The 114151-nt window shown below is 65.0% G+C and carries 105 protein-coding genes (2 of these 105 cut by a window edge); 57 read left to right on the top strand and 48 right to left on the bottom strand.

All coding sequences use genetic code 11. The annotated features are described in order from the left end of the window. Both BSY238_RS01065 and BSY238_RS01060 read right to left on the bottom strand, forming a co-directional pair. Nucleotides 1-1548, bottom strand: partial view of a peptide chain release factor 3 gene (locus BSY238_RS01065; protein ID WP_069037518.1) — the 5' portion only. Its footprint begins 54 nt before the window's first position; the window shows 1548 of its 1602 coding nt (coding positions 1-1548); its start codon is at nt 1546-1548; its stop codon lies off the left edge, out of view. A gap of 84 nt (nt 1549-1632) precedes the next feature. Next, nucleotides 1633-2805: a DUF2863 family protein gene (locus BSY238_RS01060; RefSeq protein ID WP_069037517.1), complete on the bottom strand. Its 1173-nt coding sequence runs from the start codon at nt 2803-2805 to the stop codon at nt 1633-1635. Between the two features lie 91 nt (nt 2806-2896). On the opposite strand from BSY238_RS01060, the gene BSY238_RS01055 reads away from it, so the two are divergent. From BSY238_RS01055 to BSY238_RS01045, 3 genes are read left to right on the top strand one after another with little or no spacing between them, the layout of a single operon-like run. Further along, nucleotides 2897-4027 carry a M14 family metallopeptidase gene (locus tag BSY238_RS01055; protein WP_069037516.1) on the top strand — a complete coding sequence of 377 codons (1131 nt, stop codon included), beginning with the start codon at nt 2897-2899 and terminating at the stop codon, nt 4025-4027. A gap of 48 nt (nt 4028-4075) precedes the next feature. Next, nucleotides 4076-5398 (top strand): UDP-glucose dehydrogenase family protein, encoded by a 1323-nt coding sequence (locus tag BSY238_RS01050; RefSeq protein WP_069037515.1) that lies wholly within the window; start codon nt 4076-4078, stop codon nt 5396-5398. Nucleotides 5399-5408: 10 nt separating this feature from the next. Then, complete coding sequence (locus BSY238_RS01045; RefSeq protein WP_069037514.1) at nt 5409-6416, top strand: NAD-dependent epimerase; 1008 nt, start codon at nt 5409-5411, stop codon at nt 6414-6416. 10 nt (nt 6417-6426) lie between these two features. On the opposite strand, the gene BSY238_RS01040 is transcribed toward BSY238_RS01045, so the two are convergent. The 5 genes from BSY238_RS01040 to BSY238_RS19025 all read right to left on the bottom strand — a co-directional run bounded on the left by BSY238_RS01040 (nt 6427) and on the right by BSY238_RS19025 (nt 11034). Then, nucleotides 6427-7194, bottom strand: coding sequence for an energy transducer TonB (locus BSY238_RS01040; RefSeq protein WP_069037513.1), 768 nt, complete (start codon nt 7192-7194; stop codon nt 6427-6429). 214 nt (nt 7195-7408) lie between these two features. Further along, nucleotides 7409-8419 carry a quinone-dependent dihydroorotate dehydrogenase gene (locus BSY238_RS01035; RefSeq protein WP_069037512.1) on the bottom strand — a complete coding sequence of 337 codons (1011 nt, stop codon included), beginning with the start codon at nt 8417-8419 and terminating at the stop codon, nt 7409-7411. Between the two features lie 61 nt (nt 8420-8480). Further along, nucleotides 8481-9230 carry an arginyltransferase gene (locus BSY238_RS01030; RefSeq protein ID WP_069037511.1) on the bottom strand — a complete coding sequence of 250 codons (750 nt, stop codon included), beginning with the start codon at nt 9228-9230 and terminating at the stop codon, nt 8481-8483. 14 nt (nt 9231-9244) lie between these two features. Beyond that, nucleotides 9245-9952, bottom strand: coding sequence for a leucyl/phenylalanyl-tRNA--protein transferase (gene aat / locus BSY238_RS01025; protein ID WP_069037510.1), 708 nt, complete (start codon nt 9950-9952; stop codon nt 9245-9247). Further along, nucleotides 9949-11034 (bottom strand): ABC transporter ATP-binding protein, encoded by a 1086-nt coding sequence (locus tag BSY238_RS19025; protein WP_069037509.1) that lies wholly within the window; start codon nt 11032-11034, stop codon nt 9949-9951. Before BSY238_RS19025 ends, aat begins: the two co-directional genes overlap by 4 nt. 142 nt (nt 11035-11176) lie before the next feature. Here BSY238_RS19025 and BSY238_RS01015 point away from each other — a divergent pair, with 142 nt between their 5' ends. Further along, nucleotides 11177-12814 carry an ABC transporter permease gene (locus tag BSY238_RS01015; protein ID WP_223300221.1) on the top strand — a complete coding sequence of 546 codons (1638 nt, stop codon included), beginning with the start codon at nt 11177-11179 and terminating at the stop codon, nt 12812-12814. 288 nt (nt 12815-13102) lie between these two features. On the opposite strand, the gene BSY238_RS01010 is transcribed toward BSY238_RS01015, so the two are convergent. From BSY238_RS01010 to dapC, 7 genes are all read right to left on the bottom strand, one after another. Continuing rightward, nucleotides 13103-13552 carry a response regulator gene (locus BSY238_RS01010; RefSeq protein ID WP_069037508.1) on the bottom strand — a complete coding sequence of 150 codons (450 nt, stop codon included), beginning with the start codon at nt 13550-13552 and terminating at the stop codon, nt 13103-13105. Between the two features lie 18 nt (nt 13553-13570). Next, nucleotides 13571-16489 carry a PAS domain-containing sensor histidine kinase gene (locus BSY238_RS01005; protein WP_069037507.1) on the bottom strand — a complete coding sequence of 973 codons (2919 nt, stop codon included), beginning with the start codon at nt 16487-16489 and terminating at the stop codon, nt 13571-13573. Beyond that, nucleotides 16489-17385, bottom strand: a complete 897-nt coding sequence (gene prmB, locus BSY238_RS01000) for a 50S ribosomal protein L3 N(5)-glutamine methyltransferase (RefSeq protein WP_069037506.1) — start codon at nt 17383-17385, stop codon at nt 16489-16491. The genes BSY238_RS01005 and prmB overlap by 1 nt, the downstream gene beginning before the upstream one ends. 8 nt (nt 17386-17393) lie before the next feature. After that, nucleotides 17394-18560 (bottom strand): succinyl-diaminopimelate desuccinylase, encoded by a 1167-nt coding sequence (gene dapE / locus BSY238_RS00995; protein WP_069037505.1) that lies wholly within the window; start codon nt 18558-18560, stop codon nt 17394-17396. 36 nt (nt 18561-18596) lie between these two features. Then, complete coding sequence (locus BSY238_RS00990) at nt 18597-19778, bottom strand: PilT/PilU family type 4a pilus ATPase (RefSeq protein WP_069037504.1); 1182 nt, start codon at nt 19776-19778, stop codon at nt 18597-18599. Between the two features lie 118 nt (nt 19779-19896). Beyond that, nucleotides 19897-20715 (bottom strand): 2,3,4,5-tetrahydropyridine-2,6-dicarboxylate N-succinyltransferase, encoded by an 819-nt coding sequence (gene dapD, locus BSY238_RS00985; protein WP_069037503.1) that lies wholly within the window; start codon nt 20713-20715, stop codon nt 19897-19899. 87 nt (nt 20716-20802) lie between these two features. Further along, nucleotides 20803-22023 carry a succinyldiaminopimelate transaminase gene (gene dapC, locus BSY238_RS00980; RefSeq protein ID WP_069037502.1) on the bottom strand — a complete coding sequence of 407 codons (1221 nt, stop codon included), beginning with the start codon at nt 22021-22023 and terminating at the stop codon, nt 20803-20805. A gap of 128 nt (nt 22024-22151) precedes the next feature. On the opposite strand from dapC, the gene BSY238_RS00975 reads away from it, so the two are divergent. Beyond that, nucleotides 22152-23090, top strand: a complete 939-nt coding sequence (locus tag BSY238_RS00975; protein WP_069037501.1) for a DMT family transporter — start codon at nt 22152-22154, stop codon at nt 23088-23090. Between the two features lie 27 nt (nt 23091-23117). Here BSY238_RS00975 and BSY238_RS00970 read toward each other — a convergent pair whose 3' ends face one another. The 5 genes from BSY238_RS00970 to BSY238_RS18235 form a co-directional block, all read right to left on the bottom strand. Continuing rightward, nucleotides 23118-23660, bottom strand: coding sequence for a hypothetical protein (locus BSY238_RS00970; protein ID WP_069037500.1), 543 nt, complete (start codon nt 23658-23660; stop codon nt 23118-23120). Then, complete coding sequence (locus BSY238_RS17880; protein ID WP_190295040.1) at nt 23657-24013, bottom strand: hypothetical protein; 357 nt, start codon at nt 24011-24013, stop codon at nt 23657-23659. Before BSY238_RS17880 ends, BSY238_RS00970 begins: the two co-directional genes overlap by 4 nt. Before the next feature lie 75 nt (nt 24014-24088). Then, nucleotides 24089-24472, bottom strand: coding sequence for a hypothetical protein (locus BSY238_RS00960; protein ID WP_069037498.1), 384 nt, complete (start codon nt 24470-24472; stop codon nt 24089-24091). 234 nt (nt 24473-24706) lie between these two features. Next, nucleotides 24707-25225, bottom strand: coding sequence for a DUF7482 domain-containing protein (locus tag BSY238_RS00955; protein ID WP_069037497.1), 519 nt, complete (start codon nt 25223-25225; stop codon nt 24707-24709). A 349-nt stretch (nt 25226-25574) separates the two neighbouring features. Continuing rightward, nucleotides 25575-25766, bottom strand: a complete 192-nt coding sequence (locus tag BSY238_RS18235) for a type II toxin-antitoxin system VapC family toxin (RefSeq protein ID WP_150123852.1) — start codon at nt 25764-25766, stop codon at nt 25575-25577. Nucleotides 25767-26004: 238 nt separating this feature from the next. On the opposite strand from BSY238_RS18235, the gene smc reads away from it, so the two are divergent. The 6 genes from smc to BSY238_RS00925 are packed head-to-tail and all read left to right on the top strand — an operon-like array spanning nt 26005 to nt 34815. Further along, entirely contained in the window at nt 26005-29532 is a 3528-nt protein-coding gene (gene smc, locus BSY238_RS00950) for a chromosome segregation protein SMC (RefSeq protein ID WP_069037496.1), read from the top strand. Nucleotides 29533-29557: 25 nt separating this feature from the next. After that, the gene (locus BSY238_RS00945) at nt 29558-30775 is read left to right on the top strand and encodes a cell division protein ZipA C-terminal FtsZ-binding domain-containing protein (RefSeq protein WP_069037495.1); all 1218 of its coding nucleotides are present in this window, start codon (nt 29558-29560) and stop codon (nt 30773-30775) included. Further along, nucleotides 30775-32862 (top strand): NAD-dependent DNA ligase LigA, encoded by a 2088-nt coding sequence (gene ligA / locus BSY238_RS00940; RefSeq protein ID WP_069037494.1) that lies wholly within the window; start codon nt 30775-30777, stop codon nt 32860-32862. The genes BSY238_RS00945 and ligA overlap by 1 nt, the downstream gene beginning before the upstream one ends. Before the next feature lie 4 nt (nt 32863-32866). Then, on the top strand, nt 32867-33751 hold the full coding sequence (galU, locus tag BSY238_RS00935) for a UTP--glucose-1-phosphate uridylyltransferase GalU (RefSeq protein WP_069037493.1): 885 nt from the start codon (nt 32867-32869) through the stop codon (nt 33749-33751). Next, nucleotides 33748-34293 carry a hypoxanthine-guanine phosphoribosyltransferase gene (locus tag BSY238_RS00930; protein WP_069037492.1) on the top strand — a complete coding sequence of 182 codons (546 nt, stop codon included), beginning with the start codon at nt 33748-33750 and terminating at the stop codon, nt 34291-34293. The genes galU and BSY238_RS00930 overlap by 4 nt, the downstream gene beginning before the upstream one ends. A 3-nt stretch (nt 34294-34296) precedes the next feature. Then, entirely contained in the window at nt 34297-34815 is a 519-nt protein-coding gene (locus tag BSY238_RS00925; RefSeq protein WP_069037491.1) for a 3'-5' exonuclease, read from the top strand. A 76-nt stretch (nt 34816-34891) separates the two neighbouring features. On the opposite strand, the gene typA is transcribed toward BSY238_RS00925, so the two are convergent. Further along, entirely contained in the window at nt 34892-36706 is a 1815-nt protein-coding gene (typA, locus tag BSY238_RS00920; protein ID WP_069037490.1) for a translational GTPase TypA, read from the bottom strand. Between the two features lie 493 nt (nt 36707-37199). Between typA and BSY238_RS00915 the strand changes: the two genes are divergently transcribed. From BSY238_RS00915 to def, 3 genes are all read left to right on the top strand, one after another. Continuing rightward, nucleotides 37200-37940 carry a hypothetical protein gene (locus BSY238_RS00915; RefSeq protein WP_069037489.1) on the top strand — a complete coding sequence of 247 codons (741 nt, stop codon included), beginning with the start codon at nt 37200-37202 and terminating at the stop codon, nt 37938-37940. An 87-nt stretch (nt 37941-38027) separates the two neighbouring features. Then, on the top strand, nt 38028-38777 hold the full coding sequence (locus BSY238_RS00910; protein ID WP_069037488.1) for an S-methyl-5'-thioinosine phosphorylase: 750 nt from the start codon (nt 38028-38030) through the stop codon (nt 38775-38777). Next, nucleotides 38774-39304, top strand: coding sequence for a peptide deformylase (gene def / locus BSY238_RS00905; protein ID WP_069040360.1), 531 nt, complete (start codon nt 38774-38776; stop codon nt 39302-39304). Before BSY238_RS00910 ends, def begins: the two co-directional genes overlap by 4 nt. On the opposite strand, the gene BSY238_RS00900 is transcribed toward def, so the two are convergent. The 3 genes from BSY238_RS00900 to map form a co-directional block, all read right to left on the bottom strand. Further along, complete coding sequence (locus tag BSY238_RS00900) at nt 39283-41883, bottom strand: bifunctional diguanylate cyclase/phosphodiesterase (RefSeq protein ID WP_069037487.1); 2601 nt, start codon at nt 41881-41883, stop codon at nt 39283-39285. The genes def and BSY238_RS00900 overlap by 22 nt on opposite strands. Nucleotides 41884-42022: 139 nt before the next feature. Continuing rightward, a complete protein-coding gene (locus BSY238_RS00895; RefSeq protein WP_069037486.1) occupies nt 42023-44605 on the bottom strand; it encodes a [protein-PII] uridylyltransferase in 2583 nt (860 codons plus the stop codon). 3 nt (nt 44606-44608) lie between these two features. Further along, nucleotides 44609-45430 (bottom strand): type I methionyl aminopeptidase, encoded by an 822-nt coding sequence (map, locus tag BSY238_RS00890; RefSeq protein WP_069037485.1) that lies wholly within the window; start codon nt 45428-45430, stop codon nt 44609-44611. A 274-nt stretch (nt 45431-45704) separates the two neighbouring features. Between map and rpsB the strand changes: the two genes are divergently transcribed. From rpsB to BSY238_RS00805, 17 genes are all read left to right on the top strand, one after another. After that, entirely contained in the window at nt 45705-46463 is a 759-nt protein-coding gene (gene rpsB / locus BSY238_RS00885) for a 30S ribosomal protein S2 (protein ID WP_069037484.1), read from the top strand. Nucleotides 46464-46544: 81 nt separating this feature from the next. Next, on the top strand, nt 46545-47444 hold the full coding sequence (gene tsf / locus BSY238_RS00880) for a translation elongation factor Ts (protein WP_069037483.1): 900 nt from the start codon (nt 46545-46547) through the stop codon (nt 47442-47444). 10 nt (nt 47445-47454) lie between these two features. Further along, the gene (gene pyrH / locus BSY238_RS00875) at nt 47455-48168 is read left to right on the top strand and encodes a UMP kinase (RefSeq protein WP_069037482.1); all 714 of its coding nucleotides are present in this window, start codon (nt 47455-47457) and stop codon (nt 48166-48168) included. 76 nt (nt 48169-48244) lie between these two features. Then, nucleotides 48245-48802, top strand: coding sequence for a ribosome recycling factor (frr, locus tag BSY238_RS00870; protein WP_069037481.1), 558 nt, complete (start codon nt 48245-48247; stop codon nt 48800-48802). 84 nt (nt 48803-48886) lie between these two features. Beyond that, a complete protein-coding gene (gene uppS / locus BSY238_RS00865; protein ID WP_083223859.1) occupies nt 48887-49603 on the top strand; it encodes a polyprenyl diphosphate synthase in 717 nt (238 codons plus the stop codon). Then, nucleotides 49596-50432 (top strand): phosphatidate cytidylyltransferase, encoded by an 837-nt coding sequence (locus BSY238_RS00860; RefSeq protein WP_069037479.1) that lies wholly within the window; start codon nt 49596-49598, stop codon nt 50430-50432. Before uppS ends, BSY238_RS00860 begins: the two co-directional genes overlap by 8 nt. Further along, on the top strand, nt 50432-51592 hold the full coding sequence (gene ispC / locus BSY238_RS00855; protein ID WP_069037478.1) for a 1-deoxy-D-xylulose-5-phosphate reductoisomerase: 1161 nt from the start codon (nt 50432-50434) through the stop codon (nt 51590-51592). The genes BSY238_RS00860 and ispC overlap by 1 nt, the downstream gene beginning before the upstream one ends. Beyond that, the gene (gene rseP, locus BSY238_RS00850) at nt 51589-52947 is read left to right on the top strand and encodes an RIP metalloprotease RseP (RefSeq protein ID WP_069037477.1); all 1359 of its coding nucleotides are present in this window, start codon (nt 51589-51591) and stop codon (nt 52945-52947) included. Before ispC ends, rseP begins: the two co-directional genes overlap by 4 nt. Before the next feature lie 19 nt (nt 52948-52966). Next, nucleotides 52967-55258, top strand: coding sequence for an outer membrane protein assembly factor BamA (bamA, locus tag BSY238_RS00845; protein ID WP_069037476.1), 2292 nt, complete (start codon nt 52967-52969; stop codon nt 55256-55258). A gap of 73 nt (nt 55259-55331) precedes the next feature. Next, nucleotides 55332-55811, top strand: a complete 480-nt coding sequence (locus BSY238_RS00840; protein WP_190295077.1) for an OmpH family outer membrane protein — start codon at nt 55332-55334, stop codon at nt 55809-55811. A gap of 6 nt (nt 55812-55817) precedes the next feature. After that, the gene (lpxD, locus tag BSY238_RS00835) at nt 55818-56858 is read left to right on the top strand and encodes a UDP-3-O-(3-hydroxymyristoyl)glucosamine N-acyltransferase (RefSeq protein WP_069037474.1); all 1041 of its coding nucleotides are present in this window, start codon (nt 55818-55820) and stop codon (nt 56856-56858) included. Between the two features lie 10 nt (nt 56859-56868). Next, the gene (fabZ, locus tag BSY238_RS00830) at nt 56869-57303 is read left to right on the top strand and encodes a 3-hydroxyacyl-ACP dehydratase FabZ (RefSeq protein ID WP_069037473.1); all 435 of its coding nucleotides are present in this window, start codon (nt 56869-56871) and stop codon (nt 57301-57303) included. Then, a complete protein-coding gene (gene lpxA / locus BSY238_RS00825; RefSeq protein WP_069037472.1) occupies nt 57303-58082 on the top strand; it encodes an acyl-ACP--UDP-N-acetylglucosamine O-acyltransferase in 780 nt (259 codons plus the stop codon). Before fabZ ends, lpxA begins: the two co-directional genes overlap by 1 nt. Then, nucleotides 58082-59239 carry a lipid-A-disaccharide synthase gene (gene lpxB / locus BSY238_RS00820; protein ID WP_069037471.1) on the top strand — a complete coding sequence of 386 codons (1158 nt, stop codon included), beginning with the start codon at nt 58082-58084 and terminating at the stop codon, nt 59237-59239. The genes lpxA and lpxB overlap by 1 nt, the downstream gene beginning before the upstream one ends. Next, nucleotides 59236-59835 carry a ribonuclease HII gene (rnhB, locus tag BSY238_RS00815; RefSeq protein WP_069037470.1) on the top strand — a complete coding sequence of 200 codons (600 nt, stop codon included), beginning with the start codon at nt 59236-59238 and terminating at the stop codon, nt 59833-59835. Before lpxB ends, rnhB begins: the two co-directional genes overlap by 4 nt. 100 nt (nt 59836-59935) lie before the next feature. Beyond that, a complete protein-coding gene (locus tag BSY238_RS00810; RefSeq protein ID WP_069037469.1) occupies nt 59936-60940 on the top strand; it encodes a permease in 1005 nt (334 codons plus the stop codon). Nucleotides 60941-60961: 21 nt separating this feature from the next. Continuing rightward, entirely contained in the window at nt 60962-61201 is a 240-nt protein-coding gene (locus BSY238_RS00805) for a thioredoxin family protein (protein WP_069037468.1), read from the top strand. Nucleotides 61202-61207: 6 nt separating this feature from the next. On the opposite strand, the gene BSY238_RS00800 is transcribed toward BSY238_RS00805, so the two are convergent. Continuing rightward, nucleotides 61208-61540 carry a cupin domain-containing protein gene (locus BSY238_RS00800; RefSeq protein WP_069037467.1) on the bottom strand — a complete coding sequence of 111 codons (333 nt, stop codon included), beginning with the start codon at nt 61538-61540 and terminating at the stop codon, nt 61208-61210. Continuing rightward, complete coding sequence (locus tag BSY238_RS00795) at nt 61537-61908, bottom strand: cupin domain-containing protein (protein WP_069037466.1); 372 nt, start codon at nt 61906-61908, stop codon at nt 61537-61539. Before BSY238_RS00795 ends, BSY238_RS00800 begins: the two co-directional genes overlap by 4 nt. A 151-nt stretch (nt 61909-62059) precedes the next feature. Here BSY238_RS00795 and BSY238_RS00790 point away from each other — a divergent pair, with 151 nt between their 5' ends. The 8 genes from BSY238_RS00790 to BSY238_RS00755 all read left to right on the top strand — a co-directional run bounded on the left by BSY238_RS00790 (nt 62060) and on the right by BSY238_RS00755 (nt 68286). Continuing rightward, nucleotides 62060-62386: an ArsR/SmtB family transcription factor gene (locus BSY238_RS00790; protein WP_069037465.1), complete on the top strand. Its 327-nt coding sequence runs from the start codon at nt 62060-62062 to the stop codon at nt 62384-62386. 12 nt (nt 62387-62398) lie between these two features. Next, a complete protein-coding gene (locus tag BSY238_RS00785; RefSeq protein WP_069037464.1) occupies nt 62399-62890 on the top strand; it encodes an ArsI/CadI family heavy metal resistance metalloenzyme in 492 nt (163 codons plus the stop codon). Between the two features lies 1 nt (nt 62891). Continuing rightward, nucleotides 62892-63383, top strand: coding sequence for an arsenate reductase ArsC (locus BSY238_RS00780; RefSeq protein WP_069037463.1), 492 nt, complete (start codon nt 62892-62894; stop codon nt 63381-63383). Nucleotides 63384-63392: 9 nt separating this feature from the next. Continuing rightward, nucleotides 63393-64403 carry an ACR3 family arsenite efflux transporter gene (gene arsB, locus BSY238_RS00775; protein ID WP_069037462.1) on the top strand — a complete coding sequence of 337 codons (1011 nt, stop codon included), beginning with the start codon at nt 63393-63395 and terminating at the stop codon, nt 64401-64403. A 301-nt stretch (nt 64404-64704) separates the two neighbouring features. Next, nucleotides 64705-65268: an alkyl hydroperoxide reductase subunit C gene (gene ahpC, locus BSY238_RS00770; RefSeq protein ID WP_069037461.1), complete on the top strand. Its 564-nt coding sequence runs from the start codon at nt 64705-64707 to the stop codon at nt 65266-65268. 96 nt (nt 65269-65364) lie between these two features. Continuing rightward, nucleotides 65365-66954 (top strand): alkyl hydroperoxide reductase subunit F, encoded by a 1590-nt coding sequence (gene ahpF / locus BSY238_RS00765; RefSeq protein WP_069037460.1) that lies wholly within the window; start codon nt 65365-65367, stop codon nt 66952-66954. Between the two features lie 91 nt (nt 66955-67045). Next, a complete protein-coding gene (locus BSY238_RS00760) occupies nt 67046-67513 on the top strand; it encodes a CopD family protein (protein ID WP_069037459.1) in 468 nt (155 codons plus the stop codon). Next, entirely contained in the window at nt 67510-68286 is a 777-nt protein-coding gene (locus BSY238_RS00755; RefSeq protein ID WP_069037458.1) for a TrmH family RNA methyltransferase, read from the top strand. Before BSY238_RS00760 ends, BSY238_RS00755 begins: the two co-directional genes overlap by 4 nt. Before the next feature lie 36 nt (nt 68287-68322). Here BSY238_RS00755 and BSY238_RS00750 read toward each other — a convergent pair whose 3' ends face one another. The 7 genes from BSY238_RS00750 to BSY238_RS00720 form a co-directional block, all read right to left on the bottom strand. After that, nucleotides 68323-69006 carry a response regulator gene (locus BSY238_RS00750; RefSeq protein ID WP_069037457.1) on the bottom strand — a complete coding sequence of 228 codons (684 nt, stop codon included), beginning with the start codon at nt 69004-69006 and terminating at the stop codon, nt 68323-68325. Next, a complete protein-coding gene (locus tag BSY238_RS00745) occupies nt 69003-70358 on the bottom strand; it encodes a sensor histidine kinase (protein WP_069037456.1) in 1356 nt (451 codons plus the stop codon). The genes BSY238_RS00750 and BSY238_RS00745 overlap by 4 nt, the downstream gene beginning before the upstream one ends. Nucleotides 70359-70460: 102 nt before the next feature. Next, entirely contained in the window at nt 70461-71024 is a 564-nt protein-coding gene (locus BSY238_RS00740; protein WP_083223858.1) for a hypothetical protein, read from the bottom strand. Nucleotides 71025-71064: 40 nt separating this feature from the next. Beyond that, on the bottom strand, nt 71065-71640 hold the full coding sequence (locus BSY238_RS00735) for a D-Ala-D-Ala carboxypeptidase family metallohydrolase (protein ID WP_069037455.1): 576 nt from the start codon (nt 71638-71640) through the stop codon (nt 71065-71067). Continuing rightward, nucleotides 71637-77285, bottom strand: coding sequence for a CHAT domain-containing protein (locus BSY238_RS00730; protein ID WP_069037454.1), 5649 nt, complete (start codon nt 77283-77285; stop codon nt 71637-71639). The genes BSY238_RS00735 and BSY238_RS00730 overlap by 4 nt, the downstream gene beginning before the upstream one ends. 53 nt (nt 77286-77338) lie before the next feature. After that, complete coding sequence (locus BSY238_RS00725; RefSeq protein ID WP_069037453.1) at nt 77339-78523, bottom strand: toll/interleukin-1 receptor domain-containing protein; 1185 nt, start codon at nt 78521-78523, stop codon at nt 77339-77341. 9 nt (nt 78524-78532) lie between these two features. Then, complete coding sequence (locus BSY238_RS00720) at nt 78533-78793, bottom strand: hypothetical protein (RefSeq protein ID WP_150123851.1); 261 nt, start codon at nt 78791-78793, stop codon at nt 78533-78535. Nucleotides 78794-78881: 88 nt separating this feature from the next. Between BSY238_RS00720 and BSY238_RS00715 the strand changes: the two genes are divergently transcribed. The 5 genes from BSY238_RS00715 (at nt 78882) to BSY238_RS00695 (ending at nt 84774) form a co-directional block, all read left to right on the top strand. After that, nucleotides 78882-79808: a histone deacetylase family protein gene (locus BSY238_RS00715; RefSeq protein WP_069040358.1), complete on the top strand. Its 927-nt coding sequence runs from the start codon at nt 78882-78884 to the stop codon at nt 79806-79808. A gap of 40 nt (nt 79809-79848) precedes the next feature. Next, nucleotides 79849-80310, top strand: coding sequence for an NfeD family protein (locus BSY238_RS00710; RefSeq protein WP_069037451.1), 462 nt, complete (start codon nt 79849-79851; stop codon nt 80308-80310). After that, entirely contained in the window at nt 80307-81167 is an 861-nt protein-coding gene (locus tag BSY238_RS00705; RefSeq protein ID WP_069037450.1) for an SPFH domain-containing protein, read from the top strand. Before BSY238_RS00710 ends, BSY238_RS00705 begins: the two co-directional genes overlap by 4 nt. 150 nt (nt 81168-81317) lie before the next feature. Continuing rightward, the gene (locus BSY238_RS00700; RefSeq protein WP_190295039.1) at nt 81318-82964 is read left to right on the top strand and encodes an electron transfer flavoprotein-ubiquinone oxidoreductase; all 1647 of its coding nucleotides are present in this window, start codon (nt 81318-81320) and stop codon (nt 82962-82964) included. 832 nt (nt 82965-83796) lie between these two features. After that, nucleotides 83797-84774, top strand: coding sequence for an NAD(P)H-dependent flavin oxidoreductase (locus BSY238_RS00695; RefSeq protein WP_069037449.1), 978 nt, complete (start codon nt 83797-83799; stop codon nt 84772-84774). A 76-nt stretch (nt 84775-84850) separates the two neighbouring features. On the opposite strand, the gene BSY238_RS00690 is transcribed toward BSY238_RS00695, so the two are convergent. Beyond that, on the bottom strand, nt 84851-86056 hold the full coding sequence (locus BSY238_RS00690) for an amino acid aminotransferase (protein WP_069037448.1): 1206 nt from the start codon (nt 86054-86056) through the stop codon (nt 84851-84853). A 163-nt stretch (nt 86057-86219) separates the two neighbouring features. Here BSY238_RS00690 and uvrB point away from each other — a divergent pair, with 163 nt between their 5' ends. Then, a complete protein-coding gene (uvrB, locus tag BSY238_RS00685; RefSeq protein ID WP_069037447.1) occupies nt 86220-88259 on the top strand; it encodes an excinuclease ABC subunit UvrB in 2040 nt (679 codons plus the stop codon). Nucleotides 88260-88323: 64 nt separating this feature from the next. Then, a complete protein-coding gene (locus BSY238_RS00680) occupies nt 88324-89187 on the top strand; it encodes an alpha/beta hydrolase (RefSeq protein ID WP_069037446.1) in 864 nt (287 codons plus the stop codon). Between the two features lie 22 nt (nt 89188-89209). Here the strand turns inward: BSY238_RS00680 and BSY238_RS00675 are convergent, their stop codons facing one another. The 3 genes from BSY238_RS00675 to BSY238_RS00665 form a co-directional block, all read right to left on the bottom strand. After that, on the bottom strand, nt 89210-90703 hold the full coding sequence (locus BSY238_RS00675) for a sensor histidine kinase (protein ID WP_069037445.1): 1494 nt from the start codon (nt 90701-90703) through the stop codon (nt 89210-89212). Continuing rightward, nucleotides 90700-91401, bottom strand: coding sequence for a response regulator transcription factor (locus BSY238_RS00670; protein ID WP_069037444.1), 702 nt, complete (start codon nt 91399-91401; stop codon nt 90700-90702). The genes BSY238_RS00675 and BSY238_RS00670 overlap by 4 nt, the downstream gene beginning before the upstream one ends. A gap of 88 nt (nt 91402-91489) precedes the next feature. After that, a complete protein-coding gene (locus BSY238_RS00665) occupies nt 91490-92275 on the bottom strand; it encodes a spondin domain-containing protein (protein ID WP_069037443.1) in 786 nt (261 codons plus the stop codon). A 203-nt stretch (nt 92276-92478) separates the two neighbouring features. On the opposite strand from BSY238_RS00665, the gene BSY238_RS00660 reads away from it, so the two are divergent. After that, a complete protein-coding gene (locus BSY238_RS00660) occupies nt 92479-94584 on the top strand; it encodes a protein-disulfide reductase DsbD family protein (RefSeq protein ID WP_069040356.1) in 2106 nt (701 codons plus the stop codon). A gap of 21 nt (nt 94585-94605) precedes the next feature. Next, nucleotides 94606-95226, top strand: coding sequence for a redoxin domain-containing protein (locus tag BSY238_RS00655; protein WP_223300220.1), 621 nt, complete (start codon nt 94606-94608; stop codon nt 95224-95226). Nucleotides 95227-95317: 91 nt separating this feature from the next. Here BSY238_RS00655 and BSY238_RS00650 read toward each other — a convergent pair whose 3' ends face one another. Further along, a complete protein-coding gene (locus BSY238_RS00650; protein WP_223300219.1) occupies nt 95318-96181 on the bottom strand; it encodes a crotonase/enoyl-CoA hydratase family protein in 864 nt (287 codons plus the stop codon). 409 nt (nt 96182-96590) lie between these two features. On the opposite strand from BSY238_RS00650, the gene BSY238_RS00645 reads away from it, so the two are divergent. Further along, entirely contained in the window at nt 96591-98381 is a 1791-nt protein-coding gene (locus tag BSY238_RS00645; RefSeq protein ID WP_069040354.1) for a GspE/PulE family protein, read from the top strand. A 22-nt stretch (nt 98382-98403) separates the two neighbouring features. Here BSY238_RS00645 and BSY238_RS00640 read toward each other — a convergent pair whose 3' ends face one another. From BSY238_RS00640 to BSY238_RS18585, 6 genes are all read right to left on the bottom strand, one after another. After that, nucleotides 98404-99066 carry a hypothetical protein gene (locus BSY238_RS00640; protein WP_069037441.1) on the bottom strand — a complete coding sequence of 221 codons (663 nt, stop codon included), beginning with the start codon at nt 99064-99066 and terminating at the stop codon, nt 98404-98406. Between the two features lie 284 nt (nt 99067-99350). Next, entirely contained in the window at nt 99351-99833 is a 483-nt protein-coding gene (locus BSY238_RS00635; protein ID WP_069037440.1) for an MOSC domain-containing protein, read from the bottom strand. Between the two features lie 39 nt (nt 99834-99872). Next, on the bottom strand, nt 99873-101330 hold the full coding sequence (locus BSY238_RS00630) for a Y-family DNA polymerase (protein ID WP_069037439.1): 1458 nt from the start codon (nt 101328-101330) through the stop codon (nt 99873-99875). 202 nt (nt 101331-101532) lie between these two features. Beyond that, a complete protein-coding gene (gene imuA, locus BSY238_RS00625; RefSeq protein WP_069037438.1) occupies nt 101533-102222 on the bottom strand; it encodes a translesion DNA synthesis-associated protein ImuA in 690 nt (229 codons plus the stop codon). A gap of 4 nt (nt 102223-102226) precedes the next feature. Beyond that, nucleotides 102227-102835, bottom strand: coding sequence for a transcriptional repressor LexA (lexA, locus tag BSY238_RS00620; protein ID WP_069037437.1), 609 nt, complete (start codon nt 102833-102835; stop codon nt 102227-102229). 356 nt (nt 102836-103191) lie between these two features. Continuing rightward, nucleotides 103192-103974 carry an FxDxF family PEP-CTERM protein gene (locus tag BSY238_RS18585; RefSeq protein WP_223300218.1) on the bottom strand — a complete coding sequence of 261 codons (783 nt, stop codon included), beginning with the start codon at nt 103972-103974 and terminating at the stop codon, nt 103192-103194. Between the two features lie 131 nt (nt 103975-104105). On the opposite strand from BSY238_RS18585, the gene BSY238_RS00610 reads away from it, so the two are divergent. The 7 genes from BSY238_RS00610 (at nt 104106) to BSY238_RS00580 (ending at nt 108212) form a co-directional block, all read left to right on the top strand. Then, nucleotides 104106-104621 carry a peroxiredoxin gene (locus BSY238_RS00610; RefSeq protein WP_069040353.1) on the top strand — a complete coding sequence of 172 codons (516 nt, stop codon included), beginning with the start codon at nt 104106-104108 and terminating at the stop codon, nt 104619-104621. Beyond that, the gene (locus tag BSY238_RS00605; RefSeq protein WP_069037435.1) at nt 104587-105066 is read left to right on the top strand and encodes an FKBP-type peptidyl-prolyl cis-trans isomerase; all 480 of its coding nucleotides are present in this window, start codon (nt 104587-104589) and stop codon (nt 105064-105066) included. Before BSY238_RS00610 ends, BSY238_RS00605 begins: the two co-directional genes overlap by 35 nt. 84 nt (nt 105067-105150) lie before the next feature. Further along, a complete protein-coding gene (galE, locus tag BSY238_RS00600; RefSeq protein ID WP_069037434.1) occupies nt 105151-106167 on the top strand; it encodes a UDP-glucose 4-epimerase GalE in 1017 nt (338 codons plus the stop codon). A gap of 124 nt (nt 106168-106291) precedes the next feature. Next, entirely contained in the window at nt 106292-106534 is a 243-nt protein-coding gene (locus BSY238_RS00595) for a hypothetical protein (protein ID WP_069037433.1), read from the top strand. Nucleotides 106535-106592: 58 nt separating this feature from the next. After that, nucleotides 106593-107078 (top strand): type II secretion system protein, encoded by a 486-nt coding sequence (locus tag BSY238_RS00590; protein WP_069037432.1) that lies wholly within the window; start codon nt 106593-106595, stop codon nt 107076-107078. After that, nucleotides 107078-107464: a type II secretion system protein gene (locus tag BSY238_RS00585; RefSeq protein WP_069037431.1), complete on the top strand. Its 387-nt coding sequence runs from the start codon at nt 107078-107080 to the stop codon at nt 107462-107464. Before BSY238_RS00590 ends, BSY238_RS00585 begins: the two co-directional genes overlap by 1 nt. Before the next feature lie 4 nt (nt 107465-107468). Then, complete coding sequence (locus BSY238_RS00580) at nt 107469-108212, top strand: general secretion pathway protein (RefSeq protein ID WP_223300217.1); 744 nt, start codon at nt 107469-107471, stop codon at nt 108210-108212. Nucleotides 108213-108231: 19 nt separating this feature from the next. On the opposite strand, the gene BSY238_RS00575 is transcribed toward BSY238_RS00580, so the two are convergent. The 5 genes from BSY238_RS00575 to BSY238_RS00555 all read right to left on the bottom strand — a co-directional run bounded on the left by BSY238_RS00575 (nt 108232) and on the right by BSY238_RS00555 (nt 113324). Continuing rightward, entirely contained in the window at nt 108232-108720 is a 489-nt protein-coding gene (locus BSY238_RS00575; protein ID WP_069037430.1) for a DUF456 domain-containing protein, read from the bottom strand. Continuing rightward, the gene (locus BSY238_RS00570) at nt 108717-109835 is read right to left on the bottom strand and encodes a YbdK family carboxylate-amine ligase (protein WP_069037429.1); all 1119 of its coding nucleotides are present in this window, start codon (nt 109833-109835) and stop codon (nt 108717-108719) included. The genes BSY238_RS00575 and BSY238_RS00570 overlap by 4 nt, the downstream gene beginning before the upstream one ends. Next, nucleotides 109835-111028 carry a cation:proton antiporter gene (locus BSY238_RS00565; RefSeq protein WP_069037428.1) on the bottom strand — a complete coding sequence of 398 codons (1194 nt, stop codon included), beginning with the start codon at nt 111026-111028 and terminating at the stop codon, nt 109835-109837. The genes BSY238_RS00570 and BSY238_RS00565 overlap by 1 nt, the downstream gene beginning before the upstream one ends. 187 nt (nt 111029-111215) lie before the next feature. After that, entirely contained in the window at nt 111216-112751 is a 1536-nt protein-coding gene (locus tag BSY238_RS00560; protein WP_069037427.1) for a fumarate hydratase, read from the bottom strand. A gap of 48 nt (nt 112752-112799) precedes the next feature. Continuing rightward, nucleotides 112800-113324, bottom strand: coding sequence for a TIGR00645 family protein (locus tag BSY238_RS00555; RefSeq protein WP_069037426.1), 525 nt, complete (start codon nt 113322-113324; stop codon nt 112800-112802). A gap of 217 nt (nt 113325-113541) precedes the next feature. On the opposite strand from BSY238_RS00555, the gene acs reads away from it, so the two are divergent. Then, nucleotides 113542-114151, top strand: partial view of an acetate--CoA ligase gene (gene acs, locus BSY238_RS00550; RefSeq protein WP_069037425.1) — the 5' portion only. 1361 nt of this gene lie beyond the right edge of the window; only the first 610 of its 1971 coding nucleotides appear in the window; the start codon lies at nt 113542-113544; its stop codon lies off the right edge, out of view.

The raw sequence follows: 114151 nt of genomic DNA, 5'->3' as shown, positions 1-114151 counted from the left end.
CTTGGTCCATTTTTCCTGCGCCACCCGCAATTCGGCATTCATCGTGGCGAGAAAGGCCGGCGCATTCACCGCGTCGTAGGCAATGCGGTGCGCATTGGCGTCGATGAAGCGCTTCAGCTCGCGTTCGTCGTCGCAGGTCACCCAGCGCGCCATGCAGTAGCGCGTGCCTTCCAGTCGCGCGTCAACACCGTATTCCGCCTTCAGCCGGTGGATCACCACCTCGAACTGCAGTTGGCCGACGGCGCCCAGCAGCAGCGTGCCGCCCGCCAGCGGCCGGAACACCTGGATGGCGCCTTCTTCACCCAATTGTTCAAGACCTGAACGCAACTGCTTGGTTCTCAAGGGATCACGTATTTCAACACCCTGGAACAATTCGGGTGCGAAGAAGGGCAGCCCGGTGAATTGCAGCGTTTCGCCTTCGGTCAATGTGTCACCCAGCTGCAGCGTGCCGTGGTTCGGAATGCCGATGATGTCGCCGGCGTAGGCTTCTTCCAGAAGTTCGCGCCGCTGCGACAGGAAGGTGACCACATTGTTCGGCCGGATTTCCTTGCCGTTGCGACTGACCTTGAGCTTCATGCCGCGCTGGAAGTGACCGGAGCACACGCGCACGAATGCGATGCGGTCGCGGTGCGACGGATCCATATTGGCCTGGATCTTGAACACCACGCCGGACAGCTTTGCCTCGTTCGGCTCGACCCGGCGCTGTATGGCCGGCCGCGCGCCGGGCGGCGGCGCCAGTTCGACCAGCGCGTCCAGCACTTCCTTGACGCCGAAGTTGTTGATCGCCGAACCGAAGAACACCGGTGTCTGCCGGCCGGCCAGGAATTCGGCCCGGTCGAAGGGCGGGGCGGCATCGCGCACCAGGTCGATCTCGTTGTGCGCCGTTGCAAGCTGCATCGGGTAGCGTTTTGCGATTTCCGGGTTATCCAGACCCTGCAGCGTCTCCTCCTTGCCGGAAATGCGGTCTTCACCCGCGCGGAACACGCGCATGCGGTCGGCGTGCATTTCATACACACCTGCAAACTCCTTGCCCATGCCGAGCGGCCAGGTGAAGGGTGCGACGTCCATGCCCAGCGTGCGCTCCAGCTCGTCGATCAGGTCGAGCGGCGCGCGCACTTCGCGATCCATCTTGTTGATGAAGGTGATGATGGGCGTGTTGCGCGCGCGGCAGACTTCGAGCAGTCGCAGGGTCTGTGCTTCGACGCCATTGGCGGCGTCGATCACCATCAGCGCCGCATCCACGGCGGTCAGCACGCGGTAGGTGTCTTCCGAGAAGTCGCGGTGGCCCGGTGTGTCGAGCAGGTTCACGATGCAGTCGCGGTACTCCATCTGCATCACCGAGCTGGCTACCGAAATGCCACGCTGCTTCTCGATTTCCATCCAGTCCGACGTGGCGTGACGCGCCGCCTTGCGCGCCTTCACGCTGCCGGCGATCTGGATCGCGCCTGCGAACAGCAGCAGCTTTTCGGTCAGCGTGGTCTTGCCCGCGTCCGGGTGGGAAATGATGGCAAAGGTGCGCCGGCGGGCGACTTCGGTTTCGAGCGACATGGCTTCAGACTGAAAAGAGAGGGTACGACCGTGGGGCCGACGACCGCCCCATCGGGGCAGTCGGTGCGGTCAAGGCAGATTCGGTCAATGCAGATGTGCAGGCGCCTGTTCGCCGTCTTCCGGCAGACCGGCGTGCACCGGCTGGCCGTCGGCATCGGCGTACATCGGGGCGCCGCAGTCGTCGCAGTACTCCATCGGCATGCGATGGTCGAGCACCAGAATGTCGGTCACGCCGCAGCTGCGCAGCACGCCCTCGATCTCGCCGACGATGTCGCTTTCTTCGTCTTCTGCGCCGAGCAGCGCCCACACCACGCCGTGCACGACTTCATTCGACTCGCCGACGGTGAAGCTGATGCGGTATTCCTCCAGCTGCTGGTCGTGGAAGGGCGCGATGATGGCGCGCAATCCACTGGCCTTCGTGTTCAGCGCACCTTCGAGGAAAGACACCGAGGCGTGCAGCGAATAGGCACGCGAGGCGCGATCGGCGTCGCGGCAGGCGGTATGGAAGGCGTTCGGCGCCAGCAACTCGTAGGCGCAGCCCTGCATCATCGGTGCCAGCGCCGCTGCGCCCTGGGTCTGCCACTGCTTCACCGCATCCTCGCGCGCACCGTCGGCCTCCTGCCAGCGGAACAGCGCCGCGCCGCGCGGCGCAATCGCAATCCCGATCAGGTAGCGGGTGTCCGACAGGAAGCTGCTGGTTTCACCCATCGATTCGGCTTCAAGCTTCAGGTCAATGCCGGCGAGGGCGGCTTCGCCCAGATCGTCGCTCAGGTCGCGCGCCTCGACATAGCCGCGCGGCAGCTGATCCGGGCTGAACAGGTAGTCGGCCAGTGCGATTTTCGCGTGCGCGCTCATCACGTGAGCGCCGAGCTGCGTGCGCAGCGTGTCGAGCAGCGGCGCGGCGATCGGACCGGCCGGAATGGAAAAGCGCGACCACGCAAGCAGCGGTGCCGTGAATACGACCGCGTCCCAGTCCTGCGCGGTCTTGCCGGGCAGGCCGCATTCGACACCGGCTTCGATCGCATCGGCCAGTTCATCATAAGCAGCCGGATTGTCCTTCCACAGGTGATCGAGCGCGCCGCTGAGCGTTTCTTCGTTGCGGTCGGCAAGCAATCGGGCCACCAGTTCGGTCAGTCGCGACTCCCAATAACGGTCTTCGACACGGCTGGCCGACAACGCCAGTCCGTCGGCAAGACGGGTGAGCTGGGCGGCGTCCTGGCCGAGGCCGCCACGGCGGGAAAATCGGGTGCGTTTCATATCGGGGTCCGGAAGCTGAGCGCGGATTCTACCAAGCCGGGCCGGCGAGTCGGCCGGTATACTCGCCCGCGGATCACTTTGGAGCGCACTCTTGATCAGAATCAGCAGCCAGTTCGACAGCGGCGCCATCGAGGTCGTCGATGTATCGAACCCTTCGAACATCCGCCTGCGGTTGCGCGACGACAACGCAGCCGACGTTCGCCAGTGGTTTCACTTCCGCCTGCAGGGCGCGCGCGCGCAGGCCTGCACGCTGGTGTTCGAGAACGCCGGGCAGGCCACCTTTGCGGGTGGCTGGGAGGGCTACCGCGTCGTGGCGTCCTATGACCGGCGCAACTGGTTCCGCCTGCAGTCGGGCCATTACGACGGCCAGCACTACGTATTCGGCCTGACGCCGGATTTCGACAGCGTCTATTTCGCCTACTTCGAACCTTTTCCGTGGGAGCGTCACCTCGATCTGCTCGGCACGGCCGATGCATCGCCGGTGGCGACCGTCAGCGACCTCGGCGCGACACCGGATGGGCGTGACCTGAACCTGATCACGATCGGCCGCGCGGCGCCCGGCAAGCGCCGGATCTGGGTCATCGCCCGGCAACATCCGGGTGAAACCATGGCGGAATTTTTCGTCGAAGGCCTGCTCGAGCGGCTTTACGACACGTCAGACCCGGTGTCGCGCAGGCTTCTTGAGCGCGCCTGTTTTTTCGTGGTACCGAACATGAATCCGGACGGCTCGGTGCGCGGCAATCTGCGTACCAACGCTCGCGGCGTCAATCTGAACCGTGCCTGGCGCGAGCCGGACCTGACCGACAGCCCGGAAGTGGCTTTGGTCAGGGCGCGCATGCTGGGCACCGGTGTGGACGTGTTCCTCGACATCCATGGCGACGAGACACTACCGTTCGTCTTTGTCGACGGCAACGGCATGGTGCCCGGCTTCTCTGATGCACACGCGCGGACCGAAAAGCGCTTTTCGGACACCCTGCGTGCGGTGACGCCGGATTTCCAGACCGAGCGCGGTTATGCGCCCGATCGCTTCAGCGACGAAATGCTCACGCTGGCTTCGAAGTGGGTCTTTCAGCAGTTCGGTTGCCTGTCGTTGACGCTCGAAATGCCGTTCAAGGACAACGCCAACCTGCCGGATGGGCTTTTCGGCTGGTCGGCAGCGCGCAGCAGGCGGCTGGGCGAAGCGACTTTGCAGGCGCTGCTGGCTGCGCTCGATGCTGACTGATCCGGCGGTGAGCCGCACCGATTTCCGAAACTTTTCAGGGCTGACTGAATGAAGATCACCGTAATCGGCACCGGGTACGTGGGCCTGGTGTCCGGGGCCTGCATGGCCGAGATGGGCAACGACGTGCTGTGCCTGGACCTGGATCCGGAGAAGATCCGCATCCTGAACGAGGGCGGCATTCCGATCCACGAGCCGGGGCTCGACGCGGTGGTGGCGCGAAACGTGGAAGCCGGGCGTCTGCACTTCACGACCGACGTGGCCGAGGCGGTGCGCTTCGGCACCATCCAGTTCATCGCGGTGGGCACGCCGCCGGACGAAGACGGCTCGGCCGACCTGCAGTACGTGCTGGCGGCGGCGCGCAGCATCGGCCGGCTGATGACCGACTACAAGGTGGTGGTCGACAAGAGCACGGTGCCGGTGGGCACGGCGGACAAGGTGAAGGCGGCGATCGCCGACGAACTGGCGAAACGCGGCAATGAAGTCGAATTCGCGGTCGTGTCCAACCCGGAGTTCCTGAAGGAAGGCGCGGCGGTGGAAGACTTCATGCGGCCGGACCGCATCGTCGTGGGCGCCGACGACGAGCGAGCGATCCACCTGATGCGCGCGCTGTACGCGCCGTTCCAGCGCAACCGCGACAAGCTGGTGGTGATGGACCTGCGCAGCGCTGAACTGACCAAGTACGCAGCCAATGCGATGCTGGCGACGCGCATCAGCTTCATGAACGAACTGGCACTGCTGGCCGACCGTATGGGCGCGGACATCGAAATGGTGCGCCAGGGCATCGGCAGCGACCCGCGCATCGGCTACCACTTCCTGTATGCCGGCTGCGGCTACGGCGGCAGCTGCTTTCCGAAGGACGTGAAGGCGCTGATCCGCACGGCGCGCGACGAGGGGCAGACGCTGAAGGTGCTGCAGGCGGTCGAAGACGCCAACGACGCTCAGAAGCGGGTGCTGGTGGACAAGATCGTCGCGAAGTTCGGCGAAGACCTGTCGGGTCGTCGTTTCGCGCTGTGGGGCCTGGCGTTCAAGCCGAACACCGACGACATGCGCGAAGCACCGAGCCGGGTGATCATCGGCGAGCTGTTCAGGCGCGGTGCGACGGTGAGGGCGTACGACCCGGTGGCGATGACGGAGACGCAGCGCATCTACGCAGACGAGCCGCGGCTGAGCTATGCCGACAAGCCGATGGATGCGCTGGAAGATGCGGACGCGCTGGTGATCGTGACCGAGTGGAAGGAATTCCGCAGCCCGGACTTCGAGCGGATCCGGACGACGCTCAAGCAGCCGGTGATCTTCGACGGGCGCAATCTTTACGAGCCGGACGTGCCGCGCAGCTTCGGCATCGAATACTCGGCCATCGGCCGGCCGTGAGGATTCACCCATGAAAGTCCTGCTGACCGGCGCGGCCGGTTTTATCGGCATGCATGTGGCGCAGCGCCTGCTCGAGCGCGGCGACGAGGTGGTCGGGCTCGACAACCTGAACGACTACTACGATGTGCGGCTGAAAGAGGCCCGGCTGGCGCGGCTGACGCCGCACCCGGCGTTCCGCTTCGTGAAGATGGGCGTCGAGGACCGCCCGGGCATGGCGGCGCTGTTTGCTGCCGAAGGGTTTGACCGTGTCGTGCATCTGGCGGCCCAGGCCGGCGTGCGCTATTCGCTGCAGAACCCGGATGCCTACATCGACGCCAACATCGTCGGCTTCATGAACGTGCTCGAAGGTTGCCGTCACGCCGGCGTCGCGCATCTGGTCTATGCCAGCAGTTCCAGCGTTTACGGCGGCAACGAGAAGATGCCGTTTTCGGAAGCCGACAGCGTCGATCACCCGGTCAGCCTTTACGCCGCGACCAAGAAGGCCAACGAGCTGATGGCGCACACCTACAGCCATCTGTATGGCCTGCCGACCACCGGTCTGCGCTTCTTCACCGTATATGGACCGTGGGGCCGACCCGACATGGCACTGTTCCTGTTCACCCGGGCCATTCTCGAAGGGCGGCCGATCGACGTGTTCAATCACGGCCGGATGCAGCGCGATTTCACCTACGTCGACGACATTGCCGAAGGGGTCATCCGCACGCTCGATCGCGCTGCCGAAGCCGATCCGGCATTCGATCCGCTGGCGCCGCATCCCGGCCATTCGCGCGCGCCCTACCGGGTATTCAACATCGGCAATCAGGGCCCGGTGCTGCTGATGGATTTCATCGCAGCCATCGAGGACGCCGTCGGCATAGCGGCGCAGAAAAATCTGCTGCCGATGCAGCCGGGCGACGTGCCGGCGACCTATGCTGACGTGTCGGAACTGATCGAGTGGACCGGCTTCATGCCGGGCACAGCGATCGGCGAGGGTGTGGCGCGCTTCGTGCGCTGGTACCGCGACTACTACCGGGTTTGAGCCGGCGTCCCTACTTCAGCGTGTAATTGACCCACCACTCGCGAGTAAACGTTTCCCGCGTCAGCCTGCCCGGCATTACAAGTGACTTGAGTTTGCGCCCGTCGGCTATTGCGGCGTCGTCCAGCAGCTTGTTTCCGCTGCCTTCGACGACCACGACGTTGACCAACTCGCCATTCTCAAAGAACAGCTTCAGCTTCAGCTTGCCTTCGATGTTGCGCATCTGCGCCACGCGCGGGTAGATCTTGTTCGCTTCGAACGCGCGCAGCAGATCTCGACCGAACCCGTCGATCAGCGCATTCAGGTCTTCGGCCGGCGCAGCCGGCACAGGCGGCGCGGTGACCTGGGGTGGTGGGGCCGGTGGCGGTGGTGGCACGTCGATCGGTGGCAGTGGCGTCGGCTCCGGTTGAGCCGGCACAACACGCTCAGCCGGTGCAGCGGGTGCCGGCGGCGCCGCCACGATCGGCGGGGGTGGCTGACGTGGCACTTCCTTCGGCGGCTTGGGCACCGGTTTTGGCGGCGGCGGTGCCGGCGGAGGCGGTACGACCACCACCGGCGGAGGAGGAGGAGGAGGTGGTGGTGGCGGCTCGATCATGCGCACGTCGACCCGGAGTTCTTCCGCTTCGGGCGGCGGCGGCATGTAGTGCGATGCCTGCCACACGACATAGGCATGAAACAGGACGGACAGCACCAGCGCCGCAATCCAGAACGGCGAGCGCAGGCCGGAAAAATCCCGGAAGTAGGCGATGTAGGGCGGGCGAAGAAGCGAGTCTGGATTCATCTGTTGCGTGCAGACAGGGCCCGGGCATGTCGAAAGCGGCGAACTGCGAGGCAGCGGCGGACTTTACTTCAATTGGCGGTGCTTGTGACGCCAGTGAATTCAGGCGATCCGGGCTGCTCGCGTGTCCCGGATGGCGAATGGACAAGGCCTTACGCCTCCGGATGACCTGGACGAGCGACGCTGAACTCGGGAAAAATTCCCGAATATTGGGCGCTCAGCGCAGTGCCGCCGCCGCCTCGGCCACCAGCGTCGGGCCGCGATAGATCAGGCCGCTGTAGAGCTGCACCAGCTGCGCGCCGGCGTCGATCTTCTCCCGCGCATGGCGGCCTTCGGTTATGCCGCCGACGCCGATTAGCGCCACGCGGCCGGCCAGCCGCTGCGACAGCGCGGCCAGCACCGCCGTCGATCGGCTGCGCACCGGCGCGCCCGACAGGCCGCCGGTTTCCGCGCCGTGTGGCAGCATTTCGACGCCTTCGCGCGACAGCGTGGTGTTGGTGGCGATCAGTGCGTCGATGTGGTGGCGTACGGCAGCCTCGGCGATGGCATCGATCTGCGCCTCGTCGAGGTCAGGCGCGATTTTCAGCGCCAGCGGAACGCGCCGGCCGGCGCCGGCATCCAGCGTCTGCCGCTCGGCATCAAGTGCGCCGAGCAGCGCATTCAACTCGTCGCTGCCTTGCAGCTGACGCAGATTCTTCGTGTTCGGGCTGGAAATGTTGACCGTGATATAGCTCGCGTGCGCATGCGCGCCGCGCAGGCCGATCAGGTAGTCATCGACGGCGCGCTCGATCGGCGTATCGGCGTTCTTGCCGATATTGATGCCGAGAATGCCGCCGTCGCGCACGAAAGTCGAATGTTCGACATTCCCGATCAGCACGTCCAGCCCGAGGTTGTTGAAGCCCATGCGGTTGATGATGCCCTGCGCTGCCGGCAGCCGGAACATGCGCGGCTTGGGGTTGCCCGGCTGCGGGCGCGGCGTGATCGTGCCGATTTCGATGAAGCCGAAGCCGAGCCGCGCCAACCCGTCGATCGCGGCGCCGTTCTTGTCCAGCCCGGCGGCCAGGCCAACCGGATTCGGGAATGTCAGGCCCATGCACTGCACCGGCCGGGCCGGCAGGTGCTGCGCCGGAATCAGCGATGGCGCGCGCGACAGCGTGGCCAGTGTCAGGTCGTGGGCGCGTTCGGCGTCGAGTGAAAACAGCAGCGGCCGCAGCAGCGGATAGAGCATGGGAAAAATCCGGAAGACAGGCGTTCGGGAGACGGAGGCGGGCGGCGATGATGCCGCCACCTCATTCGGGCGTAAGGTCGTCGAGCAGTCGCCAATCGCCGTTCACGCGGCCTTCGAGCGGCTGGAAGCGCGCCTTGTAGGCCATTTTCGGACTGTCTTCTATCCAGTAGCCCAGATACAGGTAGCTCAGGCCGAGCAGGCGTGCCAGGTCGATCTGCCACAGGATGTTGTAGGTGCCGTAGCTGGCACCCGGCACATCGGGGTCGTAATAGGTGTACACGGACGACAGGCCGTCATCGAGGATGTCGACGATGCTGACGATGCGCAGCGGGCCGTCGGTGGCATGGCCTTCGCGGAATTCGATCAGCCGCGTATCGACGTGGCTCTGCAGCAGGAAGTGCGAATACTGCTCGCGCGAATCCTGGTCCATGCCGCCACCGCTGTGCCGGCTCGACTGGTAGCGCTGGTAAAGGTCGTAGTGCTCGTCGCGGAAGGCGAGCGGCGCTTCGCGCGTCTGCAGGTTGGCGTGATGGGTCAGCGCGCGCCGCTGGCTGCGTGTGGACCTGAATTCGTCCACCCGCACGCGCACCGGCGTGCAGGCGCGGCAGGCGTCGCAGTAGGGTCGGTAGGTGAATACGCCGCTGCGCCGGAAGCCGGTCCGCACCAGATCGCTGTACAGGTTGGCATCGATCAGGTTCGACGGTGTCGCCACCTGCGAGCGCGCGGTGCGACCCGGCAGGTACGAGCAGGCGTACGGCGCCGTGGCGTAGAACTGCAGCGAGGTGAATGGAAGGTCCTTGAGAAGCGCCATCGCGTCGAACGGATTCAGGTGCGAAAGTAAGGTGGAATAAGGTCAGTCGGCCAGCGTCCGGGCATCGGCCCGTCAGTGATGCACTGTGCCATGACGCGGCAGAATTCGCGCCGCGGTATTTCACGACCGCCCATGCTGCCAAGGTGGTCGGTGTTCATCTGGCAGTCGATCAGCCCGAATCCCTGCGATTCAAGATAGCGCGCCAGATGAACGAGCGCAATCTTGGATGCGTCGCGCTCGGTCGAGAACATCGACTCGCCGTAGAACATGCGGCCGATCGCCATGCCGTACAGCCCGCCGGCCAGCCGGCCGTCGATCCAGGTTTCCACGCTGTGCACGTAGCCGCGCTCGTGCAGTGCGCCGTAGGCCTCGATCATTTCGTCGCTGATCCAGGTCCCGGCCTGACCCTCTCGCGGCGCTGCACAGGCGCGCATGACCGACTCGAACGCGCTGTCGCAGCGCACCTCGTACGGCCGGTTGCGCAGCACCTTGAGCATCGAACGCGTGATGCGGATTTCGGACGGCACCAGCACCATGCGCGGATCCGGACTCCACCACAGCACAGGCTGGCCTTCGGAAAACCACGGAAAGATGCCTCGGCGGTAGGCGTCCAGTATGCGATCCGGCGTCAGCTCGAGGCCGGCGGCGAGCAGCCCGTCGGGATCGCGCAGCGCCCTTTCAACCGATGGAAAGGGCGCTCCGGGTTCAAGCCAGGGGATCACGGATGGTCGGTGGCCGATTCCGGATGACGGAAGGCGACCACGTGGTCGGCGTCGAGCCGGATGCCGATGAATTCGCCGATTGCGTGGTTGTGGTGCGATGGCACCAGCGACAACACCCGCCGGCCCGACGCCAGCCGCAAGGTGTACAGGAACTCCGCGCCGCGAAAGGATTTTGCGATCACCTCGGCGCGCAGCAGTGCCGCGTCGTCGTGCACGAGATCGTCCGGTCGCAGCAGCACATCGACCTGACTGTCGGCCATGCAGCGCGGGCAGTCATCTTCGCAGGCGAACGGGAACTCGCTGCGCAGGATGCCCAGTTCCAGTTCCACCTCGTTGTCGCTGCGCAGCCGGCCGGGCAGGAATACGCCCTGGCCGACGAAATCGGCCACGAAACGGCTTTCCGGGCGATGGTAGAGGTTGTAGGCGCTGTCCCATTGCTGCAGGCGTCCGGCCTGCATCACGCCGATTTCGTCGGCGATCACGAACGCTTCCTGCTGGTCGTGCGTGACCAGAATGGCGGTGATGCCGCGTTCCTTCAGGATGTCGCGCAGATCTATGGCCAGGCGGGAACGAAGTTCGACGTCAAGGCTGGAGAAGGGCTCGTCCAGCAGCAGCAGTTCCGGGTCGGGTGCCAGTGCGCGCGCCAGTGCCACGCGTTGCTGCTGGCCGCCCGACAGCTGGTGCGGAAACTTGTCTGCGTGTTCGGCCAGGCCGACCACCGCAAGCATCTCTTCGGCGCGTGCGCGACGCGCGGCACGCGAACCTTCGACCAGACCGAAGGCGACGTTGTCAGCCACGCTCAGATGCGGGAACAGCGCAAAGTCCTGGAACACCATGCCGACGCGCCGGCGTTCAGGTGCGCGATGCGTGGTCGCCGATGACACGATTTCGCCGTTGATCGCGATGGTTCCGCCCTGCAGCGGTTCGAAACCGGCGATGGCGCGCAACACCGAGGTCTTGCCGCAGCCGGACGGGCCGAGCAGGCAACCGATGCGGCCGCGCGCCAGACTCAGCGAAAGGTCGTGCACCACTCCGGTCTGGCCGTAGGCGATCCGGACTGAATCAAGCACAAGTTGTGGCATGGCTCCGCAGTGTGAACGCCGTTGCGCGGAAAAACCCGCTGCCGGCCGATATCGATAATAGCTCTCAATTATAATGCTGCTAATCCGCTCCCTGCGCATCGTCTGTTCCGGGGGGCTCCCTGCACGCACCACACACCGCCCCTTGCACCTGCGTCGCCTCTCACTGCTGTCGCTGATCGCACTGCTGCTTGCGCTGCTCGTGGCGGCGCCGGTCATTTCGGTGCTGGTCAACCTGCTGCAAGGCGGAACGTCGGGTACCTGGTCGCATCTGGCCTCGACCGTATTGCCGGAGTACGTTGCCAGCACGCTGTGGCTGTGCCTGTGGGTCGGTCTGGGTACCGCGCTGATCGGCGTGTCGACCGCGTGGGCCAGTGTGATGTGGGAATTTCCCGGCCGGCGCGTGCTCGACTGGGCGCTGGTGCTGCCGCTGGCCACCCCCGCCTACGTGATGGCCTACACCTATACCGATCTGCTGCAGTTCGTCGGCCCGGTGCAGACCGCGCTGCGCGATACCTTCGGCTGGGAACGCGGCGACTACTGGTTTCCCGATGTCCGCACGACCGGCGGCGCGGCCTGCATGTTCATCGCCGTGCTCTACCCCTACGTCTATCTGCTGACGCGGCAATCGCTGCTCGAACGGGCGGCCGGCCTGACCGAGGCCGCGCGCATGCTGGGGCAGGGCGCCTGGGCGGCGTTCTTCCGCGTGTCGCTGCCGCTGGCGCGCCCGGCCATCGTGGCCGGCGTGTCGCTCGCGCTGATGGAAACGCTGGCCGACTACGGTGCGGTGAGCTACTTCGGCGTGCAGACCTTCACCACCGGCATCTACCGCGCCTGGTTTTCGCTCGGCGACCGTGTCGCGGCTGCCCAGCTGGCCGCGCTGCTGCTCGGTTTCGTCGCCATGCTGTTGCTGGCGGAGCGGCTCACGCGCGGCGCCGCGCGCTTCAATGACAGCGGTCGGGCCGGCGCCAGCGCGCGTCGCCACACGCTGGGTCGGGGCGCCGGCTGGCTGGTCACCGGGCTGTGCCTGCTGCCGCTGGCGGCCGGGTTCATCGTGCCGGCCGGTGTGCTGCTGAGTTGGGCGATGTCCGAAGGGGATGCGCAGTTCGGCCAGCGCTTCATCCGTCTCGCGGCGAACAGCTTCACGTTGGCTGCTGCCGCCAGCGTCCTCGCCGTGGCGCTGGCGCTGCTGCTGGCCTATGCCGCGCGCAGCAGCCGCTCGCGCATGGTTGCACTGGCGCGTTCGGTGGTCGGCCTCGGCTACGCCGTGCCGGGTGCGGTGATTGCAGTCGGCATCCTGATTCCGGTCACCCGGCTCGATCATGTGCTGTCCGGGCTGTGGCTGCAGTGGACCGGCAACAACCCGGGTCTGCTGCTGACCGGTGGCATCGGCGCACTGGTCTACGCGTATCTGGCGCGCTTTCTGACCGTGTCGCTGCAGTCGGTCGAATCCGGTCTGGCGCGCATCACGCCCAGCATGGACGAAGCGGCGCGCAGTCTCGGGCTGGGCGCCGGCGCCACGCTGCGCCGCGTGCACTGGCCGATGCTGCGCGGCAGCCTGCTGACCGCCGCGCTGCTGGTGTTCGTCGATGTGATGAAGGAACTGCCGGCCACGCTGGTCATGCGCCCGTTCAACTTCGACACGCTGGCCACCCAGGCCTACACGCTGGCCAGCGACGAACGGCTGCAGGAAGCATCGACTGCCGCGCTGACCATCGTCGCGGTCGGATTGCTGCCGGTGATCATGCTGTCGCGCCAGATCGCGCGGTCGCGCCGGGCGTGAAGTCCCCTGCGGAAGTGGCTTCACCGGTGTAGCGGCGTCACCTGTGGGAGCGGCGTTGTGGGAGCGGCGGCCTCGCCGCGATCAGTGCCGAGATGGTCGTTGTGCAGCGTGAGTATCGCGGCGAGGCCGCCGCTTCCACAGGCCGCCGCTCCCACAGAAATCGCGGTCGTTCAGCGACCATGGTTGTGCAACAGTTACATCAAGGCGAGGTCGGCTCCTGCCACAGCCAGAGGGATGTCCGCATTTCGCGATTCCCCGGTCATGGGTCTGCCGGAGGGGCTTGGCCGGTCAAACTCCGGGCGGATCGACCGGTTCGTTCAGCACCAGCCAGTACAGGCCGAGCTGGCCGACCGCGTAGATGAACTTTTCGAAATCGACCGGTTTGCGGATGTAGCTGTTGGCGCCGAGCTGGTAAGCCTCGTAGATGTCCTGCTGTTCGCGCGAGGTGGTCAGGATGACGACCGGGAGCAGGTTGGTGCGGGCGTCTGCGCGTACGCGGCGCAGCACTTCGAGACCATCGACGCGGGGCAGTTTCAGGTCCAGCAACACGACCGCCGGGGCCACCGAAAGATCACGCCCGGCGTGGCTGCCGGTACCGAACAGGTAGTCGAGCGCCTCGACGCCGTCGCGCGCCACGATGACCTCGTTGGCGATGCGGTTCTTGTTGAACGCCCGCAGCGTCAGCGCTTCATCGTCGGGATTGTCTTCAACCAGCAGTATCGGGCGTTCGCTTGCCATAAGAGAACCAGTCCAAGGTCATCCGTTTCCGGCCGGAACGGACTCGAGCGTGAAATAAAAGCATGCCCCGCGTTCGACTTCTGCTTCAGCCCATATACGGCCGCCATGTCGATGGACGATCCGGTGCACGATCGCAAGCCCGATTCCGCTGCCGGTGAAGTCGCCGACCGAATGCAGACGCTGGAATGGTCCGAATAGCTTGGATGCGTACCGCATATCGAATCCTGCGCCGTCATCTTTCACAAAATACACGAGCTCCCGATCGTGTTGCAAGCAGCCGATTTCGATGCGTGCAGCCTCGTGGCGACCGGTGAATTTCCATGCGTTACGCAACAAATTATCCAATGCGATACGCAACAGATTCGCGTCAGCATACACGCGCATCGACGGCTGAATGAGGAATTCTGCCCGCCGCTGAGGTTCGCTGCGCGTCATTTCTGCAGCAATGTCGCGCGCCAGTGCACTGACGTCGACGTTCTGCCTGTTCATTTCATTGCGGGTGATGCGTGCCAGGCCGAGCAGGTCGTCGATCAGCCGGTGCATGCGCTGGGTGGCGGCGCGGATGCGCTGCAGATAGTCGCGGCCGCGGTCGTCGAGTTTCTCGGCATAGTCTTCCTCGATCATGCGCGAGAAGCCGTCGATGCCCCGTAACGGTGCAGCCAGATCGTGCGAAATCGAATAGCTGAAGCTTTCCAGTTCGCGCATGGCGGTCAGCAGTTCAGCCGTTCGTTCGCGCACCCGGGTTTCCAGGCGCTGGTTCAGTGCGACCACGCTGCGTTCGGCTTCCTTCTGTGCGCGGATGTCGAGTCCGGTGCCGAGCAGGTGCGGCAAACCGTCGAGGTCGATGCGGTACAGGCTGAAGGCGTGGGCGCGCGGCTCGCCATCGGCCGCCAGCAGGTCGGCTTCGAAACTGGCATCGAGCTGGACCAGTGCCCGCCGCGCCTGGCGCTTCAGCAGACGGTGGCTTTCGGGCGGAAACAGGTCAAGCGTTGCCTTGCCGAGCAGGTCAGCCGCCGACATTCCGGTGATGGCCTGCAGGTTTTCGTTCCACTGCCGCAGCATGCCCCTTGCGTCGAGCAGGAAGAAGGCGCCGGGCATGCTGCGCACCAGCGCGGCAGAGAAGTTCTCCTCGCGCCGCGCCGCGTCAAGGGCGCGCCTCCGGGCCGTGTCGTCGGAAAAGATCCAGATCGTCTCGCCACCTGCCTGGACATCGTGTTCAAGCTGTCGCACCGAAATGTAGGCGTGCAGCGCGCTGCCGTCACCGCGGCACAGCACGGATTCCTGGGCGTGCGGTGCCGGCGCGCTCGACCCAGCACCCTGCAGCAGGGCGTCGAGATCGTCTTCGTCGTGGAAGAAACGGCCGACCGTTTCGCCGATCAGTTCATCGCGCCGGTAGGCGAAAATCTCTTCGCAGCGGCGATTGCAGTCGGCGATGCGACCGTTGCGCGCATACACGATGGCGACCGGCACATCGTCGAGCAGTGCCTGCTTTTCGGCCGCCAGTGCGCGCGTGGCGTGTTCGGCACGCTTGCGCTCGGTGATATCGGTGATCGATCCGGAAAAGCGCAGCACCTTCCCCTTGTCGCTGCGGGTCGCCAGACCGCGGTCGCGCACCCACAGGTAGTGACCTGCTTCGTGTCGCATGCGGTATTCGATGTCGAACGACTCGCGCCGCAGGAAGTGTTCGTCGATCGCATGTTCGAGTCGCGACAGATCGTCCGGATGCACCCGTTCCAGCAGCTGTTCGTGGGTTTGCGGCTGCAGCGACTGCTGCATGCCGAGCAGTTCGCTCAGTCGCGGCGACAGGTAGTAGCGGCCGGCGCCGATGTCCCAGTCCCAGGCGCCGTCGAAAGAACCGCGCACCGCGTGGAACAGCCGCGCCTCGCTTTCGCGCAGCGAATCGAGGGTCATGCGCTCGCGCGTCACGTCTTCGAGCGTGCCGGTCAGGCGCACCGCCGTGCCTGCGGCGTCGTGGCTGGCCACCGCGCGCAGGCGGAACCAGCGGTAGGTACCGTCGCGGGCGCGCAGGCGGATCGGGTCGTCGCTGCGTTCGATCTCGCGCGCCACCAGGCGCTCCCGCGCACGCCGCACGATGGTTGCGTCGTCGGGATGCGTGGCGGCGGTCCAGTTGAACTGCTGGCTGAAGCCATCGTCCGCCTCGTAACCCAGCAGCGATGGAAAGCGTGCGCTGTACCAGATGTCGCCGGTGTCGAGCTGCCACTCCCACTCCGCTTCGTCGTGCGACAGCGCGAGTCGCTCGAGCCGTGCCAGTTGCGCGGCAAGGCGGTCGCGCTCCTGTTGCAGTGCTTCGCCGGCTGCCGCCAGCGCAGCATCAAGCGGCGCCAGCGCATCGTCGGCAGGCAGCGCGGCCGCGGCCCGCGGCGTGCCGGCGGCCAGTGCCCGGGTTGCCGCGGTCAGGGCATTCACCGAGCGGCCCAGCCGGCGCTCCATCATCAGGCGCGCGCCCTGCGTCGCAAGGAGACACAGCGCCCCCAGTGCGATCGCGCCCAGCAGGAGAGCGAGCAGCGGCGAATGGGCGCCGGTCTGCTGCGTGCCGACAGAAAACCAGCCGATCTGTACCGCTTTGTGCCGCAGCGGACCTTCGGTCCGGATCAGTACGCCCTCTTCGGCGGAACCCGGATTGCCGATGCGCAGGACGATGCCGCCCTGATCATCGCTGACTGTCGCGTCGGTGATGACTCCGCGTTCGATCGGGTCGCGCAGCAACTGCTCGATCTCGCCGCGGCGCTGCAACGCCAGCAGCCGGGCGACTTCCGGTGCGAGTTCGCCGTGCAGCGTGCCGACATCGCTGCGTGACGACAATGTCGCCAGCCCGAGCGCCAGCAGCACGACGAAGCCCGCCAGTGCGACCAGGCGCCACAGCGCACCGGGCGCGCGGCCGGTCGGATGGGCTTGAGGCGTCGGCAGCCCGGACATCAGCCGAGGTCTTCGGCCCGCAGCAGGAACACCGGCGCGCTGGCCGACGGCGTGTCGAGCCAGACCAGCGGCAGGTCGGGCAGCGCCTGTTCGGTTTCGGCCTGGTTGTGACCGACTTCTACCAGCAGCAGGCCGCCCGGATTCAGGTGCGTTCGCGCGTCGGCGACAATGCGCCGCACGATGTCCATGCCATCCGCGCCGGCAGCGAGCGCCATCGCCGGTTCGCGCTGGAATTCGTCGGGCAGCGCGGCCATCGCGTCGTCGGTCACATAGGGCGGATTGGACAGGATGAGGCCGTAGCGCCGCCCCTTGAGCGGGGCGAACAGGTCGCCGTGCAGCAGTTCCACCCGGTCGGCGAGGCCATGGTCTGCGACGTTGAGCGCCGCGACTTCGAGCGCGCCGGCCGACAGATCGACGGCGTCGACCTGCGCCTCCGGGAAGTAATGTGCCGCGGCGATGGCCAGACAAGCGGAACCGGTGCACAGGTCGAGCACATGGCCGGGTCCTTCGGCCATGTCGTCGAGCCAGGGCTCGAAGCCATCCTGCATCAGTTCGAAAATATGCGAGCGCGGAATGATGACCCGCGAATCGACCTTGAAGCGCAGCGGGCCGAGCCAGGCTTCGCCGGTGATGTAGGCGGCCGGTTCGCGGTCGGTGACGCGGCGGTCCAGCACCTGCGCGATCGCCCGGCATTCGGCACCGCTCAGGTGCGCGTCAAGGAAGGGCTCCAGCCGGTCGAGCGGCAGATGCAGCGTGTGCAGCACCAGATAGGCGGCTTCGTCATAGGCATCGACGAAGCCCTGGCCGAAGGCGACGTCGGCCGCACGCATGCGGCTGACCGCATAGCGCAGCCAGTCGCGTACGGTGTTCAGTTCGGGAGGGGCGGTGACAGTCATGGCAGGTTTCAGTGACCGATCAGTCGGTCGAGCAGGGTGGCATGGATGCGTGACAGCGGTTCGAGGTCGGCCACTGCAACGGCTTCATTCAGTTTGTGGATGGTCGCATTGCAGGGGCCGATTTCAAGCACCTGCGCACAGATATCGGCGATGAATCGTCCGTCAGACGTGCCGCCAGTGGTCGACAGCGTCGCCTCGACTCCGGTGACCTCGCGGATGGCGGCAAGTGCCGCATCGACCAGGCTGCCGGGCGGCGTCAGCCAGGGCAGGCCGCCCAGTGTCCAGTCCAGCGAGTAATCCTTCAGATGGCGGTCCAGCACTTCGGTCAGTCGGGCCTGCAGCGACGCCGGTGTGCTGGCGGTCGAAAAGCGGAAGTTGAAGCGCGCTTCCAGCGTGCCGGGAATCATGTTGCCCGCGCCGGTGCCGGCGCTGATGTTCGATACCTGCCAGCAGGTGGGCGGAAAGTGCGCGTTGCCGTCGTCCCAGCGCAGGGCCGCCAATTCGGCCAGTGCCGGGCCGAATTCGTGGATCGGGTTGCGCGCCAGTTGCGGGTAGGCGATGTGGCCCTGCACGCCGCGCACCGTCAGCACGCCCGACAGCGAGCCGCGCCGGCCATTCTTCACCATGTCGCCCAGCCGATCGACCGAGGTCGGCTCGCCGACCACGCACCAGTCCAGCCGCTCGCCGCGTGCCGCAAGCGTCCGCACCACGTGCGCCGACCCGTGCAGCGCCTCGCCTTCTTCGTCCGACGTGAGCAGGAAGGCGATCGAACCGGCGTGTTGCGGATGCCGCGCGACGAAACTTTCGGTCGCGGTCACGAACGCCGCCAGCGAGGCCTTCATGTCCGCGGCACCACGCCCTATCAGCAGGCCGTCACGGACCACCGGTACGAACGGATCGCTGCGCCACTGATCGAGCGGCCCGGTCGGCACTACGTCGGTGTGGCCGGCGAAGCAGAACACCGGCCCGCTTGTGCCGCGCCGCGCCCACAGATTCGACACGCCACCCGCGTCCATGCGTTCGAGCCTGAACCCGATGGCGGCAAGACGCGCACCGATCATGTCGAGACAGCCGGCGTCGTCCGGCGTGATGGAGCGCCGGGCGATCAACTGCTTCGTCAGCGCGAGGGTGTCGGCGGCGAGCGAGTCGGCGTCGGGTGCGGCCACATCGGTCATCGGCGACGTCCGGGCCGGCCGGCCGCCGCAAGGCACTTACCGACTGCCATCTTCCAGATTGAGCGAAAACTCGGCGAACGAGGCGCCGCCGGGCACCGTGGTTTCAAGATCGGGTTCGTCCGCTTTAGGTGCGTCGTTCTTCGGCGTTTCATTCACGCCGAACTGCGAATTGTTGATCAGCCACGACAGGTTGGTCGGCGAGTCCGAATTCGACAAGGCCTCGTCGAGCGTGATTTCACCTTCGCGGTACAGCCGGAACAGATCCTGCTCGAAGGTTTGCGAGCCGGGCGCCATGCTGCGTTCCATCGCTTCCTTCACGCTGTTGACCTCGCCGCGGTCGATCAGCTCGGAAATGTGGCGCGTGTTGAGCAGGATTTCGACCGCCGGCATGCGCCGGCCATCCGGCTTGCGCACCAGCCGCTGCGACACGATGGCCTTCAAGGTGACCGCCAGATCGAGGAATAGCAGCTGCCGGCTTTCCAGCGGGAAGAAATTGACGATGCGGTTCAGCGCATGGTGCGCATTGTTGGCATGCAGCGTGGCCAGACACAGGTGGCCGGTCTGGGCATAGGCGAGGGCGGCCTGCATGGTTTCCAGATCGCGGATTTCGCCGATCAGGATGCAGTCCGGCGCCTGGCGCATCGCGTTCTTCAGCGCCGGCGCCCAGCCTTCGGTGTCCATGCCGATCTCGCGCTGATTGACGATCGACTTCTTGTGCTTGAACAGGTATTCGATCGGGTCTTCGACCGTCAGGATGTGGCCGGACTTGTGCTGGTTGCGGTGATCGATCATCGCCGCCATCGTCGTCGACTTGCCGGAACCGGTCGAACCGACCACCAGCACCAGGCCGCGCTTTTCCATGATGACTTCGGACAGCACCGGCGGCAGGCCCAGCGTGTCGAGCGGCGGAATGTCGCCCAGGATGTAGCGCACCACCATCGCGATGCTGCCGCGCTGCCAGAACATGTTGACCCGGAAATTGCCGAGATCGCGCCGGCCGAACGACAGATTCAGTTCGCGTGTCTTCTCGAAACGCGCCTGCTGCTCCGGCGTGAGCATTTCGTACGCCATGCGCTGGATGGTTTCCGGATCCATCACGCGCTGGTTTATCGGCACCGTCGTGCCCTGGATCTTGATCGCGATCGGCGCGCCGGCCGACACGAAGATGTCGGAGGCATTCTTGTCCGCCATCACTTGAAACAGCTTGTCCAGAATCATCGTGCCTCCGACTGCTCAGTGTTTCGCTGCCGGTTGCTGCCCGGCGTCATGACGTCATCCGCCACGATTCTGGCGCGTCTCCCGCTGCAGCGGGAGACGATCGTGCATGCGGCCGTGATCAGGACCGCAGAAGTTCGTTGATGCTGGTCTTGGCGCGCGTCTGTGCATCGACGCGCTTGACGATGACAGCGCAATACAGGCTGTACTTGCCGTCGCTCGACGGCAGGTTGCCGCTGACCACCACCGAGCCTTCGGGCACGCGGCCATAGGTCACCTCGCCGGTCGCCCGGTCGTAGATCTTGGTGCTCTGGCCGATGTAGACACCCATCGAAATGACGCTGTTGTCCTCGACGATGACGCCTTCGACCACTTCCGAGCGGGCGCCGATGAAGCAGTTGTCGCCGATGATGGTCGGGTTGGCCTGCACCGGCTCCAGCACGCCGCCGATGCCGACACCGCCCGACAGGTGCACGTTCTTGCCGATCTGGGCGCACGAACCGACCGTGGCCCAGGTGTCGACCATGGTGCCTTCGCCGACATAGGCGCCGATGTTCACGTAAGAGGGCATCAGCACGACATTCTTCGAAATGAAGGCGCCGCGGCGCACGCTGGCCGGCGGCACCACGCGGAAGCCGCCGGCGCGGAAGGCCGCTTCGTCGAAGCCGGCGAATTTCATCGGCACCTTGTCGTAGTAGCGGGTTTCGCCGCCTTCGCTGACCGAGTTGTCCTGCAGGCGGAAGGACAGCAGCACCGCCTTCTTGATCCACTGGTGGGTCACCCAGTCGCCGTCGATGCGTTCGGCGACGCGCAGTGCGCCGCTGTCGAGTTGCGAAAGAACGAATTCAACCGCTTCGCACAGCTCGGCCGGTGCGTTGCCGGGCGAGTACTGGGTGCGGTTTTCAAAGGCGGTTTCGATGATCTGTTGTGCAGCCTGCATGTCGGGTGTCCCGTAATAAATCGTTGAAATGTAAAAAGAAACTGAAGTGGCTGCCGCAGCGATGGGCCGGAGCAGTCGGACCGGCGCTCAGAGCGCGTGGCAGAACTGCACGATGCGCTCCGCCGCTTCGAGGCACTGGCTGCCCGGTGCAACCAGGGCGATGCGGACGAAGCCGGCGCCCGGATTGACGCCGCCGGCGCCGCGCGCCAGATAGCTGCCGGGCAAAACAGCCACATTATATTCGGCGAGCAGCCGGCGGGCGAACACGGTGTCGTCCAGGGCGGCCGGCGTGCGCGCCCACAGGTAGAAACTCGCATCGGGCATCGGCGCATGCATCACCGACGCGATGCGCGGCTGTACCGCGTGGAACTTGGCGCGGTACTGGTCGCGGTTGTCGCGCACGTGAGCTTCGTCCGACCAGGCAGCGACGCTGGCCGCCTGCACCGCCAGCCCCATCGCGCTGCCGTGATAGGTGCGATACAGCAGGAAGCGCTTGATCAGCCGTGCATCGCCGGCCACGAAACCGCTGCGCAGACCGGGCACGTTGGAGCGTTTCGACAGGCTGGAAAACACCACCAATCGCTCGAAAGCGGTGCGCCCGAGCGCGTGCGCCGCCTGCAGGCCGCCGAGCGGCGGGGCGTCTTCGTCGAAATAGATTTCCGAATAGCACTCGTCCGACGCAATGACGAAGCCGTGGCGGTCGGCCAGCTCGAACAGCGTGCGCCATTCGTCCAGCGTCATCACCTTGCCGCACGGGTTGGCCGGCGAGCACACGTAGATCAGCTGCACGCCTTTCCACCCGGCGTCCGGAATGCGGTCGAAATTGCAGGCGAAGTCATCGTCCGGCAACTGGTTGTAGAAGCGGATCTGCGCGCCGGCCAGCAGGGCCGCGCCTTCGTAGATCTGATAGAAGGGGTTGGGCGACAGCACCGCCGCATCCGGCCGGCTGGCGTCGACCACGCTCTGCGCGAACGAAAACAGCGCCTCGCGCGAGCCATTCACCGGCAGCACCTGGGTGGCCGCGCTGACCGCCGGCAAACGATAGCGGCGCGTGATCCAGCCCGCGATACACTCGCGCAGCCCGTCCAGCCCGGCCGTCGTCGGATAGACCGACAGGCCGTCCAGTGCGCCGGTCAGTGCATCCTTGATCAGCTGCGGCGTGGCATGCTGCGGCTCGCCGATCGACAGGCGCACCAGCGGCAGATGCGCCGGGCCGCTGATGCCGGCAGTCAATTCCTTCAGTCTTTCAAAGGGATAGGGCTGTAACAGCGACAGGTGCGGCGTGACGGGCAGGGTGTCGTTCGGCATGTCAGTCAGAGTGAAGGTCCATCGGTTCGCGGGGTTGTCCGGGCGCATCCGCACCGGTCGTAGAGAATCCGGCGTCGTGCTTGACGTCGTTTCAGGCTTTTTCCCACACCATATAAGTATACGTACACATGCTCGCTTCCCGCGTGCCGCGTTCGCGGCGCCTTCCTTCCGCTGCCCTGCTGTGCGGCGGCATCGTCTGGGGTCTCATCTGGTATCCCTACCGCGTCATCGAGGCGGCCGGCATGGGTGGCGTCACGGCGACCTTCATCACCTACGCGCTGGCCTTCCTGTTCGGCCTGATTCCGCTGTGGCCGGTGCTGCGCAGGACGCGCCCCAGCTTGTGGCTGGTCGCGCTCGCGCTGGCTGCCGCCGGCACCAACCTCGGCTACGTGCTCGGCGCGCTCGACGGCGAGGTGATGCGCGTGCTGCTGCTGTTCTACCTGTCGCCACTCTGGACGGTGCTGCTGTCGCGCCTGCTGCTCGGCGAACGCCTGAGCCGCGTCGGCGCCGGCGTGATCGCGCTGTCGCTGGCCGGCGCCGTCGTCATGCTGTGGCGACCCGAACTGGGCCTGCCCTGGCCGCAGGGCTCGGCCGAATGGATGGGGCTGGGCGCCGGCATCTGCTTTGCCGGCGTGAACGTGATGGTGCGGCGCACCGCCCACATCGCCATCGAACAGAAGGTGATGGCGGTATTCCTCGGCGTCATCGCCGTCGCCCCGTTCGCCGCCTGGCTGCGCGGCGAGTCGCCGCTGAGCGAAATCGCCGCCATCGGCCCGGAAACCTGGGCCGTGCTCATCATCCTCGGCGGCGTGCTGGTGGTGGTGAATCTGGTCGTGCAGTACGGCATCACCTTCGTCAGCGCCAACGCCGCGATCGCGCTGTTCCTGTTCGAACTGGTCGTCGCCGCGCTGTCGTCGTGGTGGCTGGCGGGCGAGGCGATGGGCGTGAAGGAGTGGGTCGGTGGCGCGATGATCATCGCAGCCAGCCTGTTTTCCGGGCATCTGGAACCGGCCCAGGTCGCGCGCGATACGTCGGGTCGCGACCGTGAGGCGGCGTTGTTCAAGTAACGGGTGAGGGGGTGAAGCGCGGCGGCGTCAGATTCCGGTTGCCCATCTGATCAGCCAGAAACTTGCGATCAGCACCAGCAAACCGAGCCTTGCCCACGTCATTGCCGATACCCGGCGCTGCGGGAGAAAGGCGGGGCGACGCTTGTCCGGCGGTGGTTCATAACGGCCTTGTACCCAGTCGATCGCCTGATCCGGCGTCATCACGGCGGCAGATTCGCCGTCGATCACCAGGCCGTTGCAGCGCTTGGCAAGCACCGCCGAGGCGCATTGCGCAACCGCAAAATCCTTGTCAGACCGGCAGCTCAGCACGGCCAGCGAATCAAAGGGCCGAAGGCGTTTCCGGTTACCCGCCGAGAGCCCCAGGTGATCGGCCTCAGCCTGATCGAGCGGCCCGATGGAATATTCGAAGCCCGCGCGTGCGTCGGGGCAGGGCCAGTAACCGCTGGAAGTGTCGGGGCTCAGCGACGTATCGAGGTTCAAGGTGAGGCCGTGGCTGCGTGCGGTTGACGCCCAGTCTTCAGCGGTCGGCAGGTCTCGTCGGTTCAGAGCAACGTAGAGATCAAGACTCATGATGGACGGCGCCGGCCTTTGAGGGCTGGCCCGCCGCGATCGGTGCCGTCGGCCGGGGCCGATGCGTTACCCGCCGCGTCACGCTTCAGCTGCTCCTCCAGTGCTTCGATGGCGGGCTGAACGGTCGGGTGCTGCGCCGTCCACGTCCGGCCAATGACATCAGAAATACAGGTGTTGCGCAGCATCATGGGCAATGAACCGTCTTTGGCGGCGTTCAACAGATCATGGCAGGCGTGCATGACATGTTCGCTCGCGGCGGCGCCCGGCTCCCCAAGCTCGGCGTGCCATTCGCGCTGGACGGCCGCTATCAGCTTTCCGGCGGCATGCTCAAGCAATGATCGTTGTGTCGTCATGCCCGACGTTCCGGGTCAAGGAGTGTCTGAAAGTACTCGAAGCCCGTTGCAAACAAGACCGAATCGTCTGCCAAATCAGCCCCTCAACTTCGAGCCGCATCGTGCGCAATGCTGCGTCATGGCAGCAGAAAGAACCATGTGTGCCTTGGGCTTCTCCCCGCACATCCGGCATACCAGGCCGTACCTTGCGGCAACCCTTTGCTTCTGGCGCGCCACCCGGAAAATCAGGTAGCCGATGGTCCCGAAAAGCAGCCCCAGAAAAGCCGCGTCAAGCCAGACACCCTTGAATCCGGACCGCTCGTACACAAAGGCCAGCGGGACCAGCATCAGCAGGATGACCAGAAGCAGGTTGTCATTCCGCTTGCTGACCGACGCCAGATCCCGGTCGATGGCGCTCAGACGGGGATCATCCGAAATGTCCCCGTCTTCCTCGTCGTCGGGTCGGTCGTTGTTTTGCATGGCTATCGACGCTGCGCCCGAGTATCTGAACCGGTTGCAACCATGTGCGAAATCAGCCTGCTGAATCAACAGGCGCACGCTGCGGTCGCGCCACTATGAATATGTGGGGAAACCGCAGGGTCTGCCCCGTATTTGTTTGAAACCCGAGGCGGTTCACACCGTTTGTTGAACGCTGCGACATGGCTGCTTCCGATCGATTCGAGTGACGACAAAAGTCGGGTAAGCGCCTTGGCCTCAGCGCACACCCTTTAAAGACTGCCCCTTGACGCTACGAGTAACGGGGCAATTGACCACAATGTTCGTTACCTCGAGGGCAACTTCCCTTTTCTCCTCGGCTGCAAGCAGTTCTTCCTCGGATTTCAGTTCACGCTTGGTTGTCCGCTCTGCCCATCTGACCAGCACCACTCGCCAGAGTGGGCTGTAGCTTTGATCCTTGTTCTCGGCGCCCACGGGGTTGGGTGCAGACTGGAATACGCTGATCTGCTCTTCGTTGGGGAACTTGTATACGCGCTCAACGATGGACGACCCTCTTGGCAAGTCGAGCGCGGAAGCAAGGCTGGGGACATGGTTTGCCCCGATCATCTGGGCCATCGTTAAGTCAGAGATGTCAGTCGTGATGTACTCAACCATGCGGCCGTCGACCCAAGCTCTACTTAGAGGCAATACCGTTTCGGTACGACCGACATCGAAAATCGGGGAAGCGCATGCAGAAAGCAATGCAACAGCGATGGCGAAAAGAGGGGTAACGCGCATGACTGATTTATCTCTGGTGCCCGACGCAAATTTGGCGGCGAAGGTAGCTACGTGTAGTCACCTTCTTGATGCCGTGACGGCTTGATTGTGCTGGATTTCTGAGCGCTATTGAGAGAGGCCCAACGACGCTTTAGATAAACCCCTTCCCGGGGTAAGTTGCTGCGTCCGGCCTTCGCCGGCGTGAATTCATTCTTCGTCACTTCAACTCCGCGTTCGTCGTTTCATCGTCGTCTCCTGACGCCCGGTGCCGGCATTGCGTGCCAGCGCTCCGAGTGCCTGTTACGCCTGCCAGCTTACCTAATTTGCGTTCCCATGATGACCGAGCTTCTCCGTGAACTGGCTCGGCTCATCACCGGGCTCTGGCTCGCATCAGTGCTGCGTTTTCGTGCAGGCACCCTTGCCAGCCGTTACGCAGTTCTGGCGCGATGATGGTGGACAGGACCAGGGTTTCCTCAGGCTGGGCGTCGATCCATGCAATCACCCATGGATGGAGTGCTTGGCGCCGTCGATCGGACACGACGCACATGTCGAGCAGGATCATTCGAAGGTGATCGAGCGGGCTGGACGCGTGTCGCGCATCTGATCGACGAAGGCGAATTGGTCGTCGCTCCCACAGGCCGCTTTCACAGTACTGCTCCAATCAGGATCACTCCGATGGCTGGAGCAATCGAAGGGTGGGATCCGACGCTCAGCCGGCGGCGACGCCTGAAGGCGGAAGGTCCCGGGTGCTATCATTCGCCCCGTTTTCTGCCTTAATTCTTCCCTTCTGCCGCCGTCCCGTGCGACTGTCCAAACTCAAACTCGCCGGCTTCAAGACTTTCGTCGATCCGACCACCATCCTGATGCCCGGCCAGCTGGTCGGCGTCGTGGGGCCGAATGGCTGCGGCAAGTCCAACATCATCGATGCGGTGCGCTGGGTGCTCGGCGAGTCGCGGGCGTCGGCGCTGCGCGGCGATGCGATGACCGACGTTATCTTCAATGGCTCGGGCACGCGCAAGCCGGTCGGGCGGGCGTCGGTCGAACTGGTGTTCGACAATGATCAGGGCAGGGCGGCCGGGCAGTGGTCGCAGTACGCCGAAATCGCGGTCAAGCGGGTGCTGGAGCGCGACGGCCAGTCGGACTACTTCATCAACAACACGCGGGTGCGCCGGCGCGATGTGATCGACGTGTTCCTCGGTACCGGCCTGGGCCCGCGCGCCTACGCCATCATCGAGCAGGGCATGATCACCCGCATCATCGAGGCGCGGCCGGAAGAGCTGCGCGCCTTTCTTGAAGAGGCGGCCGGCATCACCAAATACCGGGAGCGGCGCCGCGAAACGCAGGGCCGGCTCGACGACGCGCGCGACAACCTGGTCCGGCTGGACGACATCGTCGGCGAACTGGGCAGCCGCATCGAGCGCTTGCAGAAGCAGGCCGAAGTCGCCGCCCGCCACACCGAACTGAATACGCGGCTGGTCGAGCGCCAGGCGCTGCTGTGGGCGCTGAAGCAGCGCGCCGCAGCGGCCGAAGCCGACACGCTGGCCGGCGACGCCGGCCGCATCGAGAACGACATCGAACGCGAAACCGCGGCGCTGCGCCACCACGAGGCGGCGCTGGAGCGCATCCGTACCGAACATTTCGCCAGTTCCGAGGCGGTGCATGCGGCGCAGGCCGAACTGCTGACCGCCAACGCGGAAGCCAGCCGGCTGGAAGACGATCTGCGTCGTGCGGCGGAAAACCGCCAGAAGCTCGCGGCGCGCATCGCGCACCTTGACGGCGAGGTGGCGAACTGGCGCGCGCGCATCGAAAGCATCGAAAGCGACACCGCGCGCTGGACCACGCTGGCCGAGCACGCCGCCCACCGCATCGAACAGGCCGAGGCGCGGCACGACACGACACGCGCGCTGCTGCCGGAAGCCGAAGCCGCGTTCCGGGAGGCGGAGCAGCAGGCGACCGAGGCGCGACGCGATCTGGCAGCGGTCGAACAGCAGCTCAAGGTGGAAGAAACCCATCGCGCGAACGCCGGCCGCATGCTGCATTCGCTGGCCGGTCGGCGCGAGCGCATCGCGCACGACGCCGCGCAACTGATCGAGCCGGACCGCGCGGCGCTGTCGCTGGCGCAGGCGCGGCTCGAAGAGTTGCAGTCGGCGGTCGATGCCGCGCAGCAGCGCATGCAGGCGGCGCAGATCGCCGTGCCGCAGCTGCAGGGTGCGGTGCGCAACGCACAGGACGCCGAACGCGCCACCACCCGCACGTTGACCGAAACCCGCGCCCGGCGCGACGCGCTGGTCGAGCTGCAGCGCAAGACGCAGAGCGACGGCAAGCTCGCGCCCTGGCTGGCGGCGCTCGGCCTGCAGGACGCGCAGCCGCTGTGGCAGGCCATCAAGGTCGATGCCGGCTGGGAGCTGGCGGTCGAAGCCGTGCTGCGCGAGCGCCTGGGCGCGCTCGACGCCGTCTCGCCCGATACGCTGGCTGCCGCCGCTGCGGCCGGCGCCGCACCGCAGACGCTGACCCTTGCGCTGCCGGGCGCCGACCCGCGCACGCCGCTGGCGGCCGACAGCCTGCGCCACCGCGTGCAGACGCTCGACGCGCGCTGGGACGCGCTGCTCGATCTGTGGCTCGGGCCGGTGGCGGCCGTCGAGGTGCTGGCGCTGCCGGCGCAGGTCAGTTCAGCACCAGGCGGTGCGGCACAGGTCGACCGCCAGGGCCGCGTCGCCCAGGGTGCGTCGCTCACGCTGTACGCGCCGGACGCGCGCACGCACGGCGTGCTCGAGCGCGCGCGCGACATCGAACAACTGGGCCGCGACATCGACAGGGCCGACGCCGCGCTGGCCGAGGCGCGCGAGGCGCTGCGCGAAGCCGAGGCGGCGCTGGCCGCGGCACACGAAGAACAGGCAGCGGCGCGGCGCGAGCAGCAGTCGCTGACCCAGGCGGCGCACAGCGCGCAGGTCGAACAGATCAAGCTCGGACAGGCGGTGTCGCGCTTCGACGAGCAGCGCGCCGCACTGGAACGCGACCGCGCCGAAGTGGATCAGGCGGAGCAGACCGAACAGGCGCATCTGGCGCGCGCCGAAATCGAGATCGAGCGCGCACGCGAACTGATCGACGTGCAGCGCAACCGGCTCGACGCCGCGCTGGAGGCGCACAAGAGCGCCGACGGTACGCTGCGCGAGGCGCGCTTTGCCGATCAGGCGGCGGCGCGCGAAGTGCAGGAAGCCGGCTTTTCTCAGCGCGAATGCGCCAGCCGGCTGACCGATCTGGCGAACAACCTGTCGGTCGCGCGCATCCAGCTCGAAAACGCCGAGCTCGAATGCGCGCTGCGGCGCGACGAATTCGCGCAGATCGACGAGCACAGCATCGACGCCACGCTGCAGCAGACGCTGGACGCGCGCCGCGCACGCGAACAGGTGCTGGCCACCTGCCGCGACGCGCAGGAAGGGCTGGCGGCGCAACTGCGCGACCTCGATGCGCAGCGCGCGCAGAGCGAACAGCGGCTGGCGCCGGCGCGCGAACGTCTGGCCGAGTGCCGGCTGAAGCAGCAGGCGGCGGCGCTGAACGCCGAACAGTTCGCGCAGCGGCTGGCCGAAATCACGCTGCCGGAAGGCCGGCTCGATGCGCTGGTCGCCGAAGGCGAACGCGAAAACGTGCGCGAAGGCAGTCTGAATGGTGAAATCGCCCGCCTGAACCGCGACATCGCGGCGCTGGGCGCGGTGAATCTGGCGGCGCTGGAAGAACTGACCCAGGCGGCGGAGCGCAAGGGCTATCTGGACATGCAGTCGGCCGACCTGCGCGAGGCCATCGGCACGCTGGAAGATGCCATCCGCAGCATGGACCGCGAAACCCGTGCCCTGCTCAAGGACACGTATGATCGCGTGAATACCGAGTTCGGCCGCATCTTCCCGGAGCTGTTCGGCGGTGGCGAGGCGCGGCTGGTGATGACCGGCGATGAAATTCTGGACGCCGGGCTGCAGGTGTTCGCACAGCCGCCGGGCAAGCGCAATGCGTCGATCCAGCTGCTGTCGGGAGGTGAAAAGGCGCTGACCGCGACCGCGCTGGTGTTCGCGCTGTTCCAGCTCAATCCGGCGCCGTTCTGCATGCTGGACGAGGTCGATGCGCCGCTCGACGACACCAACACCGAACGCTTCTGCGAAATGGTCAAGCGCATGTCGGCGGCCACGCAGTTCGTGTTCATCAGCCACAACAAGATCACGATGGAAATGGCGCAACAACTGGTGGGCGTCACGATGCAGGAGCGCGGGTGTTCGCGCGTGGTCGAGGTCGACATGGAACAGGCGCTGAAGCTGCGCGATGAAGCGCTCAGCGTCTGAAAAAACATAAAGAGGAAGGTCAACAATGCAACTGACTGAACTGCAGATCGGATTGATCGCACTGGGCGTGGCGGGCATCGGGGCAGTGGTCGGCTACAACATGTGGCAGGAAAAGCGCCACCGCCAGACCGCCGAACGTGCACTGGGCGAAGCCCATGCCGACGTGCTGATCGACCCGCCGGATGCGCCGCCGCGGCGCGTCGAACCCACGCTTGATTTCGACCTGAGCGACGATGCCGCGCCGATGTCCGATCCGTCGGCCACGCAGCCGGTGCGCCGCGAGGCGCAGGCGCCGATGCTGGCAGACGATCCGGTGACCGACATCACCGAGCCGCTGATGCCGGACGCCGACCGCACGGTGGCGCAGTGGGCCGTGGATGTCCCGACCGATGTTCCGACGGCTGCCCCGGCCGAGCCGATGGCCGACGGCTGGGCCGATCGGCAGGTGGAAGAGCTGATCACGATCGAATTCGAGGCGCCGGTGGCCGCGACCGAATTCCAGCGCACCTGGAATGACCTCACCCAGACGCTCGCCGTGACCATGCGCCTGCGCGGCCGCGACGAGCACGCGGGCCGCTGGTTGCCGCTGACCGCGCAGACCGCGGGCGCGCTGTCGAAGGTCGAACTGGCGGTGCAACTGGCCGACCGGCGCGGTGCGCTGTCGGACGCGTCGGTGTCGGCACTGGCCCATGCGCTGCAGGGCGTGGCCGACCGCTTTCTGGCGGTGGTGCATTTTCCGGATGTGCGCGAGCTGCTCGGCCGGGCGCGTGAGCTGGACAGTTTCGCCGCGTCGGTCGACGTGCAGATCGGCCTCAATCTGGTGGCCGGCGAGTCGCTGATTTCCGGCACCAAGCTGCGCGGTCTGGCCGAGGCGCAGGGCTTCACGCTGAGCGGTGGCCAGTTCCATGCGCGAGATGATGTCGGCAACACGCTCTACACGCTGTGCAGCCTCGATGCCGAACAGTTTTCGGCCGACACGATGAAGGCGCTGCAGACCCAGGGCGTCACGCTGCTGCTCGACGTGCCGACCGTGGCCGACGGCGCGCGCCAGTTCGACCGCATGGTCATGGTGGCCGAACAGTTCGCGCACACCCTGGGCGCCAAGGTGGTGGACGACAACCGGCAGCCGCTGTCGCCGGCCTCGCTCGCGCTGATCCGCGGCAAGGTGGCCGAATTCCAGGGCCGCATGACCCAGTTCGGCATCAAGCCGGGCAGCGAATCGGCGAGCCGGCTGTTCAGCTGATGCCGTCTGTCGAATCGGCCACCGAGCGCGCCGCCGCGCTGCGCGCGCAGATCGCCCGGCACGACCGCCTGTATTACGAGCTGGATGCACCGGAGATTCCCGACGCCGAGTACGACCGGCTGTTCCGTGAATTGCAGGCGCTGGAAGCCGAACACCCGGCGTTGCGCACGCCCGATTCACCGACGCAGCGCGTCGGCGGCAAGCCGCTGCCGGCCTTCGCACCGGTGCGCCATGTCGTGCCGATGCTGTCCATCCGCACCGAAACCGACACCGAATCGACCGGCGCGCTGAATTTCGACGCGCGCGTGCGGCGCGAACTGAAGCTGGACGACACGCAGCCGCCGGTCGAGTACGCAGCCGAACTGAAATTCGATGGTCTGGCGATCAATCTGCGCTACGAGCGCGGCGTGCTGGTGCTGGCCGCCACGCGCGGCGACGGTGAAACCGGTGAGGACGTGACGCAGAACGTACGCACCATTCACGAGGTACCGCTGACCCTGGTGCCGCAGTTGCCCTCACCTCCGCCTTCACAGCGGCCTTCGCTGTTCGACGCGCCCGGCTTGCCCGAGGTGCTTGAAGTGCGCGGCGAGGTCTACATGCGGCGCGACCGATTCGATGCCTTCAACCTGCGCGCCGACGCGGCGGGCGAGAAGACGCTGGTCAATCCGCGCAATGCCGCAGCGGGCAGCATCCGTCAGCTCGACCCGGCCATCGCGGCGCGGCGACCGCTGTCGTTCTTCGCCTATGGCCTCGGCGAGGTGCAGGGCTGGACGGTGCCGGCCACCCATGCCGGCGTGCTCGACGCGCTCGCCGCCTTCGGCCTGCCGGTGTGCGAACACCGCGCGGTCTGCAGCGGCGCCGAGGCGCTGGCCGCCTTTCACGCGCGCATCGCCGAGGCGCGACCGGGTCTGCCGTTCGACATCGACGGTGTTGTATACAAGGTGAACAGCCTGGCGCTGCAGCAGAAGCTCGGCTTCGTCACGCGCGAGCCGCGCTGGGCGGTGGCGCACAAATACCCGGCGCAGGAAGCGCTGACCACGGTGCAGGACATCGAGGTGCAGGTCGGCCGCACCGGCAAGCTGACGCCGGTGGCGCGGCTGGCGCCGGTGTTCGTCGGCGGCGTGACGGTCACCAATGCCACGCTGCACAACGAATCGGAAATACGCCGCAAGGACGTTCATGTCGGCGATACCGTCGTCGTGCGCCGTGCCGGCGACGTGATTCCCGAAGTCGTGTCGGTGTTGTCGGACAGACGGCCGCCGCACGCGCGGGCATTCTCCATGCCGATGAACTGCCCGGTGTGCGGCTCCGACGTGGTGCGCGAAGAAGGCGAAATCGATCACCGCTGCACCGGAGGTCTGTACTGCGCAGCGCAGCGCAAGCAGGCCCTGCTGCATTTCGCCGGCCGGCGGGCGATGGATGTCGAGGGGTTGGGCGACAAGCTGGTCGAACAGCTGGTCGACGGCGGCCTGATCCGCAGCCTGCCCGACCTGTACCGGCTGGGTGTGCTGAAGCTGGCCGAACTGGACCGCATGGCGGACAAGTCGGCCGAAAATCTGGTGGCCGCGCTGGAAAAGTCGAAGACGACGACGCTCGGCCGCTTCCTGTTCGCGCTCGGCATCCGCCATGTCGGCGAGGCGACGGCGAAGGATCTGGCGCGTCATCTGGGCAGTATGGACCGCATCATGGATGCCAGCGAAGCCGAACTGGCGCAGGTGCCGGACGTCGGGCCGGTGGTCGCGGCGAGCATCCACCGCTTTTTCGCGCAGCCGCACAACCGCGAAGTGGTCGAACAGCTGCGGGCCTGCGGCATCGTGTGGGAAGAGGGCGAAATGCAGGTGGCCAGCGGCCCGCTGGTCGGCAAGACCGTGGTGCTGACCGGCACGCTGCCGACGCTGTCGCGCGACGAGGCGAAGGATATGCTCGAGGCGGCCGGGGCGAAAGTGGCCGGTTCGGTATCGAAAAAGACGGACTTTGTGGTGGCCGGCACGGATGCCGGCTCCAAACTCACAAAAGCGCAAGAACTGGGTATTACCATCCTCGATGAATCCGGGCTGCTGTCGCTGCTCGGCAACAGGGAGTCATAAGTAGATGAAATCAGTACGCAAAGCGGTATTTCCGGTGGCAGGCCTCGGCAGCCGTTTCCTGCCTGCAACCAAGGCGAATCCGAAGGAAATGCTGCCGGTGGTCGACAAGCCGCTGATCCAGTACGCGGTGGAAGAGGCGGTGGCCGCCGGGTGTACCGACCTGATCTTCATCACCGGCCGCACCAAGCGTTCGATCGCCGACCACTTCGACAAGGCCTACGAGCTGGAACACGAGCTCGAAATGAAGCAGAAGACCGCATTGCTGGCGCTGTGCAACACGGTGCCCAAGCACGTCAATTGCATCTACATCCGCCAGTCGGAACCGCTTGGTCTGGGCCATGCCGTGCTGTGCGCCGCACCGGTGGTCAATGACGAGCCCTTCGCAGTGCTGCTTGCCGACGATCTGATCGATGGCGAGCCGCCGATCCTGAAGCAGATGACCGACATTTTCGATCGCTTCGGCCGCTCCATCCTTGGCGTGCAGCAGGTGCCGCGCAGCCAGACCGCGAGCTACGGCATCGTCAGCACGGATGCCGACGTCGGCGGGCTGTATGGCGTGACCGGCATCGTCGAGAAGCCGCAGCCGGAAGTCGCCCCGTCGACACTGGCCGTGGTGGGTCGCTACATCCTGACGCCGAGCATTTTTGATCACCTGCGCGCCCTGACGCCGGGTGCCGGCGGCGAACTGCAGCTGACCGACGCGATCGCCGCGCTGCTGGGCGAGGAAGCCGTGCTGGCCTATCCGTTCAAGGGGAAGCGTTACGACTGCGGCTCCAAGCTCGGTTATCTGCAGGCCACGGTCGAACTGGCGCGCAAGCATCCGGAAGTCGGCGCCGCGTTCTCGGCCTGGCTGGACGCGCAGCACGCTGCAGCCGCCGACGCTGCGTGAGCCGTCTCGCCGATGCCCAGGCGCTGCTCGACGGCGCCGAGCTGATCTGCGACGCGACGCAGGTCGACGCCGCAGTCGCCCGTCTGGCGGGTGAAATCACGGCAGCACTGGGCGACAGCTATCCGCTTGTGCTGTCGGTCATGGGCGGCGCCGTGGTGTTCGCCGGCAACCTGCTGCCGCAACTCGCCTTTCCGCTCGATTTCGATTATGTGCATGTCACGCGCTATGGCGATGCCACGCAGGGCGGCGCGCTGCGCTGGATCAGCGAACCGCGCATCCCGGTCGCCGGACGCACCGTGCTGGTTCTGGACGACATCCTCGACGAGGGCATCACGCTGGCCGCGATACGCCGCCACCTGCTCGACGCCGGAGCGCAACGCTGCCTGACCGCCGTGTTTTCCGACAAAATGATCGGGCGGTCCAAGCCGATCAAGGCCGACTTCACCGGACTCGAACTGCCGGATCGCTATGTTTTCGGATACGGCATGGACGTGCGCGGTGCCTGGCGCAACCTCCCGGCCATTTACGCACTCAGGGAGTAGGCGATGGCCGAAGCGCTGCCGGTGTTTCTTGACGTCGAAGCGTCCGGCTTCGGCGCCGGCAGCTACCCGATCGAGGTCGGCTGCATCCTGCCGGATGGCCGCACGATCTGCTGCCTGGTTCGCCCGCCGGCCGACTGGCGGCACTGGGACCAGAGCGCCGAGGCGGTTCATCACATCACGCGCGAAGTGCTCATGCAGCACGGTCTGCCGATAGAAGATGTCGTCTGCCGTCTCGACGAGGCGCTGCGTGGCAAGGATGTGTTCAGCGACGCCTGGGGCAATGACTACGCGTGGATTTCGCGCCTGTACGATGAAGCGGGCAGGGTGCCGCGCTTTCACCTGCGCAGCCTGCGCGAACTGCTGAGCGAGTCACAGGCGGCGCGCTGGCACGAGGTGAAGAAGGAAGTCAGCGACGAACTGCGTACCACGCGGCACCGTGCCAGCAATGATGCGCGGGTGCTGCAGGCGGCGTACGCGCGTCTGTGTGCCGAACCGAAACCGGTGTGCAGCGGCCCGCAGTGACCGCGCCCGCCGGGTGCGCGATGGACAAAAAAAGGAGCGCCTGAGCGCTCCTTTTTTCATTGCATGCCTTGAAATATCAGGCGTCGTCGCGCGAGGCGCGCTTGCGCTCGTGTTCCTTCAGGTGGCGCTTGCGCAGGCGGATGTTCTTCGGCGTGATTTCGACCAGTTCGTCGTCGGCGATGAATTCGATCGCTGATTCCAGCGTCAGCGAGATCGGCGGTACCAGGCGCACGGCTTCGTCGGTACCCGATGCGCGCACGTTGGTCAGCTGCTTGCCCTTGATCGGGTTCACCACCAGGTCGTTGTCGCGCGAATGGATGCCGATGATCATGCCTTCATACAGCACGTCGCCGGGACTGACGAACATGCGGCCGCGGTCCTGCAGGTTCCACAGCGCGTACGCCACGGCTTCGCCGTCGTTCTGCGAAATCAGCACACCGTTACGCCGCTCCGACATGGCGCCGGCGACCGGGCCGTAGTCGTCGAACACGTGGCTGGCCACACCGGTGCCGCGGGTCAGGTTCAGGAATTCGCCCTGGAAGCCGATCAGGCCGCGCGCCGGAATGCGGTACTCGATGCGCACCCGGCCCTTGCCGTCCGGCTGCATGTCCTGCAGTTCGCCGCGGCGCCGACCCAGTTCTTCCATCACACCGCCCTGGTGCGTTTCTTCGACGTCGACGGTCAGCAGTTCGTACGGCTCGCTCTTGACGCCGTCGATCTCCTTGAACACCACGCGCGGGCGACCCACTGCCAGTTCGTAGCCTTCGCGGCGCATCGTTTCCAGCAGGATGGTCAGATGCAGTTCGCCGCGACCCGACACGAGGAATACGTCCGAATCCTCGGTGTATTCAACACGCAGCGCGACGTTCTTCAGCAGTTCCTTTTCCAGCCGCTCGCGGATCTGGCGGCTGGTGACGTACTTGCCTTCACGACCGGCCTGCGGCGACGCGTTCACCATGAAATTCATCGTCAGCGTCGGCTCGTCGACCGCGATCGGCTTCAGCGGGGCCGGCGATTCCGGGTCGCAGATCGTGACGCCGATATTCACCTGGTCGATGCCCGATACCAGCACGATGTCGCCGGCGCTGGCCGATTCGGCCTGCGTGCGCTCCAGACCCTTGAAGGTCAGCACCTGGCCGACCTTGGCCTTGCCGCGCAGCTCGTCGCCGTAATACACGGCGACTTCCTGGTTCGGCTTGATGCGGCCGCGCGTGATGCGGCCGATGCCGAGCTGGCCGATGTAGGTCGAGTAGTCGAGCGAACAGACCTGCAGCTGCAGCGGGCCGTCTTCATTGACTTCCGGCTGCGGCACGTTGTCGAGGATGGCCTGGAACAGCGGACGCATATTGGTGCCCGGCGTGCTCGAATCGAGCATCGCAAAGCCATTCAGCGCCGACGCGAACACGACCGGAAAGTCGAGCTGCTCTTCGGTTGCGCCCAGTTTGTCGAACAGGTCGAAGGTGTGGTTGATCACCCAGTCCGGGCGGGCGCCCGGGCGGTCGATCTTGTTCACCACGACGATGGGCTTGAGACCGAGCGCGAGCGCCTTGCGGGTCACGAAGCGCGTCTGCGGCATCGGGCCTTCGACGGCATCGACCAGCAGCAGCACGCCATCGACCATCGACAGCACACGCTCGACCTCGCCGCCGAAATCGGCGTGGCCCGGGGTGTCAACGATATTGATGTGGGTGCCTTCGAACTCGATCGCGCAATTCTTCGACAGGATCGTGATGCCACGTTCCTTTTCGAGATCGTTTGAATCCATCACCCGCTCCGAAACCTGCTGGTGCGATGCGAAGGTGCCGGACTGGCGCAGCAGCTGGTCGACCAGCGTGGTCTTGCCATGATCGACGTGCGCGATGATGGCGATGTTGCGTATGGAGCGGGACATAGGAATGGTGCAGCGCAATAAGAAAAACACGCAAGTATAGCACAGCACACAAGCCTTTTCCGGTGTCCCACCGTGTCTGACCGGGCGTCCTTTCCCTGTCCGACCTGCAGGTGCGACATTCACGGGCCTCGCAGCTGTCGGATTTCATTACATCTGGATGGCCAGGTGGGAGTCATCTGCCCGCAGTGCGCCTCGCCGTGTCGGGGGCACGCTTATTGCTGCCTGCTTGTCCGCTTCACGATTGGTGTGTGCGCGTTGGCACACGCAGCGACGTCGCGCAGGCGGGAAGGGCGCCGGAGGTGAGCACCCTACCTACGGATGGCCGTGTGAATCTGCATAGCACGCTTCCCTTTCTGCGCTGCAGCAGCGTCAGCGTGCGTCCTCGCCGAGGTGAAGTCGTCGCCGCAACAGGCGCGCGCGTCCGCGCGGCCTGCATTTCTGGTTGAAAGGGTAGGCAATGAGTTTCAGGCTCAAAAGGACATGCGCAACGGCAGTGATCGCTCTCGGGTTGGCGTCGGCGGGAACGGCGCACGCCGCATCGGCAAGCGCGACGCTGGAATGGTTCAGCTTCGACACGCGCGTGATTGCGCTGGCCGACGTCGTGCCGGTCTTTATGCCCGGCAGCGATTTCTGGAGTGGTGCCCATGTCAATCTGTTCAATGGCGCACAACAGTTCGCGTTGGACAGCGATGACTGGACGAGCGACCTGTCGGCATCATTGACCGGGGCGACGGCCACGATCGCCGGTGCCGAGGTGCCGGCGAAAGCCGGCAGTTTCGACGTCAATCCGCAGGAGTTGCTGTGGGCGGGCGTCGATGGCACGACTGCTGCCGGCGCCGAAACCCAGCGGACGATCGACTTCATGCTCGGCGCGCAGACCCTGGTGCTGTTCTCGGTCGACTATCGGCTTGCGGTCGACACGACCGGGCTCAATCCGATGACCTCATTCGTGAACACCTATGCATCGCTGTTCGGCTTTGCCAATGGCGAAAGCTTCCAGGCGCTGGTGCAGGCCGGCAGCTCGATTCCGGCCGACAACGGTGTCCGGCAGGGCCGGCTGGTGCTTGCGGTCGCCAACGCGAGCGATGACGAGAAATCGTTCGTCCTCAGCGCCACATCAGCCGCCTATATCTATGCGCCTGTACCCGAGGCAGACAGCAGCGTGATGTTCATCGCCGGTCTGCTGCTGCTCGGTGGGATGCTTGTCCGCCGTCGTCAGACCGCACTCGCGTAAGGCGTCTTGCCGCACTCACTCGCCCGGTGAAAGCCGGGCCTTTTTCCGCCTGATAGACTGCGTGACCCGGGACAAAGGAGTGCATTCATGCTGGCGATCATCGGCGGCAGCGGTCTGACGCAGCTGGCCAATCTTGATGTCACCCGTCGCGAAGTGGTGCGTACGCCCTATGGCGAGCCCTCCGGCCCGCTGACCTTCGGCCGGCTGGCCGGGCGCGATCTGGTGTTCATTGCACGCCACGGCTACGGTCACACCATTGCGCCGCACCGCGTGAATTACCGCGCCAACATTTCGGCGCTGCGCAGCGTCGGCGTGACACGCATCGTGTCGGTCGCCTCGGTCGGCGGCATACGTGAGGACCTCGGGCCGGGCACGCTGGTCGTGCCGGACCAGATCATCGACTACACCTGGGGCCGTCACAGCACCTTCTTCGATGGCCACGATGGCCAGGTGAAGCACATCGATTTCACCGAGCCGTACGACGCCGCCCTGCGCCAGGCGCTGCTCGACGCCGCCGCGCGGGCCGGCGAGCAGGTCGTCGATGGTGCCGTCTATGCCGCAACCCAGGGGCCGCGGCTGGAGACAGCGGCGGAAATCAACCGGCTGGAGGGCGACGGTGCGCACGTCGTCGGCATGACCGGCATGCCCGAAGCGGCGCTGGCGCGTGAGGCCGGTCTGGCCTACGCGGCGATCAATGTCGTGGTGAATCACGCAGCGGGTCGCGGCGATTCGCTGCACGGCATTGAAATGTCGGCCATCGAGGACATGCTGCAGGAGGCGATGACGCGCGTTCGCCGCCTGCTGGAAGCCCTGTGCGCGAACGGGGAGTGCGCATGATCCGCGACATCCTGCGCATGGGTGATCCGCGCCTGCTGCGCGTAGCGCAGCCGGTCAGCCGCTTCAACTGCCCGGAACTCGATGCGTTGGTGCAGGACCTGATCGACACCATGGAAGCGGCCGACGGCGCCGGGCTTGCGGCGCCGCAGATCGGTGTCGACCTGCGCGTCGTCGTGTTCGGCGGCTCGCCGTCGGTGCGCTATCCGGAGGCACCGGTCGTGCCATTCACCGTGCTGGTCAATCCGGAGCTGACGCCGCTCGGCAAGGATATGGAAGAGGGCTGGGAAGGCTGCCTGTCGGTGCCCGGCCTGCGCGGCGTCGTCGCGCGTCATGCCAGGCTGCGCTACAGCGGCTTCGATCCGCAGGGCACCTTGATCGAGCGCGAGGTCGATGGCTTTCACGCCCGGGTGGTGCAGCACGAGTGCGACCATCTCGATGGCGTGCTGTACCCGATGCGGGTACATGACTTCAGCCGGTTCGGCTTTACCGCCGTGCTGTTTCCCGATCAGGACGCCAGCGACGACTGAGCGGCTGCGCGCTGCGCGGCCCAGACCTCGAATTCGGCTGCTGGCAGCGGCTTGCTGAACAGGTAGCCCTGCACGCATTCGCAGCCCAGATTGCCGAGGAAGGCGAGCTGGGCGTCCGTTTCAACGCCTTCCGCGACCACGCTGAGGCCGAGATTCTGCGCCAGGCTGATCGTCGCTGCGCAGATGGCCGCGTCGTCCGGATCGCTTTCGATGTCCTTCACGAACGAGCGGTCGATCTTCAGTCGCTGCAGCGGCATCAGTTTCAGATGGCTCAACGATGAATAGCCGGTTCCGAAATCGTCGATCGCCAGTTCGACGCCCAGCTCGCGCAACTGGCCGAGCATGCGAAGGGTGGCGTCAGGGTTGTCCATGGCCACACTTTCGGTGATTTCCAGTTCGAGATCGCCCGGGCGCAGGTCGTGCCGGATCAGCGTGTCCTCGACCAGGTGCAGCAGGTTCTTCGAGCGCAGCTGGCGTGCCGACAGATTGACCGACACGCGCAGTTTCAGGCCCTGGTCCTTCCAGCGGCTCAGCTGCCAGCAGGCTTCCTGCAGGATCCATTCGCCGAGCTTGATGATGAGGTCGCTCTCTTCGGCGATCGGTATGAAGCTGTTCGGCGGGACCAGTCCGCGCTCCGGGTGCTGCCAGCGCACGAGCGCCTCCACGCCGACCAGCCGGCCGCTGGCCACTTCGATCTGCGGCTGGTAGTGCAGCACGAACTGACGGGTTTCGATCGCGTGGTGCAGGCTACCCTGCAGCGCCAGCCGCTCGCTGGCATTGGCCGACATGCTCTGGTCGAAGAACTGGTAGTTGTTCCGGCCCGCAGCCTTCGCGTGGTACATCGCGGTGTCCACGTTGCGCAGCAGGGTATCGACCGAGGTGCCGTCGTTCGGGAACACGCCGATGCCGACGCTGGGCGTCGAATGCAGCCGGTAGGCCTCGACCTGGTAGGGCGCCGACAGCGCCGACACGATCTTTTCCGCCACGGCCGCAGCCGTGAGCGTCGACGCCATGTCGGTTACCAGTACGACGAATTCGTCACCGCCCAGCCGCGCCACCACATCGCTCAGGCGCACGCAGCAGAGCAGCCGCTGCGCGACATCGACCAGCAGCGCGTCACCCACGTGATGACCGAGCGTGTCGTTGATGTCCTTGAAGTGGTCCATGTCTATCATCATCACGGCGATCAGCGTGCCATGCCGGCGCGCTTCGGCCATGGCCTGTTCCATGCGGCCCTGCAGGCTGAGCCTGTTCGGAAGCCCGGTCAGCGCGTCGTGGTGAGCCAGATGGTGGATCTTGCGTTCTGCGGCCTTGCGTTCGCTGATGTCGCTGAAGGAGTGTACGTAATGGACGTCGCCGCCCTGCTCGCCGACCGGGTAGATGCTGAGTCGCTTCGGATAGGTTTCGCCATCGGCGCGTCGGTCATCGAGTTCGCCCGACCAGTCGCCACCGGCGTCGATGCGTTGCACGAAAGACGCGTGACTCGAAGCGTCGTAAGGCGTCGACACCACAGCGGACGCCAGCTTGCCGAGCACCGCTTCGCGCGTCTGGCCGGTGAGTTTTGAAAACGCCGGATTGACCGACACGATGCGATCGCCTTCGTCGGTCACCACGATGGCTTCGTTCGAACTTTCGATCACGCTGGCGGCCAGCGACAGATCGGCGTCTCTCAGATGGATGCGCCGTATCTGCAACTGCCCGAGCCCGAGCAAGCCGGCGATCGCAAGCGAAACCAGGCTGCCGGCCATCCATATGTTGATGACGCGGGTGTCCTGCAGCGCGCCGCGCCAGCCGCCGATCGGCACAGCGGCCAGCTGCCAGCGCGCGTTGTCCGGCAGCACGACGTCGACCTTGACCGGGTCGAGGCTGAAAATGTCCGGATCGCCATGGATGACCTCGCCGGCCGCGCCCATGCCGTCACGACCGCGCAGGGCGTAGCGGACGTTCTGGTCGGCATCGAGCAGACCGCTCGCCTTGAGCAAGGTGTCAAAGTGCAGCACGATGGACGCCAGTCCCCAGTACTTCTCTGGGCTGCCGTCTCCTGCAGGCAGATAGATCGGAAAGCGGTTGATCAGTCCGACGCCCCCCTGCACCAGCTCGAGCGGGCCGGCGAGCACGAAGCGCCGGCTTTCCATCATCTTGAGTACCGCATCGCGTTGCGCCGGATGGTCCAGATAGCGCAGGCCCAGCGCCGCTTCGTTGCCGGCGAGCGGATGGACGAAGCGCAGCACGTTGTCGGGTGCCAGAGCGATGCTGCGCACGTGGCGTCCGTAGGCCAGCATGCGTTCGCTGACCCGGTAGAAGGCATCTTCCGTGATGGTGGGGTTGGCTGCCACGTAGCTGACCAGGCCGAGTGACAGGTGGGCAGCGCTATTGATTTCGCTCTCCAGCCGCGCCCGTACTACGCCGATTTGTGCAGCCACTTCGTCGCGCTGGCGCTGCAGCATCTGATCGGCCTCGACATCTGCGATGTAGGCGGTCAGCGCCAGTCCGGACAGCAGCGCGACGAGGGCGACCGCAAGCGGCTTGCTCCGGTCAAGCAGGGACAGGCGACGCGGTTTGTACGTGGAGAAACTCAACGATCAGGTCCGGTTCGTGCGGAAACTTTTTCAGGGCGCGATCGAGCGCCTGCGCGCGGTCTATATCGGGTGTCCGGGGCGATGTCTGAATGGGGCGTGTGGCGCGGGGCGTCGATTCTCGTCATGCAGAACAGCAGCACTAGAGAATAGCGAGTTCTCCGAGCAGTTCCTGTTCGAGCCGGATCAGGGTCGTGCTTTTTTCCAGTTCGGCACCGGAAACGAGGAACACGTCTTCCACCCGGTCGCCGAGGGTGGTGATCTTGGCCGTATGCAGATTGATGTGGTGCGCGGCCAGCACGCGGGCCACCGAGTAGAGCAGGCCTGGCCGGTCGGCGGCCGTCACGTGCATGATGTGGTGCTGCTTGCGTTCGTCCGGCTTGATCAGCACTTCGGGCGTGATCGGGAAGTGCCTGACCTCGCGCGACAGCCGGCCGGTGACGGGCTGCTCGGCCAGCGTCTGGTTCTGCAGCCGTTCGGCCAGCCCGGTTTCGATCAGCGCAATCATGTCGCGCGAATTCAGGTGCCGGTTCGGATCGAGCAGGATGAAGCTGTCCAGCGCGTGCCGGTCGGTCGTGGTGTGGATCTTGGCATCGGCGATGCTGTAGCCGAGCCGGCCGAAGAAGCCGCACAGCCGCATGAACAGATCGGGCTGATCGGGCGCATAGACCATCACCTGCAGGCCGTCGCCGACCTGGTTGGGCCGCGCCTTGACGACCGGCGTGCTGGCGTTGGCCTGGAAATAGAGCATGCGCGTGTGCCAGGCGATTTCGTCCGCCTCGTGCCGCATGAAGTAGACGGTGTCGAGCCTGGCCCAGAACTCGTTTTCGATGCCTTCGCGCAGGCCGAAGTAGCGCAGCAGGTGGCGTGCTTCTTCCTGCCGGTCCGGGCTGCCGGAGGCGCCAGGGCTTTCGCCCTGCAGCGCGCGCAGGGTCGAGAAGTACAGATCTTCCAGCAGCTTGCCGCGCCACGCGTTCCACACCTTGGGGCTGGTGCCGCGGATGTCCGCATGGGTCAGTATGTACAGCGCCGTCAGGCGGCGTTCGGTCCGCACGAGTGCGGCGAAGGCACGGATGGTGTCGGGATCGGACAGATCCTGCTTCTGCGCGACCGACGACATCGACAGGTGGTGCTCGACCAGAAACACCACCAGATCCGCGTCTTCCGCATCGATGCCGTGCTGTATGCAGAACTGGCGTGCGTCGCGCATGCCCAGCTGCGAATGGTCGCCGCCGCGGCCCTTCGCGATGTCGTGGAACAGCGCCGACAGGTAGAGCAGCCAGCGCCGTTCGAACGCGGTGATCAGCCGCGACAGCAGAGGGTATTCATGCGCGTGCTCGGCCATCGTGAAGCGACGCACGTTGCGCATCACCTGCAGGATATGCTGATCGACGGTGTAGACATGGAACAGGTCGTGCTGCATCTGGCCGACGATGCGGCCGAAGGCGGGCAGGTAGCGACCCAGAATGCCGTACTGGTTCATGCGGCGGATTTCATGCACCAGGCCGCGCGTCTGCTGGAACAGCGACAGGAACAGCATGCGGTTCTTCGGGTCGCGCCGGAACTTCGCATCGATCAGGCGGCGCGCCCGCCACAATGCGCGCAGCGTGCGCGCCGTCATGCCCTTGAGCTCGCGGTGCGTCTGCAGCAGCGTGAAACATTCGAGCAGCGCGCTCGGTGTGTTTTCGAACACGTCCTCCGACACCACGTCGAGCAGTTCGCGACTGGACTGGAAGCGTGCGTTGATCGGCTGCACGACGGTGTCGTCGGACGGGAACAGCGCAGCCGAAATGTTCTGCAGCAGGATGGTGTTCAACTGCGTGATCATCTTCGCGCTGCGGTAATAGCGCTGCATGAACACTTCGGAGGCGCGGCGCGTCGGTGTGGCAGGCATGCCGAATGCCGCAGCGAGCGCTTCCTGGTGGTCGAAGATCAGCCGGTCTTCGCGCCGGCGTGCGATCAGATGCAGGCGGACCCGGGTATCGCGCATGAAGCGTTCGATCCGGTGCAACTGGCGCGATTCGGTCGGAGTGATCAGACCGCGCGCAGCCAGTTCGGCCCAGGTCGAGCCGAATCGGCTGGCGCGCGCGATCCACTGGATCACCTGCAGATCGCGCAGCCCGCCGGGGCTCTCCTTGCAGTTCGGCTCCAGGCTGTAGGGGGTTTCCTGATAGCGTTGGTGGCGTTCGTCCTGCTCCAGGCGCTTGGCCTTGAAAAAGCTGCCCGGATCGAGTTGGGTTGCCAGCGCCTGGCTCAGCTCGCGGAACATGCCGCGGGAGCCAGCCAGCAGACGCGCTTCGAGCAGCGTCGTTTCGACCGTGATGTCGCGCGACGCCTCGTCGACGCACTGGGCCACCGAACGCACGCTGTGGCCGATGTCCAGTCCGATGTCCCACAGCAGCCCGACCAGCATTTCCAGCCGCGCCTCGGTGTCCGGCGACAGTTGCGGCGGGGTCAGGAACAGCAGATCGACGTCCGACGCCGGATAGAGCTCGCCGCGACCGTAGCCGCCGACAGCGACCAGCGCCGCCGTGCGCGGCATGCCGGCCGCCGCCCAGAGTTGGCGCAGGGCGGCATCGACGGCGCGGGCGCGGTCACGCAGCAGGCGCTGACTGTTGCCGTCACGCTCGAACGTTTCACGCAGGCGCTGCTGGGCAGCCGACAGTTCGGCACGCAGCGTGGCCGCAAGCAGGCGCAGCGCGTCGGTGCCGGCCGGGGTATCCACCCGTCAGGCCGCTCCGCGGACGTCGCCGATCAACGCAGGTGGCGGTGGGCAGCCATCGGATACCGTCAGCACCTCGTATCCTTCTTCGGTGACGACAACCGTATGCTCCCACTGCGCAGAAAGCGTGCGGTCGCGCGTGACGATGGTCCAGCCATCCGCCAGCTCGGACACGGCGGCACGGCCGGCATTCACCATCGGCTCGATCGTGAAGATCATGCCGGGCTGCAGTTCCATGCCGGTGCCGGGTTTGCCGTAATGGAGCACCTGCGGATCCTCGTGGAACTTGCGGCCGATGCCGTGACCGCAGAATTCGCGCACCACCGAAAAGCCGTTCGTTTCGGCATGCCGCTGGATCACGTGACCGATATCTCCCAGGCGCGCGCCCGGCCGCACGCGGGAAATGCCGAGCCAGAGACATTCGAAGGTGATCTGGCACAGCCGGCTGGCCTGCTTGCTGACCTCGCTGCCGACCATGAACATGCGGCTGGTGTCGCCGTGAAAGCCGTCCTTGATCACCGTGATGTCCAGATTGACGATGTCGCCCTTCTTCAGGGCACGCGGAGCCGGTACGCCGTGACACACGACATGGTTGACCGACGTGCAGATCGACTTCGGGAACGGGCTGTAGCCCGGCGGCGCATAGTTGAGCGGCGCCGGGATGGTTTTCTGCTCATTCACCATGTAGTCATGGCACAACCGGTCAAGTTCTTCCGTCGTGATGCCGGGCTGGACATGCGGTTCGATGAAATCGAGCACCTCGGACGCCAGTCTGCACGCGACGCGCATGCTTTCGATTTCTTCCGCAGTCTTGATGGTGACGCTCATAGGAGTAACGGCTCTTCGAATACGCTTGGGGACCGCTCAGGTTAGCCGAAGCGCCCGACGGCGGCAAACGCTTGCATGCTGGAGCGCTTGAGTTTGTTGCAGTGCGGCTGCTAGAATCATGGGCTGTTTGATTCCAGTACCTTTCCGGTACGTCAGACAAATCCACACGCCCGGTGCTGCCGTCGATTCGGCAGCTCGACCGATAGGGTGCGTAGCCGGAAGTTGCGGCTGCGAACACGGCCGGGCGGAGGTTAAACCCTGATCGGAGACTTCAATGTCCGTATCCATGCGTGAAATGCTGGAGGCGGGTGTCCATTTCGGACATCAGACCCGCTTCTGGAACCCCAAGATGGCCCCGTACATTTTCGGCCATCGCAACAAGATCCACATCATCAACCTCGAAAAGACGGTTGCCCGCTACAACGAGGCAATGGCCTTCATTCGCCGGATGTCGTCCAACAAGGGCACCGTCCTGCTGGTTGGTACCAAGCGCCAGGCCCGCGAAATCGTGGCCGAAGAAGCACAGCGCGCAGGCGTGCCGTATGTCGACGAGCGCTGGCTCGGCGGCATGCTGACCAACTTCAAGACGCTGAAGCTGTCGGTCAAGCGTCTGAAGGACCTCGAGCAACTGGTCGAGGACGGCAGCATGGAGCGCATGCCGAAGAAGGAAGCTCTGGTGTTGCAGCGCGAGCTGATCAAGCTGCAGAAGAGCATCGGCGGCATCAAGAACATGAACGGCCTGCCGGATGCGCTGTTCGTGATCGACGTCGGTTTCCACAAGATTGCCATCACCGAAGCCAACAAGCTCGGCATTCCGGTGATTGCCGTGGTCGATACCAATCACTCGCCGCTCGGCGTGGACTACGTGATTCCGGGCAACGACGACTCGAGCCGTGCCATTCGCCTGTACGCATCGGGCGTGGCAGACGCCATCCTGGAAGGCCGCAACAGTGCCGCCCAGGAACTGGTTGCGCAGCTCAAGGGCGACGACGAATTCGTCGAAGTCGAAGCCGAAGCGGAACCGCAGGCCTGATGAACCGTCCCGGCGGCCGCTCGCGCGGTCGTCGGGTGTTTGACGAATTGCACGAACAGCAGATGGAAGGCGGGAATCAGCATGGCGGAAATCACCGCAGGAATGGTCAAGGAGCTGCGTGAGAAGACCGACGCTCCGATGATGGAATGCAAGAAGGCGCTGACCGAAGCCGGTGGCGACCTGCAGAAGGCGGAAGAAATCCTCCGCGTGAAACTGGGTAACAAGGCCAGCAAGGCGGCCGCCCGCGTGACGGCCGAAGGCATCGTCGGCCTCTACCTGTCGGCCGATGGCAAGCTTGCCGCGATGGTAGAAGTCAATTGCGAAACCGATTTCGTGGCGAAGAACGATGATTTCCTCGCCTTGGTCAATGGCAGCGCAAAGCTGATCGCCGAGCACAATCCGGCGGATGTTGCCGCGCTGTCGGCGCTGCCGATGGGCGAAGGCACGGTCGAATCGACGCGCGCTGCACTGGTGGGCAAGATCGGCGAAAACATGTCGATCCGCCGTTTCGTGCGCATTGCCGCCGAAGGCAAGGTCGCCAGCTACGTGCACGGCGGCTCTAAGATCGGCGTGCTGGTCGATGTTGTCGGCGGCGACGAAGCGCTGGCCAAGGACCTGGCAATGCACATTGCCGCGTCGAAGCCGAAGTCGCTCGATTCGAGCGGTGTGTCGGCCGACCTGATCGAAGCCGAACGTCGCGTCGCGATCGAAAAGGCGCGCGAAGCCGGCAAGGCGGAAGACATGATCACCAAGATCGCCGAAGGCTCGGTGCAGAAATTCCTGAAGGAAGTGACGTTGCTTGGTCAGGTTTTCGTCAAGGCCGAAGACGGCAAGCAGACCATCGAACAGCTGCTGAAGGCGAAGTCGGCGAAGATCGCCGGCTTCACGCTGTACCTGGTCGGCGAAGGCATCGAGAAGAAGACGACCGACTTCGCTGCCGAAGTGGCCGCACAGGCCGCTGCAGCCGCTGCAGCACGCTGAAGGAGCCTGCATGACTGTTGCCTACCGCCGGATACTGCTGAAACTGTCGGGTGAAGCCCTGATGGGCGACGACGACTACGGCATCAGCCGAGACATGCTGGCCCGCATCGTCGCGGAGATCGCCGAAATCCGCGCCCTGGGCGTGGAAGTGGGCGTGGTGATCGGCGGTGGCAACATTTTCCGCGGGGTGGCGGGCGGCGCGGCCGGCATGGACCGCGCCACCGCCGACTACATGGGCATGCTGGCGACGGTGATGAACTCGCTGGCGCTCGGCGACGCGATGCGTCAGGCCGGTGTCGCGGCGCGGGTGCAGTCCGCGCTGAGCATCGAGCCGGTCGTCGAGTTCTACATCCGTGGCAAGGCAATCCGCTATCTGGAAGAGGGCAAGGTCGTCATCTTCGCCGCCGGCACGGGCAACCCGTTCTTCACGACCGACACGGCGGCTGCGCTGCGCGGACGCGAGATCGAGGCAGAGATCGTGCTCAAGGCGACCAAGGTCGACGGCGTGTACAGCGCCGACCCGATGAAGGTGCCCGACGCGACCCGTTACGAGCGCATCAGCTTCGACGAGGCGATCAGCCGCGACCTCAAGGTGATGGACGCCACTGCGCTCGCGTTGTGCCGCGACCAGCAACTGCCGATCAAGGTGTTCAGCATTTTCAAGCCGGGCGCACTCAAGCGCGTGGTGATGGGCGAAGACGAGGGTACGCTGGTCCATATATAGTGGTGCGTGTATTGCGCTCGCCATGGCTCAACAGGCTGCCGACGAGCGGCCGCAACTTCCAACAAGAGGCGACTTCATGATCCCCGAGTTGAAGAAAACCACAGAACAGAAGATGCAGAAGACGCTGGAGTCGCTCAAGGCCGACTTCGGCAAGGTGCGTACCGGACGCGCCCACACGGGCATCCTCGACCACATCCAGATCGATTACTACGGCTCCATGGTGCCGCTCAGCCAGGTGGCCAACGTCACGCTGATTGACGCACGTGCCATCGGTGTGCAGCCGTGGGAAAAGAAACTTTTGCCGGTGGTCGAGAAGGCTATCCGCGATTCCGATCTCGGCCTGAACCCATCGGCGATGGGCGATGTGGTGCGCGTGCCGATGCCTGCGCTGACTGAAGAGCGGCGCAAGGAACTGATCAAGGTGGTGCGCGGCGAGGCCGAAAACGGCCGCATCGCGGTGCGCAACCTGCGCCGTGACGCGAACAGCGTGCTGAAGGACGCAGTCAAGGCCAAAACCATTTCTGAAGACGACGAGCGGCGTACGCAAGACGATATCCAGAAGCTGACCGACCGCTACATTGCGGAGGTCGACAAGCTGCTGGCGCAGAAAGAACAAGACCTGATGGCGGTCTGAGGCCGAACCCGCATCGTGTCCTCGCGCTCCAGCAAGCCGGTCGACGGCGGTAACCTGCCAGTTCCGCAGCACATTGCCATCATCATGGACGGCAATGGCCGCTGGGCGCGTCGCCGCTTCATGCCGCGGGTGGCTGGCCATCGCAAGGGGGTCGAAGCCGTGCGCGCGGTGGTGTCGCGCTGTGCCGAGCGCGGCGTCGGTTACCTCACGCTGTTTGCGTTCAGCTCGGAAAACTGGCGTCGTCCGCCGGAAGAGGTGAGCTTCCTGATGCAGCTTTTCATGCGCGCGCTGGAAGAGGAAGTCGTCCGTCTGCACGAGAATTCGATACGGCTGCGCGTCATCGGTGACCTGTCGCGCTTCGAACCCAAGCTGATCGACATGATCCGCAGCGCCGAAGCGCTGACCGCTGGCAATACCGGACTCCATCTCACGGTTGCCGCAAATTACGGCGGCCGCTGGGACATCCTGCAGGCGACGGAGCGCATGCTGAAGGCCAATCCGTCGCGGCGGGAAGGCTTCGTCGAGAGCGATCTGACCCCTCATCTTGCGATGGCTTACGCGCCGGAACCCGACCTGTTCATCCGCACCGGCGGCGAGCAGCGCATCAGCAATTTCCTGCTCTGGCAACTTGCCTATACCGAGCTGTACTTCACCGACAAGCTGTGGCCGGAATTCAACGGCTCGGCGGTCGATGAAGCCATCGCGTCGTTCCAGCAGCGCGAACGCCGTTTCGGGCGCACCAGCGAACAGGTGCAGGCTGCCACGGCAGCCGCGCTCGGCGCGGTCGGCCGGCATGCTTAAGCAGCGGGTACTGACCGCCATTGCGCTGCTGGCAGGTCTGTACGCTGCGCTCACCCTGCTCGATCTCACTGCCTGGGGCTGGCTGGTGGCCGTCATTCTCGGTCTGGCCGGCTGGGAGTGGGGTCGTCTGAGCGGTCTTGCCCCCGGCGGTGCCATCGGCTCCGGACTGATCACCTTCCTGCTCGTTGCCGCTGCAGCGGCGTTTGCCTTCGGACCGGCCGGCGTGTTGCCGCAGGCCATGCGTCCGCTGTCGGCGCTGCACGCGCTCGCCATTGTGTTCTGGCTGATCGTCGTGCCGGTATGGATGTGGCGCGGCGGACGTCCGTCGGGTTTCTGGATGGCACTGACCGGCCTGGTCGTGCTGCTGCCTCCCGCTCTGGCGCTGATACAGCTGCGCGCGCAAGGCCTCGTGCCGCTGCTGCTGCTGATGGCCGTGGTGTGGATCGCCGACATCGCCGCGTATTTCACGGGTCGCGCATTCGGGCGCCACAAGCTTGCGCCGGCGATCAGCCCGGGCAAGACGTGGGAAGGCGCCTTCGGTGCGGTGATCGCCGTGCAATGCTATGGTCTGGCGATAAAGCCGTTACTGTTCGCGGAGGCGGACATGCCCGCCTGGCTGGTCTGGTCGGTGATACTGCTGCTGCTCACCGCGGTCAGCATCGTCGGTGACCTGTTCGAATCGATGATGAAGCGCCAGGCCGGCATCAAGGACAGCAGCCAGTTGCTGCCCGGACATGGCGGCGTGCTCGACCGGGTGGACAGCCTGACGGCGACGCTGCCGCTGATCGGATTTGCCCTGCTCAACCTACTTCCCGGAGCGCAGACGTGATGCGCAGACTGACCATACTTGGCGCCACCGGATCGATCGGCGTCAGCACACTGGATGTCGTGGCGCGGCACCCCGATCGTTTCGAGGTGGTGGCGCTGTCGGGTCACCGTCAGATCGACAAGCTGGCCGAACAATGTCTCGCCTTTGCACCGAAAGTCGCCGTCGTGGCGGACGCGGATGCGGCCAGCGCCTTGCGCGGCATGTTGGCAGGGCGGGTGTCGACCGAAGTCTTGCATGGCAGCGAAGCGCTCGAAATGATCGCTGCGCTGCCCGAGGTCGATACCGTCATGGCAGCCATCGTCGGTGCGGCCGGCCTGCGTCCGACGCTGGCGGCTGCGCGCTCGGGCAAGCGCATCCTGCTGGCCAACAAGGAAAGCCTGGTCATGTGCGGCGCGGTGTTCATGCACGAGGTGGCGTCGAACGGCGCCACGCTGCTGCCCATCGACAGCGAGCACAACGCGGTTTTCCAGTGCATGCCGGCGCAGGGCAGGGCGGGCGTGCGGCGGGTCCTGCTGACGGCGTCGGGCGGACCGTTCCGCTGCACGCCGCTCGACCAGCTCGACCACGTGACGCCGGATCAGGCGTGTGCCCACCCGAACTGGGAAATGGGGCGCAAGATTTCGGTCGATTCGGCGACCATGATGAACAAGGGCCTCGAGGTGATCGAGGCGCACTGGCTGTTCGATACGCCGGCCGAGCGCATCGATGTGGTGATCCATCCGCAGAGCATCGTGCATTCGATGGTGGAATACGTCGACGGCTCGGTGCTCGCGCAGATGGGCAATCCGGACATGCGCACCCCGATTGCGCATGCACTGGCGTGGCCGGAACGCATCGAGTCCGGGGTCGGCGCGCTCGATCTGGCCATGTCGGCCAACCTCGTGTTCGAACGCCCTGATCTGGACCGCTTTCCCTGCCTCCGGCTGGCGTTCGCCGCGCTGGCTGCCGGTCACGGTACGCCGGCCGTACTGAATGCCGCCAATGAAGTGGCGGTCGCGGCTTTCCTGGAACGTCGGCTCGGTTTCCGTGCCATAGCGGATGTGATTGCCGAAACCCTGGATACGCTGCCCGACATGCCTGCCACCACACTCGACGACGTATTTGCCGCCGACGCCGCTGCCCGCCAGATCGCGCAGCGCGCCATCAGGGCACGCACTTGAGTCCCTTCTTCTACGCCGGCGCCTTTGTTCTGGCGCTCGGCATCCTCATCACGGTGCACGAGCTGGGTCACTACAGCATCGCCCGGCTGTGTGGCGTCAAGGTGCTGCGGTTTTCGGTCGGCTTCGGCCGGCCGCTGCTGTCGCGTCGCGTCGGGCGGGACCAGACCGAGTGGGTACTGGCGCTGTTTCCGCTCGGTGGTTACGTCAAGATGCTGGACGAACGCGAAGGCGAGGTCGCGGCATCGGAGCTTCCGCGTGCCTTCAATCGACAGAGCGTGGGACGCCGTTTCGCCATCGTGTCGGCCGGGCCGATCGCCAACTTCCTGCTGGCCATCCTGATCTACTGGGGCCTGTTCATCAACGGCATGGAAGAGCTGCGTCCGCTGCTTGCCGCGCCGGCAGCCGGTACGCCAGCGGCGGTGGCCGGCGTGACCGAAGGCGAACTGGTGCGTTCGATCAATGGCAAGGACATCGTGTCCGCGCAGGATCTTCGCTGGAGTGTTGCGCAGGCGGCTCTGCAGGGTGGCACGCTGGTGATGGAAACGATCAGCGAGCAAAGCGAAATCAACAGTCGGCGCATCGACCTGGCGGGCATCGGTTCCGAGGTGGACGCCAGCCTGATGGAGCGCGCCGGTCTGACGCTGTTCCGGCCGCGCATCGATCCGGTCGTCGCAACGGTCGCCGACGACAGTGCCGCCGGCAAGGCCGGCATGCGGCCGGGTGACCGCATCGTTGCGATCGACGGCAAGCCGGTCGATGACTGGGCTTCAATGGTCGGCATCGTCCGCGAACTGGGTGGTCGCGTGGTGGTGATTCAGGTGCTGCGCGATGGCGTCGCCCTCGATCTGAATGCCGACGTGGCTGCGGTGGAAGAGGGGGGCCAGCGTTTCGGCCGGCTTGGCGTTACACCCGCAACACCGGAAGGACTGCGCGAGCGGCTGTTCGTCACGGCGCAGCACGGGGTGATCGAATCCTTCGGCCTTGCGGTCACGCAGACCTGGGACACGGCGCTGTTCAGCCTCAAGGCATTCGGCCGGATGATCACCGGCGATCTGTCGTGGAAAAACCTGAGCGGGCCGGTCACGATTGCCGACTACGCAGGGCAGTCTGCCGCCATGGGCGCGCTGCATTACATCAAGTTCATCGCCCTCATCAGCATCAGTCTGGGCGTGCTGAACCTGCTGCCGGTGCCGCTGCTGGACGGTGGACACTTGATGTACTATACGGTCGAATTTATCAAGGGCGGTCCGGTGTCTGAAAGAGTCATGGAAATCGGTCAGCAGATCGGTCTGGCCTTGCTGCTGATGCTCATGGCGTTCGCCTTCTACAACGATATCAATCGGCTTTTCGGTTGACTGCCCGCTGAAATCCCCAATGCGCAAGTTTTTGCTTCCCGCCGTGCTCGCGGGATTGTTGTCAGCCCATGCTTTCGCCTTCGAGCCCTTCGTGGTGCGGGACATCCGGGTCGAAGGCATCCAGCGCACCGAAGCGGGCACGGTATTCAGCTATCTGCCGGTGAAGGTCGGCGAGAAATTCACCGAAGACAAGGCGGCGGAAGCCATCAAGGCCCTGTTCGCGACCGGCTTCTTCAAGGATGTGCGGGTCGAAGTCGAAGGTGATGTGCTGGTCGTCGTCGTGGACGAGCGGCCGGCCATTGCGTCGCTCGAATTCATCGGCATGAAGGAATTCGACAAGGACACTATCAAGAAGGCGATGCGGGATTTCGGCCTCGCCGAATCGCGCATCCTCGACCGCAGCGTGCTCGAGCGGTCCGAGCAGGAAATGAAGCGTCAGTACCTGACGCGCGGGCTGTACTCGGTTGACGTCAAGACGACGACGACGCCGCTGGAGCGCAACCGCGTGGCGGTCACCTTCGAAATCAACGAGGGGGCGGCAGCCAAGATCAAGCAGATCAACATCGTCGGCGCTAAATCCTTCAGCGAGAAGGATCTTCTTAAGCTGCTGAGCCAGAGCACCGGCGACTGGCTGAGCTGGTACAACAAGAACAACCAGTATTCGCGCCAGAAGCTGAGCGCCGACGTTGAAACGCTGCGCAGCCATTATCTCGACCGCGGATATCTCGAATTCAACGTCGACTCGACCCAGGTGTCGATCACGCCGGACAAGCAGGACATCTACATCACGATTTCGATCACCGAAGGCGAAAAGTACACCGTCGGCGGTGTCAAGCTGTCCGGCGAGTTGCTGATTCCCGAAGAAGAATTGCGGGGTCTGGTCAAGCTGAATGCCGGAGAGGATTTTTCGCGCAAGAAGCTCACCGAAACGACCAAGGCGATCAGCGATCGCCTGGGCAACGACGGCTATGCCTTCGCGAACGTGAATGCCGTACCGGAACCGGATCGCGAAAAGCGCACCGTGTCGTTCAACGTATTTGTCGATCCGGGCCGCCGGGTCTACGTGCGGCGGATCAACGTTGCCGGAAACACCAAGACGCGCGACGAGGCGGTACGGCGGGAATTCCGCCAGCTGGAAGGCGCGTGGTATGACGGCGAACGGATCAACCGCTCGAAATCGCGGGTCGACCGTCTGGGCTATTTCGACGGTGTCACCGTCGAAACGCCCGCCGTCCCTGGAACGACCGATCAGGTCGATGTCAACTTGACGGTGAAGGAAAAGCCGACCGGCAATCTGGCGTTCGGCGCAGGTTTTTCCAGTTCGGAAAACCTCATCCTGTCCACGTCGGTGTCGCAGCAGAACCTGTTCGGCAGCGGCAAGTCGCTGTCGCTGGGCTTGAACAGCGGCAGCATCAACAAGACCTATTCGCTGTCCTTCACGGATCCTTACTACACGCCGGACGGCATATCGCGCGGTTTTGACGTGTATCTGCGCAACGTCGATCCGTCGCGTCTGCGCATCGGCAACTACCGCACGTCATCGATCGGCGCCGGCATGCGCTGGGGATTTCCGATCCGCGAAGACGACCGCATCAATTTCGGACTCGCGATCGACCAGACGTCCATCGACACGTTCAGCAACAGCCCGCAGCGCTACCTGAATTTCGTCAATGAATTCGGCGACTCGAACAACTCCCTGGTGGGCACGATAGGCTGGGCTCGCGACACCCGCGACAGCGTGATCTACCCGACCAAGGGGTCGACGCAGCGGGTGAACGTCGAAGTTTCGCTGCCGCCGGGATCGCTGCGCTATTACAAGGCGTCGTATCAGCATCAGCGCTACTTTCCACTGTTCTGGGATTTCGTCCTGATGCTCAATGGCGATATCGGCTACGGCGATGGATACAACGACAAGCCGCTGCCGTTCTACAAGAACTACTTCGCAGGCGGCATCGGATCGGTGCGCGGTTTCCAGACCTCGTCACTCGGCGAGCGTGATCGCGACGGCGCCGGCAACATCCTGTTCAATACGGTCGGCGGCAATCGCCGGGTTGTCGGCAACGCAGAGCTGCTTTTCCCGTTGCCCGGGTCGCAGGACAAGACGCTGCGGCTGGGTACCTTCATCGATGCAGGGCAGGTCTGGGCGTCCGGCGACACGCTGAGCCTGGGCGATTTGCGTTATAGTGCGGGCCTTTCCGTGGCATGGAGCTCACCCATGGGGCCGTTGAAGTTCAGCATCGCGCAACCGCTCAACAAGGAGCCCACGGATCGCCTGCAGCGCTTCCAGTTCCAGCTCGGCAGTACCTTCTGAACCTCGAATACCACGAATGAACAGTTCAAGTATTTTCTCACGCTTCGCCTTTATCGCATTGATTTCACTGGTGATGGCGGGTTTGGCGAAGAATTCGCATGCCGAAACGGATGTGAAGATCGGCTTCGTGGATACGGAACGCATCCTGCGCGAAGCGGCGCCGGCCGTCCGTTCGCAGAAGAAGCTTGAAAAGGAATTCGAAAAGCGCAGCCAGGAACTCGAAAAACTGGCCAAGCAGCTGCAGTCGATGCAGCAAACCATGGAGAAGAACGCGGTCACCTTGTCCGAGAGCGACAAGCGGGCGAAAGAGCGTGAGTTCAACGATCTCACCCGTGACATGCAGCGGCGCGAGCGCGAGTACCGCGAAGACCTGAATCAGCGGCGCAACGAAGAACTGGCCAGCGTTCTGGATCGCGCCAACAAGGCGATCAAGGCCATTGCAGAGGCCGAGAAGTACGACATCATCTTTCAGGAAGTGGTGTATCGCAGTCAGCGTATCGACATCACCGAAAAGGTGCTGAAGGCGCTCGCAGATCCCCCTCCGGGAAAGTAACTGCGCATGCCAGCCAGACTTGGCGCTCTGGTCGAGCAACTTGGCGGCACGCTGCACGGTGACCCCGGGTTGTTGATCGAACAGGTTGCTTCTCTCGACACCGCTGGGCCCAGGCAAATTGCCTTCATGGCCGGGGCGAAGTATCGCAGTGCGCTGGATTCAAGCCGTGGCGGTGCTTTCATCGTAGCGCCGGCAGACGGCGAAAATCTCGACCGGCCGCACATCCGCGTTCGCAATCCATCGCTGTATTTCGCACGCGTCGCGCAATTGCTGAACCCTGAGCCTGCCGTGCGCGCGGGCACCCACCCCGATGCATCGGTCGACGACACGGCGCTCGTCGACGACAGCGCAGAGGTTGCCGCCGGTGCGGTCATCGGGGCCGGGGCGGTCATCGGTCCGGGCGTATCCATAGGTGCCGGATCAGTGGTCGGCGAGGCCTGTTCGATCGGTGCCGGCACGCGGCTGCATGCGCGCGTCACGCTGTATCCCCACTCGGTCATCGGCGAGCGCTGCATCCTGCATTCCGGTGCGGTCATCGGGGCCGACGGTTTCGGCTTCGCGCGCGAGGCCGACGCGAGCTGGGTCAAGATTCCGCAGATCGGCCGTGTGCGCATCGGCAATGACGTGGAAGTCGGCGCCAATACAACCATCGATCGCGGTGCGCTGGACGACACGGTGATCGGCGATGGTGTGAAGCTCGACAACCTGATCCAGATCGCACACAACGTACACATCGGCGACCACACGGCGATGGCGGCCTGTTCCGGTGTGGCCGGCAGCACGCACATCGGCAAGCGCTGCATGATCGGCGGCTCGTCGAACATCATGGGTCACATCGACATTGTCGACGACGTCGTCGTGTCGGCCGTCAGCTTCGCCAGCAAGTCCATCGGCAAGCCCGGCGTCTATACGGGTTCGCTGCCGTCGATGGAACACGCCGAGTGGTCGCGCAACTTCGTCCGCATCCGCCAGCTCGACGCCATGGCCGATCGGCTGCGCGCGCTCGAGCGCCAGATCGAATCACTGCAAAGCAGCAAGGAAGACTGACTTGAAATCCATGGACATCCACGCGGTGCTGAAGTCGCTGCCGCACCGCTTCCCGTTCCTGCTGGTGGACCGGGTGCTCGCCGTCGAAGCGAACAAGTACATCCACGCGCTGAAGAACGTCACCATCAACGAGCCGTTCTTTCCGGGGCACTTTCCGAACCATCCGGTCATGCCGGGCGTGCTGATCATCGAAGCGCTGGCTCAGGCGGCTGCCATCCTGTCCTTCGAAACGCTGGGCACGACCCCCGACGCGGATTCGGTCTATTACCTGTGCGGCGTCGACAACACGCGCTTCAAGAAGCCGGTCATGGCAGGCGATCAGCTCATCCTTGAAGTCGACCTGATCCGCCACTCACGCGGCATCTGGAAGTACAACGCCCGCGCCAAGGTGGATGGCCAGGTCGTGACCGAGTGCGATCTGCTCTGTGCAGTTCGGCCCAGCTGATGGCTGTCACCGTCCATCCGACCGCCATCGTCGATCCCGCGGCGCAGCTGGCTGACGGCGTCGACATCGGCGCCTACAGCGTGATCGGCCCGCATGTCGAGATCGGTGCAGGCACGCGCGTGCATCCGCACGTGGTGATCGCCGGCCACACGCGCATCGGTCTTGACAACCAGATCCATCCGTTCTGCTCGATCGGCGGTGATCCGCAGGACAAGAAATACGCCGGCGAACCGACACGCCTGGAAATCGGTGACCGCAACACGCTGCGCGAATACGTGACGATGAATTGCGGCACCACGCAGGATGTCGGCATCACCCGGGTCGGCAACGACAACTGGATCATGGCCTATGTGCATGTGGCGCACGACTGCCAGGTCGGCAGCCACACCATCATGGCCAACAACACGGCGCTCGCCGGCCACGTGCATGTGGGAGACTGGGTCATTCTCGGCGGCTTCACCGGCGTACACCAGTTCGTGCGCGTGGGGGCACACAGCTTCTGCGGCGTGCATTCCAGCGTGTTGCAGGACGTGCCGCCCTTCGTGCTGGCGAACGGCGTGCCGGCAACGCCGCATGGCATCAACAGCGAAGGCCTGCGCCGCCGCGGCTACAGCAGTGACGCCATCTCGGCGATCAAGCGGGCCTACAAGACGCTTTATCGCGAAGGACTGAGCCTGGACGACGCCAGGGCGGCCATCGCCGAGGCGGCGAAAGCGACCCCCGAAGTCGCAGTGCTGTCCGACTTCCTCGCTTCAGGCGGTCGCGGCATCATCCGATAATGTCTGCCCGCATCACGGTGGCCATGGTCGCCGGCGAGGCATCCGGTGACCAGTTGGCCGCGCACCTCATCAAGGCGCTGCGCGACGTCCGGCCGGACATCGATTTCGTCGGCATCGGCGGCCCGCGCATGGGTTCTGCCGGCTTTGACGCCTGGTGGCCCGCCGAAAAGCTGTCGGTGCGCGGCTATTTCGAAGTGCTGCGACACTACCGCGAACTGTCGGGCATCCGCCGCGCGCTGCTCGCACGCCTGCTGGAGACACCGCCGGCCGCCTTCATCGGCGTCGATGCGCCGGATTTCAACCTGTGGCTCGAACGTCGCCTGCGCGATGCCGGTGTGCCGGCCATTCATTACGTCAGCCCATCGATCTGGGCCTGGCGCGGCGGACGCATCAAGGGCATCGCGCGCAGCGTGTCGCGCATGTTGTGCCTGTTCCCGTTCGAGCCCGCGCTGTACGAAAAGGCAGGCGTGCCGGTCAGCTATGTCGGGCATCCCTTCGCCGACGAAATTTCTCCGCTGCCACAACGTATCGACGCACGCGAGCGGCTCGCGCTGCCGCAGGCTGCGCATATCGTTGCGCTGTTGCCGGGCAGCCGGCAGTCGGAGCTGCGCTATCACGCGACCGTATGGATAGAGACCGCGCGGCTGCTGCACGAACGCCATCCGGAGCTGCGCTTTCTCGTGCCGCTGGCCACGCGCGAGACGCGCGCCCTGTTTGAGCAGGCGCTGTGGACCTGCAAGGCGACGGAGCTTCCGATCACCATCCTGTTCGGTCACGCGCGTGACGCGCTGATGGCCTGCGACGCGGCACTGGTGGCCAGCGGCACCGCGACGCTCGAAGCCGCCCTGTGTCGCGCACCGCACGTGATGGCCTACCGCATGCATGCGCTGAGCTGGCAGATCATGAAGCGCATGGCCTACCAGCCCTGGGGCAGCCTGCCGAACATCATGGCCGGTCGTTTCGTCGTGCCGGAACGGTTGCAGGACGCGGCGACGCCGCGCGAACTGGCGGATGCGCTCGAAACCCTGCTCAACGATGACGCAGCGCGCGATGCGCAGATCGCCGAATTCGAACGCATCCACAGCGTACTGAGGCAGGGCACGGCGGCGCGCGCAGCGGCCGCCATCCTGCCGCATCTGCCGGCGGCCGTACCGTGACGGACGTCGTCGCATGGAAGGTCGCAGGCGTCGATGAAGCGGGCCGGGGGCCGCTGTGCGGGCCGGTCTATGCGGCGGCCGTCATCCTCGACCCGGCGCGGCCGATCGACGGTCTGAACGACTCCAAGAAGCTGTCCGAAAAGAAGCGCGAGGCGCTGGCGCCGCTGATCCGCGAGCGCGCGCTGGCCTGGGCCGTCGGCGTGGCGACGGTCGAGGAAATCGATCGCCTGAACATCCTGCACGCCACGATGCTGGCCATGCGGCGAGCCGTCGAAGCGCTGGGGGTGCCGCCGGACGAAGTGCTGGTCGACGGCAACCGCGTGCCGCCCGGGCTGGCCGTGCCGGCGCGCGCCATTGTCGGCGGAGACGCCAGCGAGGCGGCGATTTCCGCCGCATCCATCCTCGCCAAGACCGGCCGCGATCAAGAAATGAAGGCGCTCGCGCAGCGCTATCCGCAGTACGGCATCGCGCGTCACAAGGGTTATCCCACGCCGGAACATCTGGCGGCGCTGCGCGAGCACGGCCCATCGCCCATCCATCGCCGCAGCTTTGCGCCGGTGGCGCAGTGCGCGCTGGATTTCGGTACGCCGGACTGACTGAGGTTCCGAGTCGCAGTGCCTCGTTATTGATCGCGCACAAGGCGCGCGTGCTTCAGCAGACTAATATGCGGGTCATGCGTTTCTGCTCGTTCCCCATGTGACCATTTTCGGCTGGCTCAATGACCAGTTGCTGCGCATGCAGTGGCTGTCGGATCTTGTTCGCCAGCTGGTGGAGCAGGGCATGGGACTGCCGGTCAGCGGGCGCGTCGGCGGCAGCGTGCATTTCTTCATCTACGACACGGTGAAGATTTTCATACTGCTGGCCGTGCTCATCTTTGCCATTTCATATGTGCAGAGCCACTTCCCACCGGAACGCACGCGCCGCATCCTGGGCCGCTTCACCGGTGTGCGCGGCAATGTGCTGGCGGCGCTGCTGGGAACGGTGACGCCTTTCTGCTCCTGCTCGTCCATCCCGCTGTTCATCGGCTTTACCAGCGCGGGCCTGCCGATAGGTGTCACGTTTTCCTTTCTGATTTCGTCGCCGCTGGTCGATCTGGCGTCGGTCATCCTGCTGGCAAGCATTTTCAACTGGCCGATCGCGATCGCCTACGTGACTGTCGGCGTCGTTCTTGCGGTGATCGGCGGCACCTTGATCAGCCGTGCCGGGATGGAACGCCATATCGAATCTTTCGTGTTCAACAGCCCGGTCATCCAGCTCGAGGACAGCGAGCCCGGCGTGCGCGAACGCCTGCTGTTCGCGCGCGATCAGGTCATCGACATCGTCCGTCGGGTCTGGCTGTACATCCTGATCGGTGTCGGCATCGGCGCCGCGATTCACAACTGGATACCGGGCAGCCTGATCGATGGATTGCTCGGTCAGGACAAGCCATGGTCGGTGCCGCTCGCCACGCTGATCGGTATCCCGATGTATGCCGACATCTTCGGCACCCTGCCGATCGCCGAGGCGCTGGTGGCGCGCGGGGTGGGGCTGGGTACGGCGCTGGCATTCATGATGTCGGTCACTGCGCTGTCGCTGCCTTCCATCATCATGCTCAAGCGTGTTGTCCGCACGCCGCTGCTGGCGGTATTCGTCGGCATCGTGGCCAGCGGCATCGTGCTGATCGGCTTCCTGTTCAACGCCTTTGCAGGCGCATTCGTCTGACGCTTCAACGAGGAGACGCACATGATCATCAAGGTACTGGGCAGCGGGTGTCGCAAGTGCATTGAACTGGCCGACAACACGCGCAAGGCGCTCGATGCGCGCGGCCAGCAGGCAGACATCGTCAAGGTGACCGACTTTGCGGAGATCGCCGCCCACGGCGTCATGTCGACACCGGCGCTGGTGATCGACGGCAAGCTGGTGTCGGCAGGCAAGGTGCTGAGCCAGCAGGAAATCGCCGGATTGCTCGGCAAGGCCGACTGAAGCCGCTCAGCCCGGCGGGCTCACATGCACCGCCAGCCAGACCGAGGCGACGTCGGCATCGGTCTGTTCCACACGGTGACGGCGGTGCGCCGGGATGAAGATCCAGTCGCCCGGCTGAAGGGCGCGTGGCATGTCCTCGTCGGCGAAGCGCAGTGCCGCCGAACCGCTCAGCAAGGCCACCCATTCGTCGTCCGGCTGGTCGTACCAGAATCCGGACGGACTGCACTGGCCGGTCGACACGATGCGTTCGATGCGCACGCCGGGCCGGGCGCACAGCGTGTCGATGCGCTCCGTTCCATGCGAACCTGGCGGCAGGTCGTCGAACAGATTGCCGCTCATGGCGCGCCGTCCTCCAGCAGTTCAGTGTCGGCATGCGCATACGCCGGACTGCAGCAGCACAGGATGACCAATGCTCCGGCGCCGGTGGCTTCGATGCAGTGCGGCGTGCCGGGTGCAATGAGTACGGTATCTCCTGCCGCCACGTCAAAACAAGCGTCGCCCAAGATCATGCTGCCCTGGCCGGCGGTCACGTGATAAAGCTCTTCGGTCACGCCGTGCCGATGCAGCAGGGTGCGCGTGCCGGCGGGGATGGTCGCTTCCGCCAGGCTTTGTGCGTGCCCGCCATGCAGCGACGGATGCATCAGTTCGCGGATCTGGGAGCCATCCTTCGTGATGTAGGCAGAAATGTCGGTGCGGGTGGTTTTCATCGGGTTTTCATCGACGTCAGCTGTGGGCGCGCTCCGGCATGATGATGATGCGTACGGACAGGTCATCATGTTACGACCGGATTCAACCTGACGCAGCGTCTGCCCGGCACCGGCTGCTTGTTCAATTTCATATTTCAAGTATTATTGAATTATGGAAGAACAGAACGTCATCCGCTCGCTGTCGGCGCTTGCCCAGGAAATCCGCCTGCGCGTGTTTCGCGCCCTTGTCGTCGCCGGTCCTGACGGCATGACGCCCGGTGCGCTGGGCGAGGCGCTGGATGTCGCGCCGACCACGTTGTCGTTTCATCTGAAGGAACTGAGCCACGCCGGACTGATCGTGCCGACGCGCGATGGCCGTCACCTGATCTACCGCGCCGACTATGCGCAGATGAACGCGCTGCTCGGCTATCTGACCGAAAACTGCTGCCGCGGCACGTCCTGTGCCGAACCGGTAGCACCTGTCTGCAAAACCTGCTGAAAGGAGTCCGCCATGAAGCGCTTTCACGTTCATCTGCACGTCGACGATCTCGCACGGAGCATCGCCTTCTACAACCAGCTCTTTTCCGCGCAACCTGCGCGCCACGAGGCGGACTACGCCAAATGGATGCTGGAAGATCCGCCGGTCAATTTCGCGATTTCCACCCGCGGCAGTCAGCCGGGCATCGATCATCTGGGCATCCAGACCGATGACCCGACCGAACTGGCAGCGATGAAGGCGAGCGCCGAAGCGGCCGACATGGCGCTGCTGGACGAAGGTGCCACCAGCTGCTGCTACGCGCGCAGCGAAAAGCACTGGATCACCGATCCGCAGGGCATTGCATGGGAACACTTTCATACGCTGGGCGACATTCCGGTGTTCAACGAAGCGCCGGCTGTGGCGGCCGATGCAGCGACATCAGCCTGCTGTGCGCCCAAGGCGCCCGTCACGCGCGGCAAGCCGCTTGCCATCGGGGTCAAGTCGTCCGGTTCCGGGTGTTGCTGACATGGGCGCGCCACTGAACGTGCTGTTTCTGTGCACCCACAATTCGGCGCGCAGCGTGCTCGCCGAGTGCCTGCTGAACCATCTGGGCGCCGGCCGTTTCCGCGCGTTTTCGGCCGGCAGCCAGCCCTCGGGGCGGGTGAATCCGTTTGCGCTGCAGGCGCTGGCCGAAGCGGGCGTGGATACGACCGGTGTGTGCAGCAAGAGCTGGGACACGTTCGCCGAACCCGGTGCGCCGGAGATGGATCTCATCATCACCGTCTGCGACAGCGCAGCCGGCGAGCTGTGCCCGGTATGGCCGGGCCATCCCGCGACGGCACATTGGGGTTACGCCGACCCGTCCGCCACGACCGGTCCGGACGCGGCAAGGCTGATGGCCTTCCGCGACACGATGACGCTGATCCGCCGACGGCTCGAAATACTGGTCGCGCTGCCTGGCGAACGCCTGGACGCGCTTCGCATTGAACAGACCGCGCGCAGTCTGGCCGACCGCTGAGGCCACGCCATGGGACTGTTCGAACGTTGGCTGAGCGTCTGGGTGGCAGCGTGCATTGTGGCGGGCGTGGGGCTCGGCCTGCTGGCGCCGCGCGCGTTCGAGGCGGTTGCGGCGCTGGAATTCGCGCACGTCAATCTGGTGGTCGCTGTACTCATCTGGGTGATGATCTACCCGATGATGATCCAGATCGATTTTGCTGCCGTGCGCGATGTCGGTCGCCGGCCGCAGGGCCTGGTGCTCACGCTGGTCATCAACTGGCTGGTCAAGCCGTTCACGATGGCGGCGCTCGGCGTGCTGTTCTTCCGGTACCTGTTTGCGCCCTGGGTCGATCCGCAGTCGGCGAGCGAATACATCGCCGGCATGATCCTGCTCGGTGTCGCGCCCTGTACGGCGATGGTGTTCGTATGGAGCCAATTGACGAAGGGTGACCCCGCCTACACGCTGGTGCAGGTATCGGTGAATGATCTGGTCATGGTGTTCGCGTTCGCGCCCATCGCGGCCTTTCTGCTCGGCGTGACCGATGTGGCCGTGCCCTGGGAGACGCTGCTGCTGTCGACGCTGCTGTATGTGGTGCTGCCGCTGGTCGCCGGCGTGCTGACACGACGCGTGCTGCGCGAAGGTGATGTGCTGGCGCGTTTCGTGGCTCGCCTGAAACCGGCTTCCATCGTCGGTCTTCTGGCCACGGTCGTGCTTCTTTTCGGCTTCCAGGCGGAGACGATCTGGGCACAGCCGCTGGTGATCGGTCTGATCGCGATTCCGCTGATCATCCAGACCTACGGCATCTTCGCCATTGCCTTCATCGCAGCGCGTCGCATGAAGTTGTCGTATGGCGTGGCGGCGCCGGCCTGCTTGATCGGCACCTCGAATTTCTTCGAGCTGGCGGTTGCGGTGGCGATTTCGCTGTTCGGTCTTCACTCCGGCGCTGCGCTGGCCACCGTGGTGGGCGTTCTGGTCGAAGTGCCGGTCATGCTGTCGCTGGTGGCGTTCACCAACCGGAACAGGCACTGCTTTCCTGTCTGAGTCATCACTGGTTGCGGAACCGGATTTCCGCAATGAGGTCTTGATCTGTTCATGTCGCGCCCCAACGTGCACGGGTGACGCAATGTGGATGCAGGGTTTCTGCACGCGTTGATATATTGGGTACAATCGAATTGTGGACGCGTTCCGCGGCTCGGCCGGCATGTCATCCGGGAATTTGCAGGCGTTGAACCTGCCGGTGTGTGACGGGTGGAAAAAATTTTAGATTAAGTCTAAAATCTGATCCGCTCGGTTAGAAAATAAGATGTTTTCCTCCACCCACGAAGAAAGAAAGGAAATACAGATGTCCCTCGTCGGAACAACCGTTAAACCCTTCAAGGCAACCACTTATCACAACGGCAAGTTTGTAGACATCACCGAAGCAGACCTGAAGGGCAAGTGGTCGGCTTTCGTGTTCTACCCGGCTGACTTCACATTCGTGTGCCCGACCGAACTGGGTGACCTGGCCGACATGTACGGCGAGTTCCAGAAGATCGGTTGCGAAATCTATTCGGTCTCGACCGATACGCACTTCGTGCACAAGGGCTGGGCCGATGCGTCGGACACCATCCGCAAGATCAAGTACCCGATGATCGGTGACCCGACCGGTGCCATCACCCGCAACTTCGACGTCATGATCGAAGAAGCCGGTCTGGCGCTGCGCGGTACCTTCGTGATCGACCCGGAAGGCAAGATCCGCATGGCCGAAATCGTCGAACTCGGCATTGGTCGCGATGCAAAGGAACTGCTGCGCAAGGTGCAGGCTGCCCAGTACGTGACGTCGCATCCGGGCGAAGTCTGCCCCGCCAAGTGGACGCCGGGCGCTCAGTCGATGACCCCGTCGCTTGACCTGGTCGGCAAGATCTAAAAGTTTCACCGTTGCACGCGCCCGGGTCCAGGAGTTTCATCCGCCTGGCCCGGGCGTTTCATTTTGTCAGTCCGAACACAGGAAGCTGAACAGACCATGCTCGATGCCACCCTCAAGGGCCAGTTGCAGGCCTACCTCACGAAGCTTGTCCACCCGATAGAGCTGGTGGCGTCGCTGGACGACAGCGATGCTTCGCGCGAACTGCAATCACTGCTGGCGGAAATCGCCGAACTGTCGAACCTGATCACGCTGGTCGAGAAGCGCGACGACGACGAGCGCAAGCCCTCGTTCTCGATCAATCGCAAGGGCGGCGACATGAGCCTGCGCTTCGCGGCCATCCCGCTCGGCCATGAATTCACGTCGCTGGTGCTGGCGCTGCTGCAGGCCGGCGGCCATCCACCCAAGGTGGATCAGGAAGTGATCGATCAGATCAAGGCGCTCGACGCCGACTTCCACTTCGAAGTCTTCATGAGTCTGTCCTGCCACAACTGCCCTGACGTGGTGCAGGCGCTCAACCTGATGGCTGTGCTGAACCCGCGCGTCAGTGCGGTCACGATCGACGGTGCGCTGTTCCAGAAGGAAGTTGAAGAGCGCCAGATCATGGCGGTTCCGATGATCTTCCTGAACGGTCAGCACTTCGGTCAGGGCCGCATGACGATCGAGGAAATCCTGCCCAAGCTGGACACCAAGGTCGCCGAGCGCGAAGCCGAAAAGGTGTCGGCCCGCGCACCGTTCGACGTGCTGGTCGTCGGCGGCGGTCCGGCCGGTACGGCAGCGGCGATCTACGCGGCGCGCAAGGGCATCCGCACCGGGCTGGTTGCCGAGCGCTTCGGCGGTCAGGTGATGGACACGCTGGGCATCGAGAACTTCATTTCGGTGAAGGAAACCGAAGGGCCCAAGCTGGTCGCCGCGCTGGAAGAGCACGTGAAGGCCTACGACATTGACGTGATGAACCTGCAGCGGGTCGAAAAGCTCGTGCCGGCAGCGGAGTCGGGCGACGGTTACATCCACCTGACGCTGGCCAGTGGCGCCAAGCTGAAGAGCCGCTCGGTCATCCTGTCGACCGGCGCACGCTGGCGCGAAATCAACGTGCCGGGCGAGCGCGAATACCGCAATCACGGCGTGGCCTACTGCCCGCACTGCGATGGCCCGCTGTTCAAGGGCAAGAACGTCGCCGTGATCGGTGGTGGCAATTCCGGTGTCGAGGCGGCGATCGACCTGGCCGGCGTGGTGGGTCATGTGACGCTGATCGAATTCGACAAGCAGCTGCGTGCCGATGCCGTGCTGCAGCGCAAGCTGCACAGCCTGCCGAACGTCAAGGTCATCACGCATGCGCAGACGAAGGACATCGTCGGCGACGGCAAGAAGGTCAATGGCCTGAACTACATCGATCGCGCGAGCGGCGACCTCAACCATGTCGATCTGGAGGGCGTGTTCATCCAGATCGGTCTGGTACCGAACACCGAGTGGCTGAAGGGCTCCTCGATGGCGCTGACCAAGTACGGTGAAATCGACATCGATGCACGCTGCGAAACGTCGATTGCGGGCGTGTTCGCGGCAGGTGACGTGACCACCGTGCCGTACAAGCAGATCATCATCGCCATGGGTGAAGGGTCGAAGGCGGCGATCAGCGCGTTCGATTACCTGATACGCCATTCGGCGCCGGAGGCGGCCGCCGCGGCCTGAGGGCCCGGGCGGCATTGATTGGTGGCGGTAAGATGTCGACCGTCCGACCGCGTCGTCACGGCGCGGCGGACGATTACCGGAATCCACCGCCATGTCGCTCACGCCGCTGTTGCTGTTCGTCCATATTGCCGCCGTCTCCATCTGGGTCGGCGGGATGTTTTTCGCCTATGTCTGCCTGCGCCCGGTCGCGGCGGTCCAGCTTGAACCGCCGGCCCGGCTGCGCCTGTGGCGCGCGGTGTTCGGCCGGTTTTTCCCGTGGGTGTGGGCGGCCGTTGCAGCCATCCTTGCCAGCGGACTGATCATGATGCTGGCGGTCGGCATGAAGGACGCACCGCTGCACTGGCATCTGATGCTGGCGGCAGGCCTGATCATGATGGCGGTTTTCATGCACGTGTTCTTCGCGCCTTATCGGCGACTTTTGCGTGCGGTGGATGCCTCCGACTGGCCGGCCGGCGGCGCGGCGCTGGCGCAGATACGCAAGCTGGTCGGCTTCAATACCGTGCTGGGTTTCGTCACCATCGCGACAGCGACGCTGGGGCGCTGGCTGGTGGCCGGATGAAGCACATCCAGTCGCGCGAAAACGCGCAGTTCAAGCAGTTGCGCAAGCTCGCCACGTCGTCGAAGGAACGGCGCGACACCACAAGCACACTGATAGACGGCCTGCACCTGTTCCGCAGTGCGCTGGATGCCGGGCACCGACCTTCACTCGCCATCGTTGCCGAACGGGCCTTGCATCATCCCGATGTGTCGGCGCTGCTGGCGGAGTACCGCGACGCCGTGCTGCTGCTGGCTGATGGCCTGTTCGACGAATTGAGCCCGACCGACACGCCGACCGGGCTGCTCGGCCTGATCGACATTCCCGGCGCAGCGTCCGGGCCGGTGCGCGGTGACTGTCTGGTGCTCGACGCGGTACAGGACAGCGGCAATCTGGGCACGCTGCTGCGCGCCGCCTGGGCGACTGGTGTCGCGGACGTGCTGCTGACCACCGGTTGCGCCCAGGCCTGGAGCCCGAAAGTGCTGCGCGCCGGGCAGGGCGCCCATTTCAGCCTGCGCATCCGGGAACACTGCGATGTGGCCGAGGTGCTGAAAGATTTCTCCGGCAAGGTCGTTGCGACGCGGCTGGATGCGCAGACTTCGCCGTATGCGCTGGACCTGCGCGGACCGGTCGCCTGGCTGTTCGGCAATGAAGGCGCCGGTCTGTCGCCGACGATCAGTGCGCTGGCCAGCGACGCGGTACGGATTCCGATGCCCGGAGCCGCCGAGTCGCTGAACGTGGCCATGGCGGCGACGGTCTGTCTGTTCGAGCAGGTACGTCAGCGCGAGCCTTGCTGACGGCCAGTGAGCGCCCGCTGACCGCTCATTGACGGCTCATTGACCAAAATCGCCCGCAGCGTCCGGCCGCGCCGCCCAGGGCACCAGTCCGGCTGCGGTGGCCAGGCGCACCAGTTCGACATCGCTGCGCACGTCGAGCTTCTGGCGGATTTCGCTCATGCGGTTCGATATCGTCTTCGGACTGAGCTTGAGCGCGTCGGCGATTTCGTCGACCGACATGCCGGCCAGCAGGAGGCGGCAGATTTCGAATTCGCGCGGCGTCAGCACGTCGAGCCGCTTTTCGTCCGGCATCACATTGTCCAGCGCCAGTTGCTCGGCCACGCGCGGACTGAGCGTGCGTCGCCCCTGCGCCGCGGCGAGCACGGCCTGCACCAGCGCTTCGGGTTCGGTGTCCTTGGTCAGGAAGCCTATCGCACCGGCTTCCAGCGCCTGGCGCGCGAACGCAGGTTGTGCATGCATCGAGAACATCAGCACGCGGGCGCGGTTGTCCAGCGCCAGCATGCGGCGCGTGGCTTCGATCCCGCTGGCACCGGGCAGCGAAATGTCCATCACCACCACATCCGGCTTGAGCATGCGGAACAGCTGATAGGCCTCGTCCGAGGTACCGGCTTCGCCGACCACCTCCATCGCCCGGTTGTGTTCGAGAAAACGACGATAGCCGGCGCGCACGACTGCATGGTCGTCGACGAGCAGGACGCGGATCGGGTTGTGCAGGCTCATGGTTTTTCCAGTATCGAAGTTTTCAGCGGCAGCCAGGCGTCAACCTGCCAGCCACCTTCGGGGCGCGGGCCGGCACGGCAGTCGCCGCCCAGCGCCAGTGCGCGTTCGCGCATGCCGACCAGACCGAAGCCGCTCTCGGGCGTGGCGTGCGGCCTTGGCTCACCATCGTCGCGCACGCGCAGCGATACACGGCCTGCAACGGGATCGATGTCGAGCGCGATGTCGATGCGGGTGCAGCGCGCATGCTTGACGGTGTTGGTCATGCACTCCTGCACGATGCGGTACAGCGTGATGTCGTGCATCGCCGACAACTGTCCCAGATCCTCGTGCAGATCGAAATTCACCTGGGCCGCGTCGGCACAGCGGCTGCGCTGCTTGCCCAGCTCTCGAAGCGCGTGTCCCAGACCGAGCTCTTCGATGTCGGGCGGGCGCAGGTGTTCGAGCAGATTGCGCACCAGACGCAGCATGTGGCCGACCTGTTCCGACATCCAGCGTGCCGATTCGCGATGCTCGGCCAGTTCCGGCCGGCCTTCGCAGGCGTCCGCCAGCAGCCGTGCATGCGGGTGTATCGCCACCAGATAGGGGCTCAGCTCATCGTGCAGGTCGCGCGCCAGCGCGTGGCGGATTTCTTCTTCGTGCGTAATCAGCTTGCGCAGCAGCCGTGCGCGTTCGTCGACCGCCGCTTCAAGGGTGGACGCCATGCTGTTGAACGATTCCGACAGCGGCGCAAGATCACCCGGACCGACATTTTCCAGCCTTGCGTCGAGCCGTCCTTCGCCGATCGCCGACAGCGCACGCATCACGCTGCCCAAAGGATGCAGCGCACGACCGACCGCCCAGAACACCATCAGGCAGGCGATCAGTCCGATCGCGGCGACCATCGAGGTCTGCTTGACGTAGTCGTTCCATATCTCGCGCAATTCGTCGTCGGCATTGGGCACCAGCAGGTAGTAGCCGATGACCTGCTGGCCCACCAGAATGTCCTTGCGCAGCGGCGAGCGGCTGCGCAGACGCTCACCCATCCAGCCCAGCGCAAAGGGCGCGGATTGCTGCGGACCGGTGCGTGAGCTCAGTATCAGCTGGCCGCTCGCCGACCGCACTTCCACGGTCAGATGGCGCAGGCTGCTCAGCTCGTGGGTGAGCTGGATGCGGGCGAGAAGTGTCTCGGCCGTGACGCCGATCGGCGGCGGCGACAGCGCGCTGGGCAGCAGCGCGTGCGCCAGCCGGGCGACCGATTCCATCTCGGCGACTGCGTCATCGTGGGCGTCGTACAGCCTGCGCACGCTGTCGGCAACGACCAGCAAGGTCATCAGCGATGCAATGATGAGGGTGAGTCTGATGCGCAGACTCATGCGGGTAATCCGGTCGGGGCAGGGCTTGCATGCTAATGCGAAGGGCGCCGGGAAATGTTCCCGCTTGTTTCCCTTGCGTCAGCCCGGATTCGGGGCTTTGCGTCAGACGAGCAGGCGCGTGTCGATGTGCTCGATCAGGCCGCCGTGCGCGCCGACTTCGGCCACCATGTGAGCCGTGCCGCCCGGGCCCTCGGGTCCGTCGCCATTCCACAGGCAGATGAAGCAGAGCGCACCACTGGCATGCGCGAGCGCTTCGTCCACCAGCCACCGATTGCAGGCCTCGTAGGGATCGCGGCCATCGGCCAGCGGGCCGAGCGCCGTCGGCATGTCCTGTACCGCTGCGCCGGGTGCTGCGAGCGCCCGGCGATAGCGTTCGACCCAGCGTTCGCCGTCCAGCGACGGCCTGACCGAGGTCTGTTCGAAGGTGGCGATGTCGAAGGGCAGCAGGATGCGGCGTCTCACCCCGCGTTCGGCGCATGCCTCGAGGAACAGCAGGTCACCGCCGGATGCGGCCTGACTGAATGCGATGTCGCCGGCACTGGCGCCGTGGCGGTCCAGCGCAGCGGCGATCGCGGCCGCCGCCGCGGGCTCCATCGCCGGTGGAAAGCGCGCTGCCGCGCGGTCGGGACGGTCCATCAGGTGACCGCTGAACAGGAAGGTGGTCATCGCGTGCGCTGCGGCGGAAAAGTGGATTCGACGCGCCGCATCATGCCGTATCGCTGGTCAGCCCCGGTACGTAACGGTAGGCGCCGGAGCGCGGATCACGTACGTAGCTCAGCAGCTGACGACGGTTCGGCGCGCCGCCCGGGGGGCGCAGCGACACGTGCACCCAACCCGAATTCGGGCCCTTGGCCGGGTCGTAGCATTCGCAGATGATCTGATCGAACACCTTGATGTGCTCCGCCACCCACTCGGCGAGTGCGATCGTGGCGACACCTACGATTTCGATGTCGCACGCTTCCCCGCGCGCGTGCTGGCTGCTGCTGACCCAGCTCGACGGTTTGCGCTTGAGGGCGCGTTCGAGGGCCTGGCTGCGGAACACGCTGTTCGGCGTGAAGCTGCCGAACTTGGCGCGCACCGGCTCGAGTACCTCGCGCGCCAGATGCACTGCGGCGCGGAACTCGGCATCCGACGGAAAGGCGTTCGGAATGCCCTGTCGGGAGGCGATGTCGGAGCGTGTCAGTTCGTACAGCCGGAAGTGCGGCGACACCTTGTCCCGCGACTGGCAGCCGGCGATGTGCAGCGCGCCGAGCGCCACCTTTGCCAGATCGCGGTCACTCATGGCAGCTCCCGGAAGCGGTTGCGCATGTTGACCAGTGCCGCAATCACCGGCTTGAGTCCGGAGTCGTCACTGCGTACCGACGGCGCAGCATCAGCGCCATCGAGCAGCGCAACCAGGAAATCGAAGTTTTCGGTGATCGATGCGCGTTCGCGCGGGCTGGCGCCGCGGCGAAAGGCATTCAGGTACTCGTTCAGCACGCGGTCGAATTTCTCATCGATGGCGTCATCACGGACTGGCGCGCGCTTCGCCGGCTTGCGGGCCGGCGCGCGCGGCCGTTTGGCGGCCGGCTTGTCGGGCGGCGCCGGCAGGGCTTCGGCGATCATCGACAGCAACCGGCAATCGGCGATGCCGGTCGCCAGCCACAGGCCGGGTTCGTCGCAATGTTCGGCCTCGCAGGCGACACGGATGCGTTCCGCCTCGCTGAGCAGCGCATCACGCGCCCACAGCGGTGTGTAATCCGGATCGCCTGCCGTGGCGAACAGGTCGGCCAGTGCGCTGTTGACGAAGGGGTAGGCGCTGCTGCTGCCCTCCATTTCGAAGGCGTCGCGATAGTAGGTGGCCATGTTGACCAGCGACTCCTGGCGCTCCTGCCCCGTGGTTACCAGCGCAAGCCGCTTGCATGCGGCACCCATCATGTTCAGGCGTTCCGGCGTGCGGGCGCGCTGGATCAGCAGGTCCAGTTCCATGATGGCGGCGATGATCGAGGTGCGCAGCGATTCGCGCAGGGCTTCGTCCGGTGCGTCGCCGGCGAGGGATTCCAGCCAGCGTCGTCCCGCCAGCCGAACGCGGAAATTCGCGCACTGTTCGACCACCCGGATCGGGCAATCGCCCTTGCTGGCCGACAGTGCAGCGTCGAGGTGTTCGATCGCCCGCGCGTAGTCACCGATCTCGCCCCACAGAAAGCCGAGTGCTGCGCGCACATCGGCGCGGGCCAGCCATCTTTCTCGGCTGGCGTCGGGCACGCGGTCGAACAGAGCGTCGACGCTGCCCTGCAGCCACCTGCCGTCGGTCGCAGACGACTGCATGCGCACCGATTCGCGCATATTGTCCAGATTGCTGACCAGCTCGGCATGCGAGTGCAGCGGTCCGGGCGGGCGGGCGGTCGAGCGCGAACCGTCGCCCTGCGCACGCAGCAGGCGAAAGCCCGGATCACCGTAGCACTGGTAGGCGCCAAATGTATTCGACTGCGGATGCTGCTGCACGCAGGCGCGTCGCGCCGCCCGCACGGACTCGCCGAACGGGTCGCCGGCCAGCATGCGCTGGTAGAACGTCGCGGCAAAGGTCTTGGCAGCATCGTCATCGACCGCCCAGCCGGCTGCCACCACCGCCTTCACCCCCATGCGGATGAACTGCACACCCAGATTGGCGGCCAGGGCGGGGAAGGCCTGCTTGTCCTGCGAGCGTGTCTTGCCGAGGTGACAGCAGTTGATGAACACCAGTTCGGGTACGTAGCGCATCTGTTCGACATCGCCCGGCGTGAGCAGCACGCCGTGCCCGATCACCATGCCTGACAGTGGCCTGTCACCGGCTGACGTCGGTGCGCCGCGGTGGCCCTCGACCCGGTAGTCGTGTTCGCCGTGACCGGCCAGATGCAGGATGCGCCAGCGGCGCCGGTGCAGGCTTTCGAGAATGTCGGTATGGGTCGCGTCGATGCACGCGTCGGTCTGGTAGCCCAGTTCGGTAAGACATTCGGCGACATGCTGCGCTTCGTCGCGCGCGCCCGGCAGGTCGATGAACTTGTCCCAGCCTTCCAGATCCGGGTGGCCGATGACCAGTGCCGACAGTTCGGTGCCGTGCACCGGTTGTGCCCGGAATTCCGGTGTTCTGAGTGTGCGCAGCAGGCCGCTGCGGGCGGCGGGCGGCAGCGGGTTGGTCGCCCAGCGATCTTCCAGCAATTCCCACGGGTAGGCGGCCGATTTTTCGTCGAGCACCAGCAGCAGGTTGTGATTTTCCGGCGCCAGCTCCTTGAGCCGGTTGGGCAGCAGCATGTCGAACAGCGTGCGTGCCGCTTCGCGATTGCGACCGGGTTGCGTGCACGCGCGCTCGATGAACCTGGCGGCCAGCGACAGCTGGCCCAGGCCAATGGTTTCCTCGGCACGCGCACGGTTGGTCGACGACACGAAACGCAGCCGCGTGTCTTCCGGGTCGGTGCATATTTCCAGCCGGTGCCACCAGTCACCGTCGCTGTCGAAGCTGACCCGGCGGCGACCGCCGTCGCCCGCGTGCACGGTCTGTTCCGGCCAGCGCACATCGGCGCCGAAGTCGACCGACGCCAGCACGTCATCCAGCGCGTCGGCGGCATTGATGGTCACGTCCTGGAACAGTTCGATCAGCTGCAGTTTCGACAGGTAGATGCGGTCCCCCAGACCTGCGTCGATCAGCCGGCGATTGGTGTTCACGACCGCGCGCAGCAGCGCCTCGATCGAATCGCGCAAGGTCATGCCGCCGGCACCGCTGCCGATCAATACCGTGCTCAGCCCCATCGAACGCATGTCGGCGGCGCGGATCGGGCGTTTCCCCTCCGGCATCTGCACCAGTTCGAAACAGTAGGTCAGCAGTGCGTCCGACACCGTGGACTCGAGCCGTCCGGGCGACAAGGAGCCCAGTTCTCCCAGGCCGACCACGATGGCTGCGACCGGACGTGCTTCGGGCGTGTCGTTGTAGAACAACGCGCTGCTGCCGATCTGTCCGGGATAAAGGCCCAGATCCATGCGTTGCGTAAGCGGCCCGACCTGCTCACCTGGGCGTGTCAGTTGCTTGTCGAGCGCGCGTTCGGCACTGACGATGCTGTCGCCCAGATAGTGGCCCACCATCAGCGGATGCTTCACGTAGCTCAGGTCGCCGTGGGTAAGCTGGACCTCGAGTCCGGGCTGCGCAGGGGCTTCGGTGGGCTGCGGGCTGCCGGGGCCGAAACCCAGACGCTCGACCTCGGCCGCCGTCGGAATCGAGTCGAGCACGGGGGGCGATGCGCCGTGCGCGCTGCCGGTGACCGTCGCACGCGCACTGCGCGCCGCACCCATGCTGCGCGGCAAGCGCGTGGTCGAGCCCTTCAGCAGCAGATCGGTGTAGCCGGCGAAAGTCTTGCGGCCGAAGTCGTACGAACACAGCGCGTCGTGCGCGGTGTTCTCGGCAAAATACATCGGTACGCCGGGCAGTCGGCCGGACGCCCAGGTGACCGTGCCGTCGCCTTCCGGCGTGTGCGGAAACACCAGCTTTCGACGGTTGAAGCGGAAGGCGCCATCGTCGTCGATCAGTTCGTGGCCGCACACTGTTTCCGGCTGCACGCCGGCGACATAGATCATGTGCTGCGCATCGACTGCGCCGGCCAGCGCGTCCCAGGTGCGCCGCGCACCGCGCAGCACGCCCGCATCGGCCAGCTTCCAGCGCTCGCCGAGTCCTTCGCGCAGGCCGGCCCACAGAGAGGGATCGTCATAACGCAGCGCCGATCCGTCGGCGGGGAAGGGCAGCAGTTCGACCAGCCCGGGGTAGCGCCGGACGATGTCGATGATGCCGTCGCGGCTGTTCAACAGATCGAGCAGCATCAGCTTGAACTGCGTCGGGTTGCGTCCGGTCAGCCAGCGCACCGCTTCATGCGAGCCATGATTGGGCGTGCCCAGCATCAACAGGCGGCTGTTCGGCAACTCGCAGATGCGCCGCCACACTTCTGCGCCCTTGCGGTCGGCGATCATGGCGCGCACCACGAGGCCACCCATCGAGTGCGCCACGAGGTGCAGCGGTTGCTTCTGTGCCTGCAGGTCAGGCAGCCACAGCGTGAGCTGTTCGGCCAGCTGCTGCGCAGCCCTCTGCACCGAATTGCGCCAGTCGTAGGCGAAGAACTCGACCCTATGGGTCTGCGCCAGATGCATCATCAGCGGCGCATAGAAGCTGTCGACCAGACCATCGACCTCGATCTGTGCCGCATCGATGCCTATCTTTTCCAGTCCGCCGAACGCCAGAGACTTGTAGTTCAGCCACACGCGATCACCATCGGCCTTCAGCGAACTGCCCATGGTGCCCGGCAGCACGACTGCCAGGGGTTTCGGCAGCCCGCCGGCGCGACTGCGCGCAATTGCACTGCGCCAGGCCGGCGGGATCGGCGGCCGCTCGCTGATCGGGCGAAAGCCAGCGTCGGAGCCGTCAGCGCGGGTCAGACCCTGCAGCAGCCAGTCGACCGAGCGGGCATTGTGGAAATAGCTGAAGTGATCGACCGCGTCGCCCTTGTCCATCTGCTGTCGGGCGCCGTGTTCCGGGCGCTTGATGCCGCCGAACATCGATCCGGTATTCACCACCAGATCGTGTTCGCCCTTGTAGAACCAGTCGGTCACGAACACCTTCAGCGCCGACAGGATGGTGTGGCCACGCTCGATGTCGCCGGCGATCACCGTCAGATCCGACTCGGTGCGCGTTTCCGGATGGTTCAGCAGGCGCACGACGGCCGAGCCGGGCATCATCGCTTCCAGGCCGGGCAGTACGCGTGGATCGGTGCGCTCGCGCAGCACGGCGGCCATGAAGTCGAGCGCCTCGGGTGCCAGCGGCACGTGCTGCAGACCGGCGATGCGGCTGGCGTTGAGCAGCAGCGAAAACCAGCGATCCAGCCGGCCGGACGCGAGCGTTGTGCCCATGGCCGGGCAGGCGACGCGCACGAAGCGCGTGATCCGGAACTGCTTCGCATCCAGCACTTCGGCCAGCTTCAGCAGCGCGTCGCGGTCGGCGGCGTAGTCTTCCTTCAGCCGCTTTTCGCCGGCTTCGTCCAGCGGTTCGATGTTCAGCTGCTGCGCGATCGACACGTCGCCGACAAACAGACGTTTCAGTACTTCGGCGCGCAACGGGTCGCTGCTGCGCACACGCTGCCCCAGGCACAGCAACTCGCCGACCAGACCACCGCGCGAGTGGCTGACCAGATGCAGCGTGGCGCCCTGCGGCAGCGATTCGGCCAGTTCGAGCGCGTTCTGGATCGGGCTGACGGTCAGTGTGCGGTGCTCGAAGGCATAGCTGCCTTCGCCATAGACACTCGCCAGTCGCGCGCAGGCGGCGTTGCCGCGCGGGTTGTCGTCAGCCGCCAGCTTGCCGAAGCTGCCGTCGAAGCTCGATGCTGTGCCATGCAGGAACACCAGCAGCGGCGTATCGTCCGCCGCCTCGATCCGGTCGATCTTCGCGCCGAGCGCCGCATTCTCGATATCGCAGCGATACAGCCCCGGCTCGCGGCCGAGGATTTTCCGCTCGAAGCGCGTCGCGAGCCGGCGGGCGACGAATTCCTGTGCCTTGTCCTTCAGGTCGATGCCGAAGAATTCGATCACCCGGGTCGCCAGACCGAGCGCGCTGCCCAGCCCGCGGCTGCCCGGGGTGTGTGCGTTCAGGTCGCCGATGTCCCACAGCACTTCACCATCGCTGCGCGTTTCGGCCTTCGAACCCGCCTCCTGCATCAGGTCGTCGGCGCGTATCCAGAGCTCGAAGCCGTTGTCGAGCGTGACCCGGGCAATCGCATCAGCCGGGATGACGGCTTGCTCGGCCGTTGCAGCGGCACGACTGCCGCCCGGTTGCACGGCGCCCAGCGGGGTGAACGTCACTTCCGATCCGGATGGTGTGCTGACCGGCGCACCCTTGCGCGCGCGGATGCTGAAACGCTCGTATTTCGACTGTTTCATTGTCCTGACCTCCTGCTGTTGTTCTTGTATCGCGCTCTGCCCTCGACAGGCGCTCAGTTCGCGGCCGCCCCCGATGATCGGGAAACGGTGACAACCGACGTTTCACCGCTGTTGTAGCGCAGCGTGCCGGTCATCGTGCTGCTGTTGGCGACGCGCAGGCTGAGGCTGCCGGTGTTGATCATCACGTTGCCGTTGGCAAAGATGTTCAGCGCGAAATTCACGTCGCGCTCGTATGCTTCGCCCGCACCTTCGAAATGGATGTCGGTCACGCCCTGACCGTAGGTCTGGATCAGCACGGCGTTGTACACCTGCCACACCGGATGCTGCGTGACGTTGATGCGCGGGCTGCGCAACGTCAGGTCGTTGCCCTGGCGGGTCAGCGTCAGCGGAATGCGCTCACCCTGTGCATCGACCATCGTCCAGTTGCCGGTCAGGTCGCGCTCGGGTTCCGGCGCGGGCGCGGCGGGTGCCGGCAGGGTGGCGACCGCAACGGGTGCCACAGGCGCCACGGGCGCCGGAGCAGGGTCATCGGCAGCGAATGGCGCAGGCGCGGGCGCTGGTTGGGGCGTCGTCTCCTCCTCGCCAACGAATATCGCGACGACGATGATGAAGGTGAAAAAAATCCCGACCCCCCAGACGAGCTTGCGCGCGGCACCGATAACGCGGCCGACCGGCTTCTTGAAGCTTTCCGGGAGCGGCAGATCGTCGTCGCCGGCAGCATTCTTGTTCGAGCTGGAGTGGGTCGTGCTGTCCGACGCCGTGCTGCGCATCGGCATGCCCGGCAGCTTTTCGAGCACGCCGCACAATTCGCCGAAGTCATACTGCCAGCGCTTGTCGGTCATTTCGTGCGCGTTGCGCCGGCCCAGTGCCGACAGTTCTTCCGGCAGTTCGGCTGCGTCCGGCATGACGGCACCGCCGACCAGCACGGGTATGACGCGTACACCGCGCCGGGTCAGCGCGCGGGCAATCTCCATGCGTACCGGGTCATTCGGATTGTCGAGCCGGCGCTTGCCCTGGGCGTCGGTCATCGACAGCCAGTGCGGACCGACCAGTACGAGCACGACGTTGCAGCGGTCGAGTTCACGCTCGATGGCGTCGACGAAGTCTTCACCGGCGGCGATGCTCTCAAGGTCGCGAAAAACCTCCATGCCCGGAAAGGCCTGCAACAGGTCCTCGTGCAGCGTCTGCGCGTAGCCACTGCTGTCCTTGCGACGGTACGAAATGAACAGGCGTGCCATGGGATGGGCTCAGTTCACACTGCGGGGGATGAAGGCCATGCGGCGCCACGCCAAGGCGCTCGCATCCGGGCTGCCACGAGGGGCCGTGCCGGTGACAGGACCGTCATTGATGCCGATGCACGGGGCGACGTTGCTCATGGTGTGCTCCACGGGCCTGCGCGGCATCACGAACGTCCGTGCAGGGTCGGTTTTCGGGCGACGTGGGGAGTCTAGGCGCTTGCAAACGCCTTGAAAACCCGCAAACCGGATGCGCAGCGTGTCGTAGGTCATGAGGACGATGCTTGCCGCTATCATCCGGTCTGTCTCCGTCATCGTGCCGGTCGTGGCCTTCGAAGGTTTGCCCGCCGCCCCTCGCCGCATGGACTGCGTACTGCTCACTCACGCCGATTGTCTCGGCCACCAACCCGGCGAGCGTCACCCGGAAGCACCGGCGCGGCTGACCGCGGTGCTTGATGGCATCGCCGCAGCCGGCCTGCTGCGCACCTGGCAGCGCATCGATGCACCCCGGGTCACCCGCGAGCAACTCGAACGCGTGCATCACCCGGCCTATCTGGATGAGGTAGAGAACGTCGCGCCCGCGTCCGGCCTGCACAGACTCGATGCCGATACGGTCATGTCGCCCGGTTCGCTTGCGGCTGCGTCGCGCGCAGCCGGCGCCGTGGTGCATGCGGTCGATCTCGTGATGGGTGGCCGGACGCGCAGCGTGTTCTGCGCCACGCGCCCGCCCGGTCACCACGCGCGCGCCGGCGATGCGATGGGTTTCTGCATCTATGGAAATGTGGCGGTCGGCATGGCGCACGCACTGGCGGCACATGGCATCGAGCGCGTCGCGGTGGCCGATTTCGACGTCCATCGCGGCAACGGCACCGAAAGCATGTTCCGGCGCGAGCCGCGCGTGCTTATGGCCGACAGCTTCCAGCATCCTTATTACCCGCAGGGCAACTTCCCAGAGCGGGCCGGTTATCTGCCCATGCGTCTGGCGGCAGGTGACGGCAGCGACGCTTTTCGCCGACACTGGACGCAGAACGCACTGCCCGCGCTGCGAGCCTTCAAGCCGCAGATCGTGTTCATTTCGGCCGGCTTCGATGCCCACCGCGATGATCCGCTGGCCAACATCCAGCTTGAAGCCGCCGATTACCGCTGGCTCACGCACGCGTTGCGCGACATCGCCGAAGCGTCAGGCAAGGGCCGCATCATTTCGACGCTGGAAGGCGGCTACGGTCTGGGCAATATCGGCGCGGCCGTGGCGGCGCATCTGATGGCGCTTGGCGACTGCAGCCGCTGAGCCGCTACACTGGGCGCAGCACTGGAGATGGACTGAAGGCATGAATATCGAATGGTGGCACTGGCTGGTCGCAGGTCTGGCGCTGATCCTGCTCGAACTTGCGGTGCCCGGCATGGTGCTGGTGTGGTTCGGCGTGGCGGCGGTGGCGATCGGCCTGCTCGTGGCGGCCTCGCCGACGCTGTCCCTGACGCTGCTGCTCGGATTGTGGACGGCATTGTCCTGTGTGCTCGTGTTCGTCTGGTTCAGGGTGTTCCGCACCGATCAGCACAAGACGCATGCCGGCATGTCCGACGGCGAGCAGATCGGCGAGATCGGTCTGCTGGTCGGGGAGGTGACGCCTTACGGCCGCGGCAGGGTGCGTTTCCAGAAGCCGCTGCTCGGCAGCGACGTGTGGGAGTGCATCGCCGACGACACCATCGCGGCCGGCGAACGGGTGAAGGTGCTGTCGGTGGAAGGCTCGCTGCTCAAGGTGGGGCTGATCAACAAGGGAGTTTCGGCATGAGTTCGGGCATCGTCGTCGCCATCGCGATACTGGTTTTCGCTTTCGTCACGCTGGCCAAGGGCCTGCGCATCGTGCCGCAGGGCGAGGAGTGGATCGTGCAGCGCCTGGGCAAGTACCAGAGCACACTGCTGCCGGGGCTGAACATCATCATTCCCTACCTCGATGACGTGGCCTACAAGGTGATCACCAAGGACATCATCCTCGACGTGCAGGAGCAGGAGGTGATCACGCGCGACAACGCGGTGATCCGCACCAATGCCGTCGCATTCATCAAGGTGACCGACCCGGTCAAGGCGGTCTATGGCGTGACCGACTTTTCCGAAGCCATCCGCAACCTGATCATGACCACGCTGCGTTCCATCGTCGGCGAAATGGATCTCGATCAGGCGCTGTCGAGCCGCGACAAGATCAAGATCCGGCTGCGCGAAAGCATCGCCGACGAGGCGATCGACTGGGGCCTGACCGTCAAGTCGGTGGAAATCCAGGACATCAATCCGTCCGACTCGATGCAGCGCGCGATGGAACAGCAAGCCAGCGCGGAACGCGAACGCAAGGCCATGGTGACCCGCTCCGAAGGACAGAAGCAGTCGATGATTCTTGAAGCCGAAGCACGGCTCGAGTCGGCCAAACGCGATGCCGCGGCGCAGGTGACGCTGGCCGAGGCCAGTGCCGAGTCGATCCGTCGCGTCACGGCGTCGCTGGGCGAGCAGCAGCTGCCCATGATGTATCTGCTGGGCGAAAAGTACGTGGCTGCACTGAGCAAGCTGGGCGAGTCGCCGAATGCGAAGATCGTCGTGCTGCCGGCCGACCTGCAGGACGCGGTGGCCGGCATCTTTGCGCGTGCTCAGGGAAAATAGTTGTCGCCGCGGATGGCCGCTGCAACAGCGGATCGCGGCGGATGAGATCGCACGGGGCGCTTGAAACGCGGGTTTCTCGCGCTGCCCGGGCAAACAGCATTTAACTGATCCGCTTCGATCGGCGGTTCAGCTTTCCGGAAAACTTCACCTATGTCCGACATCGAACGCGAATCCATGGACTTCGACCTGCTGGTCGTTGGCGCCGGTCCGGCCGGACTGGCGGCGGCGATCCGCGCGAAGCAGAAAGCGATCGAGGCGGGCCACGAGCTGTCGGTCTGCGTCATCGACAAGGCCGCGGAAGTGGGCGCACACATCCTGTCAGGTGCCGTCATGGACCCGCGCGCGCTGACCGAACTGCTGCCCGACTGGCAGGCGCAGGGCGCGCCGCTGCACACGCCGGTCACGCAGGACAGGATGTACTTCCTGTCCGAAACAGGTGCGCGCGCGGTGCCCGGCGGACTGCTGCCGCAAAGCTTTCACAACGATGGCAATTACATCGTGCGGCTGGGTCATGTCGTGAAGTGGCTGGGCGAGCAGGCCGAGGCGCTGGGCGTCGACATCTTCCCGGGCTTTGCCGGCAGCGCGTTGCTGTTCGATGACGACAACCGGGTGGCCGGCGTCATCACCGGCGACATGGGCGTCGGGCGGGACGGCACGCCGGGCAGTGCCTACCAGCCCGGTATGGCGCTGCGCGCGAAATACACGCTGTTCGCCGAAGGCTGCCGCGGTCATCTGGGCAAGCAGCTGGAGGCGCGCTACAACCTGCGTGACGGTGTCGATCCGCAGACCTATGGTCTGGGCATCAAGGAGCTGTGGGAAGTACCCGCGGCGCAGAGCCAGCCCGGGCTCGTCGTCCACACGGCCGGCTGGCCGCTCGACAACGATACCTACGGCGGCGGCTTCATCTATCACCTTAAGGACAATCTGGTCGCCATCGGCTACGTGGTCGGCCTCAATTACAGCAACCCGTGGCTGTCGCCGTACGAGGAATTCCAGCGCTACAAGACGCACCCGACCATCCGCAGCCACATCGAAGGTGGCACGCGGCTGGCGTACGGTGCCCGTGCCATCGCGGCGGGCGGCCTGCAGAGCCTGCCGAAGCTGGTATTCCCGGGCGGCGCGCTGATCGGTGACGACGCCGGCTTCCTGAACGCAGCACGCATCAAGGGCAGCCATGCGGCGATCAAGAGCGGCATGCTGGCCGCCGATGCCGCGGTCGAGGCGCTGGCCGCCGGTCGCGCGCAGGACGCGCTCGATGCCTACCCGGCCGCCTTTCGCATCAGCTGGCTCAGGGAAGAACTGCACCGGACCCGCAACTTCAAGCCCTACATGAAAAGCGGGTTATGGCTCGGGTCCTTCCTGTTCGGCGCCGAGCAACTGCTGTTCAAGGGCAATGTGCCGTGGACGCTGCGCAACGAAGCCGACCACACCGCGCTGGCGCCGGCAGCGACGCGCACGCCGATCGACTACCCGAAGCCCGATGGCGTGCTGACCTTCGACCGGCTGTCTTCGGTCTTCCTGTCCAGCACCAACCATGAAGAGGACCAGCCCTGTCATCTGACGCTGAAGGATGCCGGCGTGGCGATCACCGTCAATCTGGCGGCCTACGAGTCACCGGAACAGCGCTACTGCCCGGCCGGCGTATACGAAATCGTGCGCGAAACGAATGGTCCGCGATTGCAGATCAATGCGCAGAACTGCGTGCACTGCAAATCCTGCGACATCAAGGATCCGACGCAGAACATCCACTGGGTGACGCCGCAGGGCGGCGAGGGACCGATCTACAACGGCATGTGAGTTTGCGCAGGCCGTTGTTGGGCATCGCTGCGCTCACCCCAACCTACCTTTAGGCGACGTGAGGACGCGCAGGTTGGGGTGAGCGCAGCGATGCCCAACAGCCCCGGCATCCAGCGCGTACAAGACGCCCCGTGAGCGCACACGTCGAGGTGAGCACCGCGACGCCCGACAGCGCAAGGACGGCGCGTAGGTTGGGGTGAGCGCAGCGATGCCCAACAGCCCCGGCATCCAGCGCGTAAAAGACGCCGTTGAGCGCACACGTCGAGGTGAGCACCGCGACGCCCGACAGCGCGAGGACGGCGCGTAGGTTGGGGTGAGCGCAGCGATGCCCAACAGCCCCGGCATCCAGCGCGTAAAAGACGCCGTTGAGCGCACACGTCGAGGTGAGCACCGCGACGCCCGACAGCGCGAGGACGGCGGGTAGGTTGGGGTGAGCGCAGCGATGCCCAACAGCCCCGGCATCCAGCGCGTACAAGACGCCGTTGAGCGCACACGTCGAGGTGAGCACCGCGACGCCCGACAGCGCGAGGACGGCGGGTAGGTTGGGGTGAGCGCAGCGATGCCCAACAGCCCCGGCATCCAGCGCGTACAAGACGCCCGTTGAGCGCACACGTCGAGGTGAGCACCGCGACGCCCGACAGCGCAAGGACGGCGGGTAGGTTGGGGTGAGCGCAGCGATGCCCAACAGCCCCCGGCATCCCGCGCGCGCCTGACGCCCGTCAGCGCAGCGATGCCCAACGACCTAGCCATCCAGCGCGTTTCAAACGCCCTGTCCTCGCCGCGCGCAGGCATCATCCGGGCTCTCGGGCCACGATCGTCAGGAGCTTGAATCATGAAGACACGCATCACCGACATGCTGGGCATCCGCTACCCCATCGTGCAGGGCGGCATGATGTGGGTGGGCACTGCAGAACTGTCGTCGGCGGTGTCGAATGCCGGCGGCCTCGGCATCCTGACCGCGCTGACCCAGCCGACACCCGAGGCGCTGGCGAGGGAGATCGAGCGCTGCCACGGCATGACCGATGCGCCGTTCGGCGTCAATCTGACGATCCTGCCGGCGATCAAGCCGCCGCCGTACGAAGCCTACCTCGACGTGATTCTCGATGCCGGCATCCGCATTCTGGAAACCGCCGGCAATAATCCGAAAGCGTTCATAGACAAGGCCAAGGCACGCGGCGTGACGCTGATCCACAAATGTGTGGCGGTGCGCCATGCGCTGTCGGCGCAGCGCAACGGCGTGGACATCATCAGCATCGACGGCTTCGAGTGCGCCGGCCACCCGGGCGAAGACGACGTACCCGGTCTGGTGCTGATTCCGCTTGCGGTGCAGGCGCTCGACGTGCCGGTCATCGCCTCGGGCGGCATCGGTGACGGTCGCGGCATGGCCGCCGCGCTCGCTCTCGGCGCCGAAGGCGTCAACATGGGGACGCGCTTCTGCGCGACGCAGGAGGCGCCGATCCACGACAACATCAAGCAGGCGCTGGTGAATGCCACTGAGCGCGATACCCGGCTCATTCTGCGCAGCCTGCACAACACCGCGCGGGTTTTCCGCAATGCCGTGTCGGAAGAGGTTGCAGCGGCGGAAAGCCGGCCAGGCGGCTGCCAGTTCGAAGACATCCGGCCGCTGGTCAGCGGCGCCCGTGGCGCCGCGGCGCTGGCCGATGGCGACATCGACGGCGGCATCATCACGGCCGGGCAGGTGGTGGGGCTGATCCACGACATTCCGACCTGCAGTGTGTTGATCGCACGCATGGTGGCGGAGTGCCGGGACAGTCTGCGCATCGCGGCAGAACGTGCTGCGGCAGACTGAAGCGCGCCGCGGACCCCGTCCGGAGTCGCGGCGCGGCGGTCGCTGATCCGCGCCTTGGAAGCGCGGCAGCGCTTGCTTACTTCAGGATGGTTGCCAGAGAATCGGCCACGTAGTCGATATTCTTCGAATTCAGCGCAGCCAGGCAGATGCGGCCGGTGCCGACCGCGTAGATGCCGAATTCGTCGCGCAGGCGATCGACCTGTGCAGCGTTGAGGCCGGTGTAGCTGAACATGCCGCGCTGACGCACGACGAAGGAGAAGTCGCGCGCCACGCCGCGTGCGGCGAGCTTGTCGACCAGGCCGGTGCGCATGGCGCGGATGCGGTCGCGCATTTCACCCAGTTCCTGTTCCCACATGGCACGCAGTTCCGGCGTCGACAGCACGGCCGCGACCACCGCGCCGCCGTGTGTCGGCGGGTTGGAGTAGTTGGTGCGGATGGTGCGCTTCAACTGGCTCAGCACGCGGCCGGCTTCGTCCTTGCTCGCGGTCACGATGGACAGCGCGCCGACGCGCTCGCCGTACAGCGAGAACGACTTCGAGAACGAACTGGAAATGACGAAGCTCAGACCCGACTGCACGAACAGGCGCACCGCCACGGCGTCCTTCTCGATGTCGTCGGCGAAGCCCTGATAAGCCATGTCGAGGAAGGGCACCAGGTTGCGCGAGTTGCACACCTCCACCACTTCGCCCCACTGCGCATCGGTCAGGTCGGCGCCGGTCGGGTTGTGGCAGCAGGCGTGCAGCAGCACGATGGCGTGGGCCGGCAGCGCCTTGAGATGGGCGATCATCGCGTCGAACCGCACGCCGCGCGTGTCGGCGTCGAAATACGGATAGGTGTCGACCTCGAACCCGGCCGCTTCGAACAGCGCGCGATGGTTCTCCCAGCTCGGATCGCTGATATATACCTTGGCTTGCGGCAGCAGCCGCTTCAGGAAGTCGGCACCGATCTTCAGCGCGCCGGTACCGCCCAGCGCCTGGGCGGTGACCACGCGTCCGTCGGCGGTCAGTGCCGCGCCGGCGCCGAACAGCAGGTCCTGCACCGCCTTGTTGTAGGCCGGTGAGCCTTCGATCGGCTGATAGCCGCGCGGCGGGGCATTCTTCATGCGCGCCTCTTCGGCCGTACGCACTGCGCGCAGCAGCGGCAGCTTGCCTGCGTCGTCGTAATACACGCCGACGCCCAGATTGACCTTGGTCGTGCGGGTGTCGGTGTTGAAAGCTTCGGTCAGACCCAGGATGGGGTCGCGCGGTGCCATGTCGACGGACGAGAAGACAGACGGGTTCATGCGTGGTGCTCCGGAGTGCGTGAGGTGGATGCCTCGAACTGAGGCGGATGCGTCATGTGCTTGAAAGATAGGCTTGAAACGGCGTGCTGTCTGCAGGTATGCGAACTCGTGCGATGCTTCGGCAGTCCTTGTCAGTACGTCTTGTGCAACGCAAAATTCTAACATGTCAGAAATCGCCGTCGCACCCGCGCTGTTAACGTTTGACAACAGCCCCTACAGGCTGCATCAGCCCTTTCCGCCCGCTGGCGATCAGCCGACTGCCATCGTCAAGCTGGTCGAAGGCATCGAAGATGGCCTGATGTTCCAGACCCTGCTCGGCGTGACCGGATCGGGCAAGACCTACACGATGGCCAATGTCATCGCGCAACTGGGCCGCCCGGCGCTGGTCATGGCGCCGAACAAAACGCTGGCCGCCCAGCTGTACTCGGAATTCCGCGAGTTCTTTCCGGAGAATGCGGTCGAGTACTTCGTCAGCTACTACGACTACTACCAGCCGGAAGCCTATGTGCCGTCGAAGGACCTGTTCATCGAAAAGGACAGCGCGATCAACGAGCACATCGAGCAGATGCGGCTGTCGGCGACCAAAAGTCTGCTCGAGCGGCGCGATGTGGTGATCGTGGCAACCGTATCGGCGATCTACGGCATCGGCGATCCGGTCGATTACCACGCGATGATCCTGCACCTGCGGGAGGGCGGCACGCTGCATCAGCGCGACATCATCGCTCGCCTGGTGCAGATGCAGTACCAGCGCAACGACATGGATTTCCGGCGCGGCGTGTTCCGGGTGCGCGGCGACGTGATCGACATCTTTCCGGCCGAACAGGCGGAAAACGCGTTGCGCGTGTCGCTGTTCGACGATCAGATCGAGGAACTGTCGCTGTTCGATCCGCTGACCGGTCAGGTGAAGCAGAAGATCGGCCGCTTCACCGTCTATCCGTCCAGTCACTACGTGACACCGCGCGCCACCGTGCTGCGCGCGATCGACGCGATCAAGATCGAACTCGAACTGCGGTCGAAGGAATTCGTCAGCCAGGGCAAGCTGGTCGAGGCGCAGCGGATCGAGCAGCGCACCCGCTTCGACCTCGAAATGCTGAACGAACTGGGTTTCTGCAAGGGCATCGAAAACTATTCGCGCCACATGTCTGGCCGCCAGCCGGGCGACGCGCCGCCGACGCTGATCGACTATCTGCCGCCGGACGCGCTGATGTTCATCGACGAGTCGCACGTGACCATTCCGCAGATCGGCGGCATGTTCAAGGGTGACCTGGCGCGCAAGACCAATCTGGTCGACTTCGGCTTCCGACTGCCGTCTGCGCTCGACAACCGACCGCTGAAGTTCGACGAATTCGAAAAGCTGATGCCGCAGACCGTATTCGTGTCGGCCACGCCGTCGGCGTACGAGGCGGCGAACCAGGGACAGGTGGTCGAACAGCTGGTGCGGCCGACCGGGCTGATCGACCCGATGATAGAAATCCGGCCGGCCACGACCCAGGTCGATGACCTGCTGGGCGAAATCCGCAAGCGGGTCGCGGTGCAGGAACGCATCCTGGTCACCGTGCTGACCAAGCGGCTGGCCGAAGATCTGACCGACTATTTCGCCGAGAACGGCATCCGCGTGCGCTATCTGCATTCGGACATCGACACGGTGGAGCGGGTGGAGATCATCCGCGACCTGCGGCTGGGCGAATTCGATGTGCTGGTCGGCATCAACCTGCTGCGCGAGGGGCTGGATATTCCCGAGGTGTCGCTGGTGGCGATTCTGGACGCCGACAAGGAAGGCTTCCTGCGTTCGGAACGCAGCCTGATCCAGACCATAGGCCGGGCGGCCCGCCATCTGCATGGCACCGCCATCCTGTATGCCGACCAGATGACCGAGTCGATGAAGCGCGCCATCGGCGAAACCGAGCGCCGCCGCACCCGCCAGATCGCACACAACCTCGCGCAGGGCATCACGCCGCGCTCGGTGGTCAAGCGCATCAAGGACATCATCGACGGCGTGTACGACCAGGACGAAGTCGCGCGCGAACTGAAGGTGGCCGAGGAGCACGCCCGCTTCGAGGCCATGAGCGAGAAGGATCTGTCGCGCGAGATCAAGAAGCTGGAGAAGGAAATGATCGAACACGCGAAGAATCTCGAGTTCGAGAAGGCTGCCGCGGCGCGCGACCGGCTGTTCAAGCTGCGCAGCGGTGCCTTCGGCGCCTGATGCGGATGCATCCGCCAGCCGTCGGCGCGGGTAGCAGACGCACTCGACCGACCGTATTCGCCCTATGAACAGACGCCCCATGCTTGGCCTGCTGGCTGGCCTGCCGCTGCTCGCCGGCTGTTCCGCCACCGGTCTGCTGAATCTGCTGGCGCCATCGGCGCACCGGCGCGACGCCGACATCGCCTACGGCCCGCACCGGCGCATGAAGCTGGATGTCTATCGTCCGCTCGACACCTCGGGCCCGGCGCCGGTCGTCGTGTTCTTCTACGGCGGCAGCTGGAATGCCGGTCGGCGCGAGGATTACCTGTTCGTCGGCGCCGCGCTGGCCGAGCGCGGCATCGTCACGGTGATTCCGGATTACCGGCTATACCCCGAAGTGGTGTATCCGGCCTTTCTCGACGACTGTGCCGCCGCCGTCGCCTGGACGATGGACAACGCCGCGGTGCATGGCGCAGATGCCGATCGGCTGCATGTGGCCGGTCACAGCGCGGGCGCCTACAACGCCGCCATGCTGGCGCTGGACGCGCGCTGGCTCGGCAAACTCGGCCGCCGGACCGATCGGCTGGCCGGACTGGTCGGTCTGGCCGGCCCCTACGATTTCCTGCCCATCGTCAATCCGGACGTCAAACCGGTATTCAATCGCCCGGGTGTCGAAGATCCGGCGCCCGCCGATTCGCAGCCGCTCCGGCACGTGTCGGCCGCGGCGCCGCGCAGCCTGCTGATCGCCGCGCGGAAAGACGATCTGGTCAATCCGCAGCGCAACACCGGCGGGCTGGCTCAGGCCTTGCGCGGTGCAGGCGTTGCAGTCGATGAGCGCTACTACGACGGGGTGAATCACCTGACCCTCGTCGGTGCCTTCGGTCGCCCGCTGCGCGGACTGGCGCCGGTCATTGATGACGTAGCTGCTTTTCTCGGACGGACGAAGTAGGCGTCGCCTCGTTCAGACCACATCAGATGCTCAAGGGCAGCGCCAGGCACAGGCGTGTGCCCCCGCTTCGGGTCGGCAACAGTTTCAGGCTGCCGCCATGCAGATCCGCCACACGCTGTGCGATGGCAAGGCCCAGTCCGCCGATGCCGCCGCTTTTTCGCTGAAGCGGCGGATCGCGCAAAGACTGTCCGCGGTCGAGCCTGTCTATCAGATCCTGGGGCAGCCCGGGACCGGCATCTTCCACAACGATCTGCGCCAGCATGCCGTTGCGACTCAGGCTGACATGAACCGGTTCGGTGCCCGGCGCGTGGCGCATGGCGTTGTCGATAAGATTGGACAACGCGCGTTCGATCAATTGCAGGTCTCCGTCAAGTTCAAGTTTGCCGGGCGGCGGTCCCTGAAGCATGACGGGCGGGCGGGCGCTGTCGGTGAGATCGAATTTCTGCACGGCGTCGGTCACCAGTTCGTCGAGCCGGAACCGCTCACGATTGAGCGCCTGACCGCTCGACTGCAACGCGCACAGCTCGAACAGCTGTTGCGAAAGCCGGCGCACCTTGTCGCTTTGCGCCAACGCAGTCGACAGGATGCGATCGAACGTTGCAGGCGACGACGACCGCTGTCCGGCAAGTGCCTCAAGCAGACCGTGAAGCGCGGTAAGGGGAGAGCGCAGATCATGCGCCACGCCCGCCATCATTTCCCGATGCGAATCGCTTTGTTGCTGTTCCCGCGCAGCCTGTGCCTTCAGCCTTTCGGTCATGTCCTCGAAAGCGCGCTTGATTGCCTGCACTTCGTCACCCACCTGTGTCGCCACGACATCGCCGACGACAGCTGCATCGGTTTCGTCCTTGCCGAAACTGCGCATGCGGTGCGCGATACGATGCAGTGGCCGTGTCAGCCGATGGAATGCGATCACCCCGCTCGCGACCGCGAGCAGCAGTCCCAGCGTCGCCGCGATCGCTGCGCCCTGCCAGACGCGCTGCAGGCTGGATTGACCGGCAACAAGCGTGCGCGCCTGACCGTCGAGCACGATGTAGAGGTAACCGGGCGGCTTGGGGTCGCCGGGTCGCGGTGCAAACATCGCAACGCTGAAAATGCGGGACACGCCGACGTCCATCGGATCGGTGCCGAACAGCGGCAAGGGTGCGCCGTCGAGAAACTGCTGAACCGGAGCCAGATCGACCTGCGGCTGCCGCACCATGCCGGGCTCGCCGATGTAGTGGGCGACGCGTCCGTCGGCGTCCAGAACATAGACCTGAACACCTGGATTGACGACCATCAGCATCGACAGCAGGGTTTCGCGGGCCGACCGGTCGGCGGCGTCCGTCTCAGCCCGTGCAATGTCCGGCCAGTGTTCGATGATGTGACGGGCCAGCCCGTGCGACAGTCGTTGCAGCGACTCCTTTTCGTGTTGTGCCGCGACATGTCGTCCGAGCAGGCCGACAAATGCGCCATAGGCGAGCAGCAGCACCGCCATGGTGACAATGAGACGTGTCGCGAAGGAGGGCGAACGGATCACGGCACGGTGTCCTCGAATCGATAGCCCACGCCCCAGACCGTCACGATGCGCTGCGGATTTCTCGGGTCGTCCTCGATCTTGTTGCGCAAGCGGTTGATGTGCGAATTGACCGTGTGTTCATAACCATCGAAGCCGGGTCCCCAGACGCGCTGCAACAGACTGCCGCGACTGAAAGCCTGTCCGGGATGCCGTGCCAGAAAGTGCAGCAGATCGAATTCGCGCAGGGTGAGCGGGATCGGCACGTCATCGCGCGCCAGTTCGCGTCGCTGCGTGTCGAGTCGAAACGATCCGAAGCGCAGGTCAACGGAGACCGACGGTGCGCTGCGTAGCTGCTCGACGCGGCGCAGCAGTGCGCGAATGCGCGCCACCAGTTCGAGCATGGAGAACGGTTTGGCGAGGTAGTCGTCGGCACCGAGTTCGAGTCCGAGCACGCGGTGAGCCTCCGCCGAACGGGCGCTCAGCATGATGACCGGAATATCGGCATGCCGTGCCTTGAGGTGGCGACAGACATCCCAGCCATCCGCACCCGGCAACATCAGGTCGAGCAGCACGAGATCCCAGCGACGGCGATCGATGGCGGCGATGGCCTGCAGGCCGTCCGATTCGCGGTGCAGGCGGTACCCTGCGCCTTCCAGATGGAGACGCAGGGTACCCGCGATGGCATTGTCGTCCTCGACAAGCAAAACATGCTCGTTCATCGGTCTGGCGCCCGGCAGGCTGAAAAATCGAGACTAGCAGGTCTGCCGGCGACTGACTTCACGCCGGCGTGAAGCTTGTCGACAGCGTTCAGCCCAGTCGCCGGCGCGCGATGCTGCCGATCATGACCAGGCCTGCCAGCATCATGGCGTAGGTTTCCGGCTCCGGGACCGGCGCCACCGCAAACGAAATGCGATAGACGTTGGTGTCGGCCGCGAGTGTGCTGTCGAGCGTATAGCCAGTCGCAGTCGTGAGGCCGTTGTAGGCAGCGAGTTCGGCGAAATTGAACGCAACCACCGAATTTTGCGGCGCGCGCAGGTCGTTGTTGCCGACAAACGCCGACGCGGCGGGGTCGAATACCTCGGAGCCGGCATCCCAGATCTGCCGGGCGGTCTGGTTGATCGAATTGACGACCAGATTGCCTGCTGCGTCGAACAACTGGTAGCGCATCGGCGAATCGTTGCCGATGAAGAAATCGTTGCTCGGCACGACCATTGCCGCGAACGTGAAGAACCGGTTCAGCGAGCTGTCAACGGTGAAGGTGGCGCTGCTCGTGCCACCTGGCTGCAACAAGCCGCCCAGCGTGCCGCGGGTTGCTGTCGGGTCGGCTGCAGCGAAGGCCGCCTGCCATGCGCCACCTGCACCGCCCTCGGCGACTGAAATGATGGGCTCGGTCGCGACGCTGCCCAGATTGAAGGCGTCGAAGCTGCCGTTGTTGAATCCGAAGTGCAGGGGGGCGAAGCTGATGCCGTTGGCGGATACGAGGTTTTCGACGGTGACCGTGATATCGACGAGGGCCGCCTGGGCCGACGAGGTGAGACCCAGCAGCATCATGGCTGCGGCCATACGGGACTTGCGCAATGAAGAAGGAAACATGAGGACTCTCCGGGAGATGTGAGGTGAGCCGGACACTGAACTGCTGACCGGTGCCCGGATGCTAGGCAGCCCGTATCACCGAGTCCTCACACAAACTTCACCGCGACGGGATGCATGCTTTTCTGCCGCGGTGACGACTTTCACCACTTGGCTGGACACCGCTTCAGGAACCGACGACTCTGAAAACGATCCCTTGCTTGACCATGCGCGCCACTTTCATCCGTCTGCTGCTTCTGCTCGCCGTGCTCGTCCAATCGCCTGCATCGGCGCTGGAGAGCGGAGCGGGCGTCAGCTCGCGCGCCACCGTCACGTTGGTGTCGGCACAGGATGCTGCGCGTGCCGGCGATACGGTCGATCTCGCCTTGCATCTGCGCCTGGCCGAAGGCTGGCACATCTACTGGATGAACCCGGGCGATGCCGGACAGCCGCCGCGCATCGAACTGTTTGCGCCGGCCGGCAGCACGGTGTCGGACATCCGCTGGCCGACGCCGAAGCGCCACGTCGACGGGCCGGTGACCACCTTCATTCACGAAGGTGAGTTGCTGCTGCCCTTCAGCGTGACATTGCCGGCTGGCCTTGAAGGCCCGCAGACGCTCACTGCGAAAGCCGGCTGGCTGGTGTGCAAGGACATCTGCATTCCGGAAGAGGGCGTGTTCAGGCTGACGCTGCCGGCGGGCGAATCGATCCGCAGCGCCGAAGCCGTGTTGTTCGATGCGGCAGGCGACGCGCTACCGGGGCCGGCCCGCTGGCAGGCGGCGGTGAGCGCCGACGCCGTGCTCACGTTGAGCGGCCCGGGCGCCGATGCCATCGTCGACGCTGACTTCCTGCCGGCAGAGTGGGGGCCGGTCGAACATGGTGCGCCACAGACGCTGACGGTCGCCGACGGCCGCGCGGCGATCGCATTCAAGCCGGGCGCCGCGTTCGACCCGGCACGCGCGCTGTCCGGCGTGCTCCATGTGCGCGACCGCGATGGCGTTGCCCGGGCGCTGTGGGTGTCGACGCCCGGATTGGCTGTTGACCGTGCGCCGTCTGTCGTGCTCGCCAGCGGGAGCGCACCGCCACCGGCGCCATCGGAGGCGACGCCACCATCTGACGCATTCGGCCTCGCGTGGGCCGTACTGTTCGCGCTGGTGGGCGGCCTGCTGCTCAACCTGATGCCCTGTGTGTTTCCGGTGCTGGCGATCAAGGCCCTGTCATTCGCCCAGCTGGGCGGCCATGCGCAGCGCACGGTGCGCGCGCAGTCGCTCGCCTACTGCGCCGGTGTCGTGTTCACTTTCCTGCTGCTGGCCGGCGTGCTGCTCGCACTGCGCACGGCAGGGTTGCAGGCCGGCTGGGGCTTCCAGTTCCAGTCACCGGTGTTCGTGACCGCCATGGCGGGGCTGCTGTTCGTCATCGGACTGAATCTGTCCGGCGTGTTCGGTTTCGGCAGTGGATTCGCGTCCGCCGGGGATGCGCTGGCATCACGACCGGGTCTGTCCGGCAGTTTTTTCACCGGTGCTCTGGCGGTCGTCGTCGCCACGCCGTGCACCGCACCTTTCATGGGCGGTGCGCTGGCGTTCGCACTCGCGGCGCCGGCGGCACAGACGGTCGCGGTATTCGTCGCGATGGGGGTCGGTCTGGCACTGCCCTATGCGCTGCTCGCGTTCGTGCCGGGTCTGGCGCGCCGCATGCCGCGACCCGGGCCTTGGATGGACCGCCTGAAGCAGGCGCTGGCCTTCCCGATGTATGCAGCGGCCGCGTGGCTGGTCTGGGTGCTGAGCCAGCAATCCGGTGCCGATGGCGTGCTGATGGCGCTGGTCGTGCTGTTGTTGCTGGCGCTGGCGGGGTGGTTGCTGGGGGTTGCGCAGGGTGGGGCTTCAAGCGCTGGCGCCTGGCGTACCGGCGCACTGTTGGCGGCACTGCTTGCCACAGTCGGCATCGCTCGCGCGCCCGAGCCAGCCGGCACCGGACCGTCGGCTGGCATTGCAGTGGCCGGATCGGAACCGTACGCGCCCGCGCGCCTGAGCGAACTGCGCGCAGCCGGCAGGCCGGTATTCATCAACATGACGGCTGCCTGGTGCGTCACCTGCCTGATGAACGAAAAGGTGGCGCTGTCGACGACCGGCGTGCAGCAGGCCTTCGCGACGCGCGGCATCACCTACATGAAGGGTGACTGGACGCGCAGCGATCCGCTGATCACCGATTTTCTACGCCAGCATGGCCGCGATGGCGTGCCGCTCTATGTCTATTTCCCGCCGGATGGCGCACCGCCGGCGGTGCTTCCGCAGATCCTGACCGAGCAGATCGTGCTCGACCGGATCGGTTCCTGATCCTTTCACGGAGGAATGACCATGCTCTTCAGTTCCCGAACGTCCCGCCTGCTGATGTCGGCGGCGGTTGCACTGCTGCCGGCGGCTGCGCTCGCTGCGCCAAAGGTCGGCGAACCTGCGCCTGCCTTTACGGGTGTGGATGCCCACGGCAAGACCGTCACGCTGTCCGGACTCGCCGGCAAGACGGTGGTGCTGGAATGGATGAACGACGGCTGCCCGTACGTCGTCAAGTGGTACAAGAGCGGCGAAATGCAGAAGCTGCAGCGCGACGTGACCACGAAGGGCGCCGTATGGCTTACCGTGGCCAGCTCGGCGCCAGGCGAGCAGGGCCATGTCGACGGCGAAACGGCGCTCAGGCAGACGGCGGACAGAAATGCGTCACCGACCCATTTCGTGCTCGACCCCAAGGGCGTCATCGGTCGCGCCTACGGTGCGCAGGTCACGCCGCACATGTATGTGATCGCGCCGGATGGCAAGCTGGCCTATATGGGCGGCATCGACAGCATCGCATCGACCGATCCGGCCGACATTCCGAAGGCCGAGCCGCTGGCGCGGCTGGCGATCAATCAGGTGCTGGACGGCAAGCCGGTCACCAAACCAGTGACACGCGCCTATGGCTGCTCGGTGAAGTACGCGAACTGAGCGCGCGCTTGCAGAAGCGCTCTGCCCGCAGGCCCATGCCGTTTGGAATAAATGCAGCCGGGGCACCGTCGTGCCCCGGTATGACAGATCATCAGGCGCTGACGATTTCCGGCCCGGCGTGCAGCCGGTTCTGTGCCTTGACCAGCCGCTCCATCGTACGCAGGTCGCGCCGGTCGAGCTTCATCGCGCCACGCACCCATTCGCGCACCACGTCCTCGAGTTCCTGGTAGGTCAGGCGGATGAAGGCGTGCATCTTGGCGCGCTGGAAAGCACGGAAACCCTTGAGCTGTGAGCTCATCGAGCGCATCACGTTGCGCGCCACCTGCTCTCCGGTGCCGGGCTCGGCCAGGTGATCGACGAGACCGAGCGCGTGCATCTCTTCGGCACTCATGATGCGGGCGTTCAGGATGAGATCCTCGGCGATCCGCGGCCCGGCCTTGCGCGCGACGAGGCTGTAGGCGCCCATGCCCGGGAACAGGTTGAACATCATTTCCGGAAAGCCGAGCTTGCTGCCGCGCTCGGCAATCACCACGTGGCAGGACAGCGCCGCCTCGAAACCGCCCCCGAGCGCATCCCCCTGAATGACCGCCATCGACACCGCATCGGCATGCAGACCGGATACATTGTTGTTGATGGCGCGGATGCAGGCCTGGGCGTAATGCATCAGCGCCTGCTGGTCACCGGCTTCGACCAGCCGGCGGAACAGGTCGAGGTCGCCCCCAAGGTTGTAGACGCCAGGAACGGATGAGCAATTCAGGAAGAAATCCACCGTACCGGGGGCCAGTTCCACTTCCTGCTGCTGAGCAACGACGTCCGCCAGCAGTTCAGGCGTGAAGCAGGGGCGGCCGACCGGATGCGCATACATCCACAGCGCACGGGTATCCGCGTCGTAGCGCGAAGTCACCAGGGGCGTCGACAGCAGGCGCGGTCCGCGCGGAGCGGCACCGAACTGCACGACATTGTCGATATGTACGCGCGGTTTTTCTTGCAGCTGCAGTGGGGCATCCGCCCTGGCGATGCAGACAGGCAGAGAATGAGTGTCAGTTGAGTCAGCGGTGTTCGGAATCGAAGCTTCAAACGGCGCGCACGACGTGCGCTCCGTGTTGCACGGGGTCAACAGATCCATTTCAGCCTCCGTCGGAATAGCCGACAAAAAAGCATGCTGAAAAACGTCGCCAATCAGGCGAACTGGAGAGGCATTTATTTGCCTTTTATTCCTGCTGTCCGGTGCACGATTCCAGACAGAGTCTGACCCTGTAAGCACATGTTACGACAACACGAGAATTTTTTGCTTGAAATTTTGATTGCACCTGCCGGGGATCAATCGGCTGCTCGGCTATAGTCGGACGCAACAGGAGGAATCGATGACAGCAGCCGCATCCGGCACCGAGCAGCGCGAACACAAACTGACCCTGCAGGAGCTTGTCGACGCCATGGTGGCCGATGGCCTGCTGGGCGATGCGGTGGCGCGTACCTTCATGCACGACCGCCGCTACTGGCGAGGCGGAGAGCATCCGCTCGTCGTGCTGGCACAGCAGAAATGGCGTTCGCTGCATCCACCGCACCGCCCGCTCAATCTGGATGCGTTGACCGAATGGATGGCCGGCTGGAGCGGTCACGAGTACTACCACATCGACCCGTTGAAGGTTGATTTCGCAGCCGTGACCGAAGTGGTGTCGAGCGCCTACGCGAACCGGTTCCGCATCCTGCCGGTCCAGGCTTCGGCGCGCGAGGTGGTGATCGCGACCGCCGAGCCCTTCATGAACGAGTGGGAAAAGGAGCTGGCGCCGATACTGCGCCGGCCGATCCGGCGCGTCATCGCCAACCCGGACGACATCGCCCGTTATGTGGTCGAGTTCTACAGCCTGGCCAAGTCGGTCAAGGGCGCGGCCAAGCGGGGTGACGTCAGCGGGGTCGGTGCATCGAACTTCGAACAGCTGGTCGAACTGGGCCGCAGCAACCGGCCGCTCGATGCCAATGACCAGCACATCGTCACCATCGTCGACTGGCTGTGGCAATACGCTTTCGAGCAGCGCGCCAGCGACATCCACATCGAACCGCGGCGCGACTTCGGCGTCGTGCGCTTCCGGATCGATGGCGTGCTGCATCAGGTCTATCAGATTCCGATGCCGGTGCTGGGTGCGATGACCTCACGCATCAAGATACTGGGCCGCATGGACGTGGTCGAGAAACGTCGGCCGCAGGACGGGCGGATCAAGACGCGCGCACCCGACGGCCAGGAAATCGAGCTGCGTCTGTCCACGCTGCCGACCGCCTTCGGCGAAAAGCTGGTGATGCGGGTGTTCGACCCGGAGGTGCTGGTGCGCGATTTCCGCGATCTGGGCTTTTCCGACGAGGACGCGCGGCGCTGGAAGAACATGACGACGCAGCCGAACGGCATCGTGCTGGTGACCGGCCCGACCGGCTCGGGCAAGACCACCACGCTGTACTCGACACTGAAGAACCTCGCCACGCCCGAGGTCAATGTGTGCACGCTCGAAGACCCGATCGAAATGATCGAACCGTCGTTCAATCAGGTGCAGGTGTCGGCCGACATCGGCGTCACGTTCTCGGCCGGCATCCGGTCGCTGATGCGGCAGGACCCGGACATCATCATGGTGGGCGAGATACGCGACCTGGAAACCGCCGAAATGGCGATCCAGGCGGCGCTGACCGGTCACCTCGTGCTGTCGACACTGCACACCAACGATGCGCCGTCGGCGATTACCCGCCTGATGGATCTGGGCGTACCCAGCTATCTGCTGAACGCCACCGTGCTCGGCGTGATGGCGCAACGGCTGGTACGTACGCTGTGTCCGCACTGCCGCAAGCCGGCCACGCCGCAGGAAACCGATCCGCAGGCCTGGAACGAACTTGTGTCGCCATGGAAGGCGAGCCGTCCGGAGCGTTTCATGCAGTCGGTCGGCTGCCTCGAATGCCGCATGACGGGCTACTCAGGCCGCATCGGCATCTATGAAATCCTGCTGATGTCGCCGGAGATCAAGAACCTGATTTCGGCCAGTGCCGACATTGCCGCGCTGCGCGAACAGGCTTATCGCGAAGGCATGTACCCGCTGCGCGTGTCCGGCGCACTGAAGATTGCCCAAGGCGTGACCACGCTGGGCGAAGTGATGAAGGTGGCGCCGCCGGCCTGAAGCCGGGTGGGCGCCCCGGTGCTCAGTAACCTTCGCCCGGTGGCCAGCCGACACCGACGAAGGGAGGCTTGCGGCCGACCAGCCCTTCGAGCAAGGTCAGCTCAGCATCCGTGTGGTTGATCAGCTTGGCGGCCGACATCATGTCGCCACCCGGCTTGTCGCGCAGCCACATCGGCTTGTCGTGATGGCGGGTCTGGATGGTTTCGGTCTGGTCCGGATTACCGGTGCGCGCGATAACGGCTTCGCCGTAGCACAGACAGAAATAGGTCTGGTCCTCGGCCGTTTCGATGTAGCAGCCGGTACCCCGGATGCCTATCGTGGCAACCGGGGTTGCGATGCGCCGCTGACCGCGGTCGAACACCGACAGCAGGCGGCCGGTGATGACGCGCATCAGGTCGGCGGCAACGCCGCTGCCGAAGGCGACGTGCGAGTCACCACGTTGCATGAACGCGTCGCGGCCTATCACGTAAATGGCTTCCGACCCCGCGCCGGTGCGCACCGTGTCGCCCGGATGCACCGGCATGCCGAATTTCGCCGGCACACCATTGATCGTCACGTTGCCGCGGAAGCCGCGCAGCCCGGGGCGGTCGTCGCGGGCCAGGGCCTCGCGCACCAACGAGTCCAGTGCAAGTGGGGCGGCGCTGCCGGCCACCAGCAAGCGCGTGAGCATGCGTCGTCTGTCCATCCGGCTGTCTCCCTGTCTTTGTTGAACGGATTATGGCCTGCTCGGTTCGCCGCCGGATGCATTCGACCTGAAAACCTCAGTTGATCGGCGCGTGGTGGAGGATGAAGGGCAGGGTCGGTGGAGTGTCCGGCAAGCCGCGAGGACGCGGCAGGATGGCACCCTGCCGGCCGCGCACGCGACGTCGAAGCGGTCTCACCGGGTGTGTGAGGGAGCACAAAGCACCGATCTTCATGATGCGCGAGGCTCGAAGCAACATGGCAAGCGGTCAATTGGGGTCTTCAGGTTCAATCGTCGCCGGCAAGTACGGCGTCACCCAGGCCGACGCGACCGCTGCGCAGCACCCGTGCGGTGATGCCGCCATGCCCGCGCATCGCGTTGTAGCCGCCACGGCCCAGATTGCTTTCCATGCGCGAGCAGGGGTCGCAGGTGCCGGTGTATTCCAGCAGCGCTTCGCCCAACTGGAAACGTCGGCCCTTGAGTGCCAGAAGATTGATGCCGCTGACCACGATGTTGCGCCGCACTTGATCAGGGCTGATCGTGTCCGCGCCGAGCAGGCCGGCTACCGTCTGCAGGTGCTCGGCCTGTATCAGCGTGACCTGGCGCTTGCCGCCCGGGCTGGCGTAGTGGTCGCCTTCCAGCCCGAGCGCTTCTATGGCCTGTACCGATTCGACCGGCTGCAGCGGCTTCAGGCGCGCCGGCCGCACCCCGATCCAGGTCACGCAGCCCGGCTGGGCGAAGGTGGATTTCAATGTTTCCAGGGTATTCATGTGCGCTCGCGGATATCGATCGATCAGGTGGATGCTACTTCACGCGAACAGCCCGTGCAGATACCAGCGGTGCGGCGGAAGATGCTCGCGGTAGATCCACAACCGGGCGTGATCGGTGCCCAGCGCGACGAAGTAGTCGCGCAGCGTGTCGCCCGGACTGGCTTCACCATCGGTGTCCCACCAGCCGGATTCGATGCGTTCGGGGCCACTGACCAGTTGAAGCGGTCCGGCGCGCCAGGGCTGGTCGCGGACGGTCTGCAGCAACCGGGGTTCAGGCAGCAGCCAGAGCGGGCGTCTGCCGACCTGTCCAGCGGCGGTCGCGCCCGGACCGGGTTCGACCTGCTGCTGCGACCGTTCCGGCCGGTGGTCGGCACAGGCGGACAGCGCGTACACCCGGTCCGGTCCGAGTCGGGCCCGCAGGTGTTCGATCAACAGCCTGCCGGCTTCCTGCCGCCGGGCGGGCGAGGGGGCCTGCGGACCGAACAGGTCTTCGCTGCGCCCGGCCAGTTCGATCCAGTGCGCAGCCTTCAGGCGCAGCGCGCCGACGGCTTCGGGCAAGGCAAGCCGTGCCAGGTGTTCGCGCGTCAGCAGCGCCATGCGATGGGCGTCACGTGACGGCGTGCCCAGTGTCAGCGTCAGCACGGTCGGCGGATGGTGTTCATGTTCCAGTTCGAGCCGACAGCTTTCGATGCCGGCATGCACGGCGGCCAGCTGCGTGCAGCAGGCGTTGAACAGCCGATTGGCCGCGAACAGCAGCACGTCACTGTCGTGTCGCGGTACCGGCAGTTCGAGTCGGCTGTCGATCTGCGGTGCTGCCTCGAAATACGGCCGCGGGTCAGGTCGCTGGCCGAGCGCCTGATCAAGCAGACGACGCAGTCCGGCCGCGTCGCGTCGCGCCAGGGCGTCGCGCGGCAGTTTCATCACTTCGCCCACGGTACGCAGGCCGCTGTCAGCAAGCAGGGCGAGCAGGGAAGCATCGGCTTCCATCGCGCGCAGCGGCAACGCAGCCAGTGCTTCTGCCAGAGCATGATCGTCGTCTGCCACGCACTGACCAGGCGCGGCGCGCGCCAGCCAGCGTGCCGCGCGTGGGGTGGGGGCGCAGGCGCTCAGCGCCCGAAAGCCTGCCGCAGCCAGATCGCTGCGCAGATGGCGGAGCAGGGCATCCAGTCCGCCGAACAGCCGCATGCTGCCGGCGATGTCGAGCAGCAGCCCGTCATCTTCCAGCACCACCCGCGGCGTATAGCGCAGTGTGCAGCCTGCAGCTTCACGCAGCGCAGAGCGCTCGGCCTCGGAGGATTTCGTTCTTACGAGCAGGTCCGGGGCTATTGCCAGTGCGTCGGCCACACCCTGTCCGGGGCGCACGCCCTGTGCCAGTGCCATCGCGTCCAGCGCGCACACGCGCTGCCGGTGCGCCACAGCCAGCGGACGGGTGTGCGAAGGGTTGCGGAACAGGGCCTGCATGGGCCAGTCGGGAAAGACGAGTGCCAGCCAGCGCATGATCCTGAAAACCTCATTTGACCGCTCACCATGCTTTTGAATTGAAAGTTTTCGCCGGCGACACTGTCGTCGTATTCCGGAGCGCCACCCTTCGGCTGCGAACGCTTCGATGCCGCGTGCACGGCTGGAGGGGCGCCCCGCGAAGCATGCTCACGACGCTGATCAGCTGGCGTTCTCAGGATGATTTGCGACGTCAGTGGCTTCATGCGGTCAGCGCCAGCACGGGTGGAGCGGCACAGCGCATCGCTGCCATGGCCGGCGGCGCTTCGAAACCTGCTCCCTGCAGGTAGAGCGGCTGGTTTGCCGGCGCACCGCGCCGTTTCAGGATGTCGATGCGCAGCACGCCGGCTGCGCGGGCCGACAGCTGCAGCCGCAGTGCCGCAGGCGAGGCGTGCTGTGCCTGCTGCAGCGGACGGAACAGGATCAGCGGAATCGCCGCCTCACGTACCGCCAGCTGCAGCCGTCGCAGCAATGCATTGTCGACGCGGTCGAGCCAGCCGACGACAACCGAACAGACGCCTGAACGCAATGCCTGGCGGATCGCCCACACCCGCTCGCCCGCCGTGTCTGCCCGTACCACGATCAATTGCCGGGGCCTTACGCCGGCTGCCGCCAGCGCAGACACGCCGGGCAGATGTGGCGGCGCCACCCAGACCCGCCAGTTGCCCTCTGCTTCGGCTCCGGCCAGCAAAGGCATCAACAGCGACAGTTCGCCGTGGCCGCTGCAGTCGGTCAGCAATTCGGTCATTTCGCCGACCGGCCAGCCCTGACCCGGCAGAGCGGCATTCAGTGCGGCGTGACCGGTCGGGATGCCATTCGGCACTGCTGGTGACACGTCGCCGGCACGCCAGAGTGACGGATGCCGGAAGAGATTCAGCGCTTGCGTGCTCATCGCGTCAGACCGGACTGCCGTTGCGGATCAGGCCGACCACCACGCCCTCGATCACCAGCGGATCGCGCTGCGCATCGATCACGATGGGTTGGAACTCCGGATTTTCTGGCAGCAGTTCGACGCGTGAGCCGAGCCGTTTCAAACGCTTCACGGTCACTTCTTCGCTCAGGCGGGCGACGATGATCTGGCCATTCACCGCTTCGTTCGTGGCGTGGATGGCGAGCAGGTCGCCATCGAGGATGCCGGCGTCGCGCATGCTCTGGCCGCACACCCGCAGCAGGTAGTCGGCGCGGGGTGAAAACATTGCCGGATCGAGCTGGTAGCGGCCCTGCACATGCGCATCGGCCAGTATCGGGCTGCCCGCCGCCACCCGGCCGATCAGCGGGATGCCGGGAGATTCGGTCAGCCGGATGCCGCGTGCACGACCTTCATCCAGACTGATGACGCCCTTGCGCGCCAGCGCCCGCAGATGGCTTTCTGCGGCATTGGGGGAGCGGAAGCCGAAGGCCTGTGCGATTTCTGCCCGGGTGGGCGGGCTGCCGCGTTCGCTGACGGCATCGCGTATCAGTTGCAGGATCTGTTGCTGACGGGCCGTCAGGACGCTTGAGACCATGGTTCGGTACAGGAATGTTCGTGGACTGTATTTTTATACAGTTACCAGCTGTCCTGCAAGCGCTTTGCACTGCGGAAGATGGATTGTCGAGATTTGTTACACGTCAAAATTGGCGCGCAGATACACAGGAGATGGCTTTTTTAAAAGAGAAGTATTTTCAAGTGTATGAAAAATAATGAATTTTCATTTAACTTGGATGGTTGCAACTCTTTGTGGCGATCTGTGCCCTACGACTTAGGTCATGCATCCGAGCGTCGAGGTTTCTGACAGTGCTGCATTGCAGCGAACTTTTCCTGGATCATCCAGGCAACAAAAAAGCACCCGAAGGTGCTTTCTTGTTGAACGGCTGAAGCCGATCAGCTCATGCGACGCTTTGCCATCAGACCGATCATGCCCAGACCAGCCAGCATCATCAGGTAGGTGTCCGCTTCCGGAACCACTGTGATGGGAGCGGTGGTGGAAGTCAGGGCGAATACACCGCCGAGGCTGCCGGTCGTCGAACCGGTGACCTTGTAGTAGTAGTCGCCGGCAAGCAGGTTATTGGCTGTGAACAACGTGCCAAAGCTGTATGCAGCCGTGAACGTGTCAACAGCACCCGTTTCCTTGTACAGCCACACCATGCTGTCGGCACTCAGACCGAAGACGGGCGTTGATTCGAAAGATATCGCGATCGTCGAGAGCGTCGTGGTGGGGGCGCTCAGCGAAAAAGTGAAAATTTCGGAGAAGGAACCGGTCAGTGATGCGATACCGGTTTCGACCGGAGCGTGAACACCCCAGTCTGTTGCAGCCTGGGCGCCTGATACGGCGAACAGGCCGGTTACGGCTACTGCCAGTAGAGATTTCTTCATTTCCGTACCTTTCAAGAAAGTGACAGATCGCAAAACAAATTTTTGCAAGAACGACTGTCTGACACAACCATTTGAACCAATTTCAATTGCAACTGCATGAAACCGGACTCTCTGTGATTGCCTCGGGTGACAGGCGGTCGATCCCGAAGGTTGATAAGCAAGCAACGTGCCGTTTGGATCCATCCAGAGGCAGGGTTCGAGAATATTTCCCAAGCTCATGAAATAAAAGAGTTTGTGTTTGTTATCCCTGAATAGACCCTCGTATCCCCTGGTGCTTGAGCCGTGCTTCATGCCCTTTTTTGTGCACAGCAGCGTCAGCTTTTCTTACAGCGCTCTCATGTCTTGTCGGCGGGCAGCGCTGGTAGAATCCGCCGCATCATCCGGGAGCCGTTATGCGCGCCGTGCGCGGCTGGGAGGTGTGCATGCTGAATGCAGGACAACCTGCTCCGCTGTTCGAGCTGCCGGACGCCGATTTCGAACTGTTCGATCTGCGCGAACAGATGGCGCGGCATCTGACTGTGCTCTATTTCTACATCAAGGACGATACGCCGGGATGCACCGCCCAGGCGATCGAATTCAGCGATCTCGAAGAACATTTCCGGAACTGCGATTGCACCGTCGTGGGGATCAGTCGCGATGAGTTGTTTACTCATGCAGAATTTCGCGACAAGCACGGGCTGGCGTTCCGGCTGCTGTCCGATGTCGACGCCGAGGTCAGCCGGCGCTATGGTGCGTGGCGCGAACGCGAGGTCGAAGGCAGGTCACGTTTCTGCATGACCCGCTCGACCTTCATCATCGACCGGAAAGGTGTCATACGTTACGCGCAATACGGCGTGAATCCGCGCGGGCACGCAGGAGAAATCCTCGAATGCGTGCGCGCACTCCATACGAAAGGAATCAGGAATGCTCATCACCAAGGACTCGGTCGTCACTCTTAAGTACAGCGTGACCGATCCGGACGGAAATCTGGTCGACTCGGGTGCTGCGCCGCTCGCCTATCTGCATGGCGGTTATGGCGGCATCTTCCAGCCGATCGAAGAAGCGCTCGAAGGCCAGGCTGTCGGCTATGAAGTGGTCGTCAAGCTGCAGCCGGAAGATGCATTCGGCGAATACGACGAAGAACTGGTGGAGATCGAGTCGCGCTCGAATTTCCCGGAAAACATCGAAGTCGGCATGCAGTTCGAGCGCGTCAGTCCGGATGGCGAGGAAGAAGGCCTGTACACCGTCACCGACATTACCGATGACCGCATCGTGATCGATGGCAATCACCCGCTGGCCGGCACCGCACTGGTGTTCTCCTGCACCGTGGCCGAAATCCGGAAGGCATCTGCCGAAGAGCTGACGCACGGTCACGTGCACGGCGAGCACGGTCACCAGCACTGACACTTTCCCGACGGGCGGCTGTTGCGCGGCCCGTCGTCCCCGACTCCGTCATACAGTTCCAGTCTTTCCTTTCCGGGAGCATTCATGTCGCGCGTGCTGGTCACCGGGGGTGCGGGCTACATCGGCTCGCACACCTGCATCGAACTCATGTCGGCCGGCCACGATGTGGTCGTGGTCGACAACCTGTGCAACAGCAAGTACGAGTCACTGCGGCGCGTCGGACAGATCGCCGGTCGCCCGGTCGAGGCGTTCGTGCAGGCCGATGTACGCGATCGTGCCGCGCTGCGCGCGGTGTTTTCCGCACATGCCATCGACGCGGTCATCCATTTCGCCGGGCTGAAGGCGGTCGGCGAGTCGGTGGTCAAACCGCTCGAGTACTACGACAACAATGTCAGCGGCACCGTGGCGCTGTGCGAGGTGATGGCCGAAGCGGGTGTGAAGACGCTGGCCTTTTCGTCCTCGGCCACCGTCTACGGAGATCCGGCGTCGGTGCCGATCCGTGAGGATTTTCCGACCGGCCCGACCAACCCCTACGGATGTTCCAAGTGGATGGTCGAACACGTGCTGCGCGATCTCGGCGTGGCTGATCCGGCGTGGCGCATCGCGCTGCTGCGCTACTTCAATCCGGTCGGCGCACATGAATCCGGCCTGATCGGCGAAGACCCGAACGGCCTGCCCAACAACCTGATGCCGTACGTGAGCCAGGTGGCCGTCGGCAAGCTGGCGCGGTTGCGCGTGTTCGGCGGCGACTGGCCGACGCCCGACGGCACCGGTGTGCGCGACTACATCCACGTGCTTGATCTGGCGCAAGGCCATGTGCGGGCCATCGACTATCTTCAGAAGCAGGCCGGCCTGCTGACGGTGAACTTGGGTACCGGACGCGGCTACAGCGTGCTCGACGTGGTGCGGGCCTTCGAAGCTGCCAGCGGTCGGCCGGTGCCGTACGACATCGTCGAGCGCAGGCCGGGTGACATCGCCCAGTGCTACGCCGAACCCGGCCTTGCAAACCGGCTTCTGGGCTGGGTTGCAGCGCGGGATCTGGCGCAGATGTGCGCCGATGCCTGGAAGTGGCAGCGTAACAACCCGCAGGGCTACGCCTGACAAGGCTTTGCCGAAACCGGGTCGAAATCGGGATCGCGGCGCGATAGATGGCGACAGAAAATTAGTGTTAGATCGCGCTGTAACCGTTTTGCCACATTCACCCAATCGACTCGGGAGAGCGTTCATGCACCTGCAAGCCGTGTTCGAAAAAGCCCACGCCACCGCCAACGAATCCAGCGCGGAAATCTTCCGCCAGTTGCTCGATGCACTCGAACACGACGCACCTTTCGACCTGCAGCAGCTGTACCGGCTTTCGTATGGCGACTTCGACATCGCCCTCAATGCGCTACGCGAGTGGCGTTCCCAGCGCTACGTCTGGATGCTCGAACACGAGGGCGTCCAGCCCTGGCGCAGCCACCTGAGCTGAGCCCTGCCTTCGCGGGGCCTGTCACGGCATCGTGATGGGGCTGTGTTAACCTCGGCTCATGCTTCGCAGTCCACGTCTTTCCCGCGGCTTTACATTGATCGAGCTGATGGTGGTGATCGCCATCATCGGCGTGCTCGCCACCATGGCCATGCCGATGGTGGAACTGGCACGCGTGCGTGCCGATGAATCCGAACTTCGGACCGCGCTGCGGCAGATCCGTACGGCGCTCGACGACTACCGCAAGGCCTGGGACGAAGGCCGCATCGAAAAGAAGGTCGGTGCCAGCGGCTACCCGCCCAGCCTCGACGTGCTGGTCAATGGCGTGAAGGACGTCAAGCAGCCGAACGACGTCAAGATCTACTTCCTGCGCCGCATCCCGCGAGACCCCTTTCACACCGACAAGAGCACGCCGGCGGAACAGACCTGGGGGCTGCGCAGCTATGCCAGCCCGCCGGATGAGCCGACGCCGGGTGCCGACGTGTTCGATGTCCATTCGCTGTCCGGCCGCACCGGCCTGAACGGCATCGCCTACCGGAACTGGTAATGCGCAAGTCCCTGTTTGCACGCGGTTTCACGCTGATCGAACTGCTGGTCGTCATGGCCATCATTGCGGTGCTGCTGACGCTGGCCGCGCCGCGCTACTTCGAACATCTCGACCGCTCGCGCGAAGCGACGCTGAAGCAGACGCTGGCGGTCACGCGCGACGCGATCGACAAATTCCGCGGTGATCGCGGCGCGTATCCGCAAAGCCTGCAGGAACTGGTCGAGCGCCAGTACCTGCGCAAGCTGCCGTTCGACCCGGTGACCGACAGCGCCGACACCTGGATCGTCGTGCCGCCGCGTGACACGGCGACCGACAGTGGTGTGGCCGATCTGAAGAGCGGGGCCGAAGGCATGTCGCGCGACGGCACGGCCTTTTCCGAGCTGTGAGCCGATGAGCGGGCGCGTGCGCCGGTCGACGTCGCAGCGGGGGTTTTCCTATCTGCTGCTGCTGTTCGCCGTCGCCGCCCTCGGTATCGCCAGCGCCGGCAGCGCGCTGATGTGGAGCACGCTGGCGCAGACCGAACGCGAGCGCGAACTGCTGTTCATCGGCGGCGAATTTTCGCGTGCGTTGCAGCGCTACTTCGACGCGTCGCCCGCCGAACCCAAGCGCTATCCCGCCACCCTGCAGGATCTGCTGGAAGACAAGCGCCAGCCGACGCCGTTGCGTCATCTGCGCAAGCTCTATTTCGATCCGATGACGCGCAGCCAGGACTGGGGTCTGGTCATCAGCGGCGGGCAGATCCGCGCTGTCTACAGCAAGTCGGAAAAGCCTGCCCGCATCACCGTGCTGCCGGCCTGGGTCGATGCCACCGGCGACAAGGTCGCCAGCTCGCTGAAGAATGCTGCACCGGTACCGGGTGCTGCCGTGCCGCCCACGGCGCTCAACGCCACGCCGGTGGCGCGCGGCAAGCCCGGTGAGCGCCGCCATGCCGACTGGTTGTTCGTACCGATGCCCAGCGGTGGCACGGCGGCGAATGCCGCAGCCGGCGGAACCGGAGCTGGTGGTCCCGCAGGCGGTTCATCCGACGCGGGGTCGCCGACCGACCCCGCCAGTCCGCTGAACCCGCCGGGCCGTTCGCTGCAGGAAATCTATACCAGCGGCGGCGCAGCACCGGCCGGCGACGGGCCGCAGTGAGCGAAGCCGGTTCGGTGCATCAGAACAGCCAGGCGGCCAGCGCGATGCCCAGCATCATGAACGCGATGGCGACCTTGGCGACTGCGGCCAGCAACATGCCCAGCCAGGTGGCCAGCCCGACGCGCGCCGCCTGAAGCGCATCGCGGCGGGCGATGAATTCGCCGATCGCCGCGCCCGCCAGCGGCGCGAACAGCAGGCCGATCAATCCGCCGAACAGCCCGACCACGGTGCCGATCGCTGCGCCGACCAGCGCCAGCGGGCTGGCGCCGACCCGCTGGGCACCGATCACGCTGGCCGCGAAGTCGATCAGCCACGCCAGCACGGCGAGGGCGCCGAGCACGGCGAGCGTCACGCCGCCGATGCGCTGGAAATCGTCCAGCCAGGCCACCATCAGCAGGCCGCCGAACACCAGGGGAATGCCGGGCAGGGCAGGCAACACGACGCCGGCCAGTCCGACCAGCATCAGCAGGCCGGCAATCAGCCACAACAGCAGGTCGGCTGCGCTCATTGCGCGAAGGCCGCGACGGCGTCGTCGACCACGGCCAGCAGATTGCGCGATCGGGCATGGACTGCGCGCAGGCGGCTGGCATCGTTGCCGCCGCCCCTGACCATGCGGTGCAGGGATTCCAGCGCGGCCCGGCTGCCCAGGGCGTCGGCTTCCGGTGCGAGACGTTCCAGCGTCAGCGCGATGTCTTCCCGCAGCGGCAGCGCCGCGTGGCTGCGCGGATGCACGATCAGGCCATCCAGCCCGAAGCGGCAGGCCTGGAAGCGGTTGTAGGTGTACACGAGGTAGTCGTCCTCCAGTGGATCAGGTTCGTCGCCGGCCAGGATGCTGCAGCACAGCGCCTGCAGATAGACCGCAATCGCGGCGGCGCGCTCCACGGTCAGCGGCGTGTCGCACACGCGCAGTTCGATCGTGCCGTATTCCGGCTTGGGCCGGATGTCCCAGTAGAAGTCCTTCATGCTGCGCACGATGCCGGTGTCTTCCATCTTCGAGAAGTAGTCGCGTTCGAAGCGCCCCCAATCGAGCACGAAGGGCGCGCGGCCGCTGAGCGGGAAGGCGAATACCGAATTGAGTCGAGCCGAATCGAACAGCGTGTCGCTGCCCTGCGAAAACGGAGATGACGCTGACAGCGCGATGAAATGCGGTACGTAGCGATTCAATGCGTGCAGCACGCGCAGTGCGCTGTCGGCGTCGGGCATGCCGATATGTACATGCTGGCCGAACACGGTGAACTGTTTCGCCAGATAGCCGTACAGCCCAGACAGGTGCTGGAAGCGCGGTGTCGAGAAGATGCGCCGCTCGGTCCAGTGCTGGAAAGGGTGGGTGCCACCGCCGCACAGCGACACATTCAGCCGTGCCGACGCGGCAAGCAGCACGTCGCGCATCGCTTCGAGCTGCGTCAGCAAGCCGGTGTGATGATCCTGGATGTCGGTTGCCACCTCTATCATGCAGTCGGTCATTTCCGGCTTGATGTCGCCCGGAAAGCGGGTGCGCTGCGCCAGTTCGAGCAGGTCCGTGGCCGCCGAGGCGAGGTCGCGGTCGTGTTCGCCGACCAGCTGCAGCTCCAGTTCGACGCCCATGCTGAGCGCCGACGAGGCGTGGAAGGTTTCGAGTGGCATCAGGCGCGCTCCTCATGCTGCGTTTCGCCGGCCAGCATCAGCGCCCACTGGGCAAACAGCGGGCCGACGAACTCCATCACGATCACCATGCCGGCGATCGCCGACAGTGCGCCCTCGGCAAGACCGAAACCGGCGCTGCGACTGTATTCGAGCAGCAGCAGCGCAAAGGTCGACAGCGGCGCCAGCGCGAAGCCGGTCAGCGCACCCTTGCGCGTGCTGGTACCGCTGACGTGGGCGAACGCAGCGGTCGCCGCCACCTTTGCGGCCACCCGTCCGGCGGCCATCAGCACCGCCAGCGCCAGCGCGGCTGCGGTGGTGGGCCAGGTTGCCATGCCTGCGACGAACACGAAAAGGAACACCGTCAGCAGATCGCCCAGCACGCCGAAATTGCGCTGCGCCGGCGTCAGCAGCAGCTTGCGGCGGCGGATCAGCACGCCCAGCGTCAGTGCGGCGAGCAGCGGCGACACGTTGACGCCCTGGGTCAGCAAGGTCACCAGCATGACGGCCAGCGCGAACACCGTCGTCACGCCGCGTTCGTCGGCGCGCAGCCGGCGCAGCAGCCAGGGCAGCGGAATGCCGATCAGGATGCCGCAGCCTACCGATACCGCAAGGATGGCCGCACTGTTCCACAGCGCATTGACCAGACTGCCCGACGCCAGCAGTTGCCAGTAACCGATGGCGCCCTTCATCAGCAGCACCGAAAGCAGGCAGTTGATCGCGCACAGGTGCAGCGCGCGTTCGGTCACCTGACCGGAACAGCGCAGGTCATTCACCACCCGCACCAGCGCAGCGGGCGACGTCGCGACCGACAGCGCGCCCAGCACCATGGCGATATCGTCCGGCTGACCCATGGCGAGTGCGATGCCCCGGACCACGAAAAAGGTCAGCAGCGATTCCGCGATACCGCTGACCAGCAGCCACGGGTTGTTGACCAGCCAGCGCAGATTGATGCGGTGACCCAGCTCGAACAGGAACAGGCCGAGCGCAAAATTGGCGAGGAAAGACAGCGCTGCAGTGGTTTGCGCGTCGGCCTGAACGGTGTTGAGCGCGCCGCTGACGATGCCGGCCAGCGAATAGGCGCATACCCGCGGCACGCCCAGGCCGCGATGCGCCAGCTCGCCCGCCAGCCAGGCGATCAGCAGTACCGCCGGCCAGCCGACCAGCTCGAAAATGCGTCCGGCTTCGAAAACCATGGCGCGCCCTCCTGATTGCGCGTGATGCGCGCACATGCAAGGAGCCGCACCTTTCAAGGTGCGGCGGCGGAGTGTTCGGGGGAGTCGGGCCGCTCTGCACGCGGCCTCTGGTATGAGCGGTACCGGCAAGCGCCGGTCCGCGGTTACAGGCTCTTCTGTTACATCCGTTGCGGGACGCGCAACCGTATCACACGGTGGCGACCGGAATCTTGCCGATCCGCGCCTGCCATTCCTTGGGCCCGGTTTCGTGTACCGAGGTGCCGCCTGCATCGACCGCCACGGTCACCGGCATGTCGACCACGTCGAACTCGTAGATCGCTTCCATGCCCATGTCCGCAAAACCGAGCACGCGCGCGCCCTTGATCGCCTTCGACACCAGGTAGGCGGCACCGCCGACCGCCATCAGGTAGGCGCTCTTGTGCTTCCTGATCGCCTCGATCGCGACCGGGCCGCGTTCGGCCTTGCCCACCATTGCGATGAGGCCGGTCTGCGCCAGCATCATTTCGGTGAACTTGTCCATGCGCGTCGCCGTCGTCGGGCCGGCCGGGCCGACCACTTCGTCGCGCACCGGATCGACCGGGCCGACGTAGTAGATGACGCGGTTGGCGAAATCGACCGGCAGCTTTTCGCCCTTCGCCAGCATGTCGGCGATGCGCTTGTGCGCGGCATCGCGGCCGGTCAGCATCTTGCCGTTCAGCAGCAGGGTCTGGCCCGGCTTCCACGACGCAACTTCCGCCGGCGTCAGCGTGTTCAGGTCGACCCGCTTCGAATTCTTGGTGTCCGGCTGCCAGGTCACGTCCGGCCAGTCTTCCAGGCGCGGCGCTTCGAGCACGGCCGGACCGGAGCCATCGAGATGGAAATGCACGTGGCGGGTGGCCGCGCAGTTCGGAATCATGGCCACCGGCAATGACGCGGCATGCGTCGGGTAGTCGAGAATCTTCACGTCGAGCACGGTGGCCAGACCGCCCAGCCCCTGGGCGCCGATGCCCAGCGCGTTCACCTTCTCCATCAATTCCAGCCGCAGTTCTTCGACGCGCGTGAGCTTTTCGCCGCGCGCAGCCTTTTCCGCCAGGAACTGGATGTTGATCGGCTCCATCAGCGATTCCTTGGCCAGCAGCATGGCCTTTTCCGGCGTGCCGCCGATGCCGATGCCCAGCATGCCCGGCGGGCACCAGCCGGCGCCCATGGTCGGCACCGTCTTGAGCACCCAGTCCACGATGGAATCTGACGGGTTCAGCATGACCATCTTGGACTTGTTTTCCGAGCCGCCGCCCTTGGCGGCGCAGATCACCTCGACGTGGTCACCCGGCACGATTTCGTAGTGGATGACCGCAGGCGTGTTGTCCTTCGAGTTCTTCCGGCTGCCTGCCGGGTCGAGCAGCACCGAGGCGCGCAGCGTGTTGTCCGGGTGCAGGTAGGCGCGGCGCACGCCCTCGTTGACCATGTCGGTCACATTCATCGTCGCGTCCCAGCGCACATTCATGCCCACCTTCAGGAAGACCACGGCGATCCCCGTGTCCTGGCAGATCGGGCGGCGGCCTTCGGCACACATGCGCGAATTGGTCAGGATCTGCGCGATCGCGTCCTTCGCCGCCGGCGACTGTTCCCGCTCGTACGCTGCACCCAGCGCCTGGATGTAGTCGAGCGGGTGATAACAGGAAATGAACTGGAAGGCGTCGGCGATCGACTGGATGAAGTCGTCCTGACGGATGGGCTGGCTCATGGAAAAGGTCCTCTTGAAGCGGCCGCGGATGGCGGCCAGTCAAGACGCTCAGTGATGCTGCTTGTTCAGCAGCAGCGTTTGCGTCATCAGCTTGTCGGTGTAGGCCATGGCGAGTGCCGACACGACGAACACCATGTGGATCACCACCTGCCACAGCACGACGCGGTCGGTCAGCTGGTCGGCGTTGATGAAGGTTTTCAGCAGGTGGATGGCCGAAATGCCGATCAGGGCGGTGGCCAGCTTCACCTTGAGCACGCCGGCGTTCACGTGCGACAGCCATTCCGGCTGGTCCGGGTGGTCTTCGAGATTGAGCCGCGAAACGAAGGTTTCGTAGCCGCCGACGATGACCATGATCAGCAGGTTGGCGATCATCACCACGTCTATCAGGCCCAGCACGATCAGCATGATGTCGGTTTCCGACAGATTGCCGATCTTGTGGATCAGGTGCGACAGCTCGATCATGAACAGGTAGACGTACACGGCCTGTGCCACGATGAGACCGAAGTAGAGCGGCGCCTGCAACCAGCGGCTGGCGAAGATCATGCTCTTTAGAACGCGTCCGAGATTCAGCATATTTGAGGCAAGTCAGGCAAAAGATCGAGCGCGATATTACCATCCGCACTTGACGGTCCCGGCGGGTCGCCCTGCAGTAAGGGCTTTGTAAGCCCTCCGGGCTGTAATAAACGGAATTCGAGCGCATCCATGCGCCTGACGTCGGCCCACAAGGCCGTACTTGCATTGCTGCGTGAGCCCGCAAGCGTGCAGTTTTTGATTCGATGGAGGAGGTCGTATGTCCGAAGTATCCGAAGTTCACGTGTATCAACCCCCGCAGGCGCTGGTCGAAGGCGCTGCCGTGTCCGGCATGGACGCCTACCGCGCGCTGTGTGCCGAAGCCGAGCGCGACTACGAAGGCTACTGGGCGCGCCTGGCGCGCGAACACGTGAGCTGGCAGACGCCTTTTACCCGCACGCTGAACGAGGACAACCGCCCGTTCTTCAAGTGGTTCGAGGACGGCAAGCTGAATGTGTCCTACAACTGTCTCGACCGCAACGTCGAAGCCGGTCTGGGCGACAAGACAGCCATCATTTTCGAAGCCGACGGCGGCGCCGTCACCCGCGTCACCTACAGCGACCTGCTGGAACGCGTGTGCAGGCTGGCCAATGCGCTGCGCACCAAGGGCGTGAAGAAGGGTGACCGCGTCGTCATCTACATGCCGATGTCGATCGAAGGCATCGTGGCCATGCAGGCTTGCGCCCGCATCGGCGCCACCCATTCGGTGGTGTTCGGCGGCTTTTCGGCACAGTCGCTGCGCGACCGCATCAGCGACGCCGGCGCGGTCATGCTGATCACCGCCGACGAACAGTGCCGCGGCGGCAAGAACATCCCGCTCAAGCCCATCG

Source organism: Methyloversatilis sp. RAC08 (assembly GCF_001713355.1).
Taxonomy (GTDB): Bacteria; Pseudomonadota; Gammaproteobacteria; order Burkholderiales; family Rhodocyclaceae; genus Methyloversatilis.
This window is presented reverse-complemented; position numbering and strand designations above follow the sequence as displayed.

Bases quoted from the DNA above. Each gene is read 5' to 3' on its own strand.
- BSY238_RS01060 (WP_069037517.1), bottom strand. From the start codon at position 2,805: ATGAAACGCACCCGATTTTCCCGCCGTGGCGGCCTCGGCCAGGACGCC.
- BSY238_RS01050 (WP_069037515.1), top strand. From the start codon at position 4,076: ATGAAGATCACCGTAATCGGCACCGGGTACGTGGGCCTGGTGTCCGGG.
- BSY238_RS01045 (WP_069037514.1), top strand. From the start codon at position 5,409: ATGAAAGTCCTGCTGACCGGCGCGGCCGGTTTTATCGGCATGCATGTG.
- BSY238_RS01040 (WP_069037513.1), bottom strand. From the start codon at position 7,194: ATGAATCCAGACTCGCTTCTTCGCCCGCCCTACATCGCCTACTTCCGG.
- BSY238_RS01035 (WP_069037512.1), bottom strand. From the start codon at position 8,419: ATGCTCTATCCGCTGCTGCGGCCGCTGCTGTTTTCACTCGACGCCGAA.
- BSY238_RS01030 (WP_069037511.1), bottom strand. From the start codon at position 9,230: ATGGCGCTTCTCAAGGACCTTCCATTCACCTCGCTGCAGTTCTACGCC.
- BSY238_RS19025 (WP_069037509.1), bottom strand. From the start codon at position 11,034: ATGCCACAACTTGTGCTTGATTCAGTCCGGATCGCCTACGGCCAGACC.
- BSY238_RS01010 (WP_069037508.1), bottom strand. From the start codon at position 13,552: ATGGCAAGCGAACGCCCGATACTGCTGGTTGAAGACAATCCCGACGAT.
- BSY238_RS01005 (WP_069037507.1), bottom strand. From the start codon at position 16,489: ATGTCCGGGCTGCCGACGCCTCAAGCCCATCCGACCGGCCGCGCGCCC.
- prmB (WP_069037506.1), bottom strand. From the start codon at position 17,385: ATGACTGTCACCGCCCCTCCCGAACTGAACACCGTACGCGACTGGCTG.
- dapE (WP_069037505.1), bottom strand. From the start codon at position 18,560: ATGACCGATGTGGCCGCACCCGACGCCGACTCGCTCGCCGCCGACACC.
- BSY238_RS00990 (WP_069037504.1), bottom strand. From the start codon at position 19,778: ATGATTCTGGACAAGCTGTTTCAAGTGATGGCGGACAAGAATGCCTCC.
- dapD (WP_069037503.1), bottom strand. From the start codon at position 20,715: ATGCAGGCTGCACAACAGATCATCGAAACCGCCTTTGAAAACCGCACC.
- dapC (WP_069037502.1), bottom strand. From the start codon at position 22,023: ATGCCGAACGACACCCTGCCCGTCACGCCGCACCTGTCGCTGTTACAG.
- BSY238_RS00975 (WP_069037501.1), top strand. From the start codon at position 22,152: ATGCTCGCTTCCCGCGTGCCGCGTTCGCGGCGCCTTCCTTCCGCTGCC.
- BSY238_RS00970 (WP_069037500.1), bottom strand. From the start codon at position 23,660: ATGAGTCTTGATCTCTACGTTGCTCTGAACCGACGAGACCTGCCGACC.
- BSY238_RS17880 (WP_190295040.1), bottom strand. From the start codon at position 24,013: ATGACGACACAACGATCATTGCTTGAGCATGCCGCCGGAAAGCTGATA.
- BSY238_RS00960 (WP_069037498.1), bottom strand. From the start codon at position 24,472: ATGCAAAACAACGACCGACCCGACGACGAGGAAGACGGGGACATTTCG.
- BSY238_RS00955 (WP_069037497.1), bottom strand. From the start codon at position 25,225: ATGCGCGTTACCCCTCTTTTCGCCATCGCTGTTGCATTGCTTTCTGCA.
- BSY238_RS18235 (WP_150123852.1), bottom strand. From the start codon at position 25,766: ATGATCCTGCTCGACATGTGCGTCGTGTCCGATCGACGGCGCCAAGCA.
- BSY238_RS00945 (WP_069037495.1), top strand. From the start codon at position 29,558: ATGCAACTGACTGAACTGCAGATCGGATTGATCGCACTGGGCGTGGCG.
- ligA (WP_069037494.1), top strand. From the start codon at position 30,775: ATGCCGTCTGTCGAATCGGCCACCGAGCGCGCCGCCGCGCTGCGCGCG.
- galU (WP_069037493.1), top strand. From the start codon at position 32,867: ATGAAATCAGTACGCAAAGCGGTATTTCCGGTGGCAGGCCTCGGCAGC.
- BSY238_RS00925 (WP_069037491.1), top strand. From the start codon at position 34,297: ATGGCCGAAGCGCTGCCGGTGTTTCTTGACGTCGAAGCGTCCGGCTTC.
- typA (WP_069037490.1), bottom strand. From the start codon at position 36,706: ATGTCCCGCTCCATACGCAACATCGCCATCATCGCGCACGTCGATCAT.
- BSY238_RS00910 (WP_069037488.1), top strand. From the start codon at position 38,028: ATGCTGGCGATCATCGGCGGCAGCGGTCTGACGCAGCTGGCCAATCTT.
- def (WP_069040360.1), top strand. From the start codon at position 38,774: ATGATCCGCGACATCCTGCGCATGGGTGATCCGCGCCTGCTGCGCGTA.
- map (WP_069037485.1), bottom strand. From the start codon at position 45,430: ATGAGCGTCACCATCAAGACTGCGGAAGAAATCGAAAGCATGCGCGTC.
- rpsB (WP_069037484.1), top strand. From the start codon at position 45,705: ATGTCCGTATCCATGCGTGAAATGCTGGAGGCGGGTGTCCATTTCGGA.
- tsf (WP_069037483.1), top strand. From the start codon at position 46,545: ATGGCGGAAATCACCGCAGGAATGGTCAAGGAGCTGCGTGAGAAGACC.
- pyrH (WP_069037482.1), top strand. From the start codon at position 47,455: ATGACTGTTGCCTACCGCCGGATACTGCTGAAACTGTCGGGTGAAGCC.
- frr (WP_069037481.1), top strand. From the start codon at position 48,245: ATGATCCCCGAGTTGAAGAAAACCACAGAACAGAAGATGCAGAAGACG.
- uppS (WP_083223859.1), top strand. From the start codon at position 48,887: ATGGACGGCAATGGCCGCTGGGCGCGTCGCCGCTTCATGCCGCGGGTG.
- BSY238_RS00860 (WP_069037479.1), top strand. From the start codon at position 49,596: ATGCTTAAGCAGCGGGTACTGACCGCCATTGCGCTGCTGGCAGGTCTG.
- ispC (WP_069037478.1), top strand. From the start codon at position 50,432: ATGCGCAGACTGACCATACTTGGCGCCACCGGATCGATCGGCGTCAGC.
- bamA (WP_069037476.1), top strand. From the start codon at position 52,967: ATGCGCAAGTTTTTGCTTCCCGCCGTGCTCGCGGGATTGTTGTCAGCC.
- BSY238_RS00840 (WP_190295077.1), top strand. From the start codon at position 55,332: ATGGCGGGTTTGGCGAAGAATTCGCATGCCGAAACGGATGTGAAGATC.
- lpxD (WP_069037474.1), top strand. From the start codon at position 55,818: ATGCCAGCCAGACTTGGCGCTCTGGTCGAGCAACTTGGCGGCACGCTG.
- fabZ (WP_069037473.1), top strand. From the start codon at position 56,869: ATGGACATCCACGCGGTGCTGAAGTCGCTGCCGCACCGCTTCCCGTTC.
- lpxA (WP_069037472.1), top strand. From the start codon at position 57,303: ATGGCTGTCACCGTCCATCCGACCGCCATCGTCGATCCCGCGGCGCAG.
- lpxB (WP_069037471.1), top strand. From the start codon at position 58,082: ATGTCTGCCCGCATCACGGTGGCCATGGTCGCCGGCGAGGCATCCGGT.
- BSY238_RS00805 (WP_069037468.1), top strand. From the start codon at position 60,962: ATGATCATCAAGGTACTGGGCAGCGGGTGTCGCAAGTGCATTGAACTG.
- BSY238_RS00800 (WP_069037467.1), bottom strand. From the start codon at position 61,540: ATGAGCGGCAATCTGTTCGACGACCTGCCGCCAGGTTCGCATGGAACG.
- BSY238_RS00795 (WP_069037466.1), bottom strand. From the start codon at position 61,908: ATGAAAACCACCCGCACCGACATTTCTGCCTACATCACGAAGGATGGC.
- BSY238_RS00790 (WP_069037465.1), top strand. From the start codon at position 62,060: ATGGAAGAACAGAACGTCATCCGCTCGCTGTCGGCGCTTGCCCAGGAA.
- BSY238_RS00785 (WP_069037464.1), top strand. From the start codon at position 62,399: ATGAAGCGCTTTCACGTTCATCTGCACGTCGACGATCTCGCACGGAGC.
- BSY238_RS00780 (WP_069037463.1), top strand. From the start codon at position 62,892: ATGGGCGCGCCACTGAACGTGCTGTTTCTGTGCACCCACAATTCGGCG.
- arsB (WP_069037462.1), top strand. From the start codon at position 63,393: ATGGGACTGTTCGAACGTTGGCTGAGCGTCTGGGTGGCAGCGTGCATT.
- ahpC (WP_069037461.1), top strand. From the start codon at position 64,705: ATGTCCCTCGTCGGAACAACCGTTAAACCCTTCAAGGCAACCACTTAT.
- ahpF (WP_069037460.1), top strand. From the start codon at position 65,365: ATGCTCGATGCCACCCTCAAGGGCCAGTTGCAGGCCTACCTCACGAAG.
- BSY238_RS00760 (WP_069037459.1), top strand. From the start codon at position 67,046: ATGTCGCTCACGCCGCTGTTGCTGTTCGTCCATATTGCCGCCGTCTCC.
- BSY238_RS00755 (WP_069037458.1), top strand. From the start codon at position 67,510: ATGAAGCACATCCAGTCGCGCGAAAACGCGCAGTTCAAGCAGTTGCGC.
- BSY238_RS00750 (WP_069037457.1), bottom strand. From the start codon at position 69,006: ATGAGCCTGCACAACCCGATCCGCGTCCTGCTCGTCGACGACCATGCA.
- BSY238_RS00745 (WP_069037456.1), bottom strand. From the start codon at position 70,358: ATGAGTCTGCGCATCAGACTCACCCTCATCATTGCATCGCTGATGACC.
- BSY238_RS00740 (WP_083223858.1), bottom strand. From the start codon at position 71,024: ATGACCACCTTCCTGTTCAGCGGTCACCTGATGGACCGTCCCGACCGC.
- BSY238_RS00735 (WP_069037455.1), bottom strand. From the start codon at position 71,640: ATGAGTGACCGCGATCTGGCAAAGGTGGCGCTCGGCGCGCTGCACATC.
- BSY238_RS00730 (WP_069037454.1), bottom strand. From the start codon at position 77,285: ATGAAACAGTCGAAATACGAGCGTTTCAGCATCCGCGCGCGCAAGGGT.
- BSY238_RS00725 (WP_069037453.1), bottom strand. From the start codon at position 78,523: ATGGCACGCCTGTTCATTTCGTACCGTCGCAAGGACAGCAGTGGCTAC.
- BSY238_RS00720 (WP_150123851.1), bottom strand. From the start codon at position 78,793: ATGACCTACGACACGCTGCGCATCCGGTTTGCGGGTTTTCAAGGCGTT.
- BSY238_RS00715 (WP_069040358.1), top strand. From the start codon at position 78,882: ATGGACTGCGTACTGCTCACTCACGCCGATTGTCTCGGCCACCAACCC.
- BSY238_RS00710 (WP_069037451.1), top strand. From the start codon at position 79,849: ATGAATATCGAATGGTGGCACTGGCTGGTCGCAGGTCTGGCGCTGATC.
- BSY238_RS00705 (WP_069037450.1), top strand. From the start codon at position 80,307: ATGAGTTCGGGCATCGTCGTCGCCATCGCGATACTGGTTTTCGCTTTC.
- BSY238_RS00700 (WP_190295039.1), top strand. From the start codon at position 81,318: ATGTCCGACATCGAACGCGAATCCATGGACTTCGACCTGCTGGTCGTT.
- BSY238_RS00695 (WP_069037449.1), top strand. From the start codon at position 83,797: ATGAAGACACGCATCACCGACATGCTGGGCATCCGCTACCCCATCGTG.
- BSY238_RS00690 (WP_069037448.1), bottom strand. From the start codon at position 86,056: ATGAACCCGTCTGTCTTCTCGTCCGTCGACATGGCACCGCGCGACCCC.
- uvrB (WP_069037447.1), top strand. From the start codon at position 86,220: ATGTCAGAAATCGCCGTCGCACCCGCGCTGTTAACGTTTGACAACAGC.
- BSY238_RS00680 (WP_069037446.1), top strand. From the start codon at position 88,324: ATGAACAGACGCCCCATGCTTGGCCTGCTGGCTGGCCTGCCGCTGCTC.
- BSY238_RS00670 (WP_069037444.1), bottom strand. From the start codon at position 91,401: ATGAACGAGCATGTTTTGCTTGTCGAGGACGACAATGCCATCGCGGGT.
- BSY238_RS00665 (WP_069037443.1), bottom strand. From the start codon at position 92,275: ATGTTTCCTTCTTCATTGCGCAAGTCCCGTATGGCCGCAGCCATGATG.
- BSY238_RS00660 (WP_069040356.1), top strand. From the start codon at position 92,479: ATGCGCGCCACTTTCATCCGTCTGCTGCTTCTGCTCGCCGTGCTCGTC.
- BSY238_RS00655 (WP_223300220.1), top strand. From the start codon at position 94,606: ATGCTCTTCAGTTCCCGAACGTCCCGCCTGCTGATGTCGGCGGCGGTT.
- BSY238_RS00645 (WP_069040354.1), top strand. From the start codon at position 96,591: ATGACAGCAGCCGCATCCGGCACCGAGCAGCGCGAACACAAACTGACC.
- BSY238_RS00640 (WP_069037441.1), bottom strand. From the start codon at position 99,066: ATGGACAGACGACGCATGCTCACGCGCTTGCTGGTGGCCGGCAGCGCC.
- BSY238_RS00635 (WP_069037440.1), bottom strand. From the start codon at position 99,833: ATGAATACCCTGGAAACATTGAAATCCACCTTCGCCCAGCCGGGCTGC.
- BSY238_RS00630 (WP_069037439.1), bottom strand. From the start codon at position 101,330: ATGCGCTGGCTGGCACTCGTCTTTCCCGACTGGCCCATGCAGGCCCTG.
- imuA (WP_069037438.1), bottom strand. From the start codon at position 102,222: ATGAGCACGCAAGCGCTGAATCTCTTCCGGCATCCGTCACTCTGGCGT.
- lexA (WP_069037437.1), bottom strand. From the start codon at position 102,835: ATGGTCTCAAGCGTCCTGACGGCCCGTCAGCAACAGATCCTGCAACTG.
- BSY238_RS18585 (WP_223300218.1), bottom strand. From the start codon at position 103,974: ATGAAGCACGGCTCAAGCACCAGGGGATACGAGGGTCTATTCAGGGAT.
- BSY238_RS00610 (WP_069040353.1), top strand. From the start codon at position 104,106: ATGCTGAATGCAGGACAACCTGCTCCGCTGTTCGAGCTGCCGGACGCC.
- BSY238_RS00605 (WP_069037435.1), top strand. From the start codon at position 104,587: ATGCTCATCACCAAGGACTCGGTCGTCACTCTTAAGTACAGCGTGACC.
- galE (WP_069037434.1), top strand. From the start codon at position 105,151: ATGTCGCGCGTGCTGGTCACCGGGGGTGCGGGCTACATCGGCTCGCAC.
- BSY238_RS00595 (WP_069037433.1), top strand. From the start codon at position 106,292: ATGCACCTGCAAGCCGTGTTCGAAAAAGCCCACGCCACCGCCAACGAA.
- BSY238_RS00590 (WP_069037432.1), top strand. From the start codon at position 106,593: ATGCTTCGCAGTCCACGTCTTTCCCGCGGCTTTACATTGATCGAGCTG.
- BSY238_RS00585 (WP_069037431.1), top strand. From the start codon at position 107,078: ATGCGCAAGTCCCTGTTTGCACGCGGTTTCACGCTGATCGAACTGCTG.
- BSY238_RS00580 (WP_223300217.1), top strand. From the start codon at position 107,469: ATGAGCGGGCGCGTGCGCCGGTCGACGTCGCAGCGGGGGTTTTCCTAT.
- BSY238_RS00575 (WP_069037430.1), bottom strand. From the start codon at position 108,720: ATGAGCGCAGCCGACCTGCTGTTGTGGCTGATTGCCGGCCTGCTGATG.
- BSY238_RS00570 (WP_069037429.1), bottom strand. From the start codon at position 109,835: ATGCCACTCGAAACCTTCCACGCCTCGTCGGCGCTCAGCATGGGCGTC.
- BSY238_RS00565 (WP_069037428.1), bottom strand. From the start codon at position 111,028: ATGGTTTTCGAAGCCGGACGCATTTTCGAGCTGGTCGGCTGGCCGGCG.
- BSY238_RS00560 (WP_069037427.1), bottom strand. From the start codon at position 112,751: ATGAGCCAGCCCATCCGTCAGGACGACTTCATCCAGTCGATCGCCGAC.
- BSY238_RS00555 (WP_069037426.1), bottom strand. From the start codon at position 113,324: ATGCTGAATCTCGGACGCGTTCTAAAGAGCATGATCTTCGCCAGCCGC.